At 37.4% G+C, this 103,132-nt stretch carries 101 protein-coding genes and 2 tRNA genes; 66 read left to right on the forward strand and 37 right to left on the reverse strand.

Features of this window, described 5'->3' with window-relative positions:
- Positions 1-151: 151 nt before the first annotated feature.
- The 3 genes from LB467_RS07945 to LB467_RS07955 form a co-directional block, all read right to left on the reverse strand.
- A tRNA-Pro gene (locus tag LB467_RS07945) sits at positions 152-226 on the reverse strand.
- Between the two features lie 354 nt (positions 227-580).
- Positions 581-663, reverse strand: a tRNA-Ser gene (locus LB467_RS07950).
- Between the two features lie 145 nt (positions 664-808).
- On the reverse strand, positions 809-2,047 hold the full coding sequence (locus tag LB467_RS07955; protein ID WP_224473506.1) for an NAD(P)/FAD-dependent oxidoreductase: 1,239 nt from the start codon (positions 2,045-2,047) through the stop codon (positions 809-811).
- A 213-nt stretch (positions 2,048-2,260) separates the two neighbouring features.
- Between LB467_RS07955 and LB467_RS07960 the strand changes: the two genes are divergently transcribed.
- The 17 genes from LB467_RS07960 to LB467_RS08040 all read left to right on the forward strand — a co-directional run bounded on the left by LB467_RS07960 (position 2,261) and on the right by LB467_RS08040 (position 19,653).
- The gene (locus tag LB467_RS07960; RefSeq protein WP_224473507.1) at positions 2,261-3,793 is read left to right on the forward strand and encodes an HAL/PAL/TAL family ammonia-lyase; all 1,533 of its coding nucleotides are present in this window, start codon (positions 2,261-2,263) and stop codon (positions 3,791-3,793) included.
- A 49-nt stretch (positions 3,794-3,842) separates the two neighbouring features.
- Positions 3,843-4,574, forward strand: coding sequence for a 3-oxoacyl-ACP reductase FabG (gene fabG / locus LB467_RS07965; RefSeq protein WP_224473508.1), 732 nt, complete (start codon positions 3,843-3,845; stop codon positions 4,572-4,574).
- Between the two features lie 3 nt (positions 4,575-4,577).
- Positions 4,578-5,456 (forward strand): LpxL/LpxP family acyltransferase, encoded by an 879-nt coding sequence (locus LB467_RS07970; protein ID WP_224473509.1) that lies wholly within the window; start codon positions 4,578-4,580, stop codon positions 5,454-5,456.
- Positions 5,457-5,465: 9 nt separating this feature from the next.
- Entirely contained in the window at positions 5,466-5,915 is a 450-nt protein-coding gene (locus LB467_RS07975) for a hypothetical protein (protein WP_224473510.1), read from the forward strand.
- A gap of 100 nt (positions 5,916-6,015) precedes the next feature.
- Positions 6,016-6,435 (forward strand): acyl-CoA thioesterase, encoded by a 420-nt coding sequence (locus LB467_RS07980; RefSeq protein ID WP_224473511.1) that lies wholly within the window; start codon positions 6,016-6,018, stop codon positions 6,433-6,435.
- A complete protein-coding gene (locus LB467_RS07985; RefSeq protein ID WP_224473512.1) occupies positions 6,435-7,580 on the forward strand; it encodes a beta-ketoacyl synthase N-terminal-like domain-containing protein in 1,146 nt (381 codons plus the stop codon). The genes LB467_RS07980 and LB467_RS07985 overlap by 1 nt, the downstream gene beginning before the upstream one ends.
- A 1-nt stretch (position 7,581) precedes the next feature.
- Positions 7,582-8,196: a hypothetical protein gene (locus LB467_RS07990; RefSeq protein WP_224473513.1), complete on the forward strand. Its 615-nt coding sequence runs from the start codon at positions 7,582-7,584 to the stop codon at positions 8,194-8,196.
- Positions 8,177-8,434: a phosphopantetheine-binding protein gene (locus LB467_RS07995; protein WP_237690420.1), complete on the forward strand. Its 258-nt coding sequence runs from the start codon at positions 8,177-8,179 to the stop codon at positions 8,432-8,434. The genes LB467_RS07990 and LB467_RS07995 overlap by 20 nt, the downstream gene beginning before the upstream one ends.
- A 3-nt stretch (positions 8,435-8,437) precedes the next feature.
- The gene (locus tag LB467_RS08000; protein WP_224473514.1) at positions 8,438-9,628 is read left to right on the forward strand and encodes a beta-ketoacyl-[acyl-carrier-protein] synthase family protein; all 1,191 of its coding nucleotides are present in this window, start codon (positions 8,438-8,440) and stop codon (positions 9,626-9,628) included.
- Positions 9,618-10,682, forward strand: a complete 1,065-nt coding sequence (locus LB467_RS08005) for a beta-ketoacyl synthase chain length factor (protein ID WP_224473515.1) — start codon at positions 9,618-9,620, stop codon at positions 10,680-10,682. Before LB467_RS08000 ends, LB467_RS08005 begins: the two co-directional genes overlap by 11 nt.
- A 112-nt stretch (positions 10,683-10,794) precedes the next feature.
- Positions 10,795-11,442: a polysaccharide deacetylase family protein gene (locus LB467_RS08010; protein ID WP_224473516.1), complete on the forward strand. Its 648-nt coding sequence runs from the start codon at positions 10,795-10,797 to the stop codon at positions 11,440-11,442.
- Positions 11,429-12,049 (forward strand): LolA family protein, encoded by a 621-nt coding sequence (locus tag LB467_RS08015; protein ID WP_224473517.1) that lies wholly within the window; start codon positions 11,429-11,431, stop codon positions 12,047-12,049. Before LB467_RS08010 ends, LB467_RS08015 begins: the two co-directional genes overlap by 14 nt.
- A gap of 71 nt (positions 12,050-12,120) precedes the next feature.
- Positions 12,121-12,492 carry a hydroxymyristoyl-ACP dehydratase gene (locus tag LB467_RS08020; protein ID WP_224473518.1) on the forward strand — a complete coding sequence of 124 codons (372 nt, stop codon included), beginning with the start codon at positions 12,121-12,123 and terminating at the stop codon, positions 12,490-12,492.
- A gap of 60 nt (positions 12,493-12,552) precedes the next feature.
- Positions 12,553-13,752, forward strand: a complete 1,200-nt coding sequence (locus tag LB467_RS08025; RefSeq protein WP_224473519.1) for a DUF2062 domain-containing protein — start codon at positions 12,553-12,555, stop codon at positions 13,750-13,752.
- Positions 13,753-16,728, forward strand: a complete 2,976-nt coding sequence (locus tag LB467_RS08030; RefSeq protein ID WP_224473520.1) for an MMPL family transporter — start codon at positions 13,753-13,755, stop codon at positions 16,726-16,728. It abuts the gene before it with no gap.
- Positions 16,729-18,396, forward strand: a complete 1,668-nt coding sequence (locus LB467_RS08035; protein WP_224473521.1) for a C45 family autoproteolytic acyltransferase/hydolase — start codon at positions 16,729-16,731, stop codon at positions 18,394-18,396.
- Positions 18,397-19,653 (forward strand): phenylacetate--CoA ligase family protein, encoded by a 1,257-nt coding sequence (locus tag LB467_RS08040; protein WP_224473522.1) that lies wholly within the window; start codon positions 18,397-18,399, stop codon positions 19,651-19,653.
- Positions 19,654-19,712: 59 nt separating this feature from the next.
- Here LB467_RS08040 and LB467_RS08045 read toward each other — a convergent pair whose 3' ends face one another.
- Positions 19,713-20,462 carry a C40 family peptidase gene (locus LB467_RS08045; protein WP_224473523.1) on the reverse strand — a complete coding sequence of 250 codons (750 nt, stop codon included), beginning with the start codon at positions 20,460-20,462 and terminating at the stop codon, positions 19,713-19,715.
- Between the two features lie 18 nt (positions 20,463-20,480).
- A complete protein-coding gene (locus LB467_RS08050) occupies positions 20,481-21,662 on the reverse strand; it encodes an acetyl-CoA C-acyltransferase (RefSeq protein ID WP_224473600.1) in 1,182 nt (393 codons plus the stop codon).
- Between the two features lie 115 nt (positions 21,663-21,777).
- On the opposite strand from LB467_RS08050, the gene LB467_RS08055 reads away from it, so the two are divergent.
- On the forward strand, positions 21,778-23,823 hold the full coding sequence (locus LB467_RS08055; protein ID WP_224473524.1) for an HD family phosphohydrolase: 2,046 nt from the start codon (positions 21,778-21,780) through the stop codon (positions 23,821-23,823).
- 3 nt (positions 23,824-23,826) lie between these two features.
- On the opposite strand, the gene LB467_RS08060 is transcribed toward LB467_RS08055, so the two are convergent.
- The gene (locus LB467_RS08060) at positions 23,827-24,276 is read right to left on the reverse strand and encodes a transcription elongation factor (protein WP_224473525.1); all 450 of its coding nucleotides are present in this window, start codon (positions 24,274-24,276) and stop codon (positions 23,827-23,829) included.
- 190 nt (positions 24,277-24,466) lie between these two features.
- Between LB467_RS08060 and LB467_RS08065 the strand changes: the two genes are divergently transcribed.
- Complete coding sequence (locus LB467_RS08065) at positions 24,467-25,120, forward strand: SatD family protein (RefSeq protein ID WP_224473526.1); 654 nt, start codon at positions 24,467-24,469, stop codon at positions 25,118-25,120.
- A 2-nt stretch (positions 25,121-25,122) separates the two neighbouring features.
- Positions 25,123-25,854: a DUF3307 domain-containing protein gene (locus LB467_RS08070; RefSeq protein ID WP_224473527.1), complete on the forward strand. Its 732-nt coding sequence runs from the start codon at positions 25,123-25,125 to the stop codon at positions 25,852-25,854.
- On the opposite strand, the gene LB467_RS08075 is transcribed toward LB467_RS08070, so the two are convergent.
- A complete protein-coding gene (locus tag LB467_RS08075; RefSeq protein ID WP_224473528.1) occupies positions 25,831-26,238 on the reverse strand; it encodes a glyoxalase in 408 nt (135 codons plus the stop codon). The genes LB467_RS08070 and LB467_RS08075 overlap by 24 nt on opposite strands.
- A 190-nt stretch (positions 26,239-26,428) precedes the next feature.
- Here LB467_RS08075 and LB467_RS08080 point away from each other — a divergent pair, with 190 nt between their 5' ends.
- The 4 genes from LB467_RS08080 to LB467_RS08095 all read left to right on the forward strand — a co-directional run bounded on the left by LB467_RS08080 (position 26,429) and on the right by LB467_RS08095 (position 29,608).
- Positions 26,429-27,787 carry an NAD-dependent succinate-semialdehyde dehydrogenase gene (locus tag LB467_RS08080; protein WP_224473529.1) on the forward strand — a complete coding sequence of 453 codons (1,359 nt, stop codon included), beginning with the start codon at positions 26,429-26,431 and terminating at the stop codon, positions 27,785-27,787.
- 9 nt (positions 27,788-27,796) lie between these two features.
- Positions 27,797-28,672, forward strand: a complete 876-nt coding sequence (locus LB467_RS08085; RefSeq protein WP_224473530.1) for a DUF72 domain-containing protein — start codon at positions 27,797-27,799, stop codon at positions 28,670-28,672.
- A 1-nt stretch (position 28,673) separates the two neighbouring features.
- A complete protein-coding gene (locus LB467_RS08090; protein WP_224473531.1) occupies positions 28,674-29,087 on the forward strand; it encodes an NUDIX domain-containing protein in 414 nt (137 codons plus the stop codon).
- A 125-nt stretch (positions 29,088-29,212) separates the two neighbouring features.
- A complete protein-coding gene (locus tag LB467_RS08095; protein WP_224473532.1) occupies positions 29,213-29,608 on the forward strand; it encodes an acyl-CoA thioesterase in 396 nt (131 codons plus the stop codon).
- Here LB467_RS08095 and LB467_RS08100 read toward each other — a convergent pair.
- From LB467_RS08100 to tsaD, 6 genes are all read right to left on the reverse strand, one after another.
- The gene (locus LB467_RS08100; protein WP_224473533.1) at positions 29,605-30,783 is read right to left on the reverse strand and encodes a class I SAM-dependent methyltransferase; all 1,179 of its coding nucleotides are present in this window, start codon (positions 30,781-30,783) and stop codon (positions 29,605-29,607) included. The genes LB467_RS08095 and LB467_RS08100 overlap by 4 nt on opposite strands.
- A 9-nt stretch (positions 30,784-30,792) precedes the next feature.
- Positions 30,793-31,833, reverse strand: coding sequence for an AI-2E family transporter (locus LB467_RS08105; protein ID WP_237690422.1), 1,041 nt, complete (start codon positions 31,831-31,833; stop codon positions 30,793-30,795).
- A 60-nt stretch (positions 31,834-31,893) separates the two neighbouring features.
- Entirely contained in the window at positions 31,894-32,415 is a 522-nt protein-coding gene (locus LB467_RS08110) for a TrmH family RNA methyltransferase (protein ID WP_224473535.1), read from the reverse strand.
- A complete protein-coding gene (locus LB467_RS08115; RefSeq protein ID WP_394371776.1) occupies positions 32,415-33,164 on the reverse strand; it encodes a DUF4159 domain-containing protein in 750 nt (249 codons plus the stop codon). Before LB467_RS08115 ends, LB467_RS08110 begins: the two co-directional genes overlap by 1 nt.
- 107 nt (positions 33,165-33,271) lie before the next feature.
- Complete coding sequence (locus LB467_RS08120; protein ID WP_224473536.1) at positions 33,272-33,982, reverse strand: 16S rRNA (uracil(1498)-N(3))-methyltransferase; 711 nt, start codon at positions 33,980-33,982, stop codon at positions 33,272-33,274.
- A gap of 3 nt (positions 33,983-33,985) precedes the next feature.
- A complete protein-coding gene (tsaD, locus tag LB467_RS08125; RefSeq protein ID WP_224473537.1) occupies positions 33,986-35,008 on the reverse strand; it encodes a tRNA (adenosine(37)-N6)-threonylcarbamoyltransferase complex transferase subunit TsaD in 1,023 nt (340 codons plus the stop codon).
- A gap of 126 nt (positions 35,009-35,134) precedes the next feature.
- Between tsaD and LB467_RS08130 the strand changes: the two genes are divergently transcribed.
- The 5 genes from LB467_RS08130 to LB467_RS08150 all read left to right on the forward strand — a co-directional run bounded on the left by LB467_RS08130 (position 35,135) and on the right by LB467_RS08150 (position 41,838).
- Positions 35,135-39,502: a translocation/assembly module TamB domain-containing protein gene (locus LB467_RS08130; protein ID WP_224473538.1), complete on the forward strand. Its 4,368-nt coding sequence runs from the start codon at positions 35,135-35,137 to the stop codon at positions 39,500-39,502.
- Positions 39,503-39,584: 82 nt separating this feature from the next.
- Positions 39,585-40,571 (forward strand): 6-phosphofructokinase, encoded by a 987-nt coding sequence (gene pfkA, locus LB467_RS08135; RefSeq protein ID WP_224473539.1) that lies wholly within the window; start codon positions 39,585-39,587, stop codon positions 40,569-40,571.
- 2 nt (positions 40,572-40,573) lie between these two features.
- A complete protein-coding gene (locus tag LB467_RS08140) occupies positions 40,574-40,939 on the forward strand; it encodes a methylglyoxal synthase (protein WP_224473540.1) in 366 nt (121 codons plus the stop codon).
- Between the two features lie 58 nt (positions 40,940-40,997).
- Entirely contained in the window at positions 40,998-41,699 is a 702-nt protein-coding gene (locus LB467_RS08145; RefSeq protein WP_224473541.1) for a hypothetical protein, read from the forward strand.
- Positions 41,692-41,838, forward strand: coding sequence for a hypothetical protein (locus LB467_RS08150; protein ID WP_224473542.1), 147 nt, complete (start codon positions 41,692-41,694; stop codon positions 41,836-41,838). The genes LB467_RS08145 and LB467_RS08150 overlap by 8 nt, the downstream gene beginning before the upstream one ends.
- Here the strand turns inward: LB467_RS08150 and LB467_RS08155 are convergent.
- Both LB467_RS08155 and LB467_RS08160 read right to left on the reverse strand, forming a co-directional pair.
- A complete protein-coding gene (locus LB467_RS08155; protein WP_224473543.1) occupies positions 41,835-42,218 on the reverse strand; it encodes a RidA family protein in 384 nt (127 codons plus the stop codon). The genes LB467_RS08150 and LB467_RS08155 overlap by 4 nt on opposite strands.
- Before the next feature lie 20 nt (positions 42,219-42,238).
- On the reverse strand, positions 42,239-44,968 hold the full coding sequence (locus LB467_RS08160) for a putative LPS assembly protein LptD (protein ID WP_224473544.1): 2,730 nt from the start codon (positions 44,966-44,968) through the stop codon (positions 42,239-42,241).
- A 136-nt stretch (positions 44,969-45,104) separates the two neighbouring features.
- Here LB467_RS08160 and LB467_RS08165 point away from each other — a divergent pair, with 136 nt between their 5' ends.
- From LB467_RS08165 to bshA, 7 genes are all read left to right on the forward strand, one after another.
- Positions 45,105-46,211, forward strand: a complete 1,107-nt coding sequence (locus tag LB467_RS08165) for an N-acetylmuramoyl-L-alanine amidase family protein (RefSeq protein WP_224473545.1) — start codon at positions 45,105-45,107, stop codon at positions 46,209-46,211.
- A gap of 53 nt (positions 46,212-46,264) precedes the next feature.
- Positions 46,265-47,221, forward strand: a complete 957-nt coding sequence (locus tag LB467_RS08170) for an MlaD family protein (protein WP_224473546.1) — start codon at positions 46,265-46,267, stop codon at positions 47,219-47,221.
- A gap of 6 nt (positions 47,222-47,227) precedes the next feature.
- The gene (locus LB467_RS08175) at positions 47,228-48,568 is read left to right on the forward strand and encodes a (Fe-S)-binding protein (RefSeq protein ID WP_224473547.1); all 1,341 of its coding nucleotides are present in this window, start codon (positions 47,228-47,230) and stop codon (positions 48,566-48,568) included.
- A 113-nt stretch (positions 48,569-48,681) separates the two neighbouring features.
- The gene (locus tag LB467_RS08180) at positions 48,682-49,473 is read left to right on the forward strand and encodes a (Fe-S)-binding protein (RefSeq protein ID WP_224473548.1); all 792 of its coding nucleotides are present in this window, start codon (positions 48,682-48,684) and stop codon (positions 49,471-49,473) included.
- A 176-nt stretch (positions 49,474-49,649) separates the two neighbouring features.
- Positions 49,650-50,135, forward strand: coding sequence for an ABC transporter ATPase (locus LB467_RS08185; protein ID WP_224473549.1), 486 nt, complete (start codon positions 49,650-49,652; stop codon positions 50,133-50,135).
- Complete coding sequence (locus tag LB467_RS08190) at positions 50,135-53,062, forward strand: glycoside hydrolase family 3 N-terminal domain-containing protein (RefSeq protein ID WP_224473550.1); 2,928 nt, start codon at positions 50,135-50,137, stop codon at positions 53,060-53,062. The genes LB467_RS08185 and LB467_RS08190 overlap by 1 nt, the downstream gene beginning before the upstream one ends.
- A gap of 119 nt (positions 53,063-53,181) precedes the next feature.
- Positions 53,182-54,315: an N-acetyl-alpha-D-glucosaminyl L-malate synthase BshA gene (bshA, locus tag LB467_RS08195; RefSeq protein ID WP_224473551.1), complete on the forward strand. Its 1,134-nt coding sequence runs from the start codon at positions 53,182-53,184 to the stop codon at positions 54,313-54,315.
- A gap of 181 nt (positions 54,316-54,496) precedes the next feature.
- Here the strand turns inward: bshA and LB467_RS08200 are convergent, their stop codons facing one another.
- The gene (locus LB467_RS08200; RefSeq protein ID WP_224473552.1) at positions 54,497-54,997 is read right to left on the reverse strand and encodes a hypothetical protein; all 501 of its coding nucleotides are present in this window, start codon (positions 54,995-54,997) and stop codon (positions 54,497-54,499) included.
- A gap of 139 nt (positions 54,998-55,136) precedes the next feature.
- Here LB467_RS08200 and LB467_RS08205 point away from each other — a divergent pair, with 139 nt between their 5' ends.
- Complete coding sequence (locus LB467_RS08205) at positions 55,137-58,055, forward strand: FAD-binding and (Fe-S)-binding domain-containing protein (RefSeq protein WP_224473553.1); 2,919 nt, start codon at positions 55,137-55,139, stop codon at positions 58,053-58,055.
- A gap of 1 nt (position 58,056) precedes the next feature.
- Here the strand turns inward: LB467_RS08205 and LB467_RS08210 are convergent, their stop codons facing one another.
- Together LB467_RS08210 and LB467_RS08215 are read right to left on the reverse strand one after the other, a co-directional pair.
- Positions 58,057-58,728, reverse strand: coding sequence for a GlxA family transcriptional regulator (locus LB467_RS08210; RefSeq protein ID WP_224473554.1), 672 nt, complete (start codon positions 58,726-58,728; stop codon positions 58,057-58,059).
- 659 nt (positions 58,729-59,387) lie between these two features.
- On the reverse strand, positions 59,388-61,067 hold the full coding sequence (locus tag LB467_RS08215) for an SWIM zinc finger family protein (protein ID WP_224473555.1): 1,680 nt from the start codon (positions 61,065-61,067) through the stop codon (positions 59,388-59,390).
- Positions 61,068-61,216: 149 nt separating this feature from the next.
- Here LB467_RS08215 and LB467_RS08220 point away from each other — a divergent pair, with 149 nt between their 5' ends.
- The 7 genes from LB467_RS08220 (at position 61,217) to LB467_RS08255 (ending at position 65,514) form a co-directional block, all read left to right on the forward strand.
- Entirely contained in the window at positions 61,217-61,597 is a 381-nt protein-coding gene (locus tag LB467_RS08220) for a VOC family protein (protein WP_224473556.1), read from the forward strand.
- 25 nt (positions 61,598-61,622) lie between these two features.
- Positions 61,623-62,567 (forward strand): VOC family protein, encoded by a 945-nt coding sequence (locus tag LB467_RS08225; protein ID WP_224473557.1) that lies wholly within the window; start codon positions 61,623-61,625, stop codon positions 62,565-62,567.
- 4 nt (positions 62,568-62,571) lie between these two features.
- A complete protein-coding gene (locus LB467_RS19315; protein ID WP_317196353.1) occupies positions 62,572-63,438 on the forward strand; it encodes an SRPBCC domain-containing protein in 867 nt (288 codons plus the stop codon).
- 206 nt (positions 63,439-63,644) lie between these two features.
- Entirely contained in the window at positions 63,645-64,076 is a 432-nt protein-coding gene (gene tnpA, locus LB467_RS08240; RefSeq protein ID WP_224473558.1) for an IS200/IS605 family transposase, read from the forward strand.
- Positions 64,077-64,401: 325 nt separating this feature from the next.
- Positions 64,402-64,836, forward strand: coding sequence for a VOC family protein (locus LB467_RS08245; RefSeq protein ID WP_224473559.1), 435 nt, complete (start codon positions 64,402-64,404; stop codon positions 64,834-64,836).
- A 35-nt stretch (positions 64,837-64,871) separates the two neighbouring features.
- A complete protein-coding gene (locus LB467_RS08250) occupies positions 64,872-65,090 on the forward strand; it encodes a DinB family protein (protein WP_224473560.1) in 219 nt (72 codons plus the stop codon).
- 205 nt (positions 65,091-65,295) lie between these two features.
- A complete protein-coding gene (locus LB467_RS08255) occupies positions 65,296-65,514 on the forward strand; it encodes a hypothetical protein (RefSeq protein ID WP_224473561.1) in 219 nt (72 codons plus the stop codon).
- Here the strand turns inward: LB467_RS08255 and LB467_RS08260 are convergent, their stop codons facing one another.
- Positions 65,515-66,309: a UDP-2,3-diacylglucosamine diphosphatase gene (locus tag LB467_RS08260; RefSeq protein WP_224473562.1), complete on the reverse strand. Its 795-nt coding sequence runs from the start codon at positions 66,307-66,309 to the stop codon at positions 65,515-65,517. It abuts the gene before it with no gap.
- 176 nt (positions 66,310-66,485) lie between these two features.
- Between LB467_RS08260 and aroC the strand changes: the two genes are divergently transcribed.
- Together aroC and LB467_RS08270 are read left to right on the forward strand one after the other, a co-directional pair.
- Positions 66,486-67,550 carry a chorismate synthase gene (gene aroC / locus LB467_RS08265; RefSeq protein ID WP_224473563.1) on the forward strand — a complete coding sequence of 355 codons (1,065 nt, stop codon included), beginning with the start codon at positions 66,486-66,488 and terminating at the stop codon, positions 67,548-67,550.
- 28 nt (positions 67,551-67,578) lie between these two features.
- A complete protein-coding gene (locus tag LB467_RS08270) occupies positions 67,579-68,931 on the forward strand; it encodes a dicarboxylate/amino acid:cation symporter (protein WP_224473564.1) in 1,353 nt (450 codons plus the stop codon).
- On the opposite strand, the gene LB467_RS08275 is transcribed toward LB467_RS08270, so the two are convergent.
- Both LB467_RS08275 and LB467_RS08280 read right to left on the reverse strand, forming a co-directional pair.
- Positions 68,928-69,341: a thiol-disulfide oxidoreductase DCC family protein gene (locus LB467_RS08275; RefSeq protein ID WP_224473565.1), complete on the reverse strand. Its 414-nt coding sequence runs from the start codon at positions 69,339-69,341 to the stop codon at positions 68,928-68,930. The genes LB467_RS08270 and LB467_RS08275 overlap by 4 nt on opposite strands.
- Positions 69,342-69,343: 2 nt before the next feature.
- The gene (locus LB467_RS08280) at positions 69,344-71,530 is read right to left on the reverse strand and encodes an endonuclease MutS2 (protein WP_224473566.1); all 2,187 of its coding nucleotides are present in this window, start codon (positions 71,528-71,530) and stop codon (positions 69,344-69,346) included.
- 47 nt (positions 71,531-71,577) lie between these two features.
- On the opposite strand from LB467_RS08280, the gene LB467_RS08285 reads away from it, so the two are divergent.
- Positions 71,578-72,243, forward strand: coding sequence for a uracil-DNA glycosylase (locus tag LB467_RS08285; protein ID WP_224473567.1), 666 nt, complete (start codon positions 71,578-71,580; stop codon positions 72,241-72,243).
- 2 nt (positions 72,244-72,245) lie between these two features.
- Here the strand turns inward: LB467_RS08285 and LB467_RS08290 are convergent, their stop codons facing one another.
- The 7 genes from LB467_RS08290 to LB467_RS08320 form a co-directional block, all read right to left on the reverse strand.
- A complete protein-coding gene (locus tag LB467_RS08290; protein ID WP_224473568.1) occupies positions 72,246-72,821 on the reverse strand; it encodes a hypothetical protein in 576 nt (191 codons plus the stop codon).
- Positions 72,822-72,851: 30 nt separating this feature from the next.
- Positions 72,852-73,703, reverse strand: coding sequence for a substrate-binding domain-containing protein (locus tag LB467_RS08295; RefSeq protein ID WP_224473569.1), 852 nt, complete (start codon positions 73,701-73,703; stop codon positions 72,852-72,854).
- Positions 73,700-75,754: a polyphosphate kinase 1 gene (gene ppk1, locus LB467_RS08300; protein ID WP_224473570.1), complete on the reverse strand. Its 2,055-nt coding sequence runs from the start codon at positions 75,752-75,754 to the stop codon at positions 73,700-73,702. The genes LB467_RS08295 and ppk1 overlap by 4 nt, the downstream gene beginning before the upstream one ends.
- 95 nt (positions 75,755-75,849) lie before the next feature.
- On the reverse strand, positions 75,850-76,719 hold the full coding sequence (locus tag LB467_RS08305) for a nucleoside phosphorylase (protein WP_224473571.1): 870 nt from the start codon (positions 76,717-76,719) through the stop codon (positions 75,850-75,852).
- A gap of 1 nt (position 76,720) precedes the next feature.
- A complete protein-coding gene (locus LB467_RS08310) occupies positions 76,721-77,653 on the reverse strand; it encodes a DUF1835 domain-containing protein (protein WP_224473572.1) in 933 nt (310 codons plus the stop codon).
- 27 nt (positions 77,654-77,680) lie between these two features.
- Positions 77,681-78,031: a translation initiation factor gene (locus LB467_RS08315; RefSeq protein ID WP_224473573.1), complete on the reverse strand. Its 351-nt coding sequence runs from the start codon at positions 78,029-78,031 to the stop codon at positions 77,681-77,683.
- 2 nt (positions 78,032-78,033) lie between these two features.
- Positions 78,034-78,984, reverse strand: coding sequence for an isopenicillin N synthase family dioxygenase (locus LB467_RS08320; RefSeq protein WP_224473603.1), 951 nt, complete (start codon positions 78,982-78,984; stop codon positions 78,034-78,036).
- 127 nt (positions 78,985-79,111) lie between these two features.
- Between LB467_RS08320 and LB467_RS08325 the strand changes: the two genes are divergently transcribed.
- The 14 genes from LB467_RS08325 to LB467_RS08390 all read left to right on the forward strand — a co-directional run bounded on the left by LB467_RS08325 (position 79,112) and on the right by LB467_RS08390 (position 92,287).
- Complete coding sequence (locus LB467_RS08325) at positions 79,112-81,118, forward strand: alpha-ketoacid dehydrogenase subunit alpha/beta (RefSeq protein WP_224473574.1); 2,007 nt, start codon at positions 79,112-79,114, stop codon at positions 81,116-81,118.
- Positions 81,119-81,247: 129 nt separating this feature from the next.
- A complete protein-coding gene (locus LB467_RS08330) occupies positions 81,248-81,409 on the forward strand; it encodes a DUF1328 domain-containing protein (protein WP_070055250.1) in 162 nt (53 codons plus the stop codon).
- A gap of 90 nt (positions 81,410-81,499) precedes the next feature.
- Positions 81,500-81,982 carry a lipocalin family protein gene (locus tag LB467_RS08335; RefSeq protein ID WP_317196354.1) on the forward strand — a complete coding sequence of 161 codons (483 nt, stop codon included), beginning with the start codon at positions 81,500-81,502 and terminating at the stop codon, positions 81,980-81,982.
- A gap of 15 nt (positions 81,983-81,997) precedes the next feature.
- On the forward strand, positions 81,998-82,696 hold the full coding sequence (locus LB467_RS08340; protein WP_224473575.1) for an OmpA family protein: 699 nt from the start codon (positions 81,998-82,000) through the stop codon (positions 82,694-82,696).
- 75 nt (positions 82,697-82,771) lie between these two features.
- Positions 82,772-83,899, forward strand: a complete 1,128-nt coding sequence (locus tag LB467_RS08345; protein WP_224473576.1) for an NAD(P)/FAD-dependent oxidoreductase — start codon at positions 82,772-82,774, stop codon at positions 83,897-83,899.
- Positions 83,896-84,615, forward strand: a complete 720-nt coding sequence (locus LB467_RS08350) for a methyltransferase domain-containing protein (protein ID WP_224473577.1) — start codon at positions 83,896-83,898, stop codon at positions 84,613-84,615. Before LB467_RS08345 ends, LB467_RS08350 begins: the two co-directional genes overlap by 4 nt.
- A complete protein-coding gene (locus LB467_RS08355) occupies positions 84,612-85,664 on the forward strand; it encodes a type III polyketide synthase (protein WP_224473578.1) in 1,053 nt (350 codons plus the stop codon). The genes LB467_RS08350 and LB467_RS08355 overlap by 4 nt, the downstream gene beginning before the upstream one ends.
- A complete protein-coding gene (locus LB467_RS08360) occupies positions 85,658-86,452 on the forward strand; it encodes an enoyl-ACP reductase FabI (RefSeq protein WP_224473579.1) in 795 nt (264 codons plus the stop codon). The genes LB467_RS08355 and LB467_RS08360 overlap by 7 nt, the downstream gene beginning before the upstream one ends.
- Before the next feature lie 7 nt (positions 86,453-86,459).
- Positions 86,460-86,906, forward strand: a complete 447-nt coding sequence (locus LB467_RS08365) for a 3-hydroxyacyl-ACP dehydratase FabZ family protein (protein WP_224473580.1) — start codon at positions 86,460-86,462, stop codon at positions 86,904-86,906.
- Positions 86,907-86,917: 11 nt separating this feature from the next.
- A complete protein-coding gene (locus tag LB467_RS08370) occupies positions 86,918-88,186 on the forward strand; it encodes a beta-ketoacyl-[acyl-carrier-protein] synthase family protein (RefSeq protein WP_224473581.1) in 1,269 nt (422 codons plus the stop codon).
- Positions 88,187-88,313: 127 nt separating this feature from the next.
- A complete protein-coding gene (locus LB467_RS08375; RefSeq protein ID WP_224473582.1) occupies positions 88,314-88,568 on the forward strand; it encodes an acyl carrier protein in 255 nt (84 codons plus the stop codon).
- Positions 88,565-89,128 (forward strand): 4'-phosphopantetheinyl transferase family protein, encoded by a 564-nt coding sequence (locus LB467_RS08380; protein WP_224473583.1) that lies wholly within the window; start codon positions 88,565-88,567, stop codon positions 89,126-89,128. Before LB467_RS08375 ends, LB467_RS08380 begins: the two co-directional genes overlap by 4 nt.
- Before the next feature lie 74 nt (positions 89,129-89,202).
- Entirely contained in the window at positions 89,203-89,919 is a 717-nt protein-coding gene (locus LB467_RS08385) for a hypothetical protein (RefSeq protein ID WP_224473584.1), read from the forward strand.
- 346 nt (positions 89,920-90,265) lie between these two features.
- Positions 90,266-92,287 carry an aconitate hydratase gene (locus tag LB467_RS08390; RefSeq protein WP_224473585.1) on the forward strand — a complete coding sequence of 674 codons (2,022 nt, stop codon included), beginning with the start codon at positions 90,266-90,268 and terminating at the stop codon, positions 92,285-92,287.
- Between the two features lie 520 nt (positions 92,288-92,807).
- On the opposite strand, the gene hpf is transcribed toward LB467_RS08390, so the two are convergent.
- Positions 92,808-93,113 (reverse strand): ribosome hibernation-promoting factor, HPF/YfiA family, encoded by a 306-nt coding sequence (hpf, locus tag LB467_RS08395; protein ID WP_224473586.1) that lies wholly within the window; start codon positions 93,111-93,113, stop codon positions 92,808-92,810.
- Between the two features lie 233 nt (positions 93,114-93,346).
- Here hpf and LB467_RS08400 point away from each other — a divergent pair, with 233 nt between their 5' ends.
- From LB467_RS08400 to LB467_RS08420, 5 genes are all read left to right on the forward strand, one after another.
- Positions 93,347-93,841 (forward strand): DUF4251 domain-containing protein, encoded by a 495-nt coding sequence (locus LB467_RS08400; RefSeq protein ID WP_224473587.1) that lies wholly within the window; start codon positions 93,347-93,349, stop codon positions 93,839-93,841.
- A gap of 349 nt (positions 93,842-94,190) precedes the next feature.
- On the forward strand, positions 94,191-94,658 hold the full coding sequence (locus tag LB467_RS08405; RefSeq protein ID WP_224473588.1) for a TIR domain-containing protein: 468 nt from the start codon (positions 94,191-94,193) through the stop codon (positions 94,656-94,658).
- Positions 94,659-94,817: 159 nt separating this feature from the next.
- The gene (locus LB467_RS08410) at positions 94,818-94,988 is read left to right on the forward strand and encodes an outer membrane beta-barrel protein (RefSeq protein ID WP_237690421.1); all 171 of its coding nucleotides are present in this window, start codon (positions 94,818-94,820) and stop codon (positions 94,986-94,988) included.
- On the forward strand, positions 94,978-95,130 hold the full coding sequence (locus LB467_RS08415; RefSeq protein ID WP_224473589.1) for a hypothetical protein: 153 nt from the start codon (positions 94,978-94,980) through the stop codon (positions 95,128-95,130). Before LB467_RS08410 ends, LB467_RS08415 begins: the two co-directional genes overlap by 11 nt.
- 94 nt (positions 95,131-95,224) lie before the next feature.
- Positions 95,225-95,734, forward strand: a complete 510-nt coding sequence (locus LB467_RS08420) for a hypothetical protein (RefSeq protein ID WP_224473590.1) — start codon at positions 95,225-95,227, stop codon at positions 95,732-95,734.
- Positions 95,735-95,893: 159 nt separating this feature from the next.
- On the opposite strand, the gene LB467_RS08425 is transcribed toward LB467_RS08420, so the two are convergent.
- The 8 genes from LB467_RS08425 to LB467_RS08460 form a co-directional block, all read right to left on the reverse strand.
- The gene (locus tag LB467_RS08425; protein ID WP_224473591.1) at positions 95,894-96,385 is read right to left on the reverse strand and encodes a peptide-methionine (S)-S-oxide reductase; all 492 of its coding nucleotides are present in this window, start codon (positions 96,383-96,385) and stop codon (positions 95,894-95,896) included.
- 12 nt (positions 96,386-96,397) lie between these two features.
- Positions 96,398-97,654 (reverse strand): NAD(P)/FAD-dependent oxidoreductase, encoded by a 1,257-nt coding sequence (locus LB467_RS08430; protein WP_224473592.1) that lies wholly within the window; start codon positions 97,652-97,654, stop codon positions 96,398-96,400.
- Between the two features lie 169 nt (positions 97,655-97,823).
- On the reverse strand, positions 97,824-98,279 hold the full coding sequence (locus LB467_RS08435) for a KTSC domain-containing protein (protein WP_224473593.1): 456 nt from the start codon (positions 98,277-98,279) through the stop codon (positions 97,824-97,826).
- 461 nt (positions 98,280-98,740) lie between these two features.
- Positions 98,741-98,956, reverse strand: a complete 216-nt coding sequence (locus tag LB467_RS08440; RefSeq protein WP_224473594.1) for a VF530 family protein — start codon at positions 98,954-98,956, stop codon at positions 98,741-98,743.
- A gap of 20 nt (positions 98,957-98,976) precedes the next feature.
- Positions 98,977-100,278: a DEAD/DEAH box helicase gene (locus tag LB467_RS08445; RefSeq protein ID WP_224473595.1), complete on the reverse strand. Its 1,302-nt coding sequence runs from the start codon at positions 100,276-100,278 to the stop codon at positions 98,977-98,979.
- 243 nt (positions 100,279-100,521) lie between these two features.
- Positions 100,522-100,974, reverse strand: a complete 453-nt coding sequence (locus LB467_RS08450) for a cold-shock protein (RefSeq protein WP_224473596.1) — start codon at positions 100,972-100,974, stop codon at positions 100,522-100,524.
- A 218-nt stretch (positions 100,975-101,192) separates the two neighbouring features.
- Positions 101,193-101,897, reverse strand: coding sequence for a TVP38/TMEM64 family protein (locus LB467_RS08455; RefSeq protein ID WP_224473597.1), 705 nt, complete (start codon positions 101,895-101,897; stop codon positions 101,193-101,195).
- A gap of 4 nt (positions 101,898-101,901) precedes the next feature.
- Positions 101,902-102,765, reverse strand: a complete 864-nt coding sequence (locus LB467_RS08460) for an SdiA-regulated domain-containing protein (RefSeq protein ID WP_224473598.1) — start codon at positions 102,763-102,765, stop codon at positions 101,902-101,904.
- Between the last annotated feature and the right edge of the window lie 367 nt (positions 102,766-103,132).

A 103,132-nucleotide genomic window follows, 5' to 3' on the forward strand; every position in this document is an offset into this window, starting at 1 on the left:
CTCACGATAAACTCACAAATTCACAGTGAACTCACGATGAACTCACATAAAATTTAACACTATTTGTTAAAATTTAAGCACAAAAAGAAAGGGTAACTATATGAAAACCATACAATTACCCTTTTTTATGTTAAAATATAACTTGTAAAAGTCGGGGTGGCAGGATTCGAACCTGCGGCCTCCTGCTCCCAAAGCAGGCGCGATAACCGGGCTACGCTACACCCCGTAGCTGATAGCTTACGCTATCGTTCAAAGTTTCAAATTCGTGGTTCAAGGTTACTTTTAAAAGTAGACCGGGAACCGGGCGGAGCCTGTCCTGAGTAAATCTTGATAAAGATTTATCGAAGGGCTACACCCCGAGTAATTTATTAATCGCGCTCGGTGCGATAATTAGGCGGAGTTTATCCCGACTTTATGTGGGGTCTACACCTCGTAGCTTGATGGTAAATATACCATCAAAAATTTTAGCCTTTCCGATCCAAAATACTCTTTCAAAAAGCAGTCCGGGAGACGGAGGAAGATTATCCCTATCTTTTCCAGAAGAAAAGGAGAATAAAAATCCGCAGACTAAAAGATCTTGCGGAGAGACCGGGATTCGAACCCGGGCATCCAAAAAGGATGACAGCTTAGCAGGCTGCTGCATTACCACTCTGCCACCTCTCCAATATTTAAGAACGCGCAAACATTTTTGCGGTTGCAAATGTAACTTTTACTTACTTACCTTCCAAACTTTTTAGGCTAAAGAATGCAATTAAATGAACGCTAATTTTTAAAAGCTTTGCCATCAGAATTTTAAGTTATAAAGTTTTTAAACATTTATCCCTTCCTGGTCTATTAACTGGGCTACATTTTTAATAATTCGCCGGTGATTCTTTACAAAGGGATTGCTCTTATTCCAAACATAACCGGCTAAAACCGCGCAAATTTGTTCTTTTATTTCAGTTTTTGGGGTTTCGTGAAAAAACAGCTTTTGTAAATTCCCGGAGTACCATTCTTTTACATAACTGCTAAATACCGAAATTCCTGATTCCATATATTCCGCATAATCTTTCTCCCAATCAACTTCCCTTCCTTTTATTTCAAGCCTGGCAAGTTTGGCTGCCTGTAACCCAGATTCTGTTGCAAAAGCTACACCCGACGAGAAAACAGGATCAAGAAATTCTGCACTGTTGCCGGTTAAAGCAAATCCTTCGCCATAGATTTTTTTTACGTTTCGGGAGATATTTGGCATTTTTATGGGTTCAAATAGAAAAGGCTCATCATCAAATCTATTCTTATAATATTTCAGTTTTTTCAGCATTTCCTTAAAGGCTACTGAATTATCACTGCTGAAATCTCCAAACCAGTCATTATTACTTACAAAACCCAGGCTTGAATTTCCGTTAGAAAAAGGAAAATACCAGAACCAGGTTTTATTGTCCAAAACTTCAAAGGTTATCAATTCGCCTTCTTTACCTTTTGGGCGGTTTGTTTCTTTAATATGGGTAAATATGGATGAATTACCGGTAATTTTAGGGGATGCATTCAACTTTAATTGATGAGCCAAAACTCTTCCGTTGCCGCTGGCATCAATTATAAAATTAGCTTTGATTTCCATTTTTTCTTCGGAATTGATCACTATTTCAGTAATAGATTTTTTTCCGCAGAAATTAACATTTGTAACTTCAGCATTAAAAAGGATTTCAACTCCTTTTCGTTGAATTTCATTTGCTAATACCAAATCAAAATCAGCCCTGGGAACCTGCCAGGTCCAATCCCAGCCTTCTCCATATTTTTCACTGAAATCAAATTCCCCAACTTTGTCGCCTTTTATAAACCTGGCGCCGTATTTTTTCTGAAATCCTTCGGTTTTAATAGCTTCCAGTAATCCTGCCTCCTTAAAATTATCCATGCTTTTGGGAAGTAGGCTTTCACCAATGCTAAAACGCGGAAAGGTATTTTTCTCTACCACCAAACAATCTATCCCGGATTTTTGTAAATATCCGGCAGCGACCATTCCGGAAGGACCGGCGCCAATAATTAAGACCTGGGTGCTAAGCTGTTTCATTTTAAAGGTTTCGCAGATTTTTACTCGATAATCGAGATTTTAATGCTCCGAGGCTTGGCTCGAAATCAAGAATATTTTCCAGTAATGCCTCTTGGGGCTTGCCCCGAGGTAGTTTACTTAGTAATAAATATTCGTTCTAAATCTAAAATCAGCAATTTTAAATACGGGCTAAATATAGTACATTTGTTAAGATTCCTAAGAATAATGAGGTCTATGCTCCAAATTAATGATTCCCTTAGCCTGGATGATTTTTATAATGTTTTGTTTGAAAATACTGAAATTCAGTCTTCCTCACAGAGCCTTGAGAAAATCGAAGCCAGTTTTAAATTTCTAAACGAGTTTTCCCAGAATAAAGTTATTTATGGCGTAAACACCGGTTTTGGCCCCATGGCGCAATACAAAATTAAGAATAAAGACCGTATTCAGCTTCAGTATAATTTAATTCGAAGTCATTCTTCAGGTTCCGGAAAAACAATGGAGCCGCTGTACGTAAAAGCTTTAATGCTCGCCCGTTTAAATACGCTTTCCTTAGGAAAATCTGGTGTTCACAAATCGGTTGCTGAAGTTATGCAGCAACTTATCAATAAGAATATTACACCTTTAATTTTTGAACACGGTGGGGTAGGAGCTTCAGGAGATTTGGTGCAACTGGCGCATCTGGGACTGGTTTTAATCGGGGAAGGAGAAGTTTTTTATAAAGGTAAACGCTGCGAAACCAAAGCAGTTTTTTCCGAAGAAAATATTGATCCTATAGAAATTGAAATCAGGGAAGGCCTGGCTTTAATGAACGGCACTTCGGCAATGACGGGCATTGGGATTGTAAATATCATTTTCGCCAAACGCCTGCTTAACTGGTCGGTTTTTTGTTCTTCGGCGATCAATGAGATCGTTCAGGCATACGACGACCATTTATCTGAAGAGCTTAACTCCGCTAAAAAACATATAGGTCAGCAAAAGATCGCCGAAAAAATGAGAAATCATTTAAAAGACAGCAAACTTACCCGTGACCGTAATGAGCATTTGTACAACGATGCGGCCGATAAAAATACGTATTTCGAAGAAAAAGTACAGGAATATTACAGTTTACGTTGTGTGCCGCAAATTCTCGGCCCTGTTTACGATACCCTGGAACATACCGCTAAAATTTTAATTGAAGAAGTAAATTCTGCCAACGATAATCCCATTATAGATGTGGAAAACAAGCACGTATATCACGGCGGAAATTTCCACGGGGATTATGTGGCTCTGGAAATGGATAAATTAAAACTTGTTATCACTAAACTATCGATGCTTGCCGAACGCCAACTGAATTATTTACTGAACAATAAACTCAACGATATTCTACCTCCATTTGTGAATTTGGGAAAACTGGGCTTAAATTTCGGGATGCAGGGTGCGCAGTTTACCGCGGTTTCTACAACAGCCGAAAATCAGACGCTTTCTAATCCAATGTATATTCATAGTATTCCCAACAATAACGACAATCAGGATATTGTGAGTATGGGCACTAACGCAGCCAATATCACAAAAACCGTTATCGACAATGCTTTTGAGGTACTTTCGGTCGAAATTATTACTATTGTTCAGGCTTTGCGTTATCTGGATTTTGATGAACAACTCTCGCAAAAGACCCGGGAGATTTTGGAAGAAATGAACAAAATAATTCCAGAAATAAAAGAAGATTTCCCATTGTATAAAATCAATGCCGAAGTAAAGAATTATCTCAAGAGTAACGAAGTTTATTAAGAATGTCAGGTCGAGCGCAGTCGAGACCTAACTGAAACCTAAAAATTCAATGAAATACGCCCTAATCACCGGTGCTTCCCGCGGAATTGGAAAAGCGATTGCCCTAAACCTGGCAAAGGAGCTGGGCTATAATATTTTGCTGAATTTCCATTCCAATACCGATGCTGCTACCGCTACTAAAGAGCTTATAGAAGCTGAAGGGGTAAATTGCAAATTGCTTCAATTTGATGTGGCTGATGCTGAAAAAACTACAAAAACACTGAAAGATTTCAGCAAAAATAATCCTGATGCAGAAATTGAAGTAATTGTGAATAATGCAGGGATTACCCGCGACGGACTTTTTATGTGGATGAAACCGGAAGATTGGCACTCGGTAATCAATACCAGCTTAAACGGTTTTTACAATGTAACGCAACCCTTGATAAAAAATATGCTGAAACGCCGTTATGGTCGCATTATTAATATCGTCTCCCTTTCTGGATTAAAAGGCAATGCCGGGCAGGTGAATTATTCTGCGGCAAAAGGAGCGATGGTTGCTGCCACTAAAGCCCTGGCGCAGGAAATAGGGAAAAGAAAGGTTACCGTAAATGCCGTTGCACCGGGTTTTGTCACTTCAGACATGACAGCCGATTTTGATGAAAACGAACTTAAAAAATTAATTCCCTTAAACCGTTTTGGCGAAGCCGAAGAAGTAGCCAATCTGGTAAGTTTCCTGGCTTCTAAAAAAGCTTCTTATATTACCGGTGAGGTAATAAATATTAACGGCGGACTCTATTCTTAAATTATGGCGAATTGGAAGGGACAATCGCGCGGTACCGTGGTGGGATTGAGAATTTACGTTTTCATCATCAAAACTTTCGGGCTTTACGTTTCCTATTTTGTTCTTCTTTTTGTGGCGCTCTATTTTGTGTTTTTCGCGTTTAATTCTACCAAAAGTGTTTATTATTTGTTCAGAAAACGCCTGGGCTATTCCAGTTTCAAAGCAGCTTTTAGTGTTTATAAAAGCTATTTCACTTTCGGAAAGATTCAACTAGACCGAATAGCTATCGCTTCTGGATTAAAACATAAATATAGCTTTGAGTTTGATGGGATTCACCACATTGAAAATTTACTGGAACAGAAAAAAGGCGGGATCTTACTTACCGCACACATTGGAAATTTCAATCTTGCCAAACATTTTTTTGATGATAAGAACAATCATCAAATTGTAAACCTTGTGGTTACTGATTTAGAACACGAAGAGATAAAAAATTACCTGGACTCAGTAACTGGTAAGTCGGCTATAAAACTTATCGTTTTAAAAGACGATCTTTCCCATATTTTTGAAATGAACAAAGCGCTTCAAAACAACGAACTTCTTGTTTTTGCCGCCGATCGTTATATCGAAAATGCCAAAACTTTTACTCATAATTTTATGGGGGAAGCGGTGAGATTTCCGCAGGGACCCTTTAAACTGGCAGCGCGTAATAAAATTCCAGTATTGTTTGTACACATTATGAGGGAGAAGAATTTTCATTATCATTTCTATGCCAGGCCTTATAATCCTGAGAAAAATGATGCAAAAATTCTATTAAAAGCTTATCTTGAAAACCTGGAAACTATGTTAAAAAAGTATCCGCATCAATGGTATAATTATTACGATTACTGGAACGATTTCAGCTAAAAACAGCTTATGGCAGAAAATTTACTCAAAGACCCGATTTTAGAATTAGATCGAATTTTAGAATTAATTCCGCAGAAACCGCCCTTTGTGATGGTAGATAGTTTGCTGGAATACACCGAGAAAACTGGAACCACCGGCTTCACCATACCTAAAAATAATATTTTGGTAGAAGATGCTAATTTTTCTGAACCAGGACTTATTGAGCATATGGCACAAAGTATGTCGCTTTGGCGCGGTTATCAGGGATTTTTAAGCGGACTTGACAAGCCAAAAACGGGGTTTATAGGAGCGATTAAAAATGTGGAAATCTTGGAACTTCCAAAAGCCGGCAGCAAACTGGTGACTTATGTGGAAATTTTGCAGGAGTTTATGAACGTTACCTCTGTTGGCGCACGTACTCTAGATGAAGAAGGAAAGCTTTTAGCCACTTCAGAAATGAAAACCGTTACCGTAGACTGATTTTTCGAATAAAATTTAGATAAAGTTTCGTAAGCCTAGATTTTTTGGTTCGTTTTTTTATCGATGGAAAAAATGAACACTATTATTAAATTAAAACAAAATGCTGGAAAAATCCTTAACCACAATTACAAATCTAAGGGTTCGTTTTCACGAATGTGATCCCCTGCAAATTGTATGGCACGGCAATTACCTGAAGTATTTTGAAGAGGGACGCGAAGATTTTGGTAGGGAACACGGTATTTCCTATCTCGATGCCCAGGCAGAAGGCTTTTCCACGCCCATTGTAAAATCTCTTTGTGAACATAAATTACCATTAAAATACAGCGATGCGTTTCGGGTGGAAACCACTTTTATAAATTCTGAAGCCGCAAAAATAAATTTCACATATAAAATCTTTAAAGGAGAAAATCTGATTTGTACCGGGGAAACCTTACAGGTTTTTCTGGATGAAAACCAGGAATTGGTGTTAAATAATCCGCCGTTTTTCTTAGATTGGAAAAAGAAAATGAAGCTGCTTTAATGAAGAATCTCTACCTGTTAGATGATGCGATTATTTCTCCACTTGGATTTTCTATAGAAGAAAATATCCAGGCGATTCGTGAGGGGAGGTCAGGTTTAAAACTTCAGCAAAAACCTGAAATTACCGAAAATCCTTTTTTTGCCGGAATTATTGATGAATCACTTTTAAACCAAACTTTTTCAGAAATTGGAGCTACTGAAGATTTCACCAAACTGGAAAAAATGATCCTACTGGCAGTAAAGCAGATTTTAGATAAAAATATAAACCTGGATCTAACTGAAACCGCTCTAATCATTGCTACAACTAAAGGCAACATCAACCTTTTAAAAGAACCCGGTGATTTTCCTGAAAACCGGTTAAAATTAGGCCAATTGGGAAAAGTTGTCGCTAATTTTTTTGGTTTTATCCAAACCCCTATAATTGTTTCCAACGCCTGTATTTCGGGTGGTTTGGGACTCGCAGTAGCAAGAAGGCTGTGTGATTCAGGAAAAATTAAAAATGCTATTGTAGTAGGAGCCGATTTAGTTAGTGACTTTGTGATCTCTGGTTTTAATTCTTTCCAGGCTTTAAGCGCTGAGGCCTGCAGGCCTTTTTCCAAAGATCGTGATGGGATAAGCCTGGGTGAAGCAGCAGCCGCTATTTTGGTAAGTACTGAAAAACCTAAAATTTCAGGAGTTATTAACTTAATTGGCGACGCTTCAGCTAATGATGCAAACCATATTTCAGGACCGTCCCGGACCGGGAAAGGATTGTATAAAAGCATTCAAAAAGTCCTAAAAGAGGCTTCGATTTCCTCAGAAGAAATCGGTTTTTTATCAGCGCACGGCACGGCTACGGTGTATAATGATGAGATGGAAAGTATGGCTTTTCACCGTTCCGGTTTAGAGGAAACACCACTCCATAGCTTAAAGGGCTTTTACGGGCATACGCTGGGTGCTTCGGCTTTAATAGAAAGCATTATCACCAAACATTCAATGTTGAATAATGAATTATTTGCTTCTAAAAATTTCGGGGAATTGGGCGTTTCGAAACCACTAAATGTTATTCGAGAAAATCAGAAACAGGAAATCAGTTATGCATTAAAAACCGCATCTGGTTTTGGTGGCTGCAACCTGGCTTTGATTTTTAAAGCGGAAAAAAAATAAAATGCCAAATCAATTTTACATACAGGATTGGATTAAGATTAAAAATGGTGCAATTTTTAATTCAGAAGAGTCGGTTTTTGCATTTTCGGAAGATGAATTAAATCCATTTCTAAAAGCTGCCTACGACAATTTGAAGCTGGAATATCCTAAATTCCATAAAATGGACGGACTGTCGAAATTAGGAATTTTGGCTTCTGAAATTATTTTCAGAAAAAATAAAGCAACAAAAGATACTGCTCTGGTGTTCTCCAACAATGCTTCCAGTTTGGAAACCGACAGGCAGTTTCAGGACAGTACAAAGACTTTTGCCTCGCCTTCACTTTTCGTTTATACCCTGCCAAACATTGTTTTGGGGGAGATAAGCATTAAGTTTAAGTTGCAAAGCGAGAATGCTTTTTTTATTTCTGAAAATTTTAATGCCGAATTGTTACAGAGTTATACCGAATCTTTATTGCTTTCAGAAAAAGCCCCCGAAGTGCTTTGTGGCTGGTTAGACTTGCAAAATGGCGAATATGATGTATTTTTGTGCCTGGTTTCAAAGGAAAAGAATATTCCATTTTCCGAAGAAAACCTCAAAAAAATATATTGCGCTGAAAATGAAAAACCTACACACTGAACTTAAAGAAAGTATCATCGAGCAACTCAACCTGGAAGATATGGAACCCGCCGATATTGGCAACGAGGAACCGCTTTTTGGCGATGGCCTTGGCCTGGATTCCATAGACGCGCTGGAGCTTATTGTGCTTTTGGAAAAAGATTACGGGATAAAACTTACCGATCCTACCCAGGGCAAGGAGATTTTTGTTTCCATAGACCGAATGGCGACCTATATAGAAGAAAACCGAACGAAATAGTTTATGAATAAAGCTGTTGCCATTACCGGAATGGGGATTATTTCTGCTATTGGCAACGACACCGGGGAGAACTATCGCTCTTTAATTTTAGGAAAACACGGAATTTCTTCTCCTGAAATCCTTAAAACAATCCATCGGGATTTACCGGTTGGGGAAATTAAAATTTCCAATGAAACTCTTGCTCAAGATTTAAACCTTCCCAAAAATCATAGTTTTACACGGGCAGCCCTACTGGGAGCCTTTGCCGTTAGCGAAGCTATAACTCAATCTAAGCTGAAAATAGATGGGGGGACTGGGTTTATTTCAGGAACCAGCGTAGGCGGAATGGATGCTACCGAAACTTATTTTAAAGAATTTACGGAAGGAAAAGCGGAGAACAGCAGATTTATCCGAGCGCAACATCCAGGATTTACAACTGAAATAATCGCTGAACACTTTGGGATTACGGGATTTGTAAGTACGATAAGTACTGCCTGTTCCTCAGGAGCTAACGCGATTATGCTGGGTGCCAGGATGATTAAAGCTGGAAAACTAAAGCGTGTAATTGTTGGCGGAACAGATTGCCTTACCAAGTTTACACTCAACGGATTTAATTCGTTAATGATTTTATCTGATGAGCATTGCAAACCCTTTGATGAAAACCGCAACGGCTTAAATCTTGGCGAAGGCGCTGCTTATCTGGTTTTAGAAGCCGAAGAAGAGCTAAATGTAAAACCGGTTTTAGGTAGGATTTCGGGATATGGGAATGCCAATGATGCATTTCACCAAACCGCGTCCTCGGAAAATGGGGAAGGGGCATTTTTAGCGATGCAAAAAGCCATGAAAACCGCTGGGATTTCTTCGGAAAAAATAGATTATATAAACGCTCATGGAACTGCAACTAAAAATAATGATAGTGCAGAAGCTAAAGCCTTAAAGCGAATTTTTTTTAAAAATTCACCCGATTTTAGTTCTACGAAAGCTTTTACTGGGCATACTTTAGCTGCGGCGGGAGCATTGGAAGCGGTTTATAGCCTGTTATCAATTCAACACCAAGAGGTTTTTGCCAATCTCAATTTTTCCGACCCAATGGACAGTTCAGGTTTTATCCCCGTAACTCAATTAAAAGCGAAACCTATAGATCACGTACTTTCCAACTCTTTTGGGTTTGGAGGAAATTGTACTTCATTAATTTTTAGTAAAAATGGAGAATAAAATATACATTAACGGGATTGGTAGTATTTCGGCACAGCCCGGGGATGTGATTTCCTGGGAAGCGGCAAGGCTTTATCACGAGAATATCTTCCCGGCAATTTCACCAAATTATAAGGAGTTTATAAAACCTATGGCTTTAAGGCGAATGTCTCAAGCGATAAAAATGGGGATAACTTCGGCGAAAATTGCTTTAAATGAAGCAGAGATTGAAATCCCCGAAGCAATTATTACCGGGACCGGCGAAGGTTGTAAACAGGACACCGAAAAATTCCTGGAGAATTTGCTGGATCAGGATGAAAAATTATTGACCCCGACTTCCTTTATTCAATCTACCCACAACACTATTGGCGGGCAAATCGCTTTGAATTTGGGCTGCAAGAATTATAATGTAACCTACACCCAAAATTCTGTTTCCCTAGAAACGGCTTTTTTAGATGCCCAAATGCAATTCAGTGAAAATCCTGAGATAAATTCGGTTCTGGTTGGGGGAGTAGATGAGATTTCGGAAAAAATCACATCTTTCAGAAAACTCGATGGGCAATTAAAACCGGACCCAATTAAAAATACTGATTTACTGAAGGAAGATTCGACGGGCACGATTACTTCAGAAGGGGCACACTTTTTCGCCCTGTCAAAAGAAAAAAAGCAAAATACTTACGCTGAATTTCAAAGTGTGTTCATGAAAAATTCCATTCAGCCAGAGAAAATCAATGATGAAATAGAAGCTTTTCTAAAAATAAATAAACTGGATTTAGCAGCTGTAGATACGGTGATTTTAGGTATTAATGGTGATAACCGGTATGACCATTATTATAAAAATCCTCAAGAAAAGCTGTTTAAAAATACAACGCAACTAGCCTATAAACATTTAATTGGCGATTTTGATACGGCTTCGGGCTATGCGGTCTATCTGGCTGCCAATATTTTAAAATCTGGAGAGATTCCTGAAATTCTTAAGCTAAATAAGTTAGAATGTAGTGTTCCTAAGACCATTCTTATTTACAATCAGTATCTTGGCAGGGATCACAGTTTAATCTTACTCAGTGCGGTTTAAAATTATAAACACGGTTGTTGTCCTTCTGCTTTTCGCGGGTTTGGTGCTGGCGTTTTTTGGTTTTGCCTCATTTTGGTACGTATTAACTTTTATTTTTTTCTACCTGCTTTTTTTGCTGACTGTATCTACAAATGTTCGGTTTAATTTTTTTGTAAACTCTATTAGTGAAAACCGAAAAATTAAAGAAAAACAAATCGCCATTAGTTTTGATGACGGTCCGGTAGAAAATACCCTTGAAATTTTGAAGGTTTTGGAAAAGTACAACGCGCAAGCCGGGTTTTTCTGTATAGGGAAAAACATTAAAAAGCACCCGGGAATTTTTAAAGAGATTATAGAAAAAGGTCATTTTGTAGGCAACCATACTTATAGCCATACCAGAAAAATGGGAGCTCTAAGCGTATCAACCATTGTGAGGGAGATTGAAGCCTGCAATAAAATTGCTGAAGAGACAGCCGGAATAACGATGAAACTCTTTAGACCTCCTTTCGGAATTGTAAGTCCAAAAACGCAGAAGGCGCTTCAGGAAACCGGGATGCAATCCATAGGTTGGAGCATTAGATCCTTTGATGCGGTGCTTTCTTCTGAAGAAATTGTTTTAGAACGAATCAAAAAAAGGCTTAGGCCGGGAGCGGTTATCCTTTTGCACGATAATAATGCTAAAACCGTTAACATACTGGAACAGTTGTTGCTATTTTTGAAAAATAATCAATATGAGGTTGTAAGGCCTGATAAATTACTGGAAATCAATGCGTATTCTTAATATTCTCCTTCTGTTTTTAAGTCTGAATCTGGTAGCTCAGGAAGAACTTTCCAAAGAGGAGGTTACTAAATTTCAAGAAGAAATGCTGGCAAAAGCCAATAAACTTGAAACTTTGGAAGCTGATTTTGTTCAAACAAAGAAAATTGAAATGATCACGGAGGAATCTGTAAGCCGCGGAAAACTTTATTACCAAAATCCTGAAAAACTAAAATGGGAGTATGCTGAACCGCAGGATTATATCATTTTGTTTATAGAAGGTGAACTTCATATCAATGATGCCGGGGATAAAAGTGTGAGAAATACCAATTCTAATAAACTTTTTGATAAAATTGCTAAACTTATTACGGGAAGTGTGAATGGAAAATTGCTCCAGGATAATGAGAATTTTGATATTTCTTTCACCCGCGAAAACGATCTGGTTTCTGCTTTAATAATTCCGAAAGATAAAAATTTAAAAGCGATGTTTGCTGAGATCCATTTGCTTTTTAATGGGGAGAATATTGTAGAGCAGGTAAATTTAATGGAAGAATCCGGTGACGCAACGATTATTGAATTCAGTAATATTAGTATCAATCGGGATATACCTGCAACCGTATTTGAGCCATAAATTGTTTCTAAAAGCTTAAAAATGCTAAATTTTCTGTGTAATTTAGTCCTGTACCAACAACCAGCCAATACATGTTATTAAAGAATTTTTATTCTGTTTTAGATTCTTCAGAGAAAGACGATAAAAATATCACTCAAATAAAGATCAATAAAGACCACGCTATTTACGATGGGCATTTCCCCGGAAGGCCGGTAACTCCAGGCGTTATTTTAATGAATTTGTTTAAAGAAGAAGCGGAGCGCCGTTGTGCTTGTAAACTTCAGTTTAAAAAAGGGAATAACGTGAAATTTATGGCTGTGGTAGATCCAAATACCGATGCAATTTTAAATCTTGAAACTGAAATTACGGAGGAAAATCAGGAAATAAAACTTAAAGGTATCGCTAAAAATTCTGCCGGTATTTCATTGAAAATCAACTCTATTTATAAAAAAGTTGAATCTTAAACTTTTAAGAGTTTGTGCTTTACTTTTTAATTTTACTTTTGCAAATAAAGCCATTTTGATTTGAACCACGAACCAATACATCAGTCTAGATTTGAAGCTTTAAATTGTTGTATTATAATTCCTACTTATAACAACGAAAAAAGTCTGGGTAGCGTTTTACAGGATTTACTGTTATATACCTCTAATCTTTTGGTGATTAATGATGGTTCTACCGATGCTACTAAAGAAATACTCAAAGATTTTTCTGAAATAAATATTCAACATTTTGATGAAAACAGGGGTAAGGGCGAAGCATTAAAAAAAGGCTTTAAAATTGCCGAGGATCTTGGCTACGAATATGCAATAACCATAGATTCAGACGGGCAGCATTATCCTGATGATCTGGATGTTTTTCTTAGTCATTTGGAAGAGAAAAATCCTGATTCTGAAATTTTACTGGTTGGAGACCGTAATATGGGCCAGGACGGCATTCCTGGAAAAAGTACCACCGGAAATAAGTTTTCCAATTTCTGGTTTTTGGTAGTAACCGGTACCCAGCTCACCGACACCCAAAGCGGTTACAGACTTTATCCTTTAAAAGTGATTAACCAGATAAAACTTTATACCAATAAGTTTGAGCTTGAAATCGAGATTATTGTAAAAGCTGCCTGGCGTAAAGTTAAGGTGAGAAATGTGCCGATAAAGGTTTTTTATGAAGAAGACCGGGTTACGCATTTTCGACCTTTTTGGGATATCACCAGGATTACGCTACTTTATATCTGGTTTGTTTTGGTGAGTTTTTTCTATATCCATCCGCGAGATACGTACCAGGATTTTAGAAAGAAAGGCTATAAGCGTTTCTGGAAAGAAAATATTGTTAAAAGTCAGGAGCCGGCACATAAAAAAGCGGCAGCGATTGCATTGGGCGTTTTTGTTGGGATTTTACCATTTTGGGGTTTACATACATTATTGGTGTTTAGTTTGGCTGCAATGTTTAAACTCAATAAAGTAGTAGCTTTTTTATTCAGCAATATTAGCATTCCACCATTAATTCCGTTTATTATTTACGCCAGTTATCAAGCCGGATCTTTGCTCACCGGCCGCGGACTGGCCTGGGAATTAAGACCGGAAGATTTTGATTCTACAGCCGATATTTTTCTTGGCTTATGGCAGTATATCATTGGTAGTTTTGCCCTGGCAGGAATCGTCGCGCTACTGCTATGGATTGTGTTTTATTTCTTATTTTCGGTAACAAACCAAAAACAGGTGGTAAAACCTTAAATGCACAACTTTTTCCTAAAGCTTTATTATTTTTTCCGGAGGCAAAAAGCGATTGGTTTTTTGCTTCTGCTGCTGTTTGTGCTTGGTGGTGGATATTTTGCTTCTAAAATTCAGCTGGAAGAAGATATAACTAAGCTTATACCTTCCGGGGAAAAACAGGATGTTTTAAGAAAAGTACTCAATAATACCGAGTTTTCAGATAAACTCATTATCGCGGTTTCTTCGGAAGAAAAAAATCCTAAAAAACTTACTGAATATGCAAGTCAACTCATTGATTCCTTAAATAAAGAACTTCCTCAGTATATTACCAAAATCCAGGGAGAAATTCCTGATGAAGGTATTTTAGAAGTTTATGACTTTGTTTACCAAAACCTACCGTTATTCCTTAATGCGCGGGATTATGAGGAAATAAATTCCCGATTACAGGAAGACAGTATTCAGGAAAGATTGGAAAGTTCTTACAGGGACTTGATTTCCCCAACCGGATTTGTGACCAAGCAATTTCTCTTTAAAGACCCACTTTCTATAACAAACCTGGGCTTACAAAAATTGCAGGAACTTCAGGTAGACGATAATTTTAAGATTTATAATAATTACCTGCTAACTAAAGACGAGCAGCATTTATTGCTCTTTATCACTCCTGAATATCCGGCTTCTGAGACCAAAAATAATGAGGTTTTTATAGAGCGTTTAGATGAGATAATTTCAGAGTTAAATGAGAATTCTGAAGTTAATGCCGAATACTTCGGTGGGGTTTTATTTGCCATTGCCAACGCAAAACAGGTTAAAAGAGATATTCAGCTTACGCTTAGCATAGCTTTTTCTATTTTGCTGGTCCTATTAATTTTATTTTACCGAAGAATTTACGTACCGCTATTGCTTTTTCTTCCCAGTTTATTAGGGGCTTTAACCGCTATTACATTATTGTATTTCTTTAAAGGAAGTGTTTCGGCCATTTCCCTTGGTATTGGTGCGATTTTATTAGGAATAAGCCTTGATTATGCGCTGCATATCCTCACTCATTTTAGAAATAATGCCGATGTAAAAACGCTATATCAGGAAGTTAGCAAGCCTATTCTAATGAGTAGTTTTACCACAGCTATCGCTTTTTTATGCCTACTTTTCCTTGAAAGTGAAGCCCTGAAAGATTTAGGAATCTTTGCAGCTGTTAGTGTAGTAACGGCTTCAGTATTTGCTTTAATCCTTATTCCGCAATTTTATAATCCTCCTAAGAATAAAGAAAAAGAAAAAAGCAACTGGGTAGATAAACTCGCTGCACAACGATTTTATCAGAACAAATTTTTAGTCGGCTTTGTGTTGTTGTTATTTCTCGGCGGTTTGTTCTTCTTTACCAAAGTTGGGTTTAGCGAAGATATTTCGAAACTTAATTATGAACCCGAAAGCATAAAAAAGGCTGAAGAAAATATAAAACGAATTTCAGGTGATGCCGCGAATACCACCTATTTGGTTTCCTATGGAAAAGATATAGATGAAGCCCTTTCCCGAAATAACGAACTTTACCTGGATCTAAGAACTTTGAAAGAGGACGGACAGGTTAAAAGTTTCAGTAGTATTGGCGGAGTAGTGCTTTCTACCGATAAACAAACCGAAAGAATTGAAGCCTGGGAAGAATTTTGGAGTGATTCTAAAAAGGAAAACCTAAAAAATAATCTCTTGCGGGAATCTGCTGAACTTGGCTTTAAAGCAGCGAGTTTTAACCAATTCTACGAGCAATTAAACAAAAATTTCAACGGCATATTCCTGGACGATTATCGTGATGTTTCAACACTTTATTTAGACGATTTTATAAACAGAAGTCCGGGTTTTTCTACGGTAACCAGTACCCTTAGTTTTGATAAAACCAATTCGGAGGTTTTACAGGAACTTCAAGAAGAGGAAGGAATTATCGCTATAGACCGAAAACAAATGAACCAGGATTTACTTGGGGATTTAAAGAGTGAATTCAACCAGCTTATTTTATTCTCTCTAATTGCGGTTTTTATTGTTTTACTGCTTTTTTACCGGAATTTACTGCTTAGCGTGCTCACTTTGCTCCCAATTGCCATTACCTGGATTATTACCCTGGGAATTATGGCTGTTTTAAACATAGAATTCAATATTTTAAATATCATTATTTCCACCTTTATTTTCGGGCTTGGGTTGGATTACAGCATTTTTATCACCAACGCCTGCCTTAAAGAATACGAAACCGGAAAACCTGCTTTAAAAACTTATCAGGCTTCTATTTTGCTTTCGGTTTTAACCACATTACTGGGAATTGGCGCCTTAGTTTTTGCCAAACATCCTGCACTTCAGGCGGTTTCTGTTGTTTCGGTGATTGGGGTTTTAACCGCTGTTTTAGTGGCTTTTGTAATTCAAACTAAAATATTCGATCTTTTATTTTTCCGAAGAAAAGTGGCGCAGAAAGCTCCTTTTAGTTTCTCTGCTTTAGTGATTAAATCGAAAAACAAGGAACAGCTCTATTTAAAAAATGCGGTTTTAGGAAATTACAGGTATAAGTCGGTTTTTTCAAAAGCGAAAAAGGAATTTTCGCAAAACAGGGAACGATTTTTAAAGGTTTCCGGGTTTATAGATTCGGATGAAAAAATCTTTATGCTGAATTCCAATTTCGGTATACTCCCTATCTTTTTAAGTATGAAGAATCCTGAAAATGAATTCTTTGTTTTAGATACACATAAAGAAAACAGAAATATTGCCAATAATACGCCACAAAGCAATGCTGAGAATCTTAAAATCAACAAGGAATGGCCTGAAGATTTCAAGGATTATCTGGTATTTATAATCAGTGAAAAGCCTTCAGAAGAAATCACTCCAGTTTTAAAAGAAAATATCTCACGGTATGCTGAGAAAGTGATTATTTTAACTTCAGAATATGAAAACCGGTGGCTTATCGATTTAAATTTTGAGATTATATATCGGCAGAATAATATCCTGGTTTTAAAAAGAATGGATTAATTGAAGCTAATTTTTATTAAAATATCTATTTTATTAGGGGTTTTATTTCTCCTTAATTCCTGCGGAATAAAGCGTTCTATGCAAGACAGGCCCGATATTTCGGGAATTGAGGCAATTGATACTACCAGGATCAAACACAGCGACACGCATTATAGCATTGGAAAGAATTCCCTTTATAAAAATCAATACGGAATTTGGGAACTCTACGTTGAAGGCGATGCCCTGGAACGAGGAGTAATAAGCGGTAGCCTTACCCGCGAATTAATGCATAAACAGGAAACTGCTTTTATGGAGAAGATCTATAAATTGGTTCCGGAAACCGGATATCGAAATTTCCTAAAAAAAACGGTCACCTGGTTTAATAGAAAAATGTACCTGCACGTTCCTGAAGAATACAAACAGGAAATTTATGGTACATCGCTTTTTGGGTTGGAAAAGTACAATGATTTTGCGCCGGCTTATATAAGGATGCTCTATTTTCACGGGGCGCACGATATTGGTCACGCACTACAGGATTTAATGCTGGTGGGTTGTACTTCGTTTGCTGCCTGGGATGAAAAAACTGAAGACGGTCAATTACTTTTAGGTAGGAATTTTGATTTTTATGTAGGAGATGAGTTTGCTGAAGAAAAAATTGCCGCTTTTATAAACCCGGTAGATGGGCATAAATTTATGATGTACACCTGGGCCGGAATGATTGGATCTGTAAGCGGTTTAAATGAAAAAGGAATCAGTGTAACCATAAACGCCGGGAAGAGTAAAATTCCTTTGCAGGCCAAGACACCTATTAGCCTGGTTGCCCGGGAAATTTTGCAATACGCATCTTCTACCAAAGAAGCTATAGAAATTGCTAAAAAACGAGAGGTTTTTGTTTCAGAATCTATTATGGTGGGAAGTGCTAATGAACGTAAGGCAATTTTAATAGAAGTAGCGCCGGGAAATTTTGGTGTTTACGAAGTTGAAAATTCTAATGAACTGGTGTGTAGCAACCATTTTCAAAGTGAAGCTTACGTAGAAGATAATCGAAATTTAAAAGCCATAAAAGAGAGCCATACACAATATAGATTTGATAAAATGCGGGAACTGCTTTCTGAAAATGAAAAATTAACGCCTACAAAAGCTGCTGGAATTTTAAGAGACAAAGCAGGATTAAAAGGTTCTAATCTAGGACTGGGAAATGAAATGGCCATAAATCAATTGCTCGCCCATCACGGCATCATTTTTAAGCCTGAAGAGCGGAAAGTATGGGTTTCGGCTAATCCTTATCAGTTAGGTGCTTTTGCTTCTTACGATTTGGAACAAGCTTTTAAAGACTTTGAAGACGGAAATGTTTCAGGAAGCGTGATGACCGATGAAACTATTGCTGAAGATCCTTTTGTAAATACAGAAACTTATAAGGATTATGAAAAATATCGAACATTAAGTCGGGAAATTACAGAAGCGATTTTTGCCGAAAGAAAAATTTCCGAAGAAAAAATCAAGGAACTTAAATATTTAAATCCGCATTTCTGGGAGGTTTATAAGATTGCCGGCGATTATTATTTTCAGCAAAAAGAATATAAAAAAGCGGTGATTAATTATAAACAGGGCAAAAGGAGGGAAGTAACCACTTTGCCGGACAAGGAATATTTAGAGAAAATGATTAAAAAATCTTACCGCAGACTGTAAATGACGAATTTTTACTATATAAATGCAAATAAAAAATTGCTGAAACAACAGTTAAGTTACGTTTCGGCAAATTCTCGCTTCTATAAAAAGCATTTTAGCAATAATAAAATAAGCCCTGGGGAAATCGAGTCTTATGAGGATTTCAGGAAAATCCCGATTACCACCAAGGAAGACCTGCAACAATATAATAAAGAGTTTTTAGCAGTTCCCCAGGAAGAAATAATAGATTATGTTACTACTTCCGGGACTTTGGGAAATCCTGTGAGTTTTGCCTTAAATGGTTCAGATCTGGAAAGATTGGCAGAAAATGAGCGGCAGTCTTTTGAAATGGTCGGAGTAAAAAAATCTAGCGTTGTGCAACTTACCACGACTTTAGACCGCCGATTTATGGCCGGAATGGCTTATTTTCTTGGTTTAAGAAAACTGGGTGCCGGGATTGTAAGAACCGGCAGCGGGCTTCCCGGTTTGCAATGGGAATCTATAGAAAGATTCAAACCCGGATTCCTTGTGGCGGTTCCTTCATTTTTATTAAAGATGATCGATTTTGCCATCCAAAACGGAATCGACTATAAAAATTCTTCGGTTAAAACTGCAGTTTGTATTGGTGAGCCTTTGCGAAATCCAGATTTCAGCCTGAATTCTCTAGGACAAAGAATCAAAGAACTGTGGGATATTGAACTGTTTTCTACCTATGCCAGTACCGAAATGGGTACTGCGTTTACCGAGTGCGAGTTGCATACCGGTAATCACAGTCTTCCAGAGCTTATTTTTGCCGAAGTTTTGGACGAAAACGGTTTTCCGGTTAAGTCAGGGAAAATTGGAGAATTAGTGGTCACTCCATTGCAAACCCAAACAATGCCTTTGATAAGGTTTGCTACCGGGGACATGGTGAAATTCTATGGGCAAAATTGTGAATGTGGTAGGGAATCGCTACGCATTGGCACGCCGGTAGGGCGCAAACAGCAAATGATTAAGCTGAAAGGAACAACACTTTATCCGCAGCAAATCATCAATTTACTTACAGCGTTTCAGTCTTTAAAAATCTTTGTTATTGAAGCAAGGCTAAATGAAACCCAAACTGATGAGATCATAATTAGAATTCCGGAGGATTTTGCTGAAGTTAATGAGCTTCAGGAGCATTTGCAAGCTGGCTTAAATGTAAAAGTAGCACTAGAAAAAACTTCCGTAGAAAAAATCGAAAAACTAAAATTTCCCAAGGAAAGCAGGAAACCAAAGCTTTTTCACGATTTTCGGTAAGGTTGAAATTATTATCTATTAACTTATTTTTACTTTTCACCCTGAGTGCAGTCGAAGGGTTAAATAATCTTTTTAATTACGCGCAATTGGTGGGTATGCCTTTTTAATTCGGCATTAAAAATACCGGAATGATCAATGCGATCTATACGTACTTTTCCGTCTACGTGGATAATGTAGTTATCGTTCATCATAATGCCCACGTGATCTATTACTCCATCTTTATCATCAAAAAAGGCAAGGTCACCAGCTTCACTTTCTTCAATAAAACTCAGCGCTTCTCCCTGTTTAGCCTGATCGGCTGAATTTCGATTTAACTGATATCCATTTAATTTATAAACCATTTGCGTAAGTCCGCTGCAATCAATTCCCAACGGCGATTTTCCGCCCCAGGAATACGGGCTGTTTAAATATAATAATGCCGTTTTTACAATTTCAACCTTAAGTTTTTCACCCGAAACTGAATGCCCTTCAAATTGATGATTTAGTAAGCCTGTAGCATTAAGAGCGGCTCCGATAGGTACGGTGATAAGATGGCCGTTTTGATCGGTTACAAAATCAAAAAGATCAGCAGAATAATTGGGAATAGCTTCGTCTAACCGGAAGTAAGTTTCTTCCGGGATTTTAAGCAATTGCTTATTTGAGATCCAGGCCTCAAAATTATCGAATGCAACACGAATCCTGCTCCACTGGGCACGTTCTTCAAGTATTTTAAAATGTTCTCCATAAAGAACCTGAGATACCATTTCGCTATTATTAGATGTGGTTTCGCGAAGTGGCACAATGCTTAGGGGGCAAATTCCGTATTGCATTCAATAAAAAATATAAAATTAAGAGTTTCTCTCTATTACCATTGCAGATGCACCGCCACCGCCATTACAAATCGCGGCTGCTCCTAATTTAGCATTATTTTGCTGCAGTACGTTTAATAAAGTGATAAGAATTCTTACTCCGCTGCAACCCAGTGGGTGACCAAGGGAAACGGCACCACCATGAACATTGGTGATCTCGTCGCTAATTCCTAAAATCTTCATATTCGCTAATCCTACAACAGAGAAGGCTTCATTAAATTCAAAGAAATCTATATCATCCTGGGCAACGCCAGCATTTTTTAGTGCTAAAGGCAAAGCTTTGGCTGGAGACGTGGTAAACCATTTTGGTTCCTGTGCGGCATCGGCAAAACCTTTAATGCTGGCTAAGATTTCCAAACCTAATTCTTCAGCTTTTTCGCGGCTCATTAAAACCACGGCTCCTGCACCATCATTGATAGTAGAAGCATTTGCAGCAGTTACGGTTCCATCTTTACTAAAAGCGGGGCGAAGTGAAGTTATTTTATCCATTCTCACATTCTTGAATTCCTCGTCTTCTTTTACCACTAAAGGATCTCCTTTACGCTGTGGAACTATAACCGGAACAACTTCATTATCAAACTTCCCGTCGGCCCAGGCTTGAGCAGAACGCTCATATGATTTTATGGCAAAAGCATCCTGATCTTCTCTTGAAAAGCTATGCTCTGTAGCACAAAGATCGGCGCAAACTCCCATTGCATTATGGTCGTAAGCATCTACCAATCCATCTTTTTGCATTCCGTCTTCCATTTTTGCAGGGCCAAATTTCTGACCTTTTCTATGGTATAGATAATGTGGAATTAAACTCATATTTTCCATTCCACCGGCAACTACTATAGAAGTTTGTCCCAGCATAATAGATTGTGCGCCCTGCATCACGGCTTTCATCCCGCTGGCACATACTTTATTAACGGTTGTACAGGGAACTGAATCTGGAATGCCGGCTTTAAGAGCAGCCTGTCTGGCAGGTGCCTGGCCAACTCCCGCCTGCACTACATTTCCCATTAAAACTTCCTGTACAAGTTCGGGTTTCAATTTAATTTTATTTAAAGCTCCTTTGATGGCCACAGCACCAAGATCGGTAGCTTCTACGGTAGATAAGCTACCTAAAAAACTTCCAATCGGAGTCCTTGCGGCACTTACAATTACTACTTCGTTATTCATCATTTATGTTTTAGTTATTTCTTCTTTTGCGAATTTAGTGATTTTATAAGGAACTTAGCAACAGCGCTAATTTGGCCGCTATTTTTTAGTACATTTGAGCAATAGCACTAATTATATGAAGAAAATCGTAAATAACCTGTATAAAAATCAGGCGTTATTTTACAAGGTATTTTTATTTGCGCTTACCGCGGTGCTAATTGTTTACCTACTTCCCAAAGGTGGAAATTTTAAATATGAAATTCCCAAAGGGAAACCATGGCAGTATGAAAATCTTTATGCGCCTTTTGATTTCGCTATATTAAAATCTGAAGAAGAAATCCAGGACGAGCGCCAGCAGATTATAAGCAACCACACCCCATATTTGCAATTTAACCAGGAAATCCCAAAGCAGGTAAAATCTGAAGTACCTGAAGTAGTACAGGAAGTTTTTCCCGATAGCATTCTAAATAACAGGGAAACCCAATTTATTGGCTTTGTAAATGAAACTCTGGAAGACGTTTATGAATATGGTTTACTGCAGTCTAATAATAGAATAGAGGACAATCAGGTAGTTTACTTACGAAAGGGGAATGAAGCTTTTGAAATTTCCTATAAGAATATTCTAAAACAGGATCAGGTAAGAAATTTTCTAAATACCAAAATTGAAGAAACTAATCTATCAAACTTCGAGAATGAGCTATTGGAAGTTTTCTTTAACCTTATAGAGCCCAACGTAAGTTTTGATAGTGGATTTACCCAGAAGGAATTACAAAGTAAATTAGATAATATTTCTTATACCCGCGGCAATATTGAGCAGGGAAGTAGAGTGATTGCTCGTGGCGAAGTGGTAGAAGGCAACAAATACGACATACTTAGATCACTTAAAAATGAATATGAATCGCAGGTTTGGAGTGAAAGTAATTACAAATGGATAATTGTAGGTTACAGCGTTCTGGTTGCCCTGGCACTTTTAATGCTCCTGTTGTTCATTAGAAAATACAGGGAAGAAATATTTGAAAACAATGTAAAAGTCACCTTTATTTTCTTTAATATCCTCTTTATGGTATTGTTAACCAAATTGGTGGTTAATTTTAATATAGATTATGTGTATGTAGTACCACTGTGTGTTTTACCACTTACTTTAAAAGCATTTTTTGACGCCCGTTTGGGGATGTTTACTCACGTAATTACAGTACTTCTATTAGGCTTTATTGTGCCCAATAGTTATGAATATATGTTCCTGCAAATTATTGCCGGGATTGTAACCATACTAACGGTATCTGAGCTTTACAAAAGGGCTAACCTGTTTATTTCGGTAGGACAAATAACCTTGGTGTATATTATTTCCTATTTCGCTTTTACGGTTATTCAGGAAGGGAATATCGCCGATGTGGAAGCTGAAGTCTTACTTACGTTTCTCCTGGGAGGTCTGGCAACGCTATTTGTTCAGCCATTAATTTACATTTATGAAAAAATCTTCGGAATGGTTTCAGATATGTCCCTGCTGGAACTTTCTGATACCAATGCTAAATTGCTGAAAGAACTTTCAGAGAAAGCTCCGGGAACTTTTCATCATTCTTTAAATGTTGCAAACCTGGCTGAAGCTGCTGCGAATGAAATTAATGCGAATGCGATGTTGGTTAGGGTAGGAGCACTATACCACGATATCGGTAAAATGAAAAACCCAACCTATTTTTCTGAAAATCAAACTTCAGCAGTGAATTCTCACGATGAATTGGAACCTCGGGAAAGTGCCCAGATTATTACAGACCATGTGATTAATGGAATTGAAATTGCTAAAAAATACAACCTCCCCGATAGGGTCATCGATTTTATTAGAACGCATCACGGGACCACTACTGTTTACTTTTTCTATATGAAAGAAAAGGAAAGAAATGAAAATGCGGTTGCAGACGATTTTAGATATCCCGGGCCTATTCCATTCAGCAAAGAAACCGCGATTTTAATGATGTGTGATAGTGTGGAGGCGGCTAGCAAAAGTTTAAAAGAGCCTACCGCCGGGGTAATAGATAATTTTGTAGAAAAGATTATTAATAAGCAAATGAAGGAAGAGCAGTTCTTAAACGCTAATATTACTTTTAAGGAAATACAAGTGGTGAAAAAAATCCTTAAACGTAAGCTTAAGAATATTTTTCACCTTAGGGTAGAATACCCAGAATAGGAATTAACCTACTGCGGTAATTTTAACTTCTTCATCATTAAAGTTGAAAGTTTCACCCTCTTTTTTGCCTACCATTTCTTTATAAATAGGGGCTTCAGTTGAAATGGCATAAACGCTGCTTCCGTCTTCCATAGCAATTTCACCTATAGGAACAGAAATAAAGTAATAGTTCCCGCTTGTTTCTACAACACTGCCAAGATTTATTACTTCGCTATAATGATCAGGGTCTATTCGACTTAGACTTTCTTTCATTTCCTGGGCAGTGCTCAAACGCCCTGCAAATTTTTCAAAATCGCCCAGAAGTTCTCCTTTATTATCTTCATCATAATCTGTTTTAATATCATTAGCTTCCATAGATTCTTTTATATTATCCATTTGCTTTTGATATCGTTCTATTTGCTCATTTATAGTTTTTAAGCAGTTAAAATAAAGTTCTTTCTTATTGCTTACCATAGTATTTTTTATTGATTTTTTTAAAATTAAATAACCTAAGCAGGCTGAAAGAACATTTAGGAAAAATTTAATAACACATACATTTATTAAATTATAAGCCTATATACTTATAATATATAAATATAAGTCTTAGTACTTATAAATAATGAATATAAGTCCTGGGACTAATATATTTTGTTATATTTGGATTATGATAGCCGTTATTACAGCCGATTTAGTAGATTCTTCAAATTATTCTGAAGCTCTTTTAGATGAAATTTTAAAGAATTTAAATTCAGAATTTGAAAAACTTCAGCAAGAATATGCTGAAGATGAAGTAGATTTTAAAATTTACAGAGGTGATAGTTTTCAGGGCGTTATTTCAAGGTTTCAGGATTCATTACAAATTGCACTACGGATAAAAAGCCTTATAAATAAAGTGAAACTAAAAGATCAAAAACCTGCAAGCACTTTAGCCGATGTAAAAATAGCCATAGGTATTGGCACTTTTGATTATAAAGGAGATTCTATGGCTGAATCCAACGGGCAGGCTTTTCAATTCTCCGGAAGAACATTAGACGAAATGAAAAACGATTCCAGGAAAATTCGTTTAAAAACTCCTTTAGATAGTCTGAATGCAGAATTCGGGGCGAGTTTGTTTTTACTGGATGCCGTGATGGAAAAATGGAGCCAGGCTTCGGCAGAAGTGGTTTACTACTTACTAAAAGGAATGAAGGAAACCGAGATTGCCGAAATATTAAAAATCAGCCAATCGGCGGTAAACCAGCGAAAAAAGGCCTGTGGATGGGAAGCAATTTCGATCCTGCTGAAACGTTTTGAAAATGTAACTGCCCAGAGTTTTTAATTATGGAAGAAACTACAATAATCTTGCTTCAACTCCTCCTGGCACATATTTTAACCGATTTTGTGCTGCAACCTACCAAACTGGTAAAACACAAACGGGAGAAAAAGGCGGGTTCGTGGTTTTTATATTTTCACTCATTTTTAGCAGGATTTCTTACCTATATTTTTCTGCAGGAATGGCATTTATGGTATATACCGATAGTAATTAGTGTCAGCCATTTTTTTATCGATTTATGGAAACTTCAGCATAAAAGCGACACTTTAAAACTGTTTTTAATAGATCAGTTTTGGCATATTTTAATAATAATTTTAGTCTGGATCTATCTTATTGAAGGCTTTTCAGAATTGATTCCTTTTATTGCTGAATTCTTTTCTTCTCCTCAAATCTTAGCAATCATTATTGGCTACTTACTTGTTATTTTCCCAACCGGATTTTTAATTGGTAAGGCCACCCGGCGATGGCATAACGAACTTCAGCCCAATGGCGAAAATCAAAGCCTGGAAGCCGCAGGTCGATACATAGGTATTTTTGAAAGGATTTTGGTACTAACCTTTATTCTTACTCACAATTTTTCAGCAATAGGGTTTCTTATCGCTGCAAAATCTATTTTACGCTTTAGTGATAAAACCGATGCCAGTGCGAGAAAACAAACTGAATACGTACTTATAGGAACACTAATGAGTTTTGCTATAACTATCTTAATCGGACTCCTAGTACGCTACTTCCTCTTCTAAAAGTTGAATATTGCTCTGCAAACGCTCTTTTACAATATTCATCATTCGCTTATTTAAGGCCGAAGAATTCTCGATATAACCAGCATATTCTTCTAAAGTGAATTGTCCTATAATTATTCCCTTTAGGCTATTCCTGAATTTCACATCTTTCTGAATAGCGTTTTCAATATAAATAAAGCGCTGATCAAGTTTGAGTTCATAGAATTTGTTCTTGTGTTTTTTAGTGTAATTTCTAAAAACTTCCAGCAGCAATTCATCCTGAAGTTTGGCAATGGGCCGTAAAGTTTTGTTTTGAAATTGTTCGTCAAAACTCATGTTTTCTGAAACTCTGGCCGAAGGGATCTCAGGCCTAAGTTCTACTAATTGAAGGTCTCGTGGTATCATAAGAACTTGTTTTCTTAAATTTAATAAACTTTAAACCTCAAAATTCGAGCCCGATTAAAGACTTGTAAACTACTTATAAACATTCATACACGTTAAAATCGTCTTAATCGCCCTGTTTAAGCCTATTCTTCTTTTTATCTTTAGTTAGAAGCCTAAATCAACCAAATAATTTAAAAATTCTAATTAGCCAATGATAATTTCAAAAAACCCTTATACCGGAGAACAAATCTCCAGCCATCACGAATTAAGTGATACAGAAGTTGAAAAATCTATAAAAAGAGCGCATTCCAGGTTTAAATCCTGGCGAGAAACTTCTTTTGCAGAGCGTAGTAATTTAATGATGAAAGCTGCAAAAGAACTTAAAGACAATTCCCGGGAATACGCAGAAGCCATCACCAAAGAAATGGGGAAACCAATTAACCAGGCTATCGCTGAAGTAGAGAAATGCGCCTGGGTTTGTGAATACTATGCTGAAAATGCCGAATCCCACTTACAAAATGAAAAGATAAAAACCGATGCGAAAAATTCGTATGTGGCTTATGAACCTTTAGGAGTAGTCCTGGCCGTAATGCCATGGAATTATCCCTTTTGGCAAGTGTTCAGGTTTGCGGCACCCGCACTTATGGCTGGAAATATTGGAATTTTAAAACACGCCAGTAATGTAATGGAGTCAGCTAATAATATTCAAAAGATATTTGAAAAGGCTGGTTTCCCGGAGGATTGTTTTCAGAACCTGGTAATTGGCAGTAAGAAAGTTGAAAATATAATTAGAAACAAAAGAGTAAAAGCAGTAACCTTAACTGGTAGTGAAAGGGCAGGAAGTAGTGTTGCTTCAATTGCCGGGGAAGAGATCAAAAAGTCGGTTCTAGAACTTGGTGGGAGCAATGCACTTGTGATTTTTAAAGATGCTAATATTGCTAAAAGTGTAAAAACCTGTGTACAGGCCCGTTTTCAAAATACTGGACAAAGTTGTATTGCCGGGAAACGTTTGCTGCTACATAAGGATATAGCTGAAGATTTCTTGGAGGAATTCACACGCCAGGTGCGAGAATTAAAAAGCGGCGACCCAATGGATGAAGAAACTTTTATTGGGGTAATGGCCAAAGAAAATCTGGCGGAAGATTTGGAAGACCAGGTTAAAGATTCAGTAAAAAAAGGAGCGAAAATTATTTTAGGCGGAAAAAGGGACGGCACCTATTATGAACCAACTATAATTACTGGAGCCAGGGAGGGAATGCCCGTTTTTGATGAAGAAACATTTGGTCCTGTCATTTCGGTTACAGAATTTAAAGATGAGGAAAAAGCAATAGATCTGGTTAACTCCTCCAGTTTCGGACTTGGGGTTTCTATTTTTACAGAAGATGAAGATTTTGCCCTTAAAGTGGTTCCACGATTTGAAGATGGGGCTGTGTTTGTAAATGAGCTGGTTAAAAGCGATCCAAGATTACCTTTTGGCGGAACCAAAATGTCAGGATACGGAAGAGAATTGTCCCATCACGGCATCCAGGAATTCACCAATAGAAAAACGGTGTACTTTAACAAATATTAGTAGAACACTATGAACTTTGGAAAAGTAGATCATCCTGAGAATATAGATTTTTCCCTGCCTAAAACGCATCCGGACACCATTAAAATTCTTAATGAAAAGGGAGATAAAGGAGGATTTAAAGATGTGCGTATTGGCTGTGCAAAATGGAGTAGAAAAGACCTTAAGAACTTCTATCCGCGAGGGACAAAAGATGAGCTTGTTTACTACTCCTCGCAGTTTAACAGTATAGAATTCAATGGTTCTTTCTATAGAATGTATCCTGAAGAGCAGTTTAAAAAATGGTATGGAAAAGCTGATGAAGATTTTAAGTTTTTCCCTAAAATACCCAGACTTATAAGTCATAGAAAGTGGCTTAACGGAACAGAAGAGCTGACCGATGATTTTGTAAAAAATCTGCTTCAGTTAAAAGAAAAACTGGGAATGGTTTTCCTGCAAATGCGTGAGAATTTCACCCCAAAGTTTATTGATAGACTGGATGAATTTTTTGCTCATTGGCCAAAGGAAATTCCGCTTTCAGCAGAATTAAGACATGAAGATTGGTATGCAGATGAAAAAGTAGCCAACGAACTTTACGATATTCTCAAAGCAAGGGATGTAGCGCACATAATAACCGATACCGCGGGAAGACGCGATCTAATTCATATGCGATTGAGTAATACCACGGCCTTTATAAGGTATAACGGAGCCAACCATAGTTCAGATTACACAAGATTAGATGATTGGTTGGATAGGCTGGAAAAATGGCATAAAGAAGGGCTTGAGAATGTTTACTTTTTTGTGCATCAAAATGTGGAAGAGGCCTCTCCCTTACTTTCGGCCTATTTTATTGAGAAATTCAACAAACGATTTAAAACAGATATACAAATACCTAAAACTTTAAATTAAAATGAAACAGCAAGAAGTAGCAGTAACCGTAGATAGTGTAGTTTTTTGTAACGCAAATAATGAATTTAAGGTATTACTCATAAAAAGGAAAAACGATCCTTTTGGGGATCAATGGGCATTGCCGGGAGGTTTTATAGATGAATCTGAAGATTTGGTAACCGCTGCCAAACGGGAACTTAAAGAAGAAACAGGGGTTGCGGTAGAAACAATGGAACAGGTAAGAGCGTTTGGCGCTCCCGGTCGTGATCCCAGGGGAAGAACCATTTCTATTGCTTTTGTAGCTCGAATTTTTTGTGAGGAAGATCTAAATGCTGGTGACGACGCAGCAGAAGCTTCCTGGGTAAGTATAGATGATTTACCAAAACTCGCTTTTGATCACGCTGAAATCATTGAAGCTGCGAAAAATTATTTATAGTATTGGTAATTTACAAGCCCTTTTTTTATCAAAATCTAAAATGATCAACTTGATATTATAGTACCGGTAAATCTTAGAAAAGCTTTTACCCGCCCACATTTTATGGTTACTTTTAAAACAAAAATATGAGATTTCATACCAGAAAATGGATTAAACCTGAAGACCTAAACCCTAACGGAACTTTGTTTGGCGGGTATTTACTGGCCTGGATAGATGAAGAATGTGCTTTGTACAGTATCATTCAGCTGGAAAATTCTAAGTGTGTCACTAAATATATGAGTGAGATTAATTTTCAGCATTCTGCAAAACAAGGGGATATTGTTGAAATTGGGATTGAAGTACTGAAATTCGGTACTACCTCGCTAACTTTAAAGTGCGAGGTTAGAAATAAAATGACACGGCACACTATTATTACTATAGATAAAGTGATTATGGTGACCTTAGATGAAAATGGAAAACCAACGGCGCACGGGAAAACTAAGGTAGAATTTGTGAAAGACAGGTTGCAAGAACGCGCTTAGCATTTTTCACAGAATAACACGATCTTTTCATTATTTATATTGGTGGTGAAGAATAAATAGGTTTTACCACCTTCTTTTATTTTGAACTTTTTTCGTAAAACCGCAACGCTTTCGTGGAAGTTTCTGGTGGTAATGTTGGCTTTTAAATTCTTAAATTTTTTCTTTAATGAACTGGGCTTATATTCTTGATTATCAATAATTTTAAATCTTCTTCCGGGAAAATTAATTTCTTTTTCTGAAGTATATAAATGAGAATTGGGATGAAGTTTTTCTGTTTGCGTTTGATGCGCGATTTCTTCGAAAAGTCCACTTTTCATAATCGCTGCATTGGGCTCGTAAAGAAAATTCTTAGGTAGGGAATAGTTTAGTTCAGAAGTAGTTTTATTAAAAATTCCTTCAAATTCTTCAAGGCCGGTTTTAGTAAAATTCCTGGTTTTTATTTTAGTTGCTGAAGTATTGTCTTTTTTCAGCATCCATAATAATTCTTTCACATCATTATTTACTGCGATTATATGAATTTCGGCTACAAATTTCAACTCTGAAATTCCGGCCTGCAAATCGAGTAGTGGAGAGGTTTTGATGAGGATTGTTTTGCTTTTTCTAAATAGCAATTCAATATTTTCCGGGACATTAGGTAAGCAATCAGCAAGTTTAAAGACTTTTCCTCCCGAATCGTCCCGCCGAGCCGGATCTATATAAATACAATCGAATCTTTGATCAGTATCCTTTAGAAACGCAATGCTATCTTCATTTCTAAAGGAAATATTTTTCACCCCTAATTGTTTCAAATTATGCGCTGCAATTTCAGATAATTCAGCATTTAATTCACAATGTATAACCTCCTTAAAATTTTCAGCAAAATAATAATCGTCTATTCCCAGTCCGCCGGTTAAATCGATTAAAGTTTCGCCTTTAAGCAATGAAGCTTTATATTTTGCGGTAGTTTCAGAGGAGGTTTGTTCTAAATTTAACTTTGGCGGATAGTAAATTCGGGTTTGCTTAAACCAGGTTGGCAGCTTTTTTTCAGCCTTTTGCAAACCTGTTAACTGTTGTGCCAATTCTGAAGAGGAAATATTAGGAAATGGACTTCCGCGTAGTGCTAATTCAGCAGGAGTTGCTTTCAGGTGCTTCCTTAAGAACTCCTGAACTTCGGGATTTAATAGCGCTTTATTCAAAATGCAGATTTAAAGGTCCCGGGTAAGTCGTTTTACGATCTTGTATTCGCTTAAAGATTCTTTAGCGATCACTTTAAGGGCCGTATAGAAGGGCACAGCGATAACCATTCCGGTGATGCCGAACATAATTCCGGCAATAAGAATGATAAGAAATATTTCTAAAGGATGTGATCTCACACTGGCGCCAAAAATCATAGGCTGAGAGATCATATTATCTATAAGCTGACAAATAGCATAGCCAAGCATTATGTAACCTAATTTAGGCAGAATAACCAATTGAAAATCGGCACCAAGATTACTGGAAATCACAAAAAGAGCCATTAAAATTCCCGCAAAGAGAGGCCCTAAATAAGGGACCAAATTTAGAAAAGCGCAAATAAAGGCAATGGCAATAGGATTATTGATTTCGAACACACTTAGTAGAATAGCATAAAGCACAAATAAAACCGTGATTTGCAGGGTTAACCCAACAAAATAACGGGAAAGCAAAATTTTAATCTTATTAAAAACACGTTGAAATTTCTTTTCGTCCCCACGATTGGCAAAAACAAGAATACTATTCAACATTAATTTACTGTCTTTCAGCAAGAAAAAAGAAATAAAGAGAATGGAAAAAATGGCTATAATAGTGGCTCCCAAAATACTAAAAACATTATTTAAAAGTCTGGGAACCGCACCAATATCAAAATTTCTTATAAATTCACTCTGCTTTAAACCCTCTATTAGATTAATTTCTTGAACTCCTAAATAATTATTTATTTGATTGTTTAGTTCATTAACATCGCTTCTAAAAGCTTCCATGTCTATTCGACTTAGATAATGACTTTGCTCAATTACAATAGGTACGAAAACAAGTATAATTCCCGCGAAGATAGAGAGGACAAGGATTAGCACTATAATTACTGAAAGCTGATTGGGTATTTTTAACCGCTGTCTAAGAAAGATTACTACTGGCCGGCCAACCAGAGAAATTACCGCGGCGATAGCGATATAAACCAAAACCGATTGGATTTCCCATAAAAAATACAGCAGTAGAATAATACCTATCATTATTCCTGCTGCCCTTAAAATCCCTAAAGTAATTGATTTTGAATTCACGGGGTAAATATATTATTTCTTAGCGAAAGCAAATATTGTTTTTGATATTTCGTATAAGGCTATTCCTGCAGCTTGTGCAACATTCATACTGCTATTTCGTCCAAACATATTGATATGCAAATGTTTATCTGAAATTTTTAATAATTCTTTATTGATACCTGAAACTTCATTTCCCAAAATCAAAATGATGCCTTTATGATCTTCGGAATAATGGAAATCCTCAATAGGAATACTGCCTGAAGTGATCTCCAGTGCATAAACATCACAATTTGCTTTAGAATTTTGAATAAAATTAATCGTATTTTCGGTAAATTCGTGCGTAACGGTTTTGTGTGTATTTCTTGCTGTTTTATGAAGCCTTCGGCTATTAAGGTTTGGTTCGGTCCCCGAAAAAACAATTTTTTCCACGTTAAAAGCATCAGCAAGCCTGAAAATGCTGCCGATATTGGCTTCTCCCGTAATGTTATCTAACAGAAGAATAACGGGAAATTTTTCTTTGCTGAATTTTTCGTCAAAATGGGATAGTTGTACCATTAATTTTCAAAGGCGTATTTCAAAATATTTGCTCCCATCTGTAATGCTTTTAATCTTACTTCTTCCGGATCGTTATGAACTTCGGGGCTTTCCCAACCATCGCCAAGATCACTTTCTACGGTAAATAAAAGTACCAGTCTGTTTTCATCAAAGATCCCAAAAGCCTGTGGCGGTTTATTATCATGTTCGTGAATTTTGGGTAAACCTCGAGGAAAATTAAAAGCAGTGCTAAAAATAGGGTAGTTTGCGGGTAGTTCTTCCAGTTTTTTCTCAGGAAATACCTTTTGCAACTCTTTCTCCAAATATTGTTGCATCCCGTAGTTATCGTCTATATGAAGAAAACCACCACTTAATAAATAATTTCTAAGATTTTCAGCTTCTTTATCACTGAAAATCACATTTCCATGGCCCGTCATATGTACAAAAGGATATTGAAAAATATCTGAATTTTCCGGTGTGACGGTTACAGGTTTGGCTTTTAAACTGGTCTCGATATTATTATTTGCAAAAGTGATAAGATTGGGCAGGGAAGTAGGATTTGCATACCAGTCGCCGCCACCATTGTATTTTAGAAGCGCAATCTCCTGCGCAGCTAGAAACGGGCAAAAACCAATAAAAAGAAATAACGGTAAACTGCCTCGAAGCAAGCTCAAGAGGCTTTCAGAGAGGAAAGTAAATTTGAATTTCGAGGCAAGCCTTGGAGCATTTAAATCTCGATTATCGAGTAAATATTTTTTTAAAGTCAACATCAGTGTAAAAATATCAATAAAAAAGAGAGTATACTAAACGGATACAAATCTAAAAAATTCTGAGTTTGCAAAATTAATAGTGATAAATCTCACTTAGTGATCAAAAATTAATCCTGATTTATAAGAGCAATGGTATGACAGGCAACCATGGCTGCTGTTTCTGTTCTCAGTCTACTATCGCCTAAACTAACCGCATTCCAGCCTTTTTCAATTGCCTGTTCTATTTCTTCAGGAGAAAAATCACCTTCAGGGCCAATAAGAATGCATATATTTTCTTTTGGTTTAGCTTCGTTTTTCAGTGAAAGACGGGGAATATTTTCTTCGCAGTGAGCTATAAATTTCTGTGCTTCAGTTTCATTTACAAGAAATTCTGAGAAATTAACTGCTTCATTTATAATTGGTAAACTGAAATGTAAAGATTGCTTCATTGCGCTTTGCAAAACCCTTTCATAGCGATTTAGCTTTATTGTTTTTCTTTCGCTGTGATCGCAAATTATGGGTGTGATCTCATCAACTCCGATTTCTGTCGCTTTTTCCAGGAACCATTCATACCTGTCGTTCATTTTCGTAGGCGCTACTGCAAGGTGTAATCGATATTTTTTTGGTTTTTCCTCTTCAACTTCAATAATTGTAGCCAAACATTGTTTTGGATCAGCTGTTATGATTTCCGCCGTAAATAAACTTCCTTTTCCGTTTGTCACTTTTAATGAATCTCCAGGATTTTTTCGCAAAACCTTTGCGATATGCCGACTTTCATCTTTTGGGAAGACAATTTGCTTATCGGTTTTTTCAATATTCGGGGTGTAAAAAAGTTGCATCGATTAAAATTTATAACGTGCCTGCGCAGTAATAGAAAAATCGGAAAAATCCTGGTTCAAATATTTATAATGACCGGCAATAGCTATCATCGCAGCATTATCTGTAGTGTATTCAAATTTGGGGATAAAACAATTCCAACCATATTTTTTCTCCGCTTCCATGAGTGCATTTCTAATTCCGCTGTTTGCTGAAACCCCACCGGCGATGGCAATTTGGTTAATGCCTGTTTGTTTTACTGCCTTTTTCAGCTTATCCATTAAAATTCTTACTATGGAAAACTGAATTGAAGCACAGATATCCTTTAAATTTTCAGCAACAAAATCAGGGTTTTCTTTGGTTTGTTTTTGCACAAAATAAAGCACTGAAGTTTTAAAGCCGCTAAAGCTAAAATTCAAATCCGGTACCTTTGGATTTGGAAACGGAAAAGCTTTGGGATTTCCTTCCTGTGCATATTTATCGATTAATGGACCGCCGGGATAGGGCAGGCCTAAAATCTTTGCGCTTTTATCAAAGGCTTCACCTACAGCGTCATCTGTAGTTTCACCTATTACTTCCATTTCAAAATAGTTGGAAACCTTTACTATTTGGGTATGTCCGCCACTAATAGTTAATGCCAGAAATGGAAAGCTTGGTTTCTTGAAGTGTTCTTCCTCAATAAAATGCGCCAGAATATGCGCTTGCATGTGGTTCACCTCTATAAGAGGAATCCCTAAACCAAGTGATAAGGATTTAGCGAAAGAGGTACCAACCAGTAAAGAACCCATAAGTCCCGGACCCCTCGTAAATGCAATTGCAGATATATCTTTTTTACCGATATTTGCCCTGGCTATGGCCTGGTGAATCACTGGAACTATATTTTGCTGGTGAGCTCTGGAAGCGAGCTCTGGAACCACACCACCGTATTGTTGATGAACTTCCTGAGTTGCTACAATGTTAGATAGTATTTTGCCGTTATGCAATATAGCAGCGGCAGTATCGTCGCATGAAGATTCGATCCCTAATATGTAAATATTTTGTGAAGCCATTAAGTAATAAGGGGCATAGAAATTGTTAATATTGTGTACAAAGTTAAAATATAAAAGCGTATCAAAAAATTCTGGAAAATATTAACTAGAACCGTGGTTGCGCTGGTTTTGCTTTTTGTCATAATTTTGATCGTTTTCTCCATTCCCGCTGTTCAAACAAGTGTCGCAAACCGCATCACTAATTCTATTAACGAAAATAACGATGTAAATATTTCTGTAGACGGAGTAAGTTTAACCTACTTCGGCAGGGTGAAAATTAGTGGAATTTACATTGAAGACCATCACAAAAATACCTTAATTTTTTCTGAAGAATTACGCACTTCTCTTTTGGGAATTACAAACCTGCTTGGTAATAAACCACATTTAGGAAAAACCTATTTAGAGGGGTTAGAATTAAACATGCGAAAATATAAAGGTGAAGATAAAGATAACCTTGCCAGGTTTATAGAAAAATTAAGCACACAGCCTACCGGAGACTCTACGCAATTCGAGTTGCTGGTGGATCGGGTAGAAATTACTGATGGAAATTATAGTTTTATCAACGAAGAGAGTGAAAACCCTGAATTCCTGGTATTGAAAAATTTAAATGTTTATGGAAAAGAACTAAGAATTAAAGGTCCTGAATTAAGTATAAATATTGTAGGGCTTAATGCAATCGAAAAGCGCGGACTCGATATCGTTAACTTAAGTACGCAGTTCCTCTATAGTCCCGAGCATATGATTTTTGATAATCTCATAATTCAAACGCCGCAATCTTTGGTGAATGCTGAACTTGAATTTAATTACAAAACTGAAGATTTTTCCGATTTTGAAAACAAAGTAGAAATTACAGGAACATTTACCGAAAGTGTTATTTCCAGTACCGATCTTCAGGCATTTTATGCTGAATTTGGTAATGACCAGATTATGCAATTAAATACCGACATAAAAGGTACTCTTAATGATTTTGTACTTCCTAATTTACGGCTAACCGGGATGGATCGTAGTAAAATAGAAGGAAATGTAAATATTGAAGGAGCCTTTTCACAGGGAGGTGAAGATTTCAAACTTACCGGCGATTTTACCGAATTTACCAGTAATTATTATGATCTCGTAAACTTATTACCCGGTGACCTTAAAGGAAAACTTCCCGAAAATCTGCGTGATTTTGGTAATTTAACAATGCAGGGGGATGCTGTTGTAACCAGTTCTAACCTTAATGCAGATATGACAATAGATACACAACTGGGATCGGCTGAGGCTAACGTGGTTTTACGAGGTTTCAATAATTCAAGAAATGTTACTTATCAGGGGAAATTAATTTTTGAGGATGTAAATATTGGGAAACTAACCAATAATGAGAATCTGGGAAAAACCAGTTTTAACCTGGATATAGATGGTACCGGATTTGACGCTGAAACGCTTAACGCCGAATTGAGAGGTCAAATTTCTAAATTGCAATTCAATGATTATACTTACCAGGGGATTCGGGTAATCGGAAATCTTAGAAATCCTGTTTTTAACGGTTTATTAATGGCCAACGATCCCAATCTAAAGATGGAATTTAACGGTTTAGCCGACCTTTCTGAAGACATAAATAACTACGATTTTGAAGCTTCTGTTGGTTTTGCCGATCTAAATGCGCTTAATTTCGTTTCGCGTGACAGCCTTTCTGTTTTTAAAGGAGATGTGATTATGAATATGAAAGGCACCAGTATAGATGATGCTTTTGGTGAAATCTTATTGCTGAATACTTCCTATCAAAATCAAAACGACCTCTATTATTTTGATGATTTTAGTATTACCTCAAGCTTTGAAGGCCCTGTGAGAACCTTGAGTATTAACTCTCCAGATGTTATAAGTGGGGAAATTAAAGGAGATTTCAATCTTTCAGAAATAAGACCTTTAATCGAGAATTCCCTGGGCAGTATTTACACCAATTATAAGCCCAGAACCATTACTAACAATCAGTATCTTGAATTCGATTTTGACATTTATAACAAGATAATAGAAGTTTTTTATCCTGAAATTAACCTTGCTCCAAATACCTTTATTCGGGGTCGGTTAGCTTCAGATGAATCTGAATTTAAAGTGAATTTCCGTTCTCCAAAGATAGATATCTTTGGAAATATGATGGAAACAGTTAATCTAAACGTAGATAATACCAATCCTATTTATAACACTTATTTTGATGCCGACAGTGTTTCAACAGATTTTTATAATTTTTCTGAATTTAGCTTTATCAACGTAACTCAGAGAGATACGCTTTTTATAAGATCTGAATTTCAGGGAGGAAAAAATAATGAAGACATTTTTAACCTAAATCTTTTTCACACGATTAATAAAGAAAATAAATCGGTAGTTGGGGTTCAGCGTTCCGATCTTACTTTTAAAAATAATACCTGGTATATTAATGAAGAAGGCAATAAAAGTAACAAGATAATCTTTGATCTCGATTTTCGTGATATCACCATAGATTCTCTGGTGATGAGTCATAAAAATGAGGAAATAAGGCTTAGTGGAGTTATGCGGGATTCCACTTATAAGGATTTTAAAATGGAATTTGATGATGTGGATATTGGTAAGATCACTCCCCACATAGATAGTCTGGATCTTGCCGGAACATTAAATGGTAAATTTGATTTACTCCAGGAAAACGGAGCGTATTATCCCAACACAAACCTGAGGGTAGATTCTTTAAATATTAATGATAATTTGCTGGGTAATTTGGTACTTGATGTCGAAGGAAATGAAACACTTACCAGTTATGTGATAAATGCTAATTTACGTAAAAACGGCAATGAATCTCTAAATGCAATTGGGAATATAGATGTAAGTGGTAATGAACCCATTATAGATTTGAACGTAGATTTGGACGAATTAAATCTGGCTGCGTTTAGTCCTCTGGGAGGGGAAGTGATTAGTAATATTCGGGGTGCTGCATCGGGAAATGCCAAGGTTTCAGGGAATTATAAAAATCCCGATTTTTCTGGTGAAATTAGCTTGGCAAACGCGGGGTTAAGAGTTCCTTATCTTAATATAGACCTTGATTTTAAGGATGATGCGATAGTAAGTCTAAATCAGCAGGAATTTATTTTTGACAATGTTGAAATTGAAGATACTAAATACCAAACGGGGGGAAGGCTAAATGGAAGTATAGGTCATCAAAATTTTTCGGAATGGAACCTGGATCTCAATATTGATACCAACAGACTTCTTGTTTTAGATACTGAAGCCGATGAAGATGCACTTTATTACGGAACAGCTTTTATAAGTGGTAACGCCAGTATAGTTGGTCCAACAGATCAGTTGGTTATAGATGTTACCGCAACTACTGAGCGGGGAACCGTTTTTAAAATTCCTTTAAGCGAGACCGAATCGGTTGGAGATAACTCCTATATTCATTTTTTAAGTCCAGAAGAAAAAGCTGCCCGGAAAGCGGGTGAAGACATTATACTCCCTGAAGTGACCGGAGTGGAACTTATTTTTGATCTCGATATTACAAATGATGCCGAAGTGGAAGTAGTAGTAGACCAAACCAGTGGAAGTACCTTAAGAGGCCGGGGTTCGGGAAATTTACTACTGGAGATTAACACCAATGGAAAATTCAATATGTGGGGGGATTTTGTAGTATATGAAGGTGTTTACAACTTCAAGTACGCAGGACTTGTTCAAAAAGTTTTTAATGTAGAATCGGGTGGAAGTATCAACTGGAACGGTGATCCTACCGATGCCGAACTGGATGTAAGCGCAATCTATGCTTTAAATGCTAACCCTGCAGTTCTACTGGAGAATCCATCTATTAACAGAAAAATTCCTGTTGAAGTAATTATTAACCTTCAGGGTGATATAGAACAACCCGATATTACTTTCGATATAGCTTTCCCCAGTGCCAGCTCCGTAGTGCGATCAGAACTGGAATATAGAATGGACGACCGTACCAGTAAAGAACTTCAGGCTTTATTCCTGGTAACCCAGGGAGCATTCTATAGTGAATTTGGTTTAAGGCAAAACGCAATTACAGGAACTTTGGCAGAAAGGGCCTCAAGTATTGTAAATGATATTTTTGCGGGAGATGATGGTAAATTTCAGGTTGGAGTAAACTATGTGCAGGGTGATCGTACCCCAGATCAGCAAACCGTAGACCGTTTTGGTTTAACACTTTCAACACAAATAAGCAATAGGGTTATCATTAATGGCCAGGTAGGGGTTCCAATAGGAGGGATGACCGAATCTGTTATTGTTGGTGATCTGGAAATTGACTTCTTATTGAATGAAGACGGGACCTTAAGAGCCAAGGTTTTTAATAGGGAAAATAATATTCAATTTATTGGTGAAGAAATAGGCTTTACACAGGGTATAGGCTTATCCTATTCGGTAGATTTCGACACTTTTAAAGAATTGATTAGAAAAATTGCCAATACAGAGATTCAGTCACTAAAGAAAGAGGCTGAACAGAATACCACATCTCGTCCTGAAGCTCCCGATTATATTCGCTTTCCCGATCAGGATTAAAATTATATTATAATTCCTAAAACTTAATCTTTTTCTTTTGAGATAGCGCCTGAGTTTGTAATTTTAGGCTAGAATTTAAAATATGACAAAAAGGATAAAACGAATAGGAGTAATGACTTCCGGAGGAGATTCCCCTGGAATGAATGCTGCTATAAGAGCTGTGGTTAGAGCGTGTGCCTATTATCGTGTAGAATGCCTTGGTTTTATGCAAGGTTTTCAGGGAATGATAGAGGGTGATTATATAGAACTAAATGCACGTAGTGTAAGAAATGTGATTAATTTGGGTGGAACTTTTCTAAAAACGGCCAGATCAAAAGAATTTCTAACTGAAGAAGGACGAGAGAAGGCAGCCAGTCATTTAAAAAAGGCAAATGTGGATGCCATGATTTTAATTGGTGGAGATGGAACCTTTAGAGGAGGTCAAGTCTTTAGTAAGGAACATAACATCCCTGTAATTGGTGTTCCGGCAACCATAGACAATGATATCTTTGGTACACATTATACCATAGGCTATGATACTGCTTTAAATACCGTTATAGATGCGGTAGATAAAATCAGGGATACCGCAAGCTCCCATAATAGGTTGTTTTTTGTGGAAGTTATGGGTCGGGATGCCGGATTCATAGCTTTAAATAGTGGAATTGGTGCCGGTGCAGAAGAAATTTTAATCCCGGAAGAGGATCTTGGTTTAGACCGATTGTTAAATTCATTGGAACGCAGCAGGCGTTCAGGGAAAACTTCGAGCATTGTTATAGTTTCTGAAGGTGACAAAATTGGTAAGAACGTTTTTGAATTAGCAGCTTACGTGAAAGAAAACTTGCCTTATTACGATGCTAAAGTTACCGTTTTAGGGCATGTCCAGCGGGGAGGTCGCCCCACTTGCTTTGATCGTGTTTTGGCGAGCAGGCTCTGCGTAAAAGCTGTAGAACTTGCCCTGGACGGGCAACGTGATATTATGGTAGGAATGATGAATAATGAAGTTCAGGCCATTGAGCTGGAAAAAGCCCTAAAAGCAAAACCAACTATTAATAAAGATTTGCTTCGCATATCTGATATATTATCTGTATAATTATGAAAACAGTTGCAATTATTGCCCACAATGGGAAAAAGGCCGAAATGGTTCAGTTTCTAAATAATCATAAAGAAGCTCTTCAAGCTAAAAATATTAGACTAATTGCCACCGGAACAACTGGTGCAAAAACCGAAATCGCCGGTTTTGAAGTTGAAAAATTGCTTTCGGGGCCAATTGGTGGCGATGCGCAAATTGCTTCGCGAATTGCCGAAGGTAAAGTAGATATGGTGATCTTCTTCCGTGATCCTTTGGATAAACATCCACACGAACCAGATATTTTTATGCTGATGCGTTTATGTGATGTTCATGATATCCCTCTGGCTACAAACCCCGCCAGTGCTAAGTTACTAATGCAAGCTTTCTAAAACTTCAAAAATTTTCTTGATATATTCGCCCCGAATTATTCCATTATTGTTTGTTTTGATGACCTCAAGCTCATCGCTACATTCACAGAATAATTATACCGAAGCGGCTTTATTCAACATAGGAATAGGTTCAGTTTTTAGTGGAATAGGAGCGGTAATCAATAAAGAACCTCAAGAGAAGATTGGCGATGTTCTTTTTAAAGGAATGGCGCAGGGCGCGTTAGGCGGTTACCTGGTTTTTGAGAGTAAAGTAATTGCGGGGAGAATTGCCAGGCACGAAAACCTAAGCTATGGCTGGCCGGCAAAATTCGTGAATTCAGCTGGTACTTCTATTATTGAAAATGCTGCTTCAAACAGGAATTTCTGGGAACAATGGAACCTGAATATTGGTTTTAACCGAATAGAATTTCACACCAAAAATCGATTTCAGATTAAATACAGGATTCAACCAGTATCTTTTCTTTTAACTGCTTATACCGCTGTCCAGAATCAATTTGAGCCAAATTTGAGTTTAAGGCTTGGGGAATTCGTTTTTTCGGGTAATAGTTATTTCAGGAGTAAAGATAAATCCTATCGAGGTGCGGCAATAGGTACAGCAATTCTATTAAACCCTGAAGCAGGCGGATTTAATTATAATACTATCGTCCACGAAATGATTCATGTTTTTCAGTATCATGATTTTAATGTGCTCAATACTTATATGAATAAGCCTTTGGCCCAATTTAAAGAAGGTTCGGTTTTTTTTCAGAAAAATGGATGAGTTTTTAAACTACGACAGTAATATCTTTATCTTCGCCGGCCTGTATAAAATGGAACATTTTGGCGAAGATATAAAGACTTTTGATGGCTATTACTCCAATTACTTTGAACGGGAAGCCCATCTGTTCAGTGATTATTAATACTTTACCGCAATAGCGCTTATCTCTACATTTACAAATTTGGGTAAATTTGCAACTTCTACAGTTTCTCGGGCAGGTGCAGTTTCCGCATTAAAATATGATCCATAAACCTCATTTATTTTAGCGAAATTATTCATATCACTAATAAAGATTGAAGTTTTTATTACGTTTTCAAAATCCATTCCAGCTTCAGCAAGAATCGCTTTTAGATTTTGCATTACCCGGGTTGTTTCCTCTTGAAGTTCGTCTGTCTCTAATTCGTTGGTTTCTGGATTAAGTGCTATTTGTCCTGAAACATAAAGCATATTGCCGGTTAAAACAGCCTGGTTATATGGCCCGATAGGAGCAGGGGCTTTGTCGGTTTTAATAATCTTTTTCATGATAAATATTTTAAATTGGTTTATAATCTACGGTCTGGTTCTCTTCGTTTGTCATACTTGAGATCACTTAAGATTGCCGATTTAATCCCAATAAAGAAATACCAGGAGCGACGTTCACTGAACGGCACCCAGTTAAAACTTAATCGCCAGGTATTCAAATCCCGCTGGAATCTTAATTGGGTATAGGTAAATCCTAATTCTTTTAAATCGTAACCTGAGGAGGCTCCAACTTGCCATTTAGGAGAAAGTTCTACATCTCCTGAAAACATTATGGAGTGGGAGGTTATCTCATTTTGTCGTGCGGTATTATTATAAGTCATGGTATATGACACACGCAAATCCCACGGTATTTTATAACTATACCAGTTGTCGTTTCTTTCCGGGCGATCTTCATCAGCAAAAGGATCGTCTTCTTCATCATAGAATTTTCCATCCAGATCAGATCCCTTCCCGAACAGGTCGTCTCTTCTTCCCCCACCACGATAGGTGTCGTTATCTATATCATCTTCACTTTCGTCTTCGCCTTCGTCCTCAAAATCTTTACTGGAAAACGCATATCCAAAACTTACGTTTGCATTGGTAAACCTGAATAAACTCCCTCCATTATTTATGTTAAGCTGGTTGGTTCTTCGGTTATTGTTATCTAATGCATAGATATCCATATTTCCTGCAACGTTAATATCCAGTTTATCTCGAACAATCGGGATGCTTCCCCTTAGGGCTATGGGCGAAAGTTTAGGTTGACCTGCTTCAGCGGCGAGATTATAAGCCGTACTCATGCTAAAGTTATTTAATAATGTGATCTTCTCCGGCTCTGTTGCGGTACTGTCCTTAGAACGCACTTTTGCTTCCAGGGTATTACTAAGACTAAGTCCCAGGGAACTGGAAAATCTGTTTCCCGGAGCACCATATAAGGTCCCGCTAAACCTGGAATAATCTACCATATTGGTTTCCATTGGATTTGCCGGATTAAGTCGTTCGTAGGTATCGTAATATTGATCAAACGCCGGATTTACATTATAACTAATTGAAGGTCGCACTACGTGCCTAATAGCCTGTATTTTCTTATCCTTTCCAAAATTCTTTAAACCATACAAGGTTGTACCTATGCTGGTTCCAAAATTATATGTCCTGTAAGCATCAAATCCGTTGATGGTATCAGTTACAACTTGATTATTGAACTCATCATAGGATTGCTCAAAGGTTTTAAAAACCCAGTTTTCTTCGTAATTGGCATTAGCACTAACACTTAAATAATTGAATAATTTAAAGTTGGTCGCTACCGGAATGGAATGTTGAGCCCCATAATTTGCATCGCGAAACATTTCTGGTTTAAAAAACAGGGAATCTGTAGTTCTAATCTGGTTTTCCCCTCTTATATTATACTGAAAGTTTATATTCTCAATAATTCCCTTTTTTGCACCGGTCTTTGGTGCAAAAGGATAAATTCTCGTCATACTGGCCTGCACGGTAGGCAAACTCATATCAATAGTTTGTGTCCGTGTATTTTGACTATGCCGCGCGGCAACACTTAAATTAACCTGAGGTTCACCGGGAAATGTTTTGCTATATGAAACCGAAGAGCTTAAAGTGTTGGTTAAGAAATTACCGGTATTCATTTGATTTACTGATTGTTGGTAATAAGTACTGCTTCCCAGGTTTACAGAAGCATTAAATCTTGAATTAGGATTTGCCTTGGCATCCTGATTATGTGACCATTGAATATTGTAAACAGATTGTTCGGCAAAATCCGGGAAACCTCGTTCGCTTTGAAAAAGGTTTTCATACCTAATTCTTACGTTTCCACGGAAGCTATAGCGTTTGGCGTAATTACTTTCCAGTCTTACCGCATAACTCCCATTTGTATAGTAATCCCCCAGGGTTAATAGATCTACATAGTCATTAATAGCAAAATAATACCCGCCGTTTTGAAGGAAATATCCACGCTGGCTATCCCCAAAACTGGGAATTATAAAACCCGAGGTTTCTTCTTCAGTTAACGGGAAATATCCAAAGGGGAGTCCTAAAGGAGTTGGTACATCGGCCAGGTACATATTTACAAAGCCGGCAACGATTTTCTTTTCAGGAACAAATTTAATTTTCCTGGCATAGAAGTAATAATCGGGGTTATCTAAATCTTCATCAGTAGTAAACCGCACATTTTGCATAAAGTAAACCGAATCATTTTCACGTTTGGTTACTTCGCCTCTTACATTAAAACTAGCTTGCTGGGTCCTGGAATTATAAACCAAGGCTCTTTCAGTATCAAAATTAAAACGAATAGAATCGGGTTCTACGGTTTGATTTCCCTGTACAAAAACCGGTTTTTGAGAATAGGTGCCCGTGGAATCGGGAATTCCATAAGCATAAACTTCATTTTTTTCATTGTCCATTATAATCAAACCCGCATTTATCTGCATATCCCCGTAGATAATTTGCGCTTCATTATAAAGATACATTCGGTTTTCTTTCTGACTAATGCGCATATAGTCTTTAGCTTCATATTTAACCACTCCGGTAATAAGCTGATTTCCCTGTTGTGGGACCTGAAGGGAGTCTCCAACAATGCTATCGGTGATTTTTATGCTTTCGGCAAGAGGTAAGGAGTCGCCAACGGTAACTAGAGAGTCCCTTTCTTTGGCATCTATGTTTATTTCTTTATCGGTTCCTATTTCCTGAGCGTTTAGACAAACGAGAGGAAGCAGTATAAAAATACAGCAAAAAAGTATATTAGGTATGTTTGTTTGCAATGCTCTAAGTGCTATTTTTGTAAAGAATGGCTTGCTTTTTGCAATTTCAAAATTACATATATTTTTTCAGCTTAGATTTGAGATTGACTGAAAAAAGTAATTAAAATAATCAGCCTAAATTTAGCGTTATCTTTTTATGAGAACGAACCTACTTAAACTTTTCGTATTTTTTTTCATTTTTCCTGCAAGCTTGCAGAATTTATTCGCTTTCAATGATAAGCCGCGAGACCGTTTCGTAGTGGTACTTGATGCAGGTCACGGAGGGAAAGATCCCGGTAATATGGGAAATGGTTTTAAGGAAAAAGATATTGCGCTCAATATTATTCTAAAAATTGGCGAGGCTTTAGAAAAGCAAGGGGGTATAGAAGTGATTTATACCCGTGATTCTGATGTTTTTATTCCTTTAGATAAAAGGGCTAGGATTGCCAACGAGGCAAATGCCGATCTTTTTGTATCGGTACACTGTAATTCACATAACTCCCAGGCTTATGGCACCGAAACTTTTGTTTTAGGGCTTCATAAAACTGAAGAAAACTTTGAAATTGCAAAAAAGGAAAACTCGGTGATTTTTTTAGAGGAAGATTATGAAGTAACCTATGGAGGTTTTAATCCTAATTCTCCTGAATCTTATATAGGGATGGCTTTAATGCAGGAAGAATATCTAAATCAAAGTATTCTTTTAGCCGATTTTGTACAGAAAAACTTCACGAACGATCTAAAAAGAAAGAATCGTGGTGTAAAACAAGCCGGATTCGTAGTATTAAAAATGGCGGTAATGCCAAGTGTTCTTATAGAAACAGGATTTTTAACCAATAATCACGAAGGCCCATATTTAAATAGTGGAGGGGGGCAAAATAAAATGGCTGCTGCAATTGTAGAAGCTATAGAGAAATATGCGAATAGTATTAACTTATCTAACCTGGAAAGTATAGGAGGTGTATCGGCTCCGGTTCCAACCTCTCAAAGCGAGATTTATGAAGGAATTACTTTTAAAATCCAACTGGCAGCTGGTTCTAAACGACTGGAGACCAAACCCTATAATTTTAAAGGTTTAAATAATGTAGAACGCGCAAGGGAAGATGGAATGTATAAGTATTATTACGGTGCCACTTCAGATTATATTAAAATAAACAAACTTCATAGTGAGACAAAGCAAAATGGATATCCATCAAGTTATATCGTGGCTTTTAGGAATGGTAGCAAGATTACAGTTAATGAGGCGTTAAAATCTAAGGTGAATTAACGGCTCTTTTCTATTTTATTTCTAAATTTGTCCGTATCCTAAAAAAATAGCTTTTGAAATTTACACGTGAAGTAAAAACTGCATTACTAGCAATAATTGCTATCCTCCTACTAATTTTTGGTTATAGTTTTTTAAAAGGTAAAAACCTTTTGGATTCCAGTAGAACATTTCATGCAATTTATAACGATGTAGAAGGATTATCTCCCTCCTCGGCTGTTACAATTAATGGACTCAAAGTTGGCCAGGTAACCAAAATCGGTTTTCTTGATGAACAGGGTACCCTTGTAGTTAGCTTTACTGTAGAAAATGACTTCCAGTTTTCAAACAATAGTACCGCTCAAATTTATGGTGGTAATATAATTGGCGGAAAATCTTTAGCTATTATTCCAGACTACGAGATTGATGAAATGGCAAAATCTGGAGATACTCTGCAAAGTGATATAGAAGAAGGAATCATGGAGTTGGTAAACGATAAGTTAACCCCGCTTCAGGACAAAGTTGAAAATACTATAGTTAGTGCCGATTCCCTGGTTACGGCAATTAATAGAATTCTGGATGACAGTACGAGATACAATATTCAAAACACTTTTAAGGATCTTAGCGCGACTGTAGCTTCATTTAAAGTAACCGCAAATGAATTGGAGGGAATTGTAGGCCGAAACTCGGGAAAACTGGATAGGACGTTCACCAATCTTGATGAAATGAGTACTAATTTCAACTCCTTTTCAGATACGCTAACTCAAATGGATATTGGAAAAATTACCAAGGATCTTGAAAAAGTAGTGGCCGATTTTGAAAGTGTTTCAGATAAATTAAATAATAAAGAGGGTACCGCCGGGAAGTTAATTAATGATGATGCGGTTTATAACAACCTGGACAATGCTACTAAACAGTTGGAACAATTACTTGAGGACGTAAAACTTAATCCTAAACGATATGTGCATTTCTCTGTCTTTGGAAAAAATGCAAGACCTTATCAGGAACCAGAAGAAGAGGATTCAATTAAATAACCAACTATGCAAATTATTGCCCAAGTCTTATTTTTAATAGCCTTAGTAGTAGGTATCGGATTTTTTATACGGAACATCCGCAGGTTATTAAGAAATATCAAGTTAGGAAAAGAGGTAGACCGCAACGATAATAAAGGAGAACGTTTTGCTAAAATGGCAAGGATTGCTTTTGGCCAGAGCAAAATGGTTAAAAAACCGGTTTCTGGATTGCTTCACGTGATTGTTTACGTAGGTTTCATAATAATAAACATTGAAGTTCTTGAAATTATTATAGATGGTTTATTCGGTACTCACCGTGTCCTGTCTTTTATGGGCGGCTTCTACGATATACTTATTGCTTCTTTTGAAGTATTAGCTTTATTGGTTCTAATTGGAGTAATTGTATTCTGGATAAGAAGAAATATCTTAAATATTTATCGCTTTTTAAGCCGGGAATTAAAGGGATGGCCTAAAAATGACGCCAATTACATTCTTTATTTTGAAATGGTACTTATGGTACTTTTCCTGGTAATGAACGCTACAGATTATCAGCTTCAGCTAAATGGAGCGCCGCATTATACGAGTGAAGCAGGAATAACCGGAAGTTTTCCAATAAGCCAGTTTTTGTTGCCTATTTTTGAAGGAATGAGTACTGCAACACTCATTATTATTGAAAGAGCAGCCTGGTGGTTGCATATTTTAGGAATTCTTTTCTTTTTAAATTACCTGTACTACTCCAAGCATTTGCATATTTTACTGGCTTTTCCAAATGTTTATTTTTCAAAGCTTCAGCCACAAGGAGAGATGAATAACCTGCAATCGGTTACCGACGAAGTTAAATTGATGATGGATCCCGATGCAGATCCTTTTGCTGCTCCTGCAGAAGAAGAGGAAGGTACTGAACCCGATAAGTTTGGAGCTTCAGATGTTTTTGATCTTAACCAGGTGCAATTATTAAACTCCTATACCTGCACCGAATGTGGAAGATGTACTGCAGAATGTCCCGCCAACCAAACCGGTAAAAAGCTTTCTCCCAGAAAAATTATGATGGATACCCGTGATAGATTGGAAGAAGTAGGGGAGATCATCAATACAAAAGGAAAATACGAAGATAACGGGAAGCAATTACTGGACGATTTTATATTACGTGAAGAACTTTGGGCCTGTACTACCTGCAATGCTTGCGTGGAAGCCTGCCCGGTTGGCATAGATCCACTTTCTATAATTTTAGATATGCGTCGTTATTTAGTGATGGAAGAAAGTGCTGCTCCAAACGAACTTGCCATTGCAATGACCAATATTGAAAACAATGGAGCACCCTGGCCTTACAATCAACAGGACCGATTGAACTGGGCGAAAGAAAATTAATTTTTCTGAAAGTTTATTCAAAATCCTACAGGAAAGCACAGAAGGTTTTATAATAATATTTTTGAATCACTGGACTGAAAAAGTCTTTTGAATAAAATTAAAAGAGATTAGATATGGCAGAAGCATTGAAAGTACCAACAATGGCCGAGTATATGGCCGAAGGCAAAAAACCTGAAGTCTTATTTTGGGTTGGTTGCGCCGGTAGTTTTGATGACAGGGCAAAAAAGATCACCAAAGCTTTTGTGAAACTTTTACACGAAGCGGGCGTAGATTTTGCTGTTTTAGGAACTGAAGAAAGTTGTACCGGAGATCCGGCAAAGCGTGCAGGGAACGAATTTCTCTTCCAAATGCAGGCGGCTACGAATATTGAAGTCCTTAACGGTTATGAAATTGAAAAAGTAGTAACTGCTTGTCCACACTGCTTTAATACCATAAAAAATGAATACCCTGCCTTAGGTGGAAATTACGAAGTAATGCACCATACGCAATTTTTAAAAGCTCTTCTAAACGAAGGAAAATTAAAGGTTGAAGGCGGGAAGTTTAAAGGAAAACGCATCACTTTTCACGATCCCTGTTATTTAGGCCGTGCTAACGGAGAATATGAGGCACCTCGTGACTTACTTAGAAAGCTTGAAGTAGAGCTAGTAGAAATGCGTAAATGTAAATCTAACGGACTTTGTTGCGGTGCCGGTGGAGGACAAATGTTCAAAGAGCCTGAGCCCGGTAATAAAGATGTAAATATTGAAAGAACCGAGCAAGCTATGGAAGTAAAACCAGAAGTTATTGCTGCTGGTTGCCCGTTTTGCAACACGATGATGACAGATGGGGTAAAAGGTAAAGACAAAGAAGATAGCGTGGCTGTTATGGATGTAGCAGAGCTCATTGCTAATGCCCACGATCTCTAATAATCTTCCCAGATTGATATAAAATTTATAATTAAAAAAGCTTGAGATTTCTACTCAGGCTTTTTAGCATTTCACCTCTTACTTAGAGAGTGAAAAATCAAACGTTAAAACCCAAAACTATACTTGGGACAACAGCTAAATCAGTTAGTTTTGTAAAAATATAATTTAAGCAATTTATGTTAGTACCATTCGAAAATCTACCCGATTCTTCAAGGGTTTGGATATACCAGGCCAACCGTTCTTTTACAGCTGAAGAGTTGGAAGAAATACAAAGCCGCTTAGACCAGTTCGTAACACAATGGACTGCTCATGGAGCAGATTTACAGGCCGGTTATCTCATAAAATACAAGCGATTTATCGTTCTGGCTTTAGATCAGGAAATCAATGCAGCTACCGGCTGTTCTATAGATGCTTCTGTACATTTTATTCAGCAATTAGAGAAGGAATTCAATGTAGACCTTCTGGATAAGATGAATGTTTCCTATAAACAGGGAGAATTCATAGCCTATAAAACGCTTACAGATTTTAGAAAAATGGCGAAACAAAAAGCCGTTTCTCCTAAAACCATCGTTTTTAATAATCTTGTAAACAATAAAGCCGAATTTCTTTCAGATTGGGAAGTTCCCGCTTCTGAAAGTTGGCATAATCGTTTCCTTAATTGATGAAATTTATTTTTGCTCCGAAAATCTTCCTCTTAACCTGCTTTCTTTTTGTTTCTTCCCAGCTTTTATCGCAAAATAATCCTTTGCTTACTGAAGATGCTGAAGCTCAAAAACAGTGGGTAGATAGCGTTTATAATGCAATGAGCCTTAAAGAAAAAATAGGGCAGTTGTTTATGGTAAGTATTGCATCAGAAAGTGGTGCAGATTATATTAATAAGGCTAAAAAACAAATTGCTGAAGAATATATTGGTGGAGTTATTTTCTCCAAAGGTGGGCCGGGAAAACAGGCTAAATTAACCAATGAGTTTCAGGAACTTTCCAGCACACCTCTTCTTATAGGAATGGATGCCGAATGGGGACTGGCTATGCGCCTGGATTCTACCTTTGCACTACCCTGGAATATGACGCTGGGTGCTATTCAGGATAATAATTTAATTGAAGAAGCCGGTGCAGCAATTTCCCGTCATACCAAAAGATTGGGGGTGCATATTAATTTTGCTCCGGTAGTAGATATTAATACCAATCTCAATAATCCGATTATTGGAAATCGAAGTTTCGGGGAAAATAAAATTAATGTAGCGGAAAAATCCCTTGTTTTTATGCGTGGGATGCACCGCGAAGGAATGCTCTCCAGTGCCAAACATTTTCCCGGTCACGGTGATACCGATGCAGATTCGCATAAAACTTTACCAACTATTCCGTTTTCCAAAGAAAGGTTAGATAGTTTAGAGTTATACCCGTACTATCCCTTGATTACCCACGGGCTTACCAGTGTTATGGTGGCCCATTTAAATGTTCCGGCACTTCAGGAAACTCCTAATACGCCATCTTCGCTTTCAAAATCAGTAATCACAGATCTTCTAAAGGAAAAAATGAATTTTGAAGGCTTGGTTTTTACCGATGCACTTAATATGAAGGGGCTTACGGATAATACAGAACCCGGAGATGCAGAGTTAAGAGCTTTTTTAGCAGGAAATGATATGCTTTTAATGCCGGAAAATATAGAAGTTGCTTCAGAAGTGCTCGTCAATGCCTTTAAAAATAATATTATTAGTCCCGGGAGATTAGCTCATTCAGTAAAAAAGATACTTCAGGCAAAATATAAAACCGGCCTGCATCAACAGAAATTAGTACAGGAAAATTTTCTTTCCGAGGAACTCAATACCGTGCGTGATCAGGTTTTATTAGAAGAACTTTTTGAAAACGCGCTTACACTTATAAAAAATAATAAAGGTGTTTTACCGGTTAAAGATCTTGAAGAGACTAAAATCGCTTATGTTAATTTTGGAGATGCAGATGGAAGTGTATTTTTAAAGGAATTAAAGAAATATGCACATATAGACTGGGTTTCTGCAGTAAGGCTAAATGATTTACAAGAGAAATTAGCTTACTATGATTTGGTGATTTTAGGTTATCATAAATCGAATAACAATCCCTGGGCTTCCTATAAATTTTCATCCGGAGAATTGCATTGGATTAGTCAAATTTCCAAAGAAAATAAAACGGTGCTAAGCCTTTTTTCAAGTCCGTATGCACTAAGTGAACTCCGCGGACTCAATGAATTGGATGGGATTCTGGTTAATTATCAAAACCATCCTATTGCACAGGAAAAAGCTGCTCAGTTAATATTTGGTGCTATTGAGGCCAGAGGAAAGCTTCCTGTAAGTATAGGGAATAATTTCCCGGAAGGTACCGGTTATCAAACAAATAGTCTTGATAGATTAGCTTACGGTTTACCCGAAAGTGTTGGTTTAAATTCCTATAAATTAGGCCGAATTGACAGAATAATTACTGAAGCTATCGATAAGAAAATGACTCCCGGGGCTCAAATTCTAATAGCCAGAAAAGGAAAAATTGTTTATAATAAAAACTTTGGGCATCATACTTATGATAAGCAAATCCCGGTTTCAGATACTTCAGTTTACGACCTAGCTTCCTTAACTAAAATCCTGGCAACATTACCTTTGATAATGGAACAGGAAGAAGAAGGAATTGTAAACTTTGACAGTACGTTAGGAGAAATGATGCCTGTTTTTCAAAATTCAAATAAAGCCAATATTCGCTTGCAGGATATGTTGATGCATTATGCACGATTAAAATCGTGGATTCCTTTTCATATAAATACTATAGATCGAAAAACCCGTTTACCTTCTGAAAATTATTTCCATAAAACGCCTTCTGCTACTTTTAATACGAAAGTGGCCAACGAAATGTATCTTAGAAACGATATGCAGGATACAATTGTAAATATTATAAAGGACAGCGACTTAGAACGAAATTTGAATTATAAATACAGTGATCTACCGTTTTACATACTGAAATATTACCTGGAGGCTTATTACAATCAAACCCTGCATAATCTAACGCAAAAGAAGATTTATAAGCCATTAGGAGCTACACATACAGGGTATTTACCAACTTCCAGATTTCCTTTGGAGCAAATTGTACCCACTGAAATAGATAAACTCTGGCGAAGACAGCTTATTCACGGTGTGGTTCACGATCAGGGTGCAGCTTTACAGGGAGGAATTGGCGGTCACGCTGGACTTTTTAGCACTGCTAACGATGTCGCCAAAATAATGCACGTTTACCTCAATAACGGGGTTTACGGCGGAAAAAGATATCTTAACGAAGAAACAATTTCTAAATTCAACACCTGTTATTATTGTGAAAAAAATGTAAGACGTGGCGTTGGATTCGACAAACCCCAGCTGGGAAGTTCAGGACCAACCTGTAATTGTCTTTCTATGCAAAGTTTTGGTCATAGTGGCTTTACAGGTACTTTTGCCTGGGCAGACCCCGAAGAAGAAATTGTTTATGTATTTTTGTCTAATCGTACTTTTCCCGATTCTACTAATAGAAAGTTGATTCGGGAAGATGTTAGATCAAGAATACAGGAAGTTATTTATGAATCTATAGATTTTTAGCCAACATATTCCAGGCTATCATATAAATTGGGGGATGAGTCCACGAGACTTTAATTTGAAAATAAAAAATTCGGCGCCTGCGTCGCTATATTCTCACTCAGTGAGTAAAATCAAACTTGATGAAAATAGCCATTGTTTGTTATCCTACCTTTGGAGGTAGTGGAGTGGTAGCCACAGAGCTGGGTCTTGCCCTTGCGAAACGCGGTCACGAAATACATTTTGTTACCTACAGTCATCCTGTTCGTTTAGATCAGCTTTCCAGTAATGTGCGTTTTCACGAAGTACATGTACCAGAATATCCGCTTTTTCATTACCAGCCTTATGAACTTGCATTGAGTAGCAAACTTGTAAATGTGGTAAAGCAATTTGGAATTGAACTCCTGCACGTTCATTATGCAATTCCACACGCGTATGCCGGTTATATGGCTAAAGAAATGCTTGCTGAAGAAGGGATTAATCTACCAATGGTAACGACACTTCACGGTACCGATATTACTTTAGTTGGAAATCATCCTTTTTATAAACCAGCAGTTACTTTTAGTATTAATAATAGCGATGTGGTGACTTCGGTTTCTCAAAGTTTAAAGGAAGACACTTTAAAATTCTTTAAAATTAGAAACGAAATTGAAGTAGTTCCCAATTTTATTGATTGCAGCAAATACGATAAAAAAGAATTTACCGATTGCCAGCGTGAAATGATGGCCGATAAAAAAGAGAAAATCATCACACATATCAGTAATTTCAGAAAAGTAAAGCGTATAGATGATGTGATCAGGATCTTTTATGAAATTCAGAAGAAAATAGATGCCAAGCTAATGATGGTAGGAGAGGGTCCTGAAAAGGAAATGGCAGAGGATTTAGCCGATGAACTCAACATCTCAGATAAAGTGATGTTTTTAGGTCAAAGCCACGAAATCGACAAGATTCTGTGCTTTTCAGATTTATTCCTGCTGCCCTCAGAAAAAGAAAGCTTTGGGCTTTCAGCCTTAGAAGCTATGGTAAATGGGGTAGCTGTAATTTCCACAAATACCGGTGGCCTTCCGGAAGTTAATCAAAATGGTATTTCCGGTTATTTAAGCAATGTTGGGGATGTTCAGGAAATGGCTGCAAATGCCTTAAAAATCCTTGAGAATGAAGAAATCCTTGAGGAATTTAAAAACAACGCCAGGAAAGTTGCTGAAAAATTCGATATAAAAAATGTAATGCCGCTTTATGAGGATGTTTATGAAAAGGCTTTACAAACTACCGTATAAAAAAAGAGGCTGTTTAAAAAGTATCCTTATTTTGTCAAGCTGACTTGTTTCAGCTTCTAACATGTTTTAATTATTAACATCTTAGATCCCCTATAAAAATCGGGGCAGGCTCTGAAATAAATTCAGGATGACAATTTTAAAACTTTTTAAACAGCCTCTATACTTTAATTTATTCTCTTATCTAGAACTGGTATCTAACTCCTAATGCGATATCTGGAGAAAAATCATTCAATACAGCGTTGTCACTAAAGAACCCTAATTCTGGTCTAAAGTCTAATGAAATCAATAAAGGAATATCAAAATTATATTCAATACCTATATCTCCCGCAAGGAACAAATAAGTACCATCGTCATCAAAATCATCACCTCTTTGGCCATCAACACCTAGGATTCCGGCACCGGCACCAACATACCAGTTAAATCCACCTTCAATATTCCAAACCCATTGATAAAGACCGGTAAGCTTAAAGGCATCATAATTTTTACTATCACGCCAACCAAGGTCTAGTTCCAAACGGTTGTTGTTAGTTCCTAAAGCCCTTTGGTAAGAGATTTCGGCTCCAACACCATCACCACCACCAAATCGCAGTCCGAGGGCATTGTCTGAAATAGTTTGGGCTTCAGCCTGATTATAAAATGTAGCGCCGATTACAAAAGCGGCAAGTAAAATTAATTTCTTCATAGTTAGTGTTTTTAGATTTGTTAGCAAATTTAAATGTTAAAACATCACTTGAAACGTAGGCAAAGCCAATCTATTGTTAATATTGTTTAAAAATCTGTTAAGCGTATTAGGGGAATTTTTCTATTTTTAACCCAATATTATGAAAGAAAAACTTAACCTATTCTCCCGGCAAATTGACGGTCAGTTATATGACGATAAATTGTGGCGCTCAATTTACGCTACCGATGCTTCCGTTTATCGGGAAATGCCTTTGGCGGTCTGCTATCCAAAAAGCGAAAATGATTTAAAGAAGCTTATTCATTTTGCAAAAACTAATAAAACTTCATTAATCCCAAGAACTGCGGGAACTTCACTGGCAGGCCAGTGTGTAGGTGATGGAATCGTGGTAGATGTTTCCAAACATTTTACAAAAATCATAAAAATAGATAAGGAAGCTAAAACCGTAACTTTACAACCCGGCGTTATTCGTGACGATTTAAACAGGGTTTTGAAAGAAGACGGACTTTTCTTCGGGCCAAATACTTCTACTTCCAACCGTTGTATGATTGGCGGAATGGTGGGGAATAATTCCAGCGGAACTACCTCTATTAAATATGGTACCACCCGCGAAAAGTTAGTTTCTTTAAAAACAATTCTGAGCGATGGGAGTGAAGCTGAATTTAAAGATATCTCAGCGAAAGAATTTCAGAAAAAATTAAAGCTCGAAAATCTGGAAGGCGAGATTTACAGGAATATCCACAAACACTTATCTTCTGAAGAAAATAAAAAAGAACTGATTGAAAAATATCCGCCTAAAAGTTTACATAGAAGGAATACCGGGTACGCTATAGATGAACTACTCTATGCTGAAGTTTTTTCTGAAGGTTCAAATGAGCCTTTAAATTTATGCAAACTTCTTTGTGGAAGTGAAGGCACACTTGCCTTTACCACCGAAATCACGATGAAGCTGGATGATCTTCAACCACCCGAAGCAGCAATGATCGCAGCCCATTTTAATAGTATTGAAAGCTGTATGCAAGCCGTGGTACCGGTAATGGAACACTCCCTCTTCACCTGCGAGATGATGGATAAAACCATCCTGGATTGCACCAAACAAAACCTGAAATACAAAGAAAACCGATTCTTTATTGAAGGAGACCCCAAAGCGATTTTAATGCTGGAAATACGGGCAAATACTGCTGAAGAAGTCCAGGAGCAAAGTCAGCAGGTCTTGGAAACCCTAAAATCTTCCAATTTAAGTTATGCTTTTCCTGTTTTAATGGGCGAACAAATAGAACTTGCGATGGAGTTGCGTAAGGCAGGTCTTGGATTATTGGGAAATATCGTGGGAGATAAAAAAGCGGTTGCCTGTATTGAAGACACTGCGGTGGCAATTCCATATTTAGCCGATTATATTGCTGAATTTGCCGAAATCATGAAAAATTACGGCCAGGATGCGGTGTATTATGCCCACGCTGGCGCCGGGGAAATTCATTTACGTCCAATTCTGAATTTAAAAAAATCTGAAGAAGTAAAGCTCTTTAGAAGTATTACAACTGATGTTGCCAAACTGGTAAAGAAATACAACGGTTCCTTAAGCGGTGAACACGGAGACGGTAGGGTAAGGGCCGAATTTATTGAGATGATGATTGGCCCTAAAAATTACCAGATTCTCAGGGATATTAAATACACTTTTGATCCCGATAATATCTTTAACCCCGGAAAAATTGTTGATACCGCACCAATGGACACCTCGCTTCGTTATGAGGTAGACAGAAAAGAGCCTGAAATTTCAACCTTAATGGATTTCTCTGAATCTGAAGGGATTCTCAAACTTTCTGAAAAATGTAATGGTAGTGGCGATTGTAGAAAATCTGCTGAAGCGGGCGGTACCATGTGTCCTAGTTATCGTGCTACAAAAGATGAAAAAGATACTACCCGCGCCCGCGCAAATACACTTCGCGAATTTTTGACCAATTCAGATAAAAGCAACCGATTTAACCATAAAGAAATAAAAGAGGCCTTTGATCTTTGTATAAGTTGCAAGGGGTGTAAAAGTGAGTGCCCTTCCAGCGTTGATGTTGCTGCTTTAAAGGCTGAATTTCAGTATCAATATCAAAAAGAAAATGGCAAAAGCTTTAGAAGCAAAGCTTTTGCAAATAATGGCAAAATGAACGCTCTGGCTTCAAGAACCCCAGGGATTGCCAACTTTTTCTTTAAAAATTCCTTTACTTCTGGTATCGCTAAAAAGATGATGGGTGTAGCACCGGAAAGGAATTTACCAATTTTGGCAAAGCGAACGCTTGCCAATTACTATAAGAAGAACAAGAAGCGTTTTCAGCTTGAAAATCCTATAAAAACGGTTTATTTTTTCAACGATGAATTTACCAATTTCCTTGATTCAGAAATAGGAATTGATGCCTTGGAATTATTGCATAATCTCAACTATAGAATAGAATTTGTAAAACACGAAGAAAGCGGCCGGAGCCATATTTCTAAAGGTTTTCTGGAAGAAGCAGAAGACTTTGCCAATAAGAATATTAGCATATTTAAGGATGTTATTTCTGAAGAAACACCTTTAATAGGTTTGGAGCCTTCGGCAATTTTGACTTTTCGGGATGAATATTTGCGTTTGGCCGATAATAAAACCGAAGCCGAAAACCTTGCGAAAAATTCATTTATCATTGAAGAATTCCTGAAAAAAGAAATCGCGCTTGGAAATATAAATTCAGAACAATTTACTTTAGAAGAAAAAACGATCAAAATCCACGGACATTGCCACCAAAAGGCACTCTCAAATACCGCAGTAACTTTTGATATTCTCAACCTTCCGAAGAATTATAAGGTGAGCATAATTCCATCAGGTTGCTGCGGGATGGCAGGTTCTTTTGGTTATGAAAAGGAACATTATGAAGTGAGTATGAAAATTGGGGAGCAAACTTTGTTCCCTGCGGTTCGAAAAGCTTCTGAAGAAACGATTATCTCAGCCAATGGTACAAGTTGTCGCCACCAGATTTTTGATGGCACCCAACGCAGCGCGATGCATCCGGTGAGTATTTTAAGGGATGCTTTGATCTAAATTAAGCAGTTACCCTGGCTCGGTTGTATTTATTACGGTATTGCACCGGGGAAATTCCGGTTATTTTCTTAAATGTATTTCGAAACGCTTTTTCGTCTGAATAACCGACTTCATACATTACTTCGCCCACTTTCTCGCGTGAAGTTTCCAGGCTTCGTTTGGCAGCTTCCACTTTTACGCGTTGTGTGTATTGGCTAATAGTATTATTGGTTGCTTTTTTAAATCGGCGTTCCAGGCTTCTGCGGCTTACAGCAAATCGGTTGGCAAGATTGTCTACATTTATTTTTTCTTGAAAATGAGCTTCAATATATTCCTGTACTTTTTTCACGGTCGGGTCTTCGTGACTTTTCTGACCTTCAAAAATTCGAAATGCTGATTGTTCGGCTTTGTCCATATCAATCATAAAAGCTTTGGAAGTAAGAATTGCCATTTCCCGACCGGCGTATTTTTCAACTAAATATAGGAGTAAGTTCAGGTAAGAATATGCACCACCGCTGGTGTAAATTCCGGAATCTTCAGTTAAAATTTTATCCGGTAACAAGTTTGCTTTGGGGTAGCGGGATTTAAAATTTTCAGCGTGAATCCAGTGAGTTGAACATTGTTTCCCATCTAAAAGTCCAGTTTCTGCCAGGAAAAAAGCCGCCACACATAAACTGGCAATTTCGGTTCCCAATTTATACTGTTTCTTGAGCCACGGATAAAATCTTTATTTCGCTCAAGAGCGATTTCCGGTTCGTCGTGGATGGCCGGGATAATTATAAGATCTGTTTTTGTGATCTCATCAATCATTTTTTCAGGGTTTACCGAAAAAAGCCCGTTGGTTTGCTCGGTAGGTTTGGAGATACCTACCAGTTCATTTTCAAAAAGTGGTTCCCTACCTCATTGTTGTAAAAAGCCATTCACCTGGTTGAAAATTTGATGGGCACCCACAATATTCACCAAACTGGTATGGCCTTTAGGAATTAGGATGGAAATATGCTTTTTCATTTAAACCTTTTTTAAGTTGAAATTCAGAAGTCTTAAGTTAATGTAAATCTGATAGTTTCAATTTCAGGCTTAAACAAAAATTAAAATTCCTGCAGACAAACCTTTGTCACATTGCCTGTTTAATTTTGATTATCACTTTAAACCAAAAACTTATAGCAACTCAAAAAGTATTTCTAAGCATCCTGAACATTTTTGTTAAAAAGTTCTTCGGAAGGATTGATAAACACCTATGATTATATGGCCGAAACCATATCTTTTTCTGAACCGCGCAACACCTTAATAAGAATTGCCACAATTCGGTCAAATCGTTTTAGGGCTTCAGGAATATAAGTTATCTTAATTAGGTTATATTTTGTTTAACTCATCCATAAAAGCGGGTCGGTTATTATATTGTTCTCTCAGATTTTTTATTAACTCATCGGCTTCAGCAACACCTCCTAAGTTTTTCATTCGTTTTAAATATCCGCAGGCAGTTTGATAATGGTTCCTACCCACATTTTTACTTAAGTATTTTGAAATCTGTTCGGTGTACATTTTAAGCAAATCAGGAGTGTAATCTGTAGCAAGATATGGTTCATAATATTGAAGATTTTGTAAATATGGATTAATTTTAAGATAGGATAACAGTTCTTTCCACATTGCCTCCTTGATATATATCTTAGTAAGCAGTTCATTTTTAACCCTACCGTGTTGGTTTTTTATTTCGCTTAATAAATCCTGTACAAAACCCGGCCAATCTTCCCTGGGAATTTGTGCCCTAAGCACCTCAAAATAATCTTGTTCGTTCCTGAAACTATCAATAAATAAAATGCGTGCGTATTTGATAATTTCTTCTGAATCTTTCATTGTTTGCGCAATCTTTAAAAGCCAATTATACCATTCGGTAACCAATCCCGGCTTATCGATTTTGTTATGTTCAATCCCGTCTTTACATATTTCTTTCGCCTTTTTAAAATTTTTATGTTTCACTGCTTTTTCAATTTCACTGCGCTTTATGGCAGGATTGTCCAAATGATGCTCAATAAAATCAGCTACCTCATCTTCATCTTTAAACTGCCTTAAGATTGATAATTGAATGGATTGAGCCTCTTCTATTTCGTATTTGCCATTTACTGTTTCCAGCAGTTTTAATATTTCATCAGCTTCATCTTCATTTTTAGAAAGGTTTTTCGCAATATTAAGCATGGACAGATGCCAGTTCCAACCCTCATATATTTTTTTCTGAAAGGATGTAAGGCAATAGGTAAAGAATGTAATTCTTAATTCTTCCGGAAGGTCTTCATTAGCAAGCTGATATAACATATTTTCGGCAAAATCTATATGATAGCCAATATCGGCATTACTATCATCACCAAATTCAAACGCAGCTGTCATCTCCTCTAGTAAAGCAGTATTAAAATAAAAAACCTTTTCAAAATCACTATTATTATAAAAAGATTGGGAATGATCAAGAAAGGGTTCCATAGCGCGTACCATTCTAGGCATTTCCGCCCAACCTATAAAACCGTCCCTTCCAGCTGCGCTATTTAATACAGATTGAATTTGTTTTGCAAAATAATCTTTGTTTTGACACTCCACCAAATCACTGAAACTAGCAAAAAAAGTATTTCTAAATTCCTGATTTTTTGTACAGTTTTCCTGAATAAATTTCCTCAATTCAACATCTGGAATTTTCACCAAAACCTCTTCTACCTGTTGGTATAAAGGTTTCCGGTTTTTAACTTTAGAAACCTCATTAACGTTCATACTTTTAATGGAAGTTTCTCTAATGGCAAATAAAACCGCTACCATATGTTTGCAAACAGGCCCATAATCATAGGGGCAATCGCAACTATGTTTAACAATTAAACCCTCTTCTAAAACCATTTTCACACAATATTCATCACTACCCAGCACTTGAGCTTCATAATTACCGGGTTTTATTTCTACCAGATTGTTTACCTGACTATCTTCAAAATAAGAAAAACCACGACTCAATATTTTTTCTTCAATGTAGTTTTCGAAACTTTCAAAAGGAATAAGCATATTTTTAAAATAAATTGATAATACGAAGATACTTCACTGATTTTAAAAACGTGATAATTTTGTCGTAATCTCCCCCAAAACTTGGCGTATTTCCCCCATACGATTTTATTATAAAGGGAGTAACTTTATGATAACCAATCAAAAGAGAAATGTTTCGGTATTCTATAGTATTCAGCAGCTTTTCGGTAAACGATATTGAGGTGGCGCAAGATTTTTATACAAATGTGCTGGGATTTTCAGTAAAAAATAATTCTATGGGAATTCTTGAACTTGAAATCCCGAACGCTAACAATATCATTATTTATCCAAAACCTGATCACAAACCAGCAGTTTTTACAGTAATGAATATTCCAGTGGAAAATATAGAGGTTGCTGTAGATCTCCTCACGGAAAAAGGAATTCAGTTTGAACAGTACGAAGGCGAGATTGCTACAGACGAAAAGGGGATTTGTAGAAGCGATGGAAAGGGACCGAACATTGCCTGGTTTAAGGATCCTGTGGGAAATATTTTATCGATTTTGGAAGATTGATGCATACCCAACAAATAACAATAAGATGAAAACACAAAAAATAATTCCTAATCTCTGGTTTAACCCTGAGAAATTTCCAGTTGAAAAAGCTGTTGAATTTTATAAATCGGTTTTTAAAAATGTCAAGATTGAAACGATTGCCCGTTATGGGGAATCGGAGAAGGAAATCCACGACCAAAAACCCGGCAGTGTGATGACAGTTAAATTTTCTATTGAAAACCACGAATTTGTTGGCTTAAATGGTGGGCCGTATTTTCAGTTTAATCCTTCGGTGTCCTTTTTTGTGCTTTGCAACTCGGAAGAGGAAATTGACGGGTTATGGGAAAAATTAAAAGAAAACGGACAGGTTTTAATGCCTTTAGATAAATACGACTGGAGCCCGAAATATGCCTGGGTTCAGGATAAGTTCGGGGTAAACTGGCAATTAATGCTTGAAAAATCTTCAACCACGCAACAAAAAATAATTCCCTGTTTTTTCTTTACCGGGAAAAGTCACGGCAAAGCCGAAGAAGCAGTACAATTCTATACTTCAGTATTTAAAAATTCGAATATTGAAGGAATTCTAAAATATACTGAAGAAGATAATAATGATTACGCTTTGGGAACAGTAAAGCACGCTCAATTTCAGCTGGAAGGACAAACCTTTATGACAATGGACAGCGGGATGGAAAACGACTTTCCGTTTAGTGAAGCCATCTCTTTTATTATCGATTGCCACACCCAGGAAGAAATTGATTATTACTGGAACAAACTCTCCGCAGTTCCTGAAGCTGAGCAATGTGGCTGGCTAAAAGATAAATTCGGAGTTTCCTGGCAAGTTGTGCCTGCAACGATATTAAATAAAATGATGCAGGATCCCGATAACGCAAAAAGGGAGCGCGCCATCGCTTCCTTTATACAGATGAAGAAATTCAATCTTCAGCAATTAAAGTCAGATTTTGAAGGCAAAATAACAACAATCAATAGATAAAATTATGGAACGAAAAGATTTTACGGCTACAATTAATGCGCCGCGTGAAAAAGTGTGGGACGTCTTATGGAGCGATGAAACCTACCCAAAATGGACGGCGCCATTTAGCGAAGGCTCCCGGGCTAAAACTGATTGGAAAGAAGGCAGCAAAGTGTATTTTTTAAATGCTGAAGGCGAAGGAATGGTGGCAGTGATCGATAAACGTAAAGATCCCGAGATTATGAATTTTAAACATCTCGGGATGGTTGATAAAAACGGGAATGAAGACCTGGAAAGTGAAAAGGTGAAAGCCTGGGCAGGAGCAATGGAAAAATATCGTTTAGAAGAGAAAAATGGGGAAACCCGTCTTACTGTTAATATGGATCTTGAGGACGAATACAAGGATTTTTTTCTAAAAACCTGGCCAAAGGCATTGGAGAAATTAAAAGAATTAGCTGAAGACGGCCACCCGATGCAAAACCCTATAAATATTTCCACCAGCATTAATGCACCGATTCACAAGGTTTGGGAAGTTTGGAACGCCCCAGAACATATTGAAAACTGGAATGCAGCTTCAGATGACTGGCATACCACTTCAGCTAAAAATGATTTACGCAAAGGCGGGAAAATATCCAGTAGAATGGAAGCCAAAAATGGTAGTGCAAGTTTCGATTTTGAAGGTGTTTATAATATAGTAAAACCTAAAGAACATCTTGCTTACACACTAACGGATGGAAGAAAAGTTAATGTAACTTTTAAAGCAAACGGTAAAACCACCGTTGTAGAGGAAAGCTTTGAAGCTGAAAGTGAAAATAGTCGTGAAATTCAGCAGCAAGGCTGGCAGGCGATTTTGGATAATTTTAAAAAGTATGTGGAACAGGGATGGGGCTAAAGTCCAGACTTTTTTATTATAGAATCAGTTGGCTGAATCCAACTGGAAATTAAATTCTCTTGAGATTTAGTAAGTATAAGTAATAGAATGCAAGTTTAAGAATCATTTCATCAACTTGGATATAGTAAACTATTGCAGTCAGCTTTAGCTGACTGAAAATAGAAATTAATAAATGAGTGGCTTTAGCCACATTAAAGCACAAAATTATGAGCTGGGTAAGAATTTGGATCCATGTGGTCTTTTCAACAAAAAACAGGACACCTTTTTTACAAACCAAAGAAATTAGAAATAAGTTATTTCAGCACATCAGGCAAAATGCAAGAGAGAAAGGCATCTGGCTTGATTGTATAAATGGTTATAAAGACCATGCACATTGTTTATTAACCCTTGGCAAAGATCAACAATTAAGTAAAGTGGTTCAGCTAATTAAAGGTGAATCTTCCTACTGGATTAATAAAAATGAGCTAATCTCCCACAAATTTATGTGGCAGGATGATTACTGGGCGGTAGGGGTGAGTGAGACACATTTACAAGCAGTTCGGAACTATATCTATAATCAGGAAAATCATCATAAATCAATGAATTTTAAAGAAGAAGTAAGTGAGTTTATGAGAAAATATGATTGGGAGTTTAAATGATAGAATCATGAGGCTAAAGCCCAATAATAAATGATTACAGAATTAGCATCAGTTGGTTGAAGCCAACTGCAATAGTTTTAACAAGAATATAAATCTATTTCTAAAAGTAAAATATTAATCGCAGTCAGTTTGAGCTGACTGTTAAAAGGTATTAAGAGCATAGTAGCTTTAGCCACATTTAAGCATTAAAACTTAAAACTAGATAATAAGAGATATTGTATAAAACTCGCTAAAGCCAATTATAATAAATTCATAACAAATACTAACCTGGCTTCAAAAAGATCTCTTTTTTGGGATTTTGAAGCTTTTAAAACCAAGTATTATCATGGCAACACTAAATCCTTATTTAAATTTTAACGGCAATACCGAAGAAGCCTTCAACTTTTATAAATCGGTTTTTGGAGGAGATTTTACCAATTTGATGCGTTTTAAAGAAATGCCACCGGGAGAAATAGGGGCAGATGAAATTCCTAAAGAATATGAAAATCAAATTATGCACGTTTCCCTGCCTATAGGTGACAGCGTTCTAATGGGATCTGATTGTATTGAAGAATTTGGGCAAAAAGCCGTTTTTGGAAGCAGCAATTATGTCTCGGTGACACCCAATAGCGAAGAAGAAACCCGACGACTTTTTAAAGAACTTTCTACTGGCGGTGAAATTGAAATGCCCCTGGAAGAAATGTTCTGGGGTGATCTTTTTGCCAGTTTTTCCGATAAATTCGGAATAAAATGGATGCTTAATTATGCGATGAAGAAATAAATATTCTTGGAAAAAATAACCAATAACTTATAATTATGAAAAATTCATTTTTCGGCATAACCTTGTTTTTAATAGCAAGCTTGCCACTTGCAGCTCAGCAAAACACCAATGACAAAGATTTTTTGCTAAATTATTTTGAGGAAACCACTCAAAACCTGGAAAATGAAATCTCCGGACTTTCAAAAGAACAAATGCATTTTAAACCTTCTGAAGAACAATGGTCTGTAAGTCAGTGTGTGGAGCATATTCATTAGAAAGCTTACGAAACCATATAAGTGATTCGCCTTATGGGACATTAGATGCTTATCAATCTATGTTATTTATTGCCGGGCATTCAGCGAGGCATACGCTTCAGGTTGAAGAAGTAAAAGCTTCGGAGGAATTTCCAGAACAATAATCATAGAAGGTTACGTCATTTAAAAATTTAAAACAAAACCTCTACCTAAACTTCAAATAAATATGGTTAAAGTCTTTAAAACCAATATTACAGATAAGAAATTGGCGAAAGAGTTTCTTAAGTCTATTCACTTAAATTTTCGAAGCTATAAAGCTAACTTTGATCTGGAAGATTGTGATAATATCCTTAGGATAGAATCTTTTAGCAGCGAAATTTGCAATGATTGTATTATTAATTTAATTACTGAAAAGGGTTACTATGCAGAAGAGTTGCCCGACTAATTATTTCTTAATCACGGTAATCGCGGCAAGTAAGGGTTTTTGAACCTTTTTGGTTTCGCTAAAATAAGCGAGGTTCCATTTTTTATCTTCATATTCCAGAACGCTTAGGTTTTCTACCCAATCGCCGGAATTTAAATACAGGCAGGTGCCTTTTTTATTGGTCTTTCTTATTATTTTGGGCTGGTGAATATGGCCGCAAATCACATATTTATAGCCGTTTTCAATTGCAAGATCTGAAACGGTTTTTTCAAAGTTGGTGATAAACCTGCCGGCACTCTTTACATTGTCCTTAATTTTTTTGGAAAGCGAATATTTCTTTTTCCCCAACCTTACCAAAATCTTGTTTAAAAAACGATTCACCAAAATTAACAAATCGTATCCCCAGCCACCAAGTTTAGCGATCCATTTTGCTTTTTGAATTCCAACATCAAACACATCACCGTGAAAAAACCAGGCTTTTTTGCCATCCAGTTCTAAAACAAGTTTATCGGTAATTCGTAGATCGCCGATTTGTGTATCGCTAAATTTTCGCAGGAATTCATCATGATTGCCGGTGATATAGATCACCTCGGTGCCATTGGTACTAAGATCAATAATCTTTTTAATAACTTCAAGATGGGGTTTTGGAAAATAACTTTTTCTAAACTGCCAGATATCGATAATATCCCCGTTCAATACCAATTTTTTAGGCTGGATGGTTTCCAGATACTCACTAAGTTCTGCGGCGTGAGCCCCAAAGGTACCAAGGTGTACATCTGAAATCACGACTATTTCTGGCTTTCTCTTGTTGGACAATTGCTTGGGTTTCAATTAGTACAAATAACAGCATTTGGATGCTTTGAAATCTTTAATTTGCTTTATTGAATATTTATCAAATCATTAATAAGTCAGGGATTTGTTAGCTTAATATTAAATCAACTTACATTTTCAAATATTGACTGAAAAAATTACATTTGTTCAAAATCACTAAAATGGCAGGAAATTCCTTCGGAAAATTATTTAAACTCACCACTTTTGGAGAATCCCACGGGCAGGCCATAGGAGGAATTATAGACGGTTGCCCTGCCGGAATAAAGTTGGATCTCGAAAAGATACAAACCGAACTCAACCGCAGAAAACCCGGTCAGTCGGCTATTGTAACCCAAAGAAAAGAACCCGATACGGTTGAATTTTATTCGGGAATTTTTGAAGGCGAAACCACAGGAACTCCTATTGGTTTTGTGATTAAAAATGCCAACCAGAAATCAAAAGATTATTCGCATATAAAAGATACCTACCGTCCCAGCCACGCCGATTATACTTACGATGAAAAGTATGGCGTACGGGATTATCGTGGCGGTGGAAGGTCGTCTGCCCGGGAAACTGCCTGTAGGGTAGTGGCCGGTGCGGTTGCGAAACAGTTTTTAAACGATATTCAGTTTAATGCTTATACAGCTTCAGTTGGAAAGATAGAGCTGGATAAAAATATTAAAGAGCTTGATTTCAGTCTTGTCGAAACCAATGCAGTACGTTGTCCCGATCCTTCTTCCGCAAAAAAAATGGAAGATTACATAAAGCAAATTAGAAAAGAAGGGGATACTGTTGGGGGAACCGTGCAATGCGTGATTAGAAATATGCCTAAAGGCCTGGGAGAACCGGTTTTTGATAAACTTCACGCCGAATTGGGAAAAGCCATGCTTTCCATAAACGCGGTAAAAGGTTTTGAATACGGCAGCGGTTTTGAAGGCACTAAAATGAAAGGCAGCGAACATAACGACCTTTTTAATGAAGATGGAACCACCAGAACCAATTTAAGCGGAGGAATACAGGGCGGAATTTCCAACGGAATGGATATTTATTTTAACGTGGCCTTTAAACCTGTGGCTACAATTATGCAAAAACAGGAAACTATAAATAAGCAAGGCGAAAATGTGGAAATGCTTGGGAAAGGAAGACATGATCCCTGTGTGGTGCCCCGCGCTGTGCCTATTGTTGAAGCAATGGCCGCTTTGGTGATTGCCGATTATTTACTTCAGAATAAAAGTTCAAAAATTTAATTGATTTAAATACTGAAATTTACTTAGCATGAAAAAACTTGCACTGCACTGGCAGATTTTACTTGGAATGGCTGCCGGGGTAATTTTTGCCCTTATTCTTACCAATTTTAGCTGGGGTTCAGAGTTTATTGGCGACTGGATAAAACCCTTCGGGAATATTTTTATCAATGCTTTGAAACTTATTGCAGTGCCACTTATTTTGGCGTCTTTGGTAAAAGGTATTTCAGATTTAAAAGATATTTCCAAGCTTTCCAAAATGGGAGCGCGTACCATTGGGATTTATATTTTTACCACCATAATTGCGGTGACTATAGGTCTTGGAATGGTTAACCTTATTAAACCAGGAAACGCCATTACCGCAGAAACCCAGCAGGATCTTATTACAAGTTATGAGGGTGATGCTTCAGGGGTTAAAGCCTCTGCAGACCAGCAAAGAGAATCTGGCCCGTTAAAGGCTTTAGAGGATATAGTTCCTGAAAATATTTTTGCCGCAGCGGGTGATAATGCCAATATGTTGCAGGTAATTTTCTTTGCTATCTTCTTCGGAATCGGGCTTATTCTTATACCTGAAAAAGCCGCAAAACCGGTGAAAGATTTTTTTGATGGTTTCAATGAAGTTATCCTTAAAATGATTGATCTCATTATGCTGGCAGCTCCTTATGGTGTGTTTGCACTTTTAGCGGCATTGGTGGTAGAGTCTCCCAGCACCGATCTTTTTGCCGCTCTTGCAATGTACGGGGTAACCGTTTTAATTGGTTTGGCCTTAATGATTGGTTTCTATATTTTATTGGTATGGGTAGTAACCAAAAACAAACCGTCTTTCTTTGTTAACGGAATTGCTCCAGCCCAATTATTAGCTTTTTCTACCAGTTCCAGCGCCGCAACCTTGCCGGTAACCATGGAAAGGGTAGAGGAGCATATGGGGGTAAGCAGGGAAGTTACCAGCTTTGTGTTACCAATTGGAGCAACGATCAATATGGATGGGACCAGCCTTTACCAGGCTGTAGCTGCAGTATTTATTGCCCAGGCTTTTGGAATGGACCTTAGTATTGGTGCTCAGCTTGGGATTATCGCCACTGCTACTTTAGCCTCTATTGGCTCAGCTGCTGTTCCCGGAGCGGGAATGGTGATGTTGGTGATTGTACTTGCCCAGGCAGGAATTCCGGAAGCAGGGTTAGCACTTATTTTTGCGGTAGACCGGCCTTTAGATATGTGCCGGACTATGGTAAACGTTACCGGTGACGCTGCAGTTTCTTTAATGGTCGCAAAATCTGTTAACAAGATGGGACCGCCTAATGTAAAGGAGTGGGATGATCATTATCACCCGGAAGGTGATGAAGAGCAGGAGAAATCTGAAGTAAAAGAAAAGGAAAAAGCCTAGTCCAGGAACTTAGCTTTTAAGTCTGGAGTGGGTATCATGCAGGATTCTTTTTTTCCATACCATTTGTAGCGGTTATTAGCTACAAAATTATAGATGCCATCTCGCATTCCTTCGGGAATAAAAAGGAAGTTTTTCAGAAAGGAATAACCGCCTGAAAGTTCGCGGGAAATTTCCAGGGCTGCGGTAGATTTTTGGTAATAAGCCACGCCGGGATCAATAAGAATGATAGAATCCAGTTCTTCTGGATCCATTCCGCGTTCTTCTACCAGTTTTTGCCCTATTTCGCTTTGTAGGGAGGCAAATCGGAAAATATCCTTTTTGTCACGCTCTATTATAAAAGTCACAGCGCTGCTGCATAGGTTGCAAACACCATCAAAAAGGATGATTTTTTTGTCTTTTGGAAGCTCCATACTTATTTCTTTTTCATTGCCTGCACTAACTCGAGTTTCTCCACATCTACCTGCGTGGTGAACATTCCGTAGTTTATAATTGCTTTTCCTTTCTCAATTTTATCTAAAGTACCCACAGAGCGGCTATCTTCTAATCTTACTCTATCTCCAATTTTCGGTGGAATCTTGGGTTTATTAGCTTCCTGACGTTCTTTTTCGGTAGTTTTTTCCTTTTCTTCTTTCTTCTTTTTCCGAATTACATCAACCTTCTTCTTAACTTCCTGCTGGACTTTTTTCTCTTTCTCCTTCTGGATTTTTACCTGCTTGGCCGATTCTTTTTTACGTTTGGAATTTTCAATTTCTACAAACTTCAGGAACTCGCCAATAAGTTCTTTTTTCTTTTTATTCTGAAAGTATTTCTCGCTCAGCTCATTCACCTTTTGCCCCATATAAATGAGTCGCTGGTTGCTGTCATACAACTCCTGGTAGCTTTCCAGTTTCTGCTGAATCCTGGTATTTGTTTCTTCCAGCTTATCTTTTTCTATGGCCGCTTTTTGCTCTTTCGTTTTTAGCGAATCGGTGGTTTTTTGAAGTTTGGAACGTTCCTGCTGAAGTTTCGCAATACTTCTGTCAAACCTGATTTTTCCTTTTTCAACTTTCTTTCGAGAGCGATTAATCAGGCTATATGGAATTCCATTTTTCTGAGCTACTTCAAAGGTAAACGAACTCCCGGCTTCCCCAACCTGAAGTTTATAAATGGGTTCCAGACTATTCGAGTCAAAAAGCATATTGGCGTTGCTCATATTTGGCATTTCGTTGGCCAGCTTTTTAAGATTTGCATAGTGTGTGGTCAAAATCCCGAAAGATTCCTTTTCATAAAAAACTTCAAGGAAAGTTTCAGCTAAAGCCCCGCCAAGTTCCGGATCACTTCCGGTTCCAAATTCATCGATTAAGAAGAGCGTTTTATCATCACATTTCCGCAGAAAATAATTCATATTCTTGAGTCGATAGCTGTACGTACTCAAATGATTTTCTATAGACTGGTTATCGCCAATATCGGTTAGGATTTTTTCGAATAGGCACATCCGGCTATATTCGTGAACCGGAACTAAAATTCCGCTTTGCAGCATTAATTGCAATAAACCTACGGTTTTTAAAGTAATACTTTTTCCCCCGGCATTAGGACCCGAAATAACGATAATCCTGTTGTCTTTTGTCAGTTCAATACTTTGTGGATATGTTTTATCTCCTTTTTTCTTATTGCTTAAATAGAGTAAAGGATGATATGCATCTTTTAATTGCAGCTCCCGTTCTTTGGTGATTTTTGGCAGTAAACCATTGGTCATTTCAGCATATTTAGCCTTTGCTGCAATAACATCTATCTCACAAAGCAAATCCTGATAATCTATTAAAAGAGGCTTAAACGGTCTTAATCTATTGGTGAGTTCTTTTAAAATCCTTTTTATTTCCTCTTTTTCTTCATACTCGAGGTTATTGAGCTCCCGGGTGTATTGATAAGTGGCTTCCGGTTGAATATAAACAATGCTTCCGGTCTTTGAATTTCCTAAAATTCCGCCTTTAACCTTACGGCGATGCATTGCGGTAACGGCTAAAACCCTGACATTCTCTACCACACTTTCCCGAATTTCATCTAAATATCCATAGGAATGATAGGTGGTAAGTGCTTTGGCAAAACTGGAATTAATCTGACCTTTTACCTGATTAATTGAACGTCTAATCTGTTGCAAATGTGGCGTAGCATCATCTTTTAACTCCCCAAATTTATTGATTACCGCACCAATACTATCTACGATTTCGGTAGTATATTCTATTTCTGAAGTCGTTTCAAATAAACTGGGATAATATTCCTGAAACTTTCTGAAAAACTTGATGTGGGTATTTACGGTTTCTGAAAGACTCGAAATCTTTCTGAAACTCCCTATTTCCAGGATAGAATCTTCGATTTCCAGGGTTCTTAATTCATTCTTAATCGAATCGAAACCGTGATTTGGAATTCGGCTGTCCCGGGTTTTGGAACTCACATACTCATTGGTTTGGTGAAGTCCAAAAAGTGTTTTTTTACCCGTTTTATAAGGGTGAAGTTTTAAAGCTTTCTCTTTTCCCGGTCCTGTGATGCATAAATCTGAAATTTGCTGACAAACTACAGGAAATTCAAGGTCTATAAGGCTTTTTGATGCAATTTTAATCATAAATAAATTTCCCTACTTTTGAGGTTCTGCAAATTTACTCAATTAAAATGAAGGTAGAGATACACCCCAGCTGGAAAAAAGAACTGGCCGAAGAATTTGAAAAAGAATACTTTAAAAAGCTGGCTGAATTCGTGAAAACTGAATATATCGAAAACACTTGCTATCCTAAAGGTAAAGATATTTTCTCGGCATTTGAACACGCCACTTTTCCCGAAACCAAAGTTGTTATTTTAGGCCAGGATCCATACCACGGTCCGGGGCAGGCCAACGGTCTTTGCTTTTCGGTAAATGATGGGATTCAATCTCCGCCATCGCTCCAAAATATCTTTAAGGAAATCCAGGAGGATATAGGAAAATCGGTTCCAGATACCGGTAATTTAGAACGCTGGGCAGATCAGGGCGTTTTATTGTTGAATGCTACTTTAACGGTTAGAGCTCATCAGGCGGGTTCACACCAGAAGAAAGGCTGGGAACATTTTACCGATAGGGTGATAGAAATTATTTCTAAAGAAAAGGAAAATGTGGTTTTCTTGCTTTGGGGAGGTTATGCAAAAAAGAAAGGAGCCAAAATTGACTCCTCTAAACATCTTATTTTAACAAGCGGACATCCTTCTCCATTAAGTGCCAACCGTGGTTATTGGTTCGGCAATAAGCATTTCAGCAAAGTAAATGCTTATTTAAAGGAAAATGGCAAGCAACCTATAGACTGGTGATTTTAGAATCTAAACCCAAGGTTCACATTGAATTGACCTACAACGGTGGGAGAATTTTCATTGAATAAATTTCTACCAATTCCGGTACTTAAATCAAGGAAGAAACCTCCGGTAGAAACGAATTTACCTCCAACGCCAAATCCGAGTGCGAAGTCGGTGTAATCTTCGTATTCATAATATCCATAACCATCTGGTCTGGTTACATAATTATTGTCATATTCCCCGCTGGAAAGCATTCCAAAGCCGTGAACATAAAATCCGCGGGCATAATTATCCCCAAAGAAATATTTGTATTTCCCCGTTAGTGAGAAATCTTTATAAAAAGCATCGCCGATATCTTCGTTGTCACGATCTAAAGCCTTAATAAAACCTTCAACTGCCCAACTGGAATTTTTGTTTATAATTCGTTCGTAAGTGATGTCTAAAGCACCAAAAGCGACCAGGTTGAGCGCACCAATACTTAATTCATTCTGAGTGATGTCTCTCTTCTCAGGCTTGGTAATTTCATTGTTTTGAGAATCTTGTGCGTAGGTAATTGAAGTGACAAATACGAAAAGAAGTAAAAATATTTTTTTCATTTAATGAGGGGTTTGATTGATGAATAATGGCTACAAATTATAAATAAATTCTGAAGATGGTTGTTTTTTTGAGATTAAATTGAGTTCTAATAATTTATCCTGTACTTTTTCTACCTCAGCTTCAGAAATCTGCTCCTGACTCCAATGAGTGATATCCAGCCATTTTTGGATGTCCTCTAAACGCTGATCGTACCTTTCGGCTAATTTTTCGGCAATTTTAGGAAGTTTCTTAAAGCGTTGTGTTTCCTTATTTAAGATCTCCAACATCATTTTAATTCGGTGTGGTTCATTTTTTAAACTTTCGTTCCTTGCAGCAATTACAAAACACGGCCAGGGGGTGGGGCAATCTGCCAGTCTTCTGAAAGTATGATTGTCTACCAAAGGCTTAGTGGTAAAATGTTCCCACATAAAATACTGGGCTTTATCTTCGCTTAGCGCTTTTACTGCTCCATCCAAATCTTTTACAGTTTCGAACTGAAGATCATCTGTATCCCATTCGTGATTTTGCGCATTTACATAAGCCATAAGATGTGAGCCGCTACCTCTGCGGCTAATGGCTGCCCTGGTATTTTTTAGCTCTTCAACCGACTTGTATTGAGAACCTGCAGCCACGTGAATTCCCCAAACCAGGGGAGAGCCGATATAGGTTTGTACGATCTTGCTTTCATTTCCAGAAATGATATCTTTTAAAACCCCTTCAGTCAAAATAACTGCCACATCAATTTCCCCTGAACGCAAAGCCTTGTTCATTGCCCCGGTACCCCCAGGGAAATCTTTCCAAACTACATTAATGCCGCGGGCCTCAAAAAGATTTTCTTCAATGCACAAATGCCACGGAAGGTTAAAATGTTCCGGTACGCCACCTACTTTAATCGTTTTCATGAGCTATGTTTTTCCTTTAAATAATTATAAATCTCGTATTGTGACCGTACTGGTCTGTCAGTTTTCTTCCGGTTTACGTAAATATTTTTCTCATCGGCATCCTGAATCCTTGCTTTTACATTGTCGTTTAACTGAATCTCCAGAATTTCTTTAAATTCCCGGGCCACATCTTTATCCAGAACAGGAGAGAGCACCTCTATACGGCGGGAAAGGTTTCTCGCCATCCAGTCTGCACTACCGTAATACATCTTTTCATCACCACCATTTTCAAAGATGTAAATCCTGCCGTGCTCTAAATAACGATCTACAATACTGGTAATATAAATATTTTCACTTAAACCTTCAACTCCCGGGATTAAACAGGTAAAGCCCCGAACCAGCAGCCTAATCTCTACTCCGGCATTACTGGCTTTGTAGAGTAAATCTATTATTTCCGGATCTTCAAGGCTGTTCATTTTGGCCGTGATCTTCGCTTTTTTACCTTTCTGTGAGTAGTCAATTTCGTTATAGATAAGTTTTATAAATTCCTGTCGTGTCGAAAATGGGGAGATCAATAGGTTTTTTTCCCTTGGAATAATCAATTCTCCTTCCAGCACTTTAAATAATCGTGATAATTCTTTCGCGATTTGTTTGTTAGAAGTGAAAATAGCGTGATCACAATATATTTTTGAAGTTTCACTATTGAAGTTTCCAGTCCCTATATAGGAATAGTTAACCAAATCTTTGCCTTCCATACGCTGCACAAGCATAATTTTGGAATGTACCTTAATTTTTGGGTAAGAATAAATTACATTGGCGCCTTTTTCTTCGAACTTACGGCCCCAAATAATATTATTTTCCTCATCAAATCTGGCTTTGGCTTCCACAAAAACCGTAACCTGTTTTCCGTTTTCCAAAGCTTTTAATAGCAAGCTGGTCAACCTGGATTCATCGGCCACACGATATAAGGAGATTTTTATCGCGACAACATTCTTATCGTTTACCGCCTGTTCTAAAAAATTTTCTACATAAGCAAAAGACATATATGGGAAATGCACCGCCTGGTCTTTTTCTGAAATCGTATCAAAATAATTCTTTGATTTTGATAAAGCCTTATGTTCTATTTCGGGCAGTTTTTCATAATGCAAATCGGCATTATTCGTGGGATCGGGGAAGGAAAAGAAATCGTTGAAATTATGATATTTTCCGCCGGGCATCATGTCTATTTTACCAAGCTTCAGTAGTTTCCTTACTTTCTTATGAAGAAAATCGGGCATTTCAGCATCGTAAAGTAAACGCGTAGGCTGGCCATCGGTTCTTTGGGCAAGCGAATCGTATATTTTTTCAGCTAAAACACCTTCATAAATATCTTCGATATAAAGCTCGGCATCACGGGAAAGTTTAATTTCATAAACCCCTTTAATACTTTGATCTTTAAATATGGAACTAACCTGGCTCCTTACAATTTCGTCCAGATAGGTAATTGAATTTTCTTCCCCATCGCCCTCCAGCTTTACAAACCTTCCGCAGGCATCAACAGGGATATTTACAATCCCAAGTTTTTCCTTATTGGTGAAACTTACTACCAAATACAATTCAGCATTTTTTAGAAACAGCTCTTGTTCTTTTTCAGGGTCAATTAGCTCGGGATTAATATGATCTTTTACCTTCTGCTGAAAATAGTTTCTTGCAAATTCTTTTTGAATCTTATTAAAATGTTCGGCATCTATGAGGTAAATGCCATTCTTAGCGAGTTCAGGCAGGATTTGCTTTTGGTAAATCTCCCCGAATTTATGCTGCTGAAGCTTAACTTCCTCAAGAATTTCCTTGGTGGTTTTTGTAGGTTTTAAGGCAAGTTTTTTACGAATACTTTTTTCAACGCGCTTCATTTGCCGAAGCTGGGCAACCCTAACTCTGAAATATTCATCCAAATTTGAAGAGAAAATAGCTAAAAAACGAATCCGCTCGTAAAGCGGATTTGTTTTATCTTCAGCTTCCTGTAAAACTCTTGCGTTAAAACTCAACCAATTAAGGTCTCTATGCCTTAATGGAATATCTTTTGGTTCGTGCATTATTGATTAGTGGTTTAATCAAAAATACAAATAAGGGCATAGGAATGCTTTTAATTTTCTGTTAAATGCTCGCTAAGCGAGATTTGAGATATTTCCTAATTCACCAATTGCTCTAAACTATATTGAATAAGACCGTCTACGGTATTCTTCGGATTTTCAGAAAAAGTTCCTGCTGCACGATTGGCAATTACAGCATTCATTGAAATCGCATTATGGCCAAGTAGTTTTGATAAACCGTAAATGGCTGATGTTTCCATTTCAAGATTGGTAATTTTCCTGTTATTGAAAGAAAAGGAAGCCAGTTTATCGTTCATCTTATCATCCTGAAGCGCTAAACGTAAAATCCTGCCCTGTGGTCCATAAAAACCAATATTTGTACCTGTAATGCCTTTATGAATCTCCTTAGACTCCATACGGGCAATAAGATTCTCGCTGCCATCTACTACGTAAGGTGCAGCTTTCTTCTCGAACCAGTTTAAATGTTTAATAAAAGCTTCTGCAAATTCTGAATTCTGAATATGCTCGCTATCATAGAAATGAAGTAACCCATCGAAACCAATAGCACTTTCACTAATTAAAAATGAATCTACCGGGATTTCTTCCTGAATAGAACCGGTGGTACCAATTCTAATAATATCTAAACTCGTAATTTCTTTCTTAAGCTCTTTGGTTTCAAAATCTATATTTACCAGCGCATCCAGTTCATTTAGTACAATATCAATATTATCAGGGCCAATTCCCGTGGAAATCACGCTGATGCGTTTTCCGTTATAAAATCCGGTTTGTGTATGGAATTCCCGTTTTTTGATCTTAAATTCAATTTTATCAAAGTGTCTTGTAATTCTTTCAACACGATCGGGATCGCCAACAAAGATTACGGTCTTAGCTAAATGTTCCGGGAGTAAATTTAAATGATAAACACTTCCATCAGTATTTTGTATAAATTCTGAAGCTTCTAATGGCATATTATAGTTTTAAAACTTTATGGGAATCGGCATCGTATAAAAAATCAAAAACTCGCGCACCTCCCAGACAATCATCATTTTTAAGTTCCTGGTAAAAATTTTTATTCTGGTCTAAGGCATCCCGGCCTTTTTCGGTTAAAATTACCCGGTCTTTCTCCAAAGTATAGAAAATGGATAATTTTTGTAACACTCTTTCCATTTGAGAATCGCTATAACCATAATAACCCTGGTATTGTAAAGCGTAGCCTAATAATTGATTTATAGAAGTAATATGCTGATTCTCGACTAATCGAAGCACATTTCGCTCCAGTGAATTGATACCGGTTTTACTGTTTGGAAACCGCTCTATATGGGCCCTGATACAGCTTGAAAGGTATTCAAAGTTAGAAGTTTTCTTAATTTGTTGCTTTAATTTCATAGGATCGTTACCACAATACAATTCCCAAACCAAACTTGCAATCTCCAGGTCTTCTTCCTGTAGCTGAATTTTCTTATTAAAATGATTCAATAAATGCTTTTCCGGAAGCCTGGAAAGTGGTAAAAATTCATCTTCCCCTTTTTGACGTTTACTGCAAACCAGGTAGAAAGGAACCTCAGGTTTATGTTCACGGTAAAAACTAATGGCCGCCAGCATATTTATATGGCAAAAAAGATCGAATTCAAACCAAAGAACCACGTGATCATAATCTTTGGCTGCTTTTAGCTTCTTAAGTTGAGAAACAAATCGTTCCTGGTAATTCTCAGCAGAAATACCGTAGGTTTCTTTTAAAAATTTCGTGCGTTGTTTAATGAATTTAGAAGATCCTACTTCCTTAAAAGAAGGACCTTCGCATAGCAACTCCCGCCAAACAATAATTTGGCCGGGAAGATCGAGTTCTTCAACCTGTTCTGTTAAACTATCTCCATTTATAATATGCAGTGCTGAACTATTCATAGGGGGAATTTAAAAAGTAGGTGGAGCTTAACCACCTACCCGTTTTACATTATAACCGTCTTTTCTAAGGAGTTCCATAATCTTTTCCCGATCATCTCCCTGAATAATAATCTCACCATCTTTAGCTGAACCGCCAACACCGCATTTTTTCTTCAGCTTCTTGCCAAGAATCACTAAATCATCATTAGTGCCCTGGAAACCTTTAATAATGGTTACGGTTTTTCCTCCACGACCTTTACTGCTAAAATGAGCTTCCAGCTGTTGGTCTTCGGGTGCCAAAGTTTCATTGGTTTCTTCGTGTTCGTTTCCTTCAAAATCATCATTTGTAGAAAAAACAAAACCGCCTAAGTCCTCAAGCCCCAGTTTTTTCTTTGCCATACTTATTTTTTTAGGAGTCCGATTTCTACCAGGCGTTGGTGTAAAAATTCGCCGGCAGTAATATCTTCGTATTGTTTTGGGTTTTCTTCATCTATACATTCTTCCAGACAATCAAGGCGCATTTCGCTTCTTGGATGCATAAAGAAAGGTATAGAATATCTTGGTTTGCTCCATTCTTCTTTTGGCGGGTTAATTACGCGATGAATTGTAGAACGCAATTTATTGTTGGTGTGCCTTTCCAGCATATCCCCAACGTTTATCACTAACTCGTCTTCTTGTGGCACAGCGTCAATCCATTCGCCATCTTTTCGCAAGACCTGTAAACCACCGGTAGATGCTCCCATAAGCAAGGTAATAAGATTTATGTCTCCGTGAGCGCCCGCTCTTACTGCACCTTTTGGTTCTTCGGTAATTGGAGGGTAGTGGATTGGCCTTAAGATACTGTTTCCGTTACTGGCCCAGTGATCAAAATAATGCTCTTCAAGTCCTATATATAAAGCTAAGGCCCTTAATACATAAATACCGGTTTTCTCCAGCATTCGGTAGGCTTCCATTCCTACTTTATTAAAATCCTTAAGTTCAGAAACCTGAACGTTTTCGGGGTATTCTTCGGTTAGATTGGCATCTACAGCAGGTTCCTGTCCAAAATGCCAAAACTCTTTAAGATCACCTTCTTTTTTACCTTTCGCGTGTTCTTTTCCGAAGGAAATATAACCACGCTGGCCTGCCAGGCCTTCAATTTCATATTTCTTTTTCACCTCTAAAGGAAGGGCAAAAAAACTTTTTACTTCTTTATATAAATTTTCTTCCAGCTCATTATCAAGAAAATGGTTCTTTAAAGCTACAAAACCAATCTCCTCATAAGCCTTACCAATTTCATCAACAAACTTTTGTTTTTTGTTGGGATCTTCAGAAAGAAAATCGGCAAGATCTACGCTGGGTATATTATTCATCGCCATAATATGCTTTGTTTTTTGTAAAATTAACACACAAAGTTAATTAAAAATACGGAGCTGCCGAGGCTTTTTATATTTCTTAGCATTTATATTTTTGGTTACATTTGGTAAACAAACACACGTTATGCAAGCAAATTTTTCAGTGGAACCCACCATAAATTTTGAAAAAGATAAACTCGGTTCTGAACATTTATTAGAACTGTATTCGTCGCTTTTAAAGCCTCGTTTAATTGAAGAAAAAATGCTTATCCTGCTTAGGCAGGGAAAAATCTCCAAATGGTTTAGCGGGATTGGGCAGGAAGCTATTTCTATAGGTGTTACCAAATCTCTTAACGCAGATGAGTATATATTGCCAATGCACAGAAACCTGGGAGTGTTTACTTCGCGGAATGTGCCTTTAAACCGACTTTTTTCTCAGTGGCAGGGCAAACAAAACGGATTTACAAAAGGGCGCGACCGCAGTTTTCATTTTGGCACCCAGGAATATAAGATTATAGGAATGATCTCTCATCTGGGCCCACAGCTTGGCGTAGCCGATGGGATTGCCTTAGCGCATAAACTGAATAATGAAAATAAGGTAACCGCCGTCTTTACCGGGGAAGGAGGAACCAGTGAAGGCGACTTTCATGAAGCCCTTAATATTGCTTCGGTTTGGGATTTACCGGTTTTGTTTTGTATAGAAAATAACGGGTACGGACTTTCAACACCCACCAACGAACAATATCGCTGCAAAGATTTGGCCGATCGGGCCAAAGGTTACGGAATGGAATCTTATATTATAGATGGGAATAATATTATTGAAGTGTATACCAAAGTATCAGAGATCGCTGAAAGTATAAGAGAAAACCCAAGACCTGTTTTACTGGAATTCAAAACCTTTAGAATGCGTGGGCACGAGGAGGCCAGTGGCACCAAATATGTACCCGAAGAATTAATGCAATTCTGGGAGCAAAAAGATCCTGTAGAAAATTTCAGGAAGTTTTTGTTGGATGAAAATATCCTTTCTGAAGAGCAGGACGTTAATTTTAGAAATGAAATTAAAGCTGAAATAGATATAAACCTTAAAGAAGCGAACGAAGAAATAGCTTCTGAATTCGATGAAACTAAAGAGTTAAATGATGTTTTTCAGGAGTTTGTGTATCAGGAAGTTAATCATGAACTGAATAGCGAAAACATAAGATTTGTAGATGCTATTGCACAAGCTGTAAACCAATCTATGCAAAGGCATAATTCCCTTGTTTTAATGGGGCAGGATATTGCGGAGTATGGCGGAGTCTTCAAAATTACCGAAGGACTTATAGAGGAATTTGGAAAAGATCGGGTTAGAAATACCCCTATTTGTGAATCGGCTATAGTTGGAACTGCAATGGGGCTTTCCATTAATGGAATGAAAGCGATGGTAGAAATGCAATTTGGGGATTTCGTGAGTTCTGGCTTTAATCCAATTGTGAACTACCTTGCGAAAAGCAACTATCGCTGGAATCAGAATGCCGATGTGGTAATAAGAATGCCTTGTGGAGCAGGAGTGGGAGCAGGACCATTTCATAGCCAGACTAACGAAGCCTGGTTTACTAAGGTTCCCGGCTTGAAGGTTGTTTATCCTGCATTTCCGTACGATGCAAAAGGTTTGCTGAATACCGCATTTAACGATCCAAACCCTGTCTTATTTTTTGAACATAAAGCACTTTACCGAAGTATTCGCCAGGAAGTACCGGTAGATTACTATACCTTGCCGTTTGGAAAAGCTTCGGTATTAAAAGAAGGAGAAAAACTTACAATTATAACCTATGGCGCCGGAGTTCACTGGGCTTTGGATACTCTAAATGAAATGAAATTAGAAAATATAGAGTTGATAGATCTTCGCAGCCTGCAACCTTTAGATAAAGAGACCATAATTAATTCGGTTAGAAAGACAGGGAAAGTCCTTATACTAACCGAAGATTCCCTTTTTGGTAGTCTGGCCTCAGAGATTTCAGCGATTATTTCAGAAGAATGTTTTGAGTTTTTAGACGCCCCGGTAATGCGGCTGGGCAGCGGTGAAACCCCAATTCCATTCGCAACAGCTCTGGAAGAAGGCTATCTTCCGAAGAAAAAATTACGGGAAAAAATTCAGCGATTAATAGACTATTAATAATAAACGGCTAAAAAATTGCAGATTTTAAGAATCCTTAACAGTTTTGCTGTTAAAGTATTAATAATCTTTTGCCACAGTACTACTCCTGCTGTAATTTTGGTTCTAACTAATCAAAACTCTAATATTATGATACGTCTAATCGTTATTTTCCTGATCATAGCCCTGGTAGCTGCCATTTTTGGTTTTGGCGGGATTGCTGAAGGTTTCGCAGATATTGCTAAAATAATCTTTTATATCTTTCTTGTATTACTTGTTATTTCACTAGTAAGCAGGCTTTTTAGAAGATAAAAACATATAAAATTAAAGAATAAAATCCAATGTATTGCGCCAGGTGATGATCGGCAAACATTGGGTTTTTATGTATAACCCAAATAACTAATGATGAAAAAAATATTTGTACTTGGCTTTATAGCCGTGCTTTTAGCGGCCTGTGGTCCCAGTAAAACCGCAAAGGAAGCCAGAAAGACCTTTAATGGAAACTGGACACTTACCAGTGTAACCTACCCGAATAGTTCAGGTGAGTTTGATGTAACTTTATTAAATGACGCTAACGCCTCCTGCTTTGAGAATAGTAGCTGGAATTTTGTATCCAATAATAACCGTGGTGCTTACACTGTGCAGGGTACGAATTGTAGTGGTGGCCAGCGCTACTTTATCTGGTCTATAGACGAAGAAAATACCCCGGAAGGAATCTTTGATTTTTTATTGAAACCTACCGATGAAGATTATAAATCTACCACCGGAAACCAGGGGTTCCGTATGAATTTGAGATCACTTTCAGAAGACCAAATGGTTTGGGAGCAATCTGTAATGCTTGAAGGTTCTCCATTTGTGATAAGAATGAATTTTTCTAAATTTTAATTAAATTAATTTACTATGAAGACTACTATAAACAGAATGTTTGCAATTCTTTTTGCAGCAACTTTACTTTTTAGTTGTGATGCCACTAAGAATGCAAGTAATAAACAAAAAGGAACCGTAATTGGTTCTACCGGTGGAGCCGTTATTGGCGGAGTTATTGGAAACAACACAGGTGATGGAAATACCGCACTTGGAGCTATTATTGGTGGAGTTGTTGGTGGTGCGGCCGGTGCAATTATCGGTAACCGTATGGACGAACAAGCCAAGCAAATTGAGGAAGAAATTCCCGGAGCAGAAGTTGAAAGAGTTGGTGAAGGTATAAACGTAACTTTTGATGAAAGTAGCGGCGTATATTTTGACACTGAAAAATACAATATCAACTCTAAATCACAGGCTACCTTAAATAAACTAGCCGATATTTTTAAAGAGTATCCAGATTCTAATATCCTCGTAGAAGGGCATACCGATAGTACCGGTAGTGAAACTTATAACCTTACCCTTTCTAAAAACAGAGCACAGGCCGTGACTAATTATTTAACGAGCCAGGGTCTTAGCAATGGCAGGTTTGACACAAAATGGTATGGTGAATCCCAGCCAAAATTTGATAACGAAACTGCTGAAGGCCGTGCAAAAAACCGAAGGGTAGAGCTGGCAATTGTAGCTAGTGAGGAATTAAAAGAGGAAGCAAAGAAAAAAGCTGAGCAACAGAATTAATTTTTTACAACTCAAACAATTATTAAATCCCGGAAAATTCCGGGATTTTTTTATGCTTTTATTTATCTTCAAGCAATGGCAGGTTTCGAAATAATAATTGTGGGTGGTGGCCTGGCAGGATTATCTGCTGCTATTCACCTTTCCCGGGAAGGAAAGCAGGTTCTGTTAATTGAAAAAAAGGCCTATCCCAGGCATAAAGTCTGTGGAGAATATCTTTCTAACGAAGTGCTTCCTTATTTTAATTCCCTGGATATAGATCTTGAAAATGACTTAAAACCCGTCCAAATTCAAAACCTGCTTTATAGTACCCAGAATGCAAAATCGATCGAAACGCCGCTAAAATTGGGCGGAATGGGATTAAGTCGGTATGCTTTGGATAATTTTCTATTGAATAATGCTGAAAAAAACGGTGCTGAAACCTTACTGGATTCAGTTGAAAATATTCATTTTGAAAATAATGAATTCACGGTGAAACTTTCTTCAGGAAAAGAATTTGAGGCACCTGTAGTTTTAGGCGCTTTTGGTAAACGATCTAATCTGGATAAAAACCTGGAGCGGGAATTTATTCAGGAGAAGTCTTCCTGGCTTGCTGTAAAAGGACATTATGAGGATGCCGGGTTTCCGGAAAATTTAGTGGCCCTACACAATTTTGAAGGAGGTTATTGTGGTTTATCAAAAACAGAAACCGGGGTAGTGAATGCTTGCTTTATGGTGTCCTATAAAAGTTTTAAAAAGTATAAAAATACCGAAGACTTTAAAGAGAAAGTATTATTTCAAAACGCCTATTTAAGAGGTTTTTTTAAAAATGCCAAACCGATTTTTAAAAAAGAACTGAGTATTGCGCAAATCTCCTTTCAGGAAAAATCAATAATTAATAATCATATTTTAATGCTTGGAGATGCGGCCGGGTTAATCCACCCACTTTGCGGCAATGGCATGGCAATGGCAATTCATTCGGGAAAAATTGCTTCGGAAGCTGTTTTAAGTAATTTCACAGGGAATAAATTAGATCGGGAAAATCTCGAAAATCAATATCGACAAAACTGGAATTCCCATTTTAGAAACAGACTAAAAACGGGACGAATACTTCAAAAGATACTTATAAATCCTTTTTTGGCTTCAACTTCACAGAATCTGGTTAAAAAATTTCCGTACTTGTTAGAGAAAATTATCAGTAAAACCCACGGGCAGCCAATAGTATGAGCATAGATACCTCAAAGAGAACAAGTGAAGTCGAAATTATGGACGATTTTGACCTTCAGGGAAATGAACTGGATCAAACCCTGCGCGATCTGGATAATATCAATAAATGGTTGGGGGGGAATAAAATTACCCTGGAGGGAGTAAAAAATATAGTTTTAAAGCAAACTAACACACAGGAGATTCATATTACCGATGTTGGTTGTGGTAACGGAGCTGTACTTCGGGAAATTGCCAGATGGGGTAGAAAGAATAAATATAACTTAAAACTTGCCGGGATTGATGCCAACACGCACGCTATTGGCATTGCGGAGAAAATGTCAATCGGCTTTCCGGAAATCGAATTTTTAGCATTAGATATTTTTAGTGAAGAATTTAAGAATTTCCACTGTGATATTATATTGTGTACCTTAACGCTCCATCACTTTAAAAACGGAGAGATTTTAGAATTACTAAACCTATTTAGCCAACAATCCAGGTTGGGAGTGGTTATAAACGATTTGCATCGTTCAAAGCTGGCGTACAGGCTTTTTCAGGTTTTTTGTTCGGTTTTCATCAGGAATGAAATTGCCAGAAAAGACGGTTTGATATCTATTTTACGCGGATTTAAAAAGGAGGAGTTAAAGAATTTTGCCGGGAAAATTCCGCAGGCCAATCATAAAATTACCTGGAAGTGGGCTTTTCGCTACCGGTGGATTATTCAGAAAGAAAAAATATGAGTGTAAAGATTACAGGCGTAGAAAAAGAATTGCCGGAGTATACCAGAGAAACCAAGGATATTCTTCCGTGGGTTGAAAGCTGGCTAAAGGATCAGGACGATCGCTATCGAAGAAAAGTATTAAAGATCTTTGAAGGTGCAGATGTAGACAGACGCTATTCCATTATGAGTCCCGAAGATGTTTTTACAGCGACTTCCTTTGAAGATAAGAACGATATTTATGTAAGAGAAATTAAGAAACTCGGTAAAAATGTACTTCAAAAAGCTTTACAGAACAATTCCTGGGATGCAAATTCAGTAGATTTTATAATCACTGTAAGTTGCACCGGGATTATGATTCCTTCCTTAGATGCTTATCTGATCAATGAACTGGAAATGCGGCAGGATATTACCCGATTACCTGTTACCGAGATGGGCTGCGCGGCGGGAATTTCAGGAATAATCTATGCAGCAAACTTTCTCAAAGCAAACCCCGGAAAACGTGCCGCAGTTATTGCGGTTGAGAGTCCTACGGCCACATTTCAGCTAAGTGACTTTTCGATGGCTAATATGGTGAGTGCGGCTATTTTTGGTGATGGCGCCGCTTGCGTCTTGCTTTCTTCAGAAAAAAACGCAGCAGGCCCTAAAATCCTGGGAGAAGAAATGTATCATTTTTATGAAGCCACACAATTAATGGGTTTCGATCTCACCAACCACGGGCTCAAAATGATCCTGGATGAAAGCGTACCGCAAACCATCGCATCGCATTTTCCTGAAATTGTGCATCCGTTTTTGCAAAAATTCAATTCTAATATAGAAAAGCTAGATCACCTGATTTTTCATCCTGGCGGAAAGAAAATTGTTCAAACAGTTGAAGATCTTTTTGGTAACTTAGGGAAGAATATAGATGTAACACGGGAAGTGCTTAGGCAATATGGGAATATGAGCAGTGCAACAGTGTTATATGTGTTAGAGGAATTTATGAAAAAACAGCCAGAACCCGGCGAACAGGGCTTAATGCTAAGTTTTGGACCCGGATTTTCGGCACAAAGAATTTTACTGGAATGGTAGCAGAATTTAAAGATCGTAATTACTGGGCAATTATTTTAGGCGGAAGTACCGGATTGGGCTTTGCCACCGCCAGGAAGCTGGCACATCATGGGATGAATATTATTATAATTCATCGTGACCGGCGAGCTGATATTGCAGAAATTGAAGAAGCTTTTGAAGATATCAGAGAGCATGACGTTATGTTTGAAAGCTTTAATGTAGACGCTACCAATGTTGAAAAACGTACAAATCTTATTGAGGAAATTTCCAAAATTTTAGGGAAGGACGGTAAAATAAGGACCCTGGTACATAGCATTGCTAAAGGGAACTTAAAACCAATGACAGGTGAGGAACCCACTTTGGATAATGTAGATTTTCAAATCACCATAGATGCAATGGCCATTAGCCTTTACGATTGGACAAAAGCTATTTTTAAAGCTAAACTCTTTGCCAAAGATGCCCGAATTATTTCGTTTACCAGCGAAGGTAACAAAAAAGCCTGGGCCAATTATGCGGCGGTTTCAGCAGCAAAAGTTGCACTGGAAGCCATTACCCGAAGCATCGCCCTGGAATTTGCGCCGCAAGGCATTCGGGCGAACTGTATCCAGGCCGGAGTTACGGTTACACGTTCTTTTCAAATGATTCCCGGCAACGAAACCTTGCGTGTGCACGCGCTAAAACATAATCCGTTTAAAAGGCTTACGGTTCCTAACGATGTGGCTAATGTGGTTTATTTATTAAGCAAAGACGAAGCCAGCTGGATTACCGGAACAATTATTCCGGTAAATGGTGGGGAACATTTAAAATAAGTAGCCCTTGGATTATAAAAACATACTTGAAAAACTGCCTTATTCATCCCCATTTTTATTTGTGGATGAGTTGCTGAAAGTCAACGAAAAATCTGCCGAAGGAATTTATAACTTTCCTGTGGATTCTTTTTTTTATAAGGGGCATTTTAAAAACAATCCGGTAACCCCCGGAGTAATTTTAACCGAATGTATGGCACAAATAGGTGTGGTATGCCTTGGGATTTTTCTGCTTCAGAACGAGAAGAACGACTTAAATGATATAAAACTTGCGTTGAGTTCTTCGGAAGTAGAATTTTACCTTCCGGTTTATCCCGGTGAAACGGTGAAAGTAATTTCTGAAAAATTATTCTACCGCTTTAATAAATTAAAATGTGAAGTGCGAATGTATGATAAGGAAGAAAAACTGATTTGCCGCGGAAAGATCGCTGGAATGATAAAAAATGAATCAGAATAGAAAGTTTTGGAATGAAAAAACGAGTGGTAATTACAGGAATGGGAGTTGTTGCACCAAATGCGGTAGGTCTTGATGATTTTGAAGATGCACTTCGAAAAGGAACCAGCGGGATTAGGTTTGAGGAAGAACTTCAGCGTTTAAAATTCAGTTGCCAGATTGCCGGAAAACCTCAAATTTCAGAAGAAAAAATTGCTGAATATTTTACCCCGCTGCAACTGCGCGGACTTAATTCAAGCGGTATTATTTACGGGGTAATTGCCGGTACCGATGCCTGGAAGGATGCAAAACTTAAAATTGAAGAAAACGAAGCGCCAGACTGGAACAGCGGGATTGTTTTTGGCACCGGGATTTTAGGCGTAGATAAATTCAGGGAAGGCATTTACCTTATAGATGCGGGAAAAACCCGAAGGTTGGGAAGTACCACCGTGATGCAAACCATGGCCAGCGGCATTAGTGCTTATCTGGGCGGAAAATTGGGTTGCGGGAATCAGGTGACTACAAATTCCTCGGCCTGTACCACGGGTACTGAAGCTTTATTGATGGGTTTTGAAAGAATTATAGCTGGAAAAGCAAAACGAATGTTAGTTGGCAGTTGTAGCGATCACGGGCCGTATGTTTGGGGTCCTTTTGATGCGATGCGAATTTTACCGGCAAAATATAACGAAAACCCATCTGAAGCTTCACGGCCAATGAGTGCATCTGCAGCCGGTTTTGTTCCCGGAAGTGGGGCAGGAGCTTTGGTGCTGGAAGACTATGAATCTGCGAAAGCAAGGGGCGCGAAGATTTACGCCGAAGTTTTGGGCGGAGTTGTAAATAGTGGTGGCCAGCGGGGTGGTGGCAGTATGACGGCCGCCAATAGCGAAGCCGTTGTTAAATGTATTGAAGAAGCTGTTCATTTTTCTGGAATTTCAGCAGACGAAATAGATGCGATTAACGGGCACCTTACGGCTACCACCAGAGATGGCCTGGAAATTGAAAACTGGAAAAAAGCCCTGAAACGGGAAGATTTTCCATATATAAATTCTTTAAAAGGAATGACAGGGCATTGCCTGGCTGCTTCAGGGAGTATAGAATGCGTAGCGAGTGTGCTTCAGATGGATAAAAATTTTATATTCGGAAATGTAAACTGCGAAGATCTGAATCCGGAAATTTCAGATTTGATTTCCGAAGAAAAAGTTCCGAGAGAAACTTTGAAAAAACCGGTAAAGATCCTGGCAAAATCCAGCTTTGGGTTCGGGGATGTAAATGCCGTGGTTATTTTTAAAAAAGTGATGGAGTAATCCAGTGATGAAGTAAAGATGTAACAAGGTGAGTGGTGTAAGTAGAAAACAACATAACTCCGTTACATCATCACAGCGTCACAGAAACTATTGTTTTCAAAAAAAGATAAGCTTAATTTCAAACAAAATGAAAGAAAAAGATATACTGGACGCAATCAAAAAGATAGTAACCCCTTATACACAGCGCAAAGAGGGCCTGGAAAATTTCAGTAAAGAAACCGATTTTATTAAAGATCTGGAAGTGAATTCGGCTAACCTGGTAGATGTGATTTTGGATGTGGAAGACAAGTTTGATATTGAAATAGACAACGATTCTATGGAGGGAATGTTAACCGTTGGCGATGCGAAAAATATTATTGAGCGTAAACTGGCTTCAGCGTGATTGGCAACGATATCATAGACTTAAACCTCGCCTTTAAACAAAGTAACTGGCAAAGACGCGGATTTCTTCAGAAGATTTTTACTACTGATGAACAGGATTTTATTTTAAATGCTGAAAACCCGGAATTGAATGTTTGGTTATTATGGAGCATGAAGGAGTCTGTTTATAAAGCAGTTCAGCGAAAATACCACCTGGAACCTTTTAATAATCCGAAGCGATTTGTTTGCAAGCAGGTAGAAATTAATTCGGGAAAAGCGAGGGGAGTGGTGTGTTTTGAGGAAGATGCTTGTGAAATAAATTCGATACTATTTTCAGATGTGATACATACCTGCACGGCAAATACCGAGTTCTCTTTTATTTCAGAAAATAAAAATTCCAGAATCAGGCTTTTGCAGAAAATTTCTGACCAAAAGAATATCCCATTAGAATCCCTTAACATTAGTAAAAATAAGCAGGGAGTCCCATTTTTAACCTATCGTGGTGATAATCTGCAAATTCCGTTTAGCCTTTCCCATCACGGAGATTATTCTGCTTTTGCGCTCTCGTTAAATCTGTCCTAAAACCAGTTTTCGCCATTGTGAAAGCCTCGTCTTATTTGTATCTTGAAACAACTAATTATAAAATGATTTTGATTATGAAGACTGTTGATAAGATGGAAGTGCTACACAGCCAGAGTGCCGAGTTCGTTGAAAAAGGTGAAACTGGTAAATTTTTAAAGTTAATTCCCGATACTTTTGTTATTAAAGGTGAAGAAAAAGATGGCATTTTTAAACAGGGGTACGCCATAAGACATATAAACAGGCAGGATATTATACTTATAGATGTGGTAGAAAAATCTACCAAAGATGCCGTAAAAAAACTCGTTACCGACGGTTATAAAATAAAAGGGATTTTAATTACCTGCGATGCTATTTTAAAGGATGCTTACGCAGATCTTAAAACCCTTTCTGAAGATGCCGGTGGCGCCCCAGTTTTTGCACATCCACGCCACAATTTTAAAGACAGTTTTAAAACGAAAGACATTACCGAACGAAAAGGTGTCCTTAAAGATTTCGGTTTAAAAGTATTTGACCTTCCCGGAAATGGTGGAGCTTCAGTAGTTATTTACTCTGAAATTAATGATGGGATATTGTTCCCGGGTGAAGATGCAGAAGGCTCTCCTTATGATTCAGATTTAAATACCTTTAAAAGACCAAAAATGGATAAATCTAACGATGATTTTGGTTTAGCAGGTAGCTGGAGCGCTTTTGAGGAAGAATTTGCTTATTTATTTCCAAGAATAGGAAAACCAGGCTTTAATATTGAAGAAGGCCAGCAAACCGATATTTTAAATGCACTGAGTAAAAGTTAAAAGTATAATCAAGGACCCTGGGGCAAGCCCGCCTGAATGATTCGGGCAGGCCTCGGGGAATTAAACCCTCAAGGAGGGATTAAGCTGTTTCAAAAATAACCGGTTTGCATACTTCACAACTTAGGTTCAGAATATTGCAAAAGTTATTTTTCAAACGGCTTTTTAGAAAGCAGCCATAAATAGGGAAGGAGCACCTTCTGTATTTATGGCTTTTTTTTATACTGAAAACTGGCGAACACACTTGATTGATAGGAGATGCCGTTTAACAATTAAGATATAAGATATTGTTAAACGCACCCCTCATTCCTATAAAATGTAATAATTTAAAGCTTAAAAGTAACCAACTATGTCAAAATTAAACGTAACTCAAAAATTAATCAAAGAACATTTGCTCAAGGGAGAAATGATTCCCGGAAAGGAAATAGGAATAAAGATAGATCAGGCTTTACTTCAGGATGCAACAGGAACATTGGTGCAGTTGGAGCTGGAAGCCATGGGATTGGAAAAAGCTCAAACAGAAGTAGCTGTACAGTATGTAGATCACAACCTTTTGCAAACCGATTTTAAAAATGCCGATGACCATTTATTTTTACTTTCAGCAGCACAAAAATTCGGACTTTGGTACAGTAGACCTGGGAATGGTGTTAGCCACCCTGTACATATGGAACGTTTCGGGAAACCGGGGAAAACAATGGTTGGATCTGATAGTCACACCCCGGCTGCAGGTTCTTTAGGAATGTTGGCCATTGGTACCGGCGGACTCGATGTTGCGGCAGCAATTGCCGGGCAACCATATTTCGTGAAAATGCCGGAAGTTTGGGGAGTGAAACTTACCGGAAATTTACCTGATTGGGTAAGTGCTAAAGATGTGATCCTGGAAATGCTACGCCGCCATGATGTGAAAGGCGGAGTAGGGAAAGTAATAGAATATTATGGGGATGGCCTTAAGAATTTAAGTGCTATGGATCGCCACGTAATTGCAAATATGGGCGCCGAACTTGGTGCCACCACCACCGTTTTCCCAAGTGATGGGGAAACAAAACGCTTCCTTAAATCTCAGGAAAGAGAACAAGACTGGAGAGAATTATTAGCCGATGAAGGCTGTGAATACGATCTTCACGAAGAAATAATTCTGGATGAACTTGTTCCGCTAATCGCGCTGCCGACAAGTCCCGGCAATGTAGTACCGGTGAGCGAAGTTGCAGGAAAACCAATTAGCCAGGTGGTAATTGGTTCTTCGGCAAATCCCGGTTTACGTGATTTCTGGGTAGCGGGAGCTATTGTTGCGGATAAATCGGTGAGTAGTGATGTTTCCTTTGATATAAATCCAACTTCGAGACAGATTATCCAGAATATGATAGATAACCGGACTTTTGCTAATTTAATCAAGGCAGGGGCACGTTTTCACCAATCCGGTTGTATGGGTTGTATAGGTATGGGACAGGCACCGGCATCAGGCACTATTAGTTTACGTACTATGCCCAGAAACTTCCCCGATCGTTCCGGAACAAAAGATGACCAGGTGCATTTATGTAGTCCTGAAACAGCTGCGGCTTCAGCTTTAACCGGGAAGATCACCGATCCTAGGGATTTGGAGAAATTATATGATATGAAATATCCTAAGTTCGAATATCCGGAATTTCAGATCATAAATGAAGATATGCTGGTAGCTCCGCCGGAAGACGGCTCTAAAGTAGAACTTCAAAAAGGACCGAATATTAAATCCCTTCCATATATTGAACCCATGCAAGATCACTACAGCGTTCCGGTAATGCTGAAGATGGGAGATAATGTTTCTACCGATGAGATCCTGAAAGCAGGAGCAGAGGTGCTACCATTTAGAAGTAACCTTCCTGAAATTAGTAAATATTCTTATACGGTTATTGACGAAACCTTTTATGATCGTGCGATGAAAGCCAAAGGAGAACACGGCGGCCATATCGTAGTTGCAAAAGATAACTATGCCCAGGGCTCTAGTAGGGAACACGCGGCAATTGCGCCCAAATACTTAGGCCAGGTTGCGGTGATCGCTAATAGTTATGCCCGAATTGCCTGGCAGAACCTTGTGAATTTTGGAATTCTTCCGCTGGAATTTATAGATATTGCAGACTATGAGAAAATAGAGCAGGACGATCAGGTGATTTTTAAAAATCTTCGTGAGGACATTAAGAGCCGAAATAATATCCAGGTAATTGTAAGAAAAGCCAATGGTGATAAATTAAAATTTGAAACCAAACACAGTATGAGTGACAGGCAAATTAATATTCTACTGAAAGGTGGTATTATTAATGAATTTAAAGAACGTATCGAAGCCAATGAACTCGGCGAAGACCAGGCCAAAGATGCTGAGGAAGCCGATAGAAGGTAAATTCTGAAATTAGCCAGGTTCGGGATAGTTTCAGAATTTATCCCGAATTTACTTCGGGATTCTAACTTGCATGAACAGGCAGGTTACCATTGACGTATTTTTAAAACCCTGATATTTAGGTTTGTTTTTTTATAATTCAAAAAGCAACTTACCTGGTTTGGAAGTTTCCTTTTTCATTTTTTGCTCGCCCAAAAAACGAAATAAAACCCGCCTGAACGGACGGGCAGGAAGTGCGCCCTATGTGGAGGTGTTTTTTTGGCAACTGCCTTCCTCTCCCTTTTGGTCGTCGGAGGCAGAAAAAATCGCAAATCAGCAGCTAAATTTTTTCCAGGGCTTCAAAAATTATTAACGCTGCTGATTTGCTACACTCACACACGGAGTTTAAAACTCGCTATGCTCGAAACGTCATTTTCCTACGCTAGATAAAATTTTTTATCACGGGTCTCAGAATGACGAATTTAAAAAGCCCTGATGCTACTCACGTCAGGGCTTTTTTATGCATTAAACTGAGAAATAATTCTTAGTTAGAATGTGTTTTCATCTGGCTTTTTCTCTTGCCTAATTGCCGGTCAAGATCTCTAATAGTCTCTGCAGTTGCAGCTTCAAAAGATTTTTCGTTAGATTCAGCAAAGATTTGAGGGCCGGGAGCGCTTAATTTAATATTGCAGATATAACCTTTAGGATCCTGGGCTTCTTCTTTTTTAAAATATACCTGAGCCTTCACGATCCAGTCATATTTTACTTCCAGTTTATCTAATTTCTTTTGAGCGAAATCCTGTAGTTTTTCACTTTTATCGAGTTTTACGAATTGATATAATGCTTCCATAAATAAGTTTATTTTGTTACAGCCAAGAAACCTATAATTCTATTAGTACCCAAATCAATTAAGTGATTCTTAGCAAAGCTTTAAGATTTTCTTTAAGCATCTAAACTTATTTCTTAGTTGAAGTTTATATGGTAAGTTATTACTATTTTATGGATTTCCTATTTTAAAGGTCCTTTAAGATTAATCGCCATTTAAACATTGTATCTTAAGCTGAGAATTTCACATCGAAACCAATGAAGTCACTACTAAGATATTTATATATAATTATCACTCTATTTCTTATTCATAGTTGTGGTAGTAGTGCCTATACGGCAAAAATTGCCAGTATTAATTCATTAATTGAAAGTTTGGAGTTTGAAATAGAACATGACTGGGTTTCACCTTTAGGGGGACCCAGAATATATATAATGGATAATCCCAATTTCATCCGATTTAAAAATGATTCTGTAAACTTGTTTTTGCCATTTTTTGGTGAAAGATTCTCTGGTGGTGGCTACAATAACCAGGGAGGAATTGTCTACGAAGGTCCCTTAAATAATTTTGAAATTCTTGATGGCGATAAAAATACGAGGATAATAAAATTTAGAACCAAACAGAGTTCTGAAACTTTAGATTTCAGCATAAACATTTTTCCGGAGGGAAATGTAACCACCAGAGTAAATAGTACCGAGCGTTCTTTTATATCTTACCAGGGCAGGATAAAAGAACTGGAAGAGCGGGATGAGTAATTTTATAAGACTTTTCTAAAGGACAGAAAAAATATGGGTTTCTATTAGACTTAAAATATTCTATTTTACATAATATAAATTATAGATCAACTGTGCTAGATTGCTAATTCTGTGAATATTCTATTAGTTACGCGTCCGGGTTAATAATATACTTAAAACTGTATATTTGGAATAATCTAACGAATTAGCGAGATGAATTTTCACGTACTAGTAGAAACAAAAGAAAAAGTTGGAAAGAATAATACGAATAGAAAATTCTTTGAGCTTGACAAAAACGATCTTCAAGAAATAAAGGAAGATATTATAATCCCTTAAAGAAAAAATTAATAAGGAAGGCAAAAATAATGTTTTGGAAGAATCTACAACTCTTGACAAATCAAGCGTTTTTATTGTACACGGACACGATAATCTAGCTAAAGAAGAAGTTGCTCGGTTTGTAGAAAAATTAAAATTAAAAGCAATAATTCTTCATGAACAAGTAAGTTCTGGAAAAACTATAATTGAAAAAATCGAAGAATATTCTGATGTAGGATTTGCAATAGTACTATACACACCATGCGATGTAGGATCACAAAAAGACAAAAAAGAGCAACTGAAACTAAGAGCACGGCAGAATGTAGTCTTTGAACATGGATTTTTAATGGGGAAAATAGGTAGGAAAAATGTTTGTGCTCTTGTTAAAGATAAAGTTGAAACTCCAAATGATATTTCCGGTGTTGTATATCTTCCAATGGATTATCACAAAGCTTGGCAAATTGCGATAGCCAAAGAAATGAGAAATGCTGGATACAAAATTGATATGAATATTGTAGTTTAAAAAACTTCACCTAATAATTTTTGAACTCTAACCATTTATTATTATAAGGTCACGTTAAAACTTTTGCCATCAAAGTATTTTTGAGTTGAGGCCTAAAATTATGAAGCTTTATACCAGGTTTATTTTATAAACTCTAATTTCTCCTGGACCTTAAACTTATTGAGCAACTGGATTTTTCCTGATATTGCCACCGTCCAGCTTATGGCAGATTACCGCGGGCCTATTATTCTTCCTCAGGGAAAAATAGACCCTATGTACGGAATCAACTTATTAGGAATTAGAAAAGACTTATTCAATAACAGGGCTACGCTTAGCCTTAATGGGGAGTGATATCTTTAATACCCGAAACTTCGGGATACAGACCTCAGATGCGCAATTCTCACAACAGCGTTTCTTCAACAGGGAAAACCGTATTGCCACCCTGGAGAAAGAGGAAGTTAATAAAGAACGTTATTCTGATGATCCTTTTTGATAGATTTAAGGATCTTTCTTTATTTAACAGCAAATTAAAATTATCTCTCTAGTATTTTCATAATTTAGATAGTACAAACTAAAAAACTAAGAATATGAGAAATTTTGTAATGATTTTAGCCCTGGTGGCTATAGGTTTTACAAGTTGTAATGACAATGCCGGTAAGGATTTGGAAAAGCAACAACAGGAAATAGTAAAGGAAAATGACAGTATTGTAAGTATGCATAAACAGCTTTCTGCAAAACACCAGGAATTGAGAACAAACCATAACAATGTATCACAACAATTGCGTGGTATGGAAGAACTTGAAGATTCTACTCAATTAGAAAGACTTGCAGAGCTTGAAGCTCAAATTAGAGATCACCAGGCCAAGTTGGCTGCTCATGAAAAAATGATAAGAAGCCATAGTGAGCTTAATGAGGGATATGGTTCTTTAAGCAGTGAGGCAAAAAAGGCTCAGATTTCTGAAATGCAAAAAACTCACGATCGTATTATGAGTGAGCAGGAAGAAATGAAATCTGAACATGAAGATATTGAAAACGGTCATCAGTCTATAAGAGAAAAAGTTGCTCAATCTGAAGAGGATTCAGAAAACGAGATGTAGTTTAAGTTTTAAAGACTAAGTATCAAAGGCTGTCTATAAAGATCTATTTTCGTCAAGCTGAACTTGTTTCAGCTTCTAACATGTTTGGATATCAACAACTTATATTCTGAAACAAGTTCAGAATGACGTTAACATTACTTTATAGACAGTCTTTTTATTTTAAGCCAAATCCTTAAAAAACTTTTTTCTCAACAAGCTAAGTTTTGGATGGATAAAATTTCTACAAAAAGGTCTATCGGGGCCTTTTTGATAATAATTCTGGATTTCTTTCCTGGAAGCTTCAAATAACGCAAACGGCAATACTTTCGTGATAATCTCTTCTTCGAAATGTGACTGCAAATTTAAAATGATTTCTGAAGCTTTTTCCTTAGTACTTTTATCAAAATAATAAACGGCCGACCTGTATTTTTCCCGCATGCTGTGGCTAGATGTGCTTTGGTGGGTATGTAGGTGAATTTCAATTAAACGAGCCAGGGGAATTTCTTTATTATTAAAATGAACAATAACAGCCTCCGAAAAATCAGCATCTTTACCCGTAGAGGCTATATAGCCCTGTTCCACCAGTTTCACCCCAATTATTTGCTGAAAAACAGCTTCAGTACACCAATGGCAGCCGCCCCCAAATGCTATTTTTTCAAATTTTTCACTCATAAATTAAATATACTAACTAATTGAACCGCCTTCCAGGTTTTTTATTAGCCCTAAAGCTGCACGCTCACCGGAAAGCATCGCTGCGTTTTGGGAAGCATTTAGTAATTGATCGCCGGCCAGAAAAATAGTATTGTTCAATTGAGTCTCGGTAGGATCCATTTCATACTGTAAATCCTCAATTTTTGGAAGTGCTTTTTTAATAAAATAATGTTTTAAAAATCTTGCCTCCCCTACTCCACAGTATTTTTTAAGATCCTGTTCCACTTTTTTCTGAAGCTCAGCCAGGGACAAGTCGGTTTGTTTTACTACCGTAACCGACAGCAATTCTTTTCCTCCATTAGAGCCGGTGGCTACGCTGGTATGATAGAAGATATTATTGATTATAGCATCCTCATCGGTTATCAAGCCAATCAATGGTTTTTCTATTACTCGTTTTTCTGTTTCAAAATAAAAAGTATGGCAGGATCTCCAATGGGTTTCCTGATTTTTTAAATTATTAACCAACGTACTGGCCTCCGTAGCAATGATCGTAAAATGAGCCTTGATAGTCTCTCCATTTTCCAGAATTACTTCTCCCTCTTTTACCTGATTTACCGGGGTTTTAAAATGAATTTTGGTGTTTTTTAAACGGCCGGCGATGTGTTTAGAGATGTCTCCCATTCCCTGCTTTGGGATTACCGCAAGTCCCTCTCCAAACATTTTGAATACAAATTCAAACATGCTGCTCGATGTTTCCAGGTTTGGTTCCAGAAAGATACCGCTGAAAAAAGGTTTAAAAAATATGGTGATAATAGCTTCTGAAAAGCCTTTTTGCTGAAGATATTCTAAACTTGTACCTACGTGGCTTTCAAAAATTTCTTCAACCGATTTCTTCTTGAGAACCTTATAGAGGTTTAGAATCTTTAGTTTATCTGAAAAGTTGCCGATTCCGGCGAAAATTGTGGGCAATAATAAGGAAGCACTCCGTAAGGGATCTCCAATGGTTTTGGATTTTCCATTTTCAAAAATTACTGCACCGGGTAATAATTCCTGTAAATCCAGTTTTTTATAATCAAGATATTCTTTGGCTTTTGGATAGGCACTTAGCAGTACCTGGAAACCCCGGTCTAGTTGATAGCCTTCTACAATATCGGTTTTAATACGGCCTCCCACCCTATCTGAAGCTTCATAAATTTCAGGCGAATAGCCTTGATCTTCCAGTACTTTCGCAGCCACAAGTCCGCTAAGGCCTGCGCCGATAATTTTAATTCTATAATCAGGTTTTTCCATACTAATATCTTGGGTAGTTTCAAAAATACAGCTTTTAATAAGGATCAAAGCCTGTACAAATGTTAAGGAAATAGATAGGATGTTGGGATAATATTTCCTTCAGCAAAACCCATAAAAAAACCCACACTAGTTAAACCGTGGGTTCATTTTAAATATAAGTTCTGATAACCTAAGCGGTTTCCAGCTCAAGGTCCTTTTTCGATTTTCTATATAAGAAAGAGTTGTAAATGTTTCTTTTGGCAAATCTTACCTGTTTATCTGAACTGATAAATTTGATAAAGAGTTTTTTGTTCACTCCAAAATATTCGTAAGTTGTGCCATTGGTGAAAGAGATCTCCAGTAAATTTCCTTTATGCTGGTAATCTGCAATTCCGGCTTCGTTTATGGTGCGGTTATACTCTTCCAGGTTAGCTTCCTTTGTTTGAGGCGCAATGCTTACCAGGAAATGGTATCCGTCTATAATTTCTTTACTTTTTATTTCAGCTTCGGCGTGCTTTTCGTCAGTTTCCCTGAATTTATCGGGATGCCATTCTTTAACCAGGTTTCGATAGCTGGTTTTAAGTTCTTTAAGGTCTATTTCCTTTTCAACATTAAAGAGTTTTTTGTATTGGTTTACACGCTTCATTACTTTAATTTTTTAATAAGCGGCAAAACTACTTCTTTTTATTGGATAGTAGGCTGGTTATTTAATAAGTGTTTCACTTCAACTTAATTAAGCTTTTGTATATATACCCAATCCAGCAATTCGTAGGTAATTATACCGGCAATTAGGGCTACAATAAATTTCAGCCAATTATCTTTTAACCATTCTAAAAAGCATTTCATCTAATTACCGTATCAATTTGTATTCAGCTAGAGCTGAACTATCAAAGATATTCCCTATTCCTGAAAATATTTTACGGAAATCCACATTACTACTGTTAAAATCTTAAATAGAGTAATTTTTCTAGTTAAGTTTTTTTAATCAAGAACTTCGGGGTAAGCCACGAGGTATGAATTGGAAAACTATTTTATAATTTCGAGGAAAGCCTGCCTGAATGATTCGGGCAAGCCTCGTGTAATTAAACCCTCAATGAGGGATTAAACTTAAAGCGAATCAAGATAGAGATTTTCTACTTTAGTCCTGGCCCAGGGTGTTTTTCGTAAGAATTTTAAGCTTGATTTAATTGAAGGATCCTGGGAAAAGCATTTAATATTTATCCTTTTCCCCATTTCTTCCCAGCCATATCGCTCCACCAGAAATTCCAGAATTTCAGTAAGCTTTACCCCGTGCAGCGGATTGTTGGGTTGTTGGTTTTCCATAATTAATAAAGTACTATTTATTAAACATAGCGTACTCTTACTTTTTTCTTTTTCAACTTAGAATTGTTAAGCGATTGGATTAGTTCATCAGCTTTTTTCTCGGGTACCGCGACAAATGCGCAATCCTGTTTAAGTTCAATAAGCCCCAGTTCTTCCTTTTTAAGATTTCCCTGCTTTAAGAATAGTCCGGCAATGTCTCCTTTTGAAATTTTATCCTTTCTACCTCCCGAAATGAATAAAGTAGTTTTTTCAACTACATCAGTATCGGTTTTTGACTCCTGAATCTTATAATTATTACTATTAATAAAATCGGGAAGTGTTTTTCTATCAGAAAGCACATAGGCGATCCCCTCCTGGTGCATTCTTGCGGTACGACCGTTTCTATGCGTAAATTCAGATGCTTTAAAAGGTAATTGGTAATGAATTATAAAGTCAATTTCCGGAACATCAATCCCGCGGGCAGCGAGATCTGTAGCGATTAGTATTCTATGGGTTCCATTTCTGAATTTTATAAGCGATCTTTCCCTGTCTTTCTGCTCCATTCCCCCGGAAAATATACCGTGTTCGATGTTATTTCTATTCAGGAAATCACTCACTTCAGCAATACTGTCTTTCAAATTACAGAAGATAATTCCGGAGTCTTTTGCGTTTTCTGAAAGCAGGTTCACCAGGCTTTGAAGTTTCGTTTTGGGATTTACCTGTATGGTCTTAATTTCTAAAGAAGGCTGTTCCCCTTTTAGATAATCTATTCGCTTAGGATTTTTTAGGCCCACAAAACCGGGAACGTCAATATTTTGGGTAGCTGAAGTCAGGATGCGCTTTTGCAAGCCGGGGAGTTCAGCAATAATTTCTTTCATTTCATTCTCAAAACCTACTTCTAAAGATTTATCAAATTCGTCTAAAACAAGTGCTTTAATATTTTTAGTAGCAAAGGTTTCCCTTCTAAAATGATCGGCAATTCTTCCGGGTGTGCCTATCAGGATTGAGGGGGCGTGTTGTAATTCTATTTTATCTTTAGAAAAGGCCCTTCCTCCGTATACGGCATTTGCTTTAAAACCGGCGCCCATTTCCCTGGTTACCTGTTCTATTTGAATAGCCAGTTCTCGTGATGGCACTAAAATTAATGCCTGCACCTCTGCCAGATCAGGATCTAATATTTCTAGTAAGGGAAGTAAAAATGCCAGGGTTTTCCCCGAACCGGTTGGGGATAACAACACTGTGTTTGGATTTTCACCAATGGTTTTATATGCTTCCTGCTGCATAGCATTAAGCTGGGAAATCTCCAGTTTATCCAGAATTTCCTGTAAATTTTTAGTTTGCATGTCTTTAAAAATAATAAAGCCTTAAAACAGACTTTGAAGGGATAAACCCTATTTAAGGAAAGATAGTTAATAATAAAAGAAAGGTTCAGCAATAATAGATTACCGAACCTTTTATGAGAGTTGAGAAATACTCGATAATCGAGATTTAAATGCTCCGAGGCCTGCCCGAATCATTCAGGCGGGCTTGCCTCAAATTAAACAATTGTTCAGTATGAATGTCTCGTGAGCTTGCTCCGAAGTAGTTTATTGTTGTTTAACGCGAACGGCGTTCATACCTTTCATTCCTCGTTCCAGTTCAAAAGTTACCTTGTCGTTTTCATCGATCTCATCGATTAATCCGGTAACGTGAACAAAATATTTTTCGTTGTTCTCTGTGTCAATAATAAATCCGAAACCTTTAGAATGGTCAAAGAAAGAAACCTTTCCGTTTCTTTGCGGATCTTCTTCTGGCATGTCCTCTTTCTTAGGAACACCAATTTCTATACTATCGGCTTCAACTTCAACTTTGTTAGAAGGATCTGGCGGAGTATCGGTAAGATTTCCATCAGCATCTACATACGCGATCATATCTTCAAAATTACCGCCTTTGTTGGAGTTTTCTTTACGCTCCTGCTTCTTAGCTTCCTTTTCTTTGCGCTTTTTTATTTTCTTTTTTTCTTTTTCAGTTTTACTGAATGTCTGCTGCGATTTGCCCATTAATTAATTTTAATTAGTAATTGAGTGAGTAAGCTTGAATTTTTCCTGAAGATTTTTGTGGTAGTAACCCGGCTTGTAATGCCATTAATCTTCATTAAATGTAAAGAATCCCAATAAGGATACTGCTTAAACTTCTACAAAGATAAGTGATAGAAATTAAATTACTTAATTTGAAGCAAATAAATAATTAATGATTTCTGTAAAATGTTGTTTTCCTTTTATTTTTTACGCTTCTTTTTATCCCACCACACGTATAAAACAAAAATTAATAAACTAACAATTGAGCCCCAAAGGAGTCCTTTCTTTAAACCATCGGTGCTTTCCCCTATAATTGCGATAAAAATTGTAAGCGGGGCAATACCCACAAGGGTAGCGCCAATAAAACGCCAGTATCCCATCTTCAGAATTCCCCCTACAAAACTAATGGCATCGTTTGAAAGAAACGGATTTATCCTGGTAACGATTACTGCCCAAAAGCCGTAATCGTCAATAAAATCTTCTATTTTATTTTCGTTTTTAGGTCCTATTATTTTCTGAACGATCACCGGCCCAAAATAACGACCTATAAAATAACCTACACTTGAAGCCGAAAAAACAGCTGCAAAAATAATTAGACTTCCAAAAATGGGTCCATAGGCCAAAACGGAAACCACCATTAAAGCTACAGATGGGATTACAATGAGAAACGTTTGCACGACCATGGCCAAAATAAGAATCGTTGGACCCATCCACCCAAATTCTGACACCCATTTGGTAATTTTTTCCTCATCATTACTGGTAAGAACATTCCATGCTTCAGTGAAAAAGGCCTGAACGCCCGGAATAAAAAAATAAGCTAATACGATTACAGCTACAATGATTCCGGAAATAACTAATGGAGCTTTACTTTTTTCTATCGAAGTACTTTCAACCGAATCTGGCATAATTTTAATTATCGTTTAGTTTGACTCTTAAAATATTTCCAGGTTGCCTTCGGCTTTCATTTGAAATATACAGTCGGTTATTCTCATCAAAGGCAAGGCCTTCGGGTTGCGGGAAAAATTTAGGATCTAAAAGATGAATTTCAACTTCATTTCCATTTTTATCCAGAATTATCAATTTTGGCTGATTCCCCTCCAAAACATATAATTCACCGGTTTCCGGATGGAATCTAATAGAAGATGGCCTGATTATCCTGGATGATCTCCCCCCTCTTAATTTTTCGTAGATCTCATCGTTTCCATCAAGGGTAAAAAGGCGTTCCTTAAAAGTTGTTTCCGTAGCCAGGTCAAATGTATATATTCCCTTGGTATTCTTTCGGTTATTATATTCTTTCACTGCGAATAATAAACGATTGTTTGCCAGGTCTACTTCCAGGCTTTCCATTTCATTTATATCAAGGCCGGAAATTTGGTAGGTACTTATCCCTGGGGATGAACCTCTAAAATCCATTACTTTATAAATTTTCCCATCACTACGGGCTATGTAGGCGGTGTCACCTACCACGGTTATGGCTTCATAATCCCCATCCTTTCCAAAAGGAATACGGGAAGTTATTTTTGATGTTTCTAAATTATAAATAAAGATAACCCCATCCTCATCCTGAATGCAGGCCATCTCATTATTACCTAAATAACTCATCCCAGAAATTTCTTCCAGGATGGGCGGTAGGTCCCATTTTTCTTCAATAGTATAGGTTTGGTTGGCATCGTCAAAAGACAGATAACTGTTCTCTTTAAAAGCCCAGAAAATAAGTCCGGCCAGGATAAATACGCTTGCAACAATCCCTATTACTATTTTATTGTCTTTCATAGATGTTTCAATACTAGATCCTGAGATTCTAAAATAGGCTTAATATTAAATTCTGCAATCATAATTAATTATTATTAACACCTGAGATTTAAAATTATACAAATAATTTATCCCTGAAAAACCTGTAAAAACCGGCTCATTTGTTAAAAGTAAGTTAATTTAGTACTATTTATAGCATAGTACTGTAACAAACAATGTTGTTCTCAGTCTATTAGTTATAAACCTTTAAATTTTAGAAATTATGAAATACCCATGATTTAGCCCACGCAAACACCGATGAGTTTTTTGCTTAAATTTAAGTGATGTAAAAACTTATTGGGATGAAAGCAATTGACTACGAGCAGGTTATTTCCGTGGGATGCGGAAT

This window comes from Salegentibacter tibetensis (assembly GCF_020164485.1).
GTDB lineage: Bacteria > Bacteroidota > Bacteroidia > Flavobacteriales > Flavobacteriaceae > Salegentibacter > Salegentibacter tibetensis.

What these genes read in the sequence shown, in the direction of transcription:
- LB467_RS07955 (WP_224473506.1), bottom strand. Translation starts at nt 2,047, where the DNA reads ATGAAACAGCTTAGCACCCAGGTCTTAATTATTGGCGCCGGTCCTTCC.
- LB467_RS07960 (WP_224473507.1), top strand. Translation starts at nt 2,261, where the DNA reads ATGCTCCAAATTAATGATTCCCTTAGCCTGGATGATTTTTATAATGTT.
- fabG (WP_224473508.1), top strand. Translation starts at nt 3,843, where the DNA reads ATGAAATACGCCCTAATCACCGGTGCTTCCCGCGGAATTGGAAAAGCG.
- LB467_RS07970 (WP_224473509.1), top strand. Translation starts at nt 4,578, where the DNA reads ATGGCGAATTGGAAGGGACAATCGCGCGGTACCGTGGTGGGATTGAGA.
- LB467_RS07975 (WP_224473510.1), top strand. Translation starts at nt 5,466, where the DNA reads ATGGCAGAAAATTTACTCAAAGACCCGATTTTAGAATTAGATCGAATT.
- LB467_RS07980 (WP_224473511.1), top strand. Translation starts at nt 6,016, where the DNA reads ATGCTGGAAAAATCCTTAACCACAATTACAAATCTAAGGGTTCGTTTT.
- LB467_RS07985 (WP_224473512.1), top strand. Translation starts at nt 6,435, where the DNA reads ATGAAGAATCTCTACCTGTTAGATGATGCGATTATTTCTCCACTTGGA.
- LB467_RS07990 (WP_224473513.1), top strand. Translation starts at nt 7,582, where the DNA reads ATGCCAAATCAATTTTACATACAGGATTGGATTAAGATTAAAAATGGT.
- LB467_RS07995 (WP_237690420.1), top strand. Translation starts at nt 8,177, where the DNA reads ATGAAAAACCTACACACTGAACTTAAAGAAAGTATCATCGAGCAACTC.
- LB467_RS08000 (WP_224473514.1), top strand. Translation starts at nt 8,438, where the DNA reads ATGAATAAAGCTGTTGCCATTACCGGAATGGGGATTATTTCTGCTATT.
- LB467_RS08005 (WP_224473515.1), top strand. Translation starts at nt 9,618, where the DNA reads ATGGAGAATAAAATATACATTAACGGGATTGGTAGTATTTCGGCACAG.
- LB467_RS08015 (WP_224473517.1), top strand. Translation starts at nt 11,429, where the DNA reads ATGCGTATTCTTAATATTCTCCTTCTGTTTTTAAGTCTGAATCTGGTA.
- LB467_RS08020 (WP_224473518.1), top strand. Translation starts at nt 12,121, where the DNA reads ATGTTATTAAAGAATTTTTATTCTGTTTTAGATTCTTCAGAGAAAGAC.
- LB467_RS08030 (WP_224473520.1), top strand. Translation starts at nt 13,753, where the DNA reads ATGCACAACTTTTTCCTAAAGCTTTATTATTTTTTCCGGAGGCAAAAA.
- LB467_RS08040 (WP_224473522.1), top strand. Translation starts at nt 18,397, where the DNA reads ATGACGAATTTTTACTATATAAATGCAAATAAAAAATTGCTGAAACAA.
- LB467_RS08045 (WP_224473523.1), bottom strand. Translation starts at nt 20,462, where the DNA reads ATGCAATACGGAATTTGCCCCCTAAGCATTGTGCCACTTCGCGAAACC.
- LB467_RS08050 (WP_224473600.1), bottom strand. Translation starts at nt 21,662, where the DNA reads ATGAATAACGAAGTAGTAATTGTAAGTGCCGCAAGGACTCCGATTGGA.
- LB467_RS08055 (WP_224473524.1), top strand. Translation starts at nt 21,778, where the DNA reads ATGAAGAAAATCGTAAATAACCTGTATAAAAATCAGGCGTTATTTTAC.
- LB467_RS08060 (WP_224473525.1), bottom strand. Translation starts at nt 24,276, where the DNA reads ATGGTAAGCAATAAGAAAGAACTTTATTTTAACTGCTTAAAAACTATA.
- LB467_RS08065 (WP_224473526.1), top strand. Translation starts at nt 24,467, where the DNA reads ATGATAGCCGTTATTACAGCCGATTTAGTAGATTCTTCAAATTATTCT.
- LB467_RS08070 (WP_224473527.1), top strand. Translation starts at nt 25,123, where the DNA reads ATGGAAGAAACTACAATAATCTTGCTTCAACTCCTCCTGGCACATATT.
- LB467_RS08075 (WP_224473528.1), bottom strand. Translation starts at nt 26,238, where the DNA reads ATGATACCACGAGACCTTCAATTAGTAGAACTTAGGCCTGAGATCCCT.
- LB467_RS08080 (WP_224473529.1), top strand. Translation starts at nt 26,429, where the DNA reads ATGATAATTTCAAAAAACCCTTATACCGGAGAACAAATCTCCAGCCAT.
- LB467_RS08085 (WP_224473530.1), top strand. Translation starts at nt 27,797, where the DNA reads ATGAACTTTGGAAAAGTAGATCATCCTGAGAATATAGATTTTTCCCTG.
- LB467_RS08090 (WP_224473531.1), top strand. Translation starts at nt 28,674, where the DNA reads ATGAAACAGCAAGAAGTAGCAGTAACCGTAGATAGTGTAGTTTTTTGT.
- LB467_RS08095 (WP_224473532.1), top strand. Translation starts at nt 29,213, where the DNA reads ATGAGATTTCATACCAGAAAATGGATTAAACCTGAAGACCTAAACCCT.
- LB467_RS08105 (WP_237690422.1), bottom strand. Translation starts at nt 31,833, where the DNA reads ATGATAGGTATTATTCTACTGCTGTATTTTTTATGGGAAATCCAATCG.
- LB467_RS08110 (WP_224473535.1), bottom strand. Translation starts at nt 32,415, where the DNA reads ATGGTACAACTATCCCATTTTGACGAAAAATTCAGCAAAGAAAAATTT.
- LB467_RS08115 (WP_394371776.1), bottom strand. Translation starts at nt 33,164, where the DNA reads ATGTTGACTTTAAAAAAATATTTACTCGATAATCGAGATTTAAATGCT.
- LB467_RS08120 (WP_224473536.1), bottom strand. Translation starts at nt 33,982, where the DNA reads ATGCAACTTTTTTACACCCCGAATATTGAAAAAACCGATAAGCAAATT.
- tsaD (WP_224473537.1), bottom strand. Translation starts at nt 35,008, where the DNA reads ATGGCTTCACAAAATATTTACATATTAGGGATCGAATCTTCATGCGAC.
- pfkA (WP_224473539.1), top strand. Translation starts at nt 39,585, where the DNA reads ATGACAAAAAGGATAAAACGAATAGGAGTAATGACTTCCGGAGGAGAT.
- LB467_RS08140 (WP_224473540.1), top strand. Translation starts at nt 40,574, where the DNA reads ATGAAAACAGTTGCAATTATTGCCCACAATGGGAAAAAGGCCGAAATG.
- LB467_RS08145 (WP_224473541.1), top strand. Translation starts at nt 40,998, where the DNA reads ATGACCTCAAGCTCATCGCTACATTCACAGAATAATTATACCGAAGCG.
- LB467_RS08150 (WP_224473542.1), top strand. Translation starts at nt 41,692, where the DNA reads ATGGATGAGTTTTTAAACTACGACAGTAATATCTTTATCTTCGCCGGC.
- LB467_RS08155 (WP_224473543.1), bottom strand. Translation starts at nt 42,218, where the DNA reads ATGAAAAAGATTATTAAAACCGACAAAGCCCCTGCTCCTATCGGGCCA.
- LB467_RS08165 (WP_224473545.1), top strand. Translation starts at nt 45,105, where the DNA reads ATGAGAACGAACCTACTTAAACTTTTCGTATTTTTTTTCATTTTTCCT.
- LB467_RS08175 (WP_224473547.1), top strand. Translation starts at nt 47,228, where the DNA reads ATGCAAATTATTGCCCAAGTCTTATTTTTAATAGCCTTAGTAGTAGGT.
- LB467_RS08180 (WP_224473548.1), top strand. Translation starts at nt 48,682, where the DNA reads ATGGCAGAAGCATTGAAAGTACCAACAATGGCCGAGTATATGGCCGAA.
- LB467_RS08185 (WP_224473549.1), top strand. Translation starts at nt 49,650, where the DNA reads ATGTTAGTACCATTCGAAAATCTACCCGATTCTTCAAGGGTTTGGATA.
- LB467_RS08190 (WP_224473550.1), top strand. Translation starts at nt 50,135, where the DNA reads ATGAAATTTATTTTTGCTCCGAAAATCTTCCTCTTAACCTGCTTTCTT.
- bshA (WP_224473551.1), top strand. Translation starts at nt 53,182, where the DNA reads ATGAAAATAGCCATTGTTTGTTATCCTACCTTTGGAGGTAGTGGAGTG.
- LB467_RS08200 (WP_224473552.1), bottom strand. Translation starts at nt 54,997, where the DNA reads ATGAAGAAATTAATTTTACTTGCCGCTTTTGTAATCGGCGCTACATTT.
- LB467_RS08205 (WP_224473553.1), top strand. Translation starts at nt 55,137, where the DNA reads ATGAAAGAAAAACTTAACCTATTCTCCCGGCAAATTGACGGTCAGTTA.
- LB467_RS08215 (WP_224473555.1), bottom strand. Translation starts at nt 61,067, where the DNA reads ATGCTTATTCCTTTTGAAAGTTTCGAAAACTACATTGAAGAAAAAATA.
- LB467_RS08220 (WP_224473556.1), top strand. Translation starts at nt 61,217, where the DNA reads ATGTTTCGGTATTCTATAGTATTCAGCAGCTTTTCGGTAAACGATATT.
- LB467_RS08225 (WP_224473557.1), top strand. Translation starts at nt 61,623, where the DNA reads ATGAAAACACAAAAAATAATTCCTAATCTCTGGTTTAACCCTGAGAAA.
- LB467_RS19315 (WP_317196353.1), top strand. Translation starts at nt 62,572, where the DNA reads ATGGAACGAAAAGATTTTACGGCTACAATTAATGCGCCGCGTGAAAAA.
- tnpA (WP_224473558.1), top strand. Translation starts at nt 63,645, where the DNA reads ATGAGCTGGGTAAGAATTTGGATCCATGTGGTCTTTTCAACAAAAAAC.
- LB467_RS08245 (WP_224473559.1), top strand. Translation starts at nt 64,402, where the DNA reads ATGGCAACACTAAATCCTTATTTAAATTTTAACGGCAATACCGAAGAA.
- LB467_RS08250 (WP_224473560.1), top strand. Translation starts at nt 64,872, where the DNA reads ATGAAAAATTCATTTTTCGGCATAACCTTGTTTTTAATAGCAAGCTTG.
- LB467_RS08255 (WP_224473561.1), top strand. Translation starts at nt 65,296, where the DNA reads ATGGTTAAAGTCTTTAAAACCAATATTACAGATAAGAAATTGGCGAAA.
- aroC (WP_224473563.1), top strand. Translation starts at nt 66,486, where the DNA reads ATGGCAGGAAATTCCTTCGGAAAATTATTTAAACTCACCACTTTTGGA.
- LB467_RS08270 (WP_224473564.1), top strand. Translation starts at nt 67,579, where the DNA reads ATGAAAAAACTTGCACTGCACTGGCAGATTTTACTTGGAATGGCTGCC.
- LB467_RS08275 (WP_224473565.1), bottom strand. Translation starts at nt 69,341, where the DNA reads ATGGAGCTTCCAAAAGACAAAAAAATCATCCTTTTTGATGGTGTTTGC.
- LB467_RS08280 (WP_224473566.1), bottom strand. Translation starts at nt 71,530, where the DNA reads ATGATTAAAATTGCATCAAAAAGCCTTATAGACCTTGAATTTCCTGTA.
- LB467_RS08285 (WP_224473567.1), top strand. Translation starts at nt 71,578, where the DNA reads ATGAAGGTAGAGATACACCCCAGCTGGAAAAAAGAACTGGCCGAAGAA.
- LB467_RS08290 (WP_224473568.1), bottom strand. Translation starts at nt 72,821, where the DNA reads ATGAAAAAAATATTTTTACTTCTTTTCGTATTTGTCACTTCAATTACC.
- LB467_RS08295 (WP_224473569.1), bottom strand. Translation starts at nt 73,703, where the DNA reads ATGAAAACGATTAAAGTAGGTGGCGTACCGGAACATTTTAACCTTCCG.
- ppk1 (WP_224473570.1), bottom strand. Translation starts at nt 75,754, where the DNA reads ATGCACGAACCAAAAGATATTCCATTAAGGCATAGAGACCTTAATTGG.
- LB467_RS08305 (WP_224473571.1), bottom strand. Translation starts at nt 76,719, where the DNA reads ATGCCATTAGAAGCTTCAGAATTTATACAAAATACTGATGGAAGTGTT.
- LB467_RS08310 (WP_224473572.1), bottom strand. Translation starts at nt 77,653, where the DNA reads ATGAATAGTTCAGCACTGCATATTATAAATGGAGATAGTTTAACAGAA.
- LB467_RS08315 (WP_224473573.1), bottom strand. Translation starts at nt 78,031, where the DNA reads ATGGCAAAGAAAAAACTGGGGCTTGAGGACTTAGGCGGTTTTGTTTTT.
- LB467_RS08320 (WP_224473603.1), bottom strand. Translation starts at nt 78,984, where the DNA reads ATGAATAATATACCCAGCGTAGATCTTGCCGATTTTCTTTCTGAAGAT.
- LB467_RS08325 (WP_224473574.1), top strand. Translation starts at nt 79,112, where the DNA reads ATGCAAGCAAATTTTTCAGTGGAACCCACCATAAATTTTGAAAAAGAT.
- LB467_RS08330 (WP_070055250.1), top strand. Translation starts at nt 81,248, where the DNA reads ATGATACGTCTAATCGTTATTTTCCTGATCATAGCCCTGGTAGCTGCC.
- LB467_RS08335 (WP_317196354.1), top strand. Translation starts at nt 81,500, where the DNA reads ATGATGAAAAAAATATTTGTACTTGGCTTTATAGCCGTGCTTTTAGCG.
- LB467_RS08340 (WP_224473575.1), top strand. Translation starts at nt 81,998, where the DNA reads ATGAAGACTACTATAAACAGAATGTTTGCAATTCTTTTTGCAGCAACT.
- LB467_RS08345 (WP_224473576.1), top strand. Translation starts at nt 82,772, where the DNA reads ATGGCAGGTTTCGAAATAATAATTGTGGGTGGTGGCCTGGCAGGATTA.
- LB467_RS08350 (WP_224473577.1), top strand. Translation starts at nt 83,896, where the DNA reads ATGAGCATAGATACCTCAAAGAGAACAAGTGAAGTCGAAATTATGGAC.
- LB467_RS08355 (WP_224473578.1), top strand. Translation starts at nt 84,612, where the DNA reads ATGAGTGTAAAGATTACAGGCGTAGAAAAAGAATTGCCGGAGTATACC.
- LB467_RS08360 (WP_224473579.1), top strand. Translation starts at nt 85,658, where the DNA reads ATGGTAGCAGAATTTAAAGATCGTAATTACTGGGCAATTATTTTAGGC.
- LB467_RS08370 (WP_224473581.1), top strand. Translation starts at nt 86,918, where the DNA reads ATGAAAAAACGAGTGGTAATTACAGGAATGGGAGTTGTTGCACCAAAT.
- LB467_RS08375 (WP_224473582.1), top strand. Translation starts at nt 88,314, where the DNA reads ATGAAAGAAAAAGATATACTGGACGCAATCAAAAAGATAGTAACCCCT.
- LB467_RS08385 (WP_224473584.1), top strand. Translation starts at nt 89,203, where the DNA reads ATGAAGACTGTTGATAAGATGGAAGTGCTACACAGCCAGAGTGCCGAG.
- LB467_RS08390 (WP_224473585.1), top strand. Translation starts at nt 90,266, where the DNA reads ATGTCAAAATTAAACGTAACTCAAAAATTAATCAAAGAACATTTGCTC.
- hpf (WP_224473586.1), bottom strand. Translation starts at nt 93,113, where the DNA reads ATGGAAGCATTATATCAATTCGTAAAACTCGATAAAAGTGAAAAACTA.
- LB467_RS08400 (WP_224473587.1), top strand. Translation starts at nt 93,347, where the DNA reads ATGAAGTCACTACTAAGATATTTATATATAATTATCACTCTATTTCTT.
- LB467_RS08415 (WP_224473589.1), top strand. Translation starts at nt 94,978, where the DNA reads ATGGGGAGTGATATCTTTAATACCCGAAACTTCGGGATACAGACCTCA.
- LB467_RS08420 (WP_224473590.1), top strand. Translation starts at nt 95,225, where the DNA reads ATGAGAAATTTTGTAATGATTTTAGCCCTGGTGGCTATAGGTTTTACA.
- LB467_RS08425 (WP_224473591.1), bottom strand. Translation starts at nt 96,385, where the DNA reads ATGAGTGAAAAATTTGAAAAAATAGCATTTGGGGGCGGCTGCCATTGG.
- LB467_RS08430 (WP_224473592.1), bottom strand. Translation starts at nt 97,654, where the DNA reads ATGGAAAAACCTGATTATAGAATTAAAATTATCGGCGCAGGCCTTAGC.
- LB467_RS08435 (WP_224473593.1), bottom strand. Translation starts at nt 98,279, where the DNA reads ATGAAGCGTGTAAACCAATACAAAAAACTCTTTAATGTTGAAAAGGAA.
- LB467_RS08440 (WP_224473594.1), bottom strand. Translation starts at nt 98,956, where the DNA reads ATGGAAAACCAACAACCCAACAATCCGCTGCACGGGGTAAAGCTTACT.
- LB467_RS08445 (WP_224473595.1), bottom strand. Translation starts at nt 100,278, where the DNA reads ATGCAAACTAAAAATTTACAGGAAATTCTGGATAAACTGGAGATTTCC.
- LB467_RS08450 (WP_224473596.1), bottom strand. Translation starts at nt 100,974, where the DNA reads ATGGGCAAATCGCAGCAGACATTCAGTAAAACTGAAAAAGAAAAAAAG.
- LB467_RS08455 (WP_224473597.1), bottom strand. Translation starts at nt 101,897, where the DNA reads ATGCCAGATTCGGTTGAAAGTACTTCGATAGAAAAAAGTAAAGCTCCA.
- LB467_RS08460 (WP_224473598.1), bottom strand. Translation starts at nt 102,765, where the DNA reads ATGAAAGACAATAAAATAGTAATAGGGATTGTTGCAAGCGTATTTATC.